Genomic DNA, 105,035 nt, shown 5'->3' with positions numbered 1-105,035 from the left:
TTCCAATCGTCAAGGGTTCGGCTCTTGCTGCTCTTGAAGATTCTGACAAGAAGATCGGCGAAGACGCCATCCGCGAGCTGATGGCTCAGGTTGACGCCTACATCCCGACGCCAGAGCGTCCGATCAACCTGCCGTTCCTGCTGCCGATCGAAGACGTGTTCTCGATCTCGGGCCGTGGTACGGTTGTGACGGGTCGCGTTGAGCGCGGTATCGTCAAGGTTGGTGAAGAAGTTGAAATCGTCGGCATTCGCGCCACGACCAAGACGACTGTTACCGGCGTTGAAATGTTCCGCAAGCTGCTCGATCAGGGCCAGGCTGGCGATAACGTTGGCGCGCTGATCCGTGGCGTGCAGCGCGATGGCGTTGAGCGTGGTCAGATCCTTTGCAAGCCAGGCTCTGTCAAGCCGCACAAGAAGTTCATAGCAGAAGCCTACATTCTGACGAAGGAAGAAGGCGGTCGTCATACGCCGTTCTTCACGAACTACCGTCCACAGTTCTACTTCCGTACGACTGACGTGACCGGTATCGTTTCGCTTCCAGAAGGCACGGAAATGGTTATGCCAGGCGACAACGTGACCGTTGAAGTCGAACTGATCGTTCCAATCGCGATGGAAGAAAAGCTGCGCTTCGCGATCCGCGAAGGCGGCCGTACCGTCGGCGCCGGCATCGTCGCTTCGATCGTCGAGTAATTTTATCCCGGAAGGGATATTCAGAAGCCCCGCTGGCAACAGCGGGGCTTTTTGTTTTTACGGAAAATAACCAGTTCTAGAGCGTGGCGATAAGCAAACTTGACGAATCCGTTCATAAAGTGGACTAATTCGCGCTACAATTATTCAACACTGTCCAAAATCGGTAAATTACTGGAGTAACCATGTCTGATACTGCTCGTATTTTTATAGGCTTCGATAGCAAGGAAGTTGTCGCCTACCACGTATTCTGCCAGAGCATTCAGGAGAAGAGTTCTATTCCGGTCGAGTTTACGCCCATTGCTCTCAATAATCTCGGCGGTCTCTTCACGCGCGAACGTAACCAGCTTCAGACGACGGAATTTTCATTTTCGCGTTTTCTCGTGCCTTATCTGAGCAACTACGAGGGATGGTCGATCTTCGCGGACTGCGACATGCTGATGCGCACGGATATCGCCAAGCTGTGGAGCCTGCGTGATGATCGATATGCGGCCATGTGCGTCAAGCATGACTACGTGCCGAAAGTGGAAACGAAGTTTCTCGGGCAGACTCAAACCAAATATGAAAAGAAGAACTGGTCGAGTTTCATTCTGTTCAATAACGCCAAGTGCAAGGCATTGACCAAGGACTATGTCAACACGGCAACCGGCCTTCAGCTCCACCAGTTCAAATGGCTCGAATCCGATGACCAGATTGGCGAAATACCAGCGACCTGGAACTGGCTCGTTAACGAATATGATCACAATCCCGATGCGGATAATGTCCACTTTACCGACGGTGGGCCGTATTTCGAGGAATACAAGAATGACGATTACGCCGAAGAGTGGTTCGCAGCCAGAGAGCGTATGCTGACGGTTGTCCAACGCGCGTAACAGGCACTCTCGACACGGTATTTTGGAATGCGCCTTCTGGCGCATTCTCTGTTTGGGTGGCTCACGCAGGCATCTTTGCGAGCCCCGTTCTCCGCTCCTCATGCAAGTCTGTGAAAATTAAAAAAAACACTTGCCAATAAAGATTCGTGGCCTTAAACGGGCGTCACGGACCATGGCGGACACAAGACGTTAGCCGGAATGTTCGTTGTAGGGGTATAGCTCAGTTGGTAGAGCGGCGGTCTCCAAAACCGCAGGTCGTAAGTTCGAGCCTTACTGCCCCTGCCATTTCCTCATCCGCAAGCGCGGTCTCGCTGCAAGGCAGGTGAGGTGCCGGTTTACCGGTGAAATTCGCCAAATGTCGATTTCCCCTTGTTAAAGAGGGAATCGATGTTTATGTAGGTCAAAATAGACACGCGGTGCGTGGGGTCGATTATTTCGACTTTACGTGCCGTAATTGCGTGGGCAGTCAATGGCATCCAAAACCAATCCGTTTACGTTTCTGCAGCAGGTTCGCGCCGAAGCGTCGAAGATCACTTGGCCGTCGCGCCGCGAGACAATGATTTCCACGGCCATGGTTTTGGTAATGGTGATCTTCGCGGCACTGTTCTTCTTTGCGGCTGACCAGCTCATCGGCTGGTTGCTCAGTCTCGTTCTGAGCGTTGGCCGGTAACGAATTGAGCGGAGAGTAAAGATGGCAGCGCGTTGGTACATTGTTCAGGCATATTCGAACTTCGAAAAGAAGGTCGCTGAGTCGATTGAAGAAAAGGTTCGTCAGAAGGGTCTTGATCATCTTTTTGAACGGATTCTGGTTCCGACCGAAAAGGTCGTTGAGGTGCGTCGCGGTCGCAAGGTCGATAGCGAGCGTAAGTTTTTCCCGGGTTACGTGCTTGTGCGCGCCAACCTGACGGACGAGGCTTATCACCTCATCAAGAATACCCCGAAGGTCACGGGTTTTCTGGGTTCCGATAACAAGCCTGTTCCGATCCCTGACGCTGAAGCAGACCGTATTCTCGGTCAGGTTCAAGAGGGTGTCGAGCGTCCGAAGTCTTCGGTGTCGTTCGAAATCGGCGAGCAGGTTCGCGTTTCCGATGGTCCGTTTGCATCGTTCAACGGTGTGGTGCAGGACGTCGATGAGGAGCGTTCGCGCTTGAAGGTCGAGGTTTCGATCTTCGGTCGTGCAACGCCTGTAGAACTAGAATACGCGCAGGTTGAAAAAGTCTGACGAGTTTCCGAAGGCGAACCGCCTTCGATTCAATACATCAGGATATGATCGCAAGTCATTGCTTTTATAACTGATGTGATGCGGCATAGCCGCAAAACGCGTGGAAGATACTCTGAACTCTTAAGCCGGGTCAGAGGTCGCACCACGCAACCGCAGCCGCCGGAATTTCCGGCAAGTGAGCCGGGAAACCGGTTCTATTCGAAAGGCAGAGAGATATGGCTAAGAAAGTTGCAGGCCAGCTCAAGCTTCAGGTCAAGGCAGGATCGGCAAACCCGTCCCCGCCAATCGGCCCGGCGCTTGGTCAGCGTGGCGTTAACATCATGGAATTCTGCAAGGCGTTCAATGCCGCCACGCAGGAAATGGAAAAGGGTATGCCGATTCCGGTCGTCATTACCTATTACCAGGACAAGTCCTTCACCTTCGTCATGAAGCAGCCGCCCATGACCTATTGGTTGAAGAAGGAAGCAAAAATCACTGCCGGTTCCAAGACACCTGGTAAGGGTGCCAAGGTCGGTTCCATCACCAAGGCTCAGGTCAAGACGATCGCTGAAGCCAAGATGAAGGATCTGAACGCCGCCAATATCGAAGGCGCAATGGCGATGGTTGAGGGCTCTGCCCGCGCCATGGGCCTGGAAGTGGTAGGTTGATCATGGCAAAGCTTGCAAAACGCGTAAAGAAGATCCGCGAAGGCGTTGATCCCAAGACCCTTTATGTCCTGACCGACGCCATTTCGATGGTCAAGGAACGGGCTATCGCCAAGTTCGACGAAACTGTTGAAGTCTCGATGAACCTCGGTGTCGATCCACGTCACGCAGACCAGATGGTTCGCGGCGTTGTTAACCTGCCAAACGGTACAGGCCGTGACGTTCGCGTTGCTGTTTTTGCTCGTGGTGCCAAGGCTGATGAAGCCAAGGCCGCAGGCGCAGACATCGTTGGTGCTGAAGACCTGCTCGAAATCGTTCAGGGCGGCAAGATCGATTTTGACCGCGTTATCGCGACACCTGACATGATGCCGCTCGTCGGTCGTCTCGGTAAGGTTCTCGGCCCACGCGGCATGATGCCTAACCCTAAGGTTGGTACGGTTACGATGGACGTCGCTGGAGCTGTTAAGGCTTCCAAGGGCGGCGCCGTTGAATTCCGCGTCGAAAAGGCCGGTATCGTTCACGCTGGTATTGGCAAGGCTTCCTTCGACGCCAAGGCGCTCGAAGAAAACATCAAGGCTTTCGCTGATGCCGTCATCAAGGCAAAGCCAGCTGGTGCCAAGGGCAACTACGTCAAGCGCGTAGCGATTTCCTCGACTATGGGTCCAGGCGTTCGCATCGAGCCTTCGTCGGTCACTGCATAATCATTCGCCGCGCTTCGCTAGAGGCGCGGCAACCTCAATTTCCGGCTCGCAAGGGTCGGGAATTTCCAGGGCAACCTGGAACTCCTGTCCGAGATTGTAGGTGGCTCATTTCCCTCGGGATTTTGGCCTTAATCATTCAGCCTACATGAGACGGGTAAGGCCCGGATTTTCGCATCCAAGGATGCTTAATAATCCGGTTCGAACCTGATGTGCCTGTGCCTGAAGCCGTTTGCGGCGACAGAGCGGGGGACAGGATCCTCAAGCGTCGCTTGAGATTTTGGTAACAAGATCTCTTGAGGCAAAGGCAAACCCGATGGGTTCACAGTTCAATGTGTTCTCATCTACTGGAGACAGACAGTGGAAAGAGCGGAAAAACGCGAATTCGTCACGGAGCTGAATGAAGTCTTCAAGGCTTCTGGTTCAGTTGTCGTGGCCCACTATGCTGGTGTCACAGTTGCGCAGATGAACGATTTTCGTTCGAAAATGCGCGCTGCTGGCGGCACCGTCAAGGTCGCGAAGAACCGCCTGGCCAAGATCGCTCTTCAGGGTACGGAGTCGGAAGGGATCATCGATCTCTTCAAGGGACAGACGCTGATTGCTTACAGCACTGACCCTATGATTGCTCCGAAAGTCGTCATGGATTTCGCAAAGACCAACGACAAGATCGTTGTTCTGGGCGGCGCCATGGGAACAACCACGCTCAACGCAGATGCAGTCAAGTCGCTTGCGACCCTGCCTTCGCTGGACGAGCTGCGTGGCAAGCTGCTGGGCCTCTTTGCGGCTCCTGCAACGCGCATCGCTACGGTTGTTGCAGCACCAGCAAGCCAGCTTGCTCGCGTGTTCTCGGCTTACTCAAAGAAGGACGAAGCCGCTTAAGGCGGTTTTTCGCTGTAAATATTCAAACCGGTTCGAACCGAATTAAAGGAACTATAACATGGCTGATCTCGCAAAGATCGTTGACGACCTCTCCGCTCTGACAGTTCTGGAAGCTGCTGAGCTTTCCAAGCTTCTCGAAGAAAAGTGGGGCGTTTCCGCTGCTGCTCCTGTAGCAGTTGCTGCTGCTGGCGGCGCTGCTGCAGCTCCTGCTGAAGAAGAAAAGACAGAATTCGACGTTATTCTCGTTGAAGCTGGCGCAAACAAGATCAACGTCATCAAGGAAGTCCGCGCAATCACAGGTCTCGGCCTGAAGGAAGCTAAGGACCTCGTTGAAGGCGCTCCTAAGGCTGTTAAGGAAGCTGTTTCCAAGGCTGAAGCTGCTGACCTTAAGAAGAAGCTTGAAGAAGCTGGCGCCAAGGTTGACGTCAAGTAATCTTGAAATGTTCGGGAGGCGGTGTCCGCACCGCCTCCTGCTCACATTTCTCCCGAACTTATTACCCAAAAGCCGCGTGAAAATGGCTTTTGGGTAATGGGTTCTTCAAGAGAATAGTTTCGAACCGCGCTGTAGAGGCAATCCGGCCTTGCACTTCGGGATGTGAAACGAGATTGAAGACACTCATTGGATTGACGGGATCGACTGGCCAGCGGTTCCCGTCCGTTGCAGGCCCGGATGCAATTTTAAAGGAGCGACGATGGCTCAGACCCTTTCGTTTAACGGTCGCAGGCGCGTACGCAAGTTTTTCGGCAAAATTCCAGAAGTAGCGGAAATGCCGAACCTCATCGAGGTTCAGAAGGCTTCGTATGACCAGTTTCTCATGGTCAAGGAGCCCGAAGGCGGGCGTCCTGACGAGGGATTGAACGCGGTATTCAGATCCGTGTTCCCTATCACCGACTTTTCGGGCGCTTCCATGCTCGAATTCGTGTCTTACGAATTCGAACCGCCGAAATTCGACACCGAAGAATGCCGTCAGCGCGATCTGACCTACGCAGCGCCGCTCAAGGTGACGCTGCGTCTTATCGTGTTCGATATTGACGAAGATACGGGTGCGAAGTCCATCAAGGACATCAAGGAACAGTCCGTCTACATGGGCGACATGCCTTTGATGACAGACAATGGCACGTTCATCGTCAACGGTACTGAGCGCGTTATCGTTTCGCAGATGCACCGTTCGCCAGGCGTTTTCTTCGACCACGACAAGGGCAAGAGCCACTCATCCGGCAAGCTTCTGTTTGCTGCCCGCGTCATTCCTTATCGTGGCTCGTGGCTCGATATCGAGTTCGATGCCAAGGATGTCGTCTACGCGCGTATCGACCGTCGTCGCAAGCTGCCTGCAACATCGTTGCTGATGGCTCTCGGCATGGACGGCGAAGAAATTCTGTCGACTTTCTACACCAAGGCAAGCTACGAGCGTGACGGCGAAGGCTGGCGTTACCCTTATCAGCCAGACGTGCTGAAGGGTGCCAAGGTCATCACCGAGTTGGTCGATGCCGACACGGGCGAAGTCGTTGTCGAAGCTGGCAAGAAGCTGACGCCTCGTTTGATCCGTCAGCTGTCCGACAAGGGCCTCAAGTTCCTCAAGGCGTCCGACGAAGAGCTTTACGGCAACTACCTCGCAGAAGACATCGTCAACTATGAGACAGGTGAAATCTATCTCGAAGCCGGTGACGAAATCGACGAGAAGACGCTGAAGCTCATTCTTGACTCTGGCTTCAACGAGATTCCTGTCCTCAACATCGACCACGTCAATGTTGGTGCCTACATCCGCAACACGCTGGCAGCGGACAAGAACCAGAACCGTCAGGAAGCTCTGTTCGACATCTACCGCGTCATGCGTCCGGGTGAACCACCGACCATGGATTCGGCCGAAGCCATGTTCAAGTCGCTGTTCTTCGACAGCGAGCGTTACGACCTGTCTGCCGTTGGCCGCGTGAAGATGAACATGCGTCTTGATCTCGATGCGGAAGATTCCGTGCGCACGCTGCGCAAGGAAGACATTCTGGCCGTCGTCAGGATGCTGGTCGAACTGCGTGACGGCAAGGGCGAGATCGACGATATCGACAACCTCGGTAACCGTCGCGTTCGCTCCGTCGGTGAGTTGATGGAGAACCAGTATCGTCTGGGTCTGCTGCGCATGGAACGTGCGATCAAGGAACGTATGTCCTCGATCGAAATCGACACCGTGATGCCGCAGGATCTGATCAACGCAAAGCCTGCTGCTGCTGCCGTTCGCGAATTCTTCGGCTCCTCGCAGCTGTCGCAGTTCATGGACCAGGTGAACCCGCTTTCGGAAATCACTCACAAGCGCCGTCTTTCGGCTCTTGGACCAGGTGGTCTGACACGCGAGCGCGCAGGCTTCGAAGTCCGCGACGTTCACCCAACGCACTATGGCCGTATTTGCCCGATCGAAACGCCGGAAGGCCCGAACATCGGTCTGATCAACTCTCTCGCGACCTTTGCCCGCGTCAACAAATACGGTTTCATCGAAAGCCCGTACCGCAAGATCATTGACGGCAAGGTCACGACCGAAGTGATCTACCTCTCCGCTATGGAAGAGGCCAAGTACTACGTTGCACAGGCCAATGCCGAGCTGGACGCTGAAGGCGCATTCACCGAAGAATTCGTTGTTTGCCGTCACTCCGGTGAAGTTATGCTGGCACCGCGTGACAACATCAACCTGATGGACGTTTCGCCAAAGCAGCTGGTTTCCGTTGCTGCGGCTCTCATCCCGTTCCTCGAAAACGATGACGCCAACCGCGCCCTTATGGGTTCGAACATGCAGCGTCAGGCCGTTCCACTGCTGCGTGCCGAGGCTCCGTTCGTCGGAACCGGCATGGAGCCGATCGTTGCGCGTGACTCCGGTGCTGCCATTGCGGCGCGTCGTGGTGGCGTGGTCGATCAGGTGGATGCGACCCGTATCGTTATCCGTGCGACGGAAGATCTTGATGCAGGCAAGTCCGGCGTCGATATCTATCGTCTGCAGAAGTTCCAGCGCTCCAACCAGAATACCTGCATCAACCAGCGTCCGCTGGTCTCTGTCGGTGACATTCTGAACAAGGGCGATATCATCGCTGACGGTCCTTCGACTGACCTCGGTGACTTGGCACTTGGCCGCAACGCGCTCGTCGCGTTCATGCCTTGGAACGGTTACAACTACGAAGACTCCATTCTGATGTCCGAACGCATCGTCTCCGACGACGTGTTTACGTCCATTCACATCGAAGAATTCGAAGTGATGGCACGCGACACCAAGCTTGGTCCTGAAGAAATCACGCGCGACATTCCGAACGTTTCGGAAGAAGCGCTGAAGAACCTCGACGAAGCTGGTATCGTCTACATCGGTGCGGAAGTTCAGCCTGGCGATATCCTCGTCGGCAAGATCACGCCGAAGGGTGAGAGCCCGATGACGCCGGAAGAAAAGCTTCTGCGCGCCATCTTCGGTGAGAAGGCTTCCGACGTTCGCGATACATCCATGCGCATGCCTCCGGGCACGTTTGGTACGGTCGTTGAAGTTCGCGTGTTCAACCGTCACGGCGTCGAAAAAGACGAACGTGCAATGGCGATCGAACGCGAAGAAATCGAACGTCTTGCCAAGGACCGCGACGACGAACAGGCCATTCTTGACCGTAACGTCTACGGCCGTCTGATCGAGATGCTGCGCGGACAGGTTTCCATCGCCGGTCCAAAGGGCTTCAAGAAGGGCGTCGAGCTTTCGAACACCGTCGTCTCCGAATATCCCCGCTCGCAGTGGTGGATGTTTGCCGTCGAAGACGAGAAGGCTCAGTCCGAGCTGGAAGCGCTTCGTGGTCAGTACGACGAATCCAAGTCGCGCCTTGAACAGCGCTTCATGGACAAGGTCGAGAAGGTTCAGCGCGGCGATGAAATGCCTCCTGGCGTCATGAAGATGGTCAAGGTTTTTGTTGCTGTGAAGCGCAAGATCCAGCCAGGTGACAAGATGGCTGGCCGTCACGGTAACAAGGGCGTTGTGTCACGTATCGTGCCGGTTGAAGACATGCCGTTCCTGGAAGACGGTACGCATGTTGACATCTGCTTGAACCCGCTGGGCGTGCCATCGCGCATGAACGTCGGTCAGATCCTCGAAACTCACCTTGCCTGGGCTTGCGCCGGCATGGGTAAGAAGATCGGCGATATGCTTGATGAATATCGCAAGACGATGGACATCACCGACCTGAAGAATGAGCTGACGGCAGTCTATGCCAGTGAGGCGAAAGACGAAGTTGCACACTTCGACGACGACTCGCTGATCAAGCTTGCTGAACAGTCCAGAAAGGGCGTTTCCATTGCGACGCCGGTCTTCGACGGTGCGCATGAGCCTGACGTTGCTGAAATGTTGACCAGAGCCGGTCTGCATGACTCGGGTCAGTCTGTTCTGTATGATGGCCGTACAGGCGAACAGTTCGACCGTAAGGTCACCGTCGGCTACATGTACATGATCAAACTGAACCACCTTGTCGACGACAAGATCCACGCTCGCTCGATCGGTCCGTACTCGCTTGTTACCCAGCAGCCGCTTGGTGGTAAGGCGCAGTTCGGCGGACAGCGTTTCGGGGAAATGGAAGTCTGGGCTCTGGAAGCTTACGGCGCTGCTTACACGCTGCAGGAAATGCTCACCGTCAAGTCTGACGACGTGGCGGGCCGCACCAAGGTTTATGAAGCGATCGTCCGTGGTGACGATACCTTCGAGGCCGGTATTCCTGAAAGCTTCAACGTTCTCGTCAAGGAAATGCGCTCGCTCGGTCTCAGCGTCGAACTCGAAAATTCGAAGCTCGATGAAGCCAACGCAGCGGCTCAACTGCCTGACGCGGCGGAATAAGAAACAGAAGGGCAGGCACCTCATAAAGTGCCTGCCTGTTTCGCCCTTCGGGTCAAACCCAAGGGTAGAAACTTCCGCCGCATTTTGCGGTTAATCATGTTTTAGGCATTGGCTGGTGATGCGGACTCACTGTGCCAGATGCAAGCAAGGGGCCAAACCCCTAAGGAGACAGGCATGAACCAAGAGGTCATGAACCTTTTCAACCCGTCGGTACCGGCGCAGCACTTCGATTCCATCCGGATTTCGATTGCCAGCCCGGAAAAGATTCTTTCGTGGTCGTACGGCGAGATCAAGAAGCCGGAAACCATCAACTATCGTACGTTCAAGCCTGAGCGCGATGGTCTGTTCTGCGCGCGCATTTTTGGACCGATCAAGGACTACGAATGCTTGTGCGGCAAGTACAAGCGTATGAAGTACAAGGGCATCATCTGCGAAAAGTGCGGCGTTGAAGTGACGTTGTCGCGCGTTCGCCGTGAGCGCATGGGCCATATCGAACTGGCAGCACCCGTTGCCCACATCTGGTTCCTGAAGTCGCTGCCTTCGCGTATCTCGACATTGCTCGACATGACGCTGAAAGATGTAGAGCGCGTTCTCTACTTCGAAAACTACATCGTGACCGAGCCTGGTCTGACTTCGATGAAGCAGAACCAGCTTCTGAACGAAGAAGAATACATGATCGCCGTCGATGAATTTGGTGAAGACCAGTTCACTGCGATGATCGGCGCTGAAGCCATCTACGAAATGCTGGCTTCGATGAACCTCGAAAAGATCGCTGGCGACCTGCGCACCGATCTTGCCGAGACCACATCGGATCTGAAGCAGAAGAAGTTCATGAAGCGTCTCAAGATCGTTGAGAACTTCATGGAATCTGGCAATCGTCCCGAGTGGATGATCATGAAGGTTGTTCCAGTCATTCCACCGGACCTGCGTCCGCTGGTTCCGCTGGATGGTGGCCGTTTCGCCACGTCCGACCTGAACGATCTCTATCGCCGCGTCATCAACCGTAACAACCGCTTGAAGCGCCTGATCGAGCTTCGTGCGCCTGGCATCATCATCCGCAACGAAAAGCGTATGTTGCAGGAATCCGTCGATGCGCTGTTCGATAACGGCCGTCGCGGTCGTGTCATCACGGGTGCCAACAAGCGTCCGCTGAAGTCGCTGTCCGACATGCTCAAGGGCAAGCAGGGCCGCTTCCGTCAGAACCTTCTCGGCAAGCGCGTCGACTATTCCGGTCGTTCGGTTATCGTGACCGGTCCTGAGCTGAAACTGCACCAGTGCGGCCTGCCGAAGAAGATGGCGCTCGAGCTGTTCAAGCCGTTCATCTATGCCCGCCTTGACGCAAAGGGTTACTCCTCCACCGTCAAGCAGGCCAAGAAGCTGGTTGAAAAGGAAAAGCCGGAAGTTTGGGATATCCTCGACGAGGTTATCCGCGAGCACCCGGTTCTCCTGAACCGCGCGCCGACACTTCACCGCTTGGGTATCCAGGCTTTCGAACCCATGCTGGTCGAAGGCAAGGCTATTCAGCTGCATCCGCTCGTCTGCACGGCCTTCAACGCCGACTTCGACGGCGACCAGATGGCCGTTCACGTTCCTCTGTCGCTTGAAGCGCAGCTGGAAGCACGCGTGCTGATGATGTCGACCAACAACATTCTCCACCCTGCAAACGGTCAGCCGATCATCGTTCCTTCGCAGGACATGGTTCTAGGCCTGTACTATCTGTCGATCATGAACGAGAACGAGCCAGGTCAAGGCATGGCATTCTCCGACATGGGCGAGTTGCACCATGCGCTGGAAAACAAGGTTGTGACGCTGCACGCGAAAATTCGCGGCCGTTTCAAGACCATGGATGCTGATGGTAAGCTGGTTTCCAAGATCTACGACACAACACCTGGCCGTATGATCATTGGCGAGCTTCTGCCGAAGAACGTCAACGTGCCTTTCGAAACTTGCAACCAGGAAATGACCAAGAAGAACATCTCCAAGATGATCGACACGGTCTACCGTCATTGCGGCCAGAAAGACACGGTCATCTTCTGCGACCGTATCATGCAGCTCGGCTTCACCCATGCTTGCCGCGCCGGCATCTCGTTCGGCAAGGACGACATGATCATTCCGGAAACCAAGGTAAAGATCGTTGGCGACACCGAAACTTTGGTCAAGGAATACGAACAGCAGTACAATGACGGCCTGATCACTCAGGGCGAAAAGTACAACAAGGTCGTAGACGCTTGGGGCAAGGCAACCGAAAAGGTCGCTGAAGACATGATGGCCCGCATTAAGGCCGTTGAGTTCGATCCAGAGACCGGTCGCCAGAAGCCGATGAACGCCATCTACATGATGAGCCACTCCGGTGCGCGTGGTTCTCCGAACCAGATGCGTCAGCTGGGTGGTATGCGCGGCCTCATGGCCAAGCCATCGGGTGAGATCATCGAAACGCCGATCATTTCCAACTTTAAGGAAGGTCTGACCGTTAACGAGTACTTCAACTCGACGCACGGTGCCCGTAAGGGTCTTGCAGACACGGCCTTGAAGACGGCGAACTCCGGTTACCTCACACGTCGTCTCGTTGACGTGGCGCAGGATTGCATCGTCAACTCTGTGGATTGCGGCACTGAAAAGGGCCTCACCATGACTGCCATCGTCGATGCCGGTCAGGTTGTGGCTTCGCTCGGCGCACGTATCCTTGGACGTACGGCTCTTGATGATATCGACAACCCGGTCACGGGCGAAAACATCGTCAAGGCTGGGACGTTGATGGACGAAGCAGATATTGCTGCGATCGAAAAGTCGGGCATCCAGTCCGTTCGCATTCGCTCTGCTCTGACCTGCGAAATCCAGGTTGGTGTTTGCGGCGTCTGCTACGGTCGTGACCTTGCACGCGGTACACCTGTCAACATGGGCGAAGCGGTTGGCGTTATTGCCGCTCAGTCCATCGGTGAACCGGGCACGCAGCTCACCATGCGTACGTTCCACCTTGGCGGAACGGCGAACGTGGTCGACCAATCGTTCCTGGAAGCGTCGTATGAAGGTACGATTCAGATCAAGAACCGCAACAGCCTGCGCAACTCTGAAAACATTCTCATCGCGATGGGCCGTAACATGTCCGTCACCATTCTCGATGAGCGTGGCGTAGAGCGTTCTTCGCAGCGCGTAGCCTATGGCTCCAAGCTGTTCGTTGATGATGGCGACAAGGTCAAGCGCGGCCAGCGTCTGGCAGAGTGGGACCCTTACACACGTCCAATGATGACGGAAGTGGAAGGTACTGTTCACTTCGAAGATCTGGTCGATGGTCTTTCCGTTCTGGAAGCGACCGACGAGTCCACCGGTATCACCAAGCGTCAGGTTATCGACTGGCGTTCGACACCACGTGGTTCGGACCTGAAGCCGACGATCATCATCAAGGATGCTTCCGGCACGGTGCTGAAGCTTGCTCGTGGCGGTGAAGCCCGCTTCCAGCTCTCGGTTGACGCTATTCTCTCGGTCGAGCCTGGTCAGAAGGTCTTCCAGGGTGACGTGCTTGCACGTTCACCATTGGAAAGCGCCAAGACCAAGGACATCACCGGTGGTCTGCCGCGTGTTGCCGAACTCTTCGAAGCGCGTCGTCCGAAGGATCACGCTATCATCGCCGAAATCGATGGTACGATCCGTCTGGGCCGCGACTACAAGAACAAGCGTCGCGTTCAGATCGAGCCTGCGGAGGATGGCGTCGAGCCCGTCGAATACCTGATCCCGAAGGGCAAGCCCTTCCACCTTCAGGAAGGCGACTACATCGAGAAGGGCGAATACATTCTCGATGGTAACCCGGCACCGCACGACATTCTGGCGATCAGGGGCGTAGAAGCTTTGGCTTCCTACCTCGTGAACGAAATCCAGGAAGTCTACCGCTTGCAGGGCGTTGTCATCAACGACAAGCACATCGAAGTCATCGTGCGTCAGATGCTGCAGAAGGTGGAAATCACCGATGCAGGTGACTCGCATTACATCGTTGGCGACAGCGTTGATCGCATTGAGATGGAAGACAACAACGATCGTCTGATCGACGAAGGCAAGAAGCCATCCTACGGCGACCCGGTTCTTCTGGGTATCACCAAGGCATCGCTGCAAACGCCTTCGTTCATCTCGGCTGCTTCGTTCCAGGAAACCACAAAGGTTCTCACGGAAGCTGCAATCGCCGGCAAGACCGACACGTTGCAGGGTCTGAAGGAAAACGTCATCGTCGGCCGCCTTATCCCGGCCGGTACCGGCGGAACCATGACCCAGATCCGCCGCATCGCGACAAACCGCGACGAGCTCATCATCGAAGAGCGCAAGAAGAGCACCGGCTCGTCTTCCGCAAACCACATGCTGCAAGACATGACAGACAAGGCTCCAGCTGCCGAATAACGGTGGTCAGGGCAGGGGCCTCGTAAGAGGTTCCGTCTGGTCTAAATGGAAACGCCCGGAGTGATCCGGGCGTTTTTTTGTTCAGGGTTAGTGTTGCTGATTGGTCAACAATGAAATGCTGATGAGCAGTCTGAGTGGTGCTCATCGCCAATGTGTCTGGGTGTGTGTTTATCGTTCAGGCCAGTCTGAGTGTGGCCATATCGCCGTTGCTAAGCGCTGTTAAGTTGGCTTCGATTTTATCTATGGGCCAGTCCCACCAGGCGATACAAAGAAGCTCGCTGACGACCTCAATGGAATAACGCATTCGGATAATAGATGCTGGATTTTCTCCAACAACTGCATAGGGCGGTACGTCACGGGTAACGACCGAGGCCGCCGCAATAATTGCGCCAGTGCCTATGTGGACTCCCGGCATAATTGCCGCGTTTTGGCCAATCCATACGTCGTGGTCGACAACCGTGTCCTTACGGGCAGGTCTTTATAGCCAAACGTCTCTGGTTTGAAGATTCGGAACGGGTACGTTGTAAAGCCGGTCATCGGATGATTAGCCGAGCTGGTTATAAAATAGCTACCTCTGGCAATCTGAACAAACTTGCCGATCACCAACCGCTCGCGAACACCATGACCAAGAAAGGGGGCCAGAATAGTTGCCGTTTCTTCTGGCGGTCCAGAATGCGTGTAATAGCTGAAATCGCCGATTTCCATGCGTGGGTGGGTTATCACGTTCTTCAGATACACGGTGTCCCGATACAAGCTACCATCGGGTAATGTAATGGGATTAACGGCATTCGCATCAAGAAGGGCCATGGAAAACTTTCAAATATACTGCCAGCGCATTGGTGAAAGCTTGCTGCTGACTTCGCTACGATCAGGTTATTGGCTCTTAGCAATGAAATCCATCATGTCCCTCGTATCGCTCCAATGAATAGTTTTGATAGGGAAGATTCTGCGTCAGATATCTACGCGGAGGGAGGACTGAAAAGCTTTACATAATGAAAGCACTCCTATATTGTTACATGTAACAAATATTGGATAGCGTTATGGCGACCTCAGTCAATCATAGAGTACAAAAGCGACGTGACGCCTTGCGTGCATCTGGTCTGCGCCCCGTGCAAATATGGGTTCCTGATACCCGGCGGGCTGGCTTTACTGAAGAATGCCGCCGTCAGTCAAAGGTGGTCTCGGCGTCAGAGGCGCTCGACACGGAGTTCGACGCATTCGCGGATGACGCATTGGCTGACATGGATGAAGAGGTTTCTAAGTGAGGCGAGGTGATCTTGTCACTGTTGCCGTATCGGGCGATTTCGGAAAGCCAAGGCCCGCTCTGATTATCCAGTCAGACTATTTCTCTGAAACAGCAACGGTTACAGTGTTGTTGCTTTCTGGAACACTTGTTGAAGCGCCGTTCATACGCCTTACAGTTCAGCCATCACCTCAAAATGGGTTGACCAAACCGTCTCAGGTGATGGTCGATAAGTCTATGACTGTGCTGCGACACAAGTTAGGGCCAGTATTCGGTCGCCTTGACGACGACATGATGCTTTCGATCACGAGATCATTAGCCATCTTTGTCGGTATTGCCTGAGCGCGCCAGCAGTAGCAGCGCGCTCATTCTCATTTCAAGCAAACTTGATAATCGCCACTTCACCCTCAAGTGCACCCTGATAGGCCGACGCATGCGGCTCCTCGTCGGGAACATCATTCAGCATGCCGATCTGGTCGAGGTCGGCTTCGAGGAAGCCTTCTTCGGAGAGAGCGTTAAGGGCTTCGCGAACGGCGGTGTCGTCGTCTGGCGCGCGTAGGATGATGTGGATGTCGATGCCTTCGTCGCCTTCACGTTCATAGGCTTTGCCGATGACGATGAAGACCATGGGATCGTCGCGTCCGTTGTCGTTGTCTGGTTCTGTGATCATGACGCGATTCCTTTTCTGGTTATTATTGTATGGCGGCGAGCAAACTCCCGCCTTTTGGGAATCAATAGACGGCTTTTATGAAAAGCCAAAGGCCCGATTGGTAAAAGCGTGCAAGGGGAGGGCCATTATGTTAAAACGCCCTGTAATTCATCGATGCCAAGGCGGCTGGAGGAGGCCGCGCGGGTACTAAATACTGAATCACCCTTGACGAAAGCGGGGTAAAACAGTAGTACGCCCGCCATCGGAACCAATGTGAGGTTTGGCTGTCTGGAACGACTCGTTCTGGAGATCGCCTCAAACAAGGGTCCAAAAACACGTACGAGACACGATTGTTGCATGCAAGACGTAGGATTTACGTCCTCTGCTCTTGGTGGTCCATCCGTGGAAACCGGATCGGGCCACGATTTATGCATGAAACCATGCGTGCGTCGTTGCCGGAAACGGTATAACCGCCATCCGTGAGGGTGGCTAAAGTAGTTTTTGCAAGGGATGGTTATATGCCTACCGTAAACCAGCTGATCCGTAAGCCACGCCAGGCGCAGGTAAAGCGAAATAAGGTTCCTGCTCTTCAGGAAAACCCACAGAAGCGCGGCGTTTGCACACGCGTTTACACAACGACCCCTAAGAAGCCTAACTCGGCTCTTCGTAAGGTTGCCAAGATTCGCCTGACCAACGGCTTTGAAGTCATCGGCTACATTCCTGGCGAAGGTCACAACCTTCAGGAACACTCCGTTGTCATGATCCGTGGCGGTCGCGTAAAGGACTTGCCGGGCGTTCGTTACCACGTCATCCGTGGTGTTCTCGATACCCAGGGCGTCAAGAACCGCAAGCAGCGCCGCTCCAAGTATGGCGCGAAGCGTCCGAAGTAATTCGGTCTAAACAAATTCAGGCGCTGCGCGAGGTTCTCCGCGTGGTAAAGCGTCCCTAACAATTGAGAGACAAATAGTATGTCCCGTCGCCATAGTGCAGAAAAGCGTGAGATCAATCCGGACCCGAAGTTCGGCGATCTGATCGTTACCAAGTTCATGAACGCCATCATGCTTCACGGCAAGAAGTCGGTCGCAGAAAGCATCGTATACGGCGCGTTCGACGTCGTTCAGGGTAAGGCAAAGGCAGAGCCACTCGGCATCTTCCATTCGGCCCTCGACAACGTTGCTCCGCACGTTGAAGTGCGTTCGCGCCGCGTTGGTGGTGCAACCTACCAGGTTCCGGTCGATGTTCGCCCAGAGCGCCGTCAGGCTCTCGCGATCCGCTGGCTGATCGCTGCTGCGCGCAAGCGCAACGAAACAACCATGGTCGATCGCCTTTCCGGCGAACTCATGGATGCAGCGAACAACCGTGGCTCCGCAGTCAAGAAGCGCGAAGACACGCACAAGATGGCCGACGCCAACCGCGCATTCTCGCATTACCGCTGGTAATCTAACCGATCCGAAAGGCAGTCCGTTATGGCTCGCGAATATAAAATCGAAGACTACCGCAATTTCGGTATCATGGCGCATATCGACGCCGGTAAGACGACAACAACCGAGCGTATTCTTTATTACACCGGCAAGTCGCACAAGATCGGTGAAGTTCACGATGGCGCAGCCACGATGGACTGGATGGAGCAGGAGCAGGAGCGTGGTATCACCATCACCTCCGCTGCTACGACGACCTTCTGGAAGGGTCGCGATGGCAAGATGCGTCGTTTCAACATCATCGACACCCCCGGCCACGTTGACTTCACGATTGAAGTAGAACGTTCGCTGCGCGTGCTCGACGGTGCGATCGCTCTTCTCGACGCCAACGCCGGTGTAGAGCCGCAGACGGAAACTGTCTGGCGTCAGGCTGAGAAGTACAATGTTCCACGCATGATCTTCTGCAACAAGATGGACAAGACCGGCGCGGACTTCTACCGCTCGGTAGAGATGATCAAGACCCGTCTCGGCGCCATCGCTGTTGTCATGCAGCTCCCGATCGGTGCGGAAACAGAATTCAAGGGCGTTATCGATCTGATCGAAATGAACGCTCTGATCTGGCGTGATGAATCTCTCGGCGCCCAGTGGGATGTCGTTGAAATTCCTGACGACATGAAGGAAAAGGCTGCTGAATATCGTGAAAAGATGATCGAACAGGTCGTCGATATCGATGAAGAAGCAATGGAAGCTTACCTGAACGGCGAAATGCCTGACAACGAGAAGATTCGTGAACTCGTTCGCCGCGGTACCATCGACGTGAAGTTCCACCCGATGTTCTGCGGTACTGCGTTCAAGAACAAGGGCGTTCAGCCACTTCTCGACGCCGTTTGCGATTACCTGCCTTCGCCGCTGGACATTCCTGCGATCAAGGGCATCGACTTCAAGACCGAAGCTGAAATCGAGCGTCACCCCGACGACAGCGAGCCGCTTTCCATGCTTGCGTTCAAGATCATGAACGACCCATTCGTTGGTTCGCTCACTTTCGCACGCATCTACTCCGGCAAGCTCGAAAAGGGCACATCGGTTCTGAACACGGTCAAGGACAAGCGCGAGCGCGTCGGTCGTATGCTTCAGATGCATTCCAACTCCCGCGAAGACATCGAAGAAGCCTTCTCCGGCGACATCGTTGCTCTGGCCGGCCTCAAGGAAACCACAACAGGTGATACGCTTTGCGATCCTCTGAAGCCGGTTATCCTCGAGCGCATGGAATTCCCTGAGCCTGTTATCCAGATCGCGATCGAACCGAAGACCAAGGGCGACCAGGAAAAGATGGGCCTCGCGCTCAACCGTCTGGCAGCTGAAGATCCCTCGTTCCGCGTCAAGACGGATGAAGAATCCGGTCAGACGATCATCGCTGGCATGGGCGAACTTCACCTCGACATTCTCGTTGACCGTATGCGTCGCGAGTTCAAGGTTGAAGCTACCGTCGGTGCTCCGCAGGTTGCCTACCGCGAAACGATCACACGTCAGCACGAAGAAGATTACACACACAAGAAGCAGTCCGGTGGTACCGGTCAGTTCGCTCGTGTCAAGATCGTCTTCGAACCGAACCCAGAAGGCGAAGACTTCAAGTTCGAATCCAAGATCGTCGGCGGTGCTGTTCCTAAGGAATACATCCCGGGCGTTCAGAAGGGTATCGAAAGCGTTCTGTCTTCCGGTCCTCTGGCCGGCTTCCCGATGCTCGGCGTCAAGGCAACCCTGATCGACGGCGCATATCACGACGTTGACTCCTCGGTTCTGGCGTTCGAAATTGCATCGCGTGCCTGCTTCCGCGAAGCAGCGAAGAAGGCTGGTGCACAGCTTCTCGAGCCGATGATGAAGGTTGAAGTTGTAACCCCTGAAGATTACGTCGGTGACGTGATCGGCGATCTGAACTCGCGTCGCGGTCAGATCCAGGGTCAGGAAAGCCGTGGTATTGCCGTTGTTATCAACGCGCACGTTCCGCTGGCCAACATGTTCAAGTACGTCGATAACCTGCGCTCCATGTCTCAGGGCCGCGCACAGTATTCGATGACCTTCGATCACTATTCGCCGGTTCCAAGCAACGTTGCTCAGGAAATCCAGGCAAAGTACTCCGGTCAGAAGTGATCGGGGTACGCCCCAAACGAAATTTAGAGTTTATTCCCTTTACGGGACAGGAATGGAGAGCCACGAATGGCAAAGAGCAAGTTTGAGCGCAACAAGCCGCACGTCAACATTGGCACGATCGGTCACGTTGACCACGGCAAGACGTCGTTGACTGCTGCGATCACGAAGTACTTCGGCGAGTTCAAGGCGTACGACCAGATCGACGCTGCACCGGAAGAAAAGGCACGCGGTATCACGATTTCGACGGCACACGTTGAATATGAGACGCCTGCTCGTCACTACGCGCACGTTGATTGCCCCGGCCACGCCGACTACGTGAAGAACATGATCACCGGTGCTGCCCAGATGGACGGCGCGATCCTGGTTTGCTCGGCCGCCGACGGCCCGATGCCACAGACCCGCGAGCACATCCTGCTGGCTCGTCAGGTTGGCGTTCCTGCGATCGTCGTGTTCCTCAACAAGGTTGACCAGGTTGACGACGAAGAGCTGCTGGAACTGGTAGAACTGGAAGTTCGCGAACTTCTGTCGTCCTACGACTTCCCGGGCGACGATATTCCAATCGTCAAGGGTTCGGCTCTTGCTGCTCTTGAAGATTCTGACAAGAAGATCGGCGAAGACGCCATCCGCGAGCTGATGGCTCAGGTTGACGCCTACATCCCGACGCCAGAGCGTCCGATCAACCTGCCGTTCCTGCTGCCGATCGAAGACGTGTTCTCGATCTCTGGTCGTGGTACGGTTGTGACGGGTCGCGTTGAGCGCGGTATCGTCAAGGTTGGTGAAGAAGTTGAAATCGTCGGCATCCGCGCCACGACCAAGACGACTGTTACCGGCGTTGAAATGTTCCGCAAGCTGCTCGATCAGGGCCAGGCTGGCGATAACGTTGGCGCGCTGATCCGTGGCGTGCAGCGCGATGGCGTTGAGCGTGGTCAGATCCTTTGCAAGCCGGGCTCTGTCAAGCCGCACAAGAAGTTCATCGCAGAAGCCTACATTCTGACGAAGGAAGAAGGCGGTCGTCATACGCCGTTCTTCACGAACTACCGTCCACAGTTCTACTTCCGTACGACTGACGTGACCGGTATCGTTTCGCTTCCAGAAGGCACGGAAATGGTTATGCCAGGCGACAACGTGACCGTTGAAGTCGAACTGATCGTTCCAATCGCGATGGAAGAAAAGCTGCGCTTCGCGATCCGCGAAGGCGGCCGTACCGTCGGTGCCGGCATCGTCGCTTCGATCGTAGAGTAATAGGGCAGGCGGTGCTGGTGGCATCGCGGCAATAGCGCCGGGCTTTGGTCCGGCGGTTGGATAGTGGACGATGGCGGTGTGAAAAGCACCGCCATCGGACGTTTTATAAAAAGCGTCATGGCGTTGCATTTTTAAGGCTTGAAAATTTCGGTGAAAGCGCGTAAACGCGCACTCACACTCACCAGTTGGATTCGCAATAAGTCGCGGAGCCCGGTGTTTTCGACATTACAGACTAACGAAATGATTGGAGTGCCCTTCGCGCTCCTCTTGATTTTTGAAAATCTGCGGCGCCACGATCAACAGGTTCATGTATTTCCGCGTGCGGAAATCCAAAGACAAAGAACAAGGACAAGACGAATGAACGGCCAGAATATCCGTATCCGCCTCAAGGCGTTTGATCACCGGATCCTCGATGCCTCTACCCGTGAAATCGTGTCGACCGCCAAGCGCACCGGCGCCAGCGTTCGCGGCCCGGTTCCATTGCCTACCCGCATCGAAAAGTTTACCGTTAACCGCTCTCCTCACGTTGACAAGAAGAGCCGTGAGCAGTTCGAAATGCGGACGCACAAGCGTCTTCTCGATATCGTTAACCCGACTCCGCAGACTGTCGATGCTTTGATGAAGCTCGACCTCGCTGCAGGCGTTGACGTGGAAATCAAGCTCTAAGACCTCGGCCTGACCTTGCGAAAGTAAGGGCCGATATAACAAGGAAGGTACGTGGAGCAATCCAACGTCTTCCAATCCGGAGACCGGAAACGTCGTGAGATGTCGAAGGGAACTCCTTAACAAAGGCCACAGAGGGTTTTCCCTTCAAGGCTCGCAAGAGGATTGAACCAATGCGTTCAGGTGTGATTGCACAGAAAGTGGGTATGACCCGGGTCTATAACGACGCCGGTGAGCATATCCCAGTAACGGTACTGCGTATGGACAACGTGCAAGTTGTTTCCCAGCGCACAGAAGACAAGAATGGCTACACCGCAGTTCAGCTCGGTGCAGGCCAGTCCAAGGTCAAGAATACGACAAAGGCACTCCGCGGTCACTTTGCCGCTGCCAGCGTCGAGCCGAAAGCAAAGCTCGTTGAGTTCCGGGTTTCTCCCGAGAACCTCATCGACGTCGGTGCAACACTGACCGCAGATCATTTCCAGACAGGCCAGCTGGTAGACGTTACCGGCACAACGATCGGTAAAGGTTTTGCCGGTTCGATGAAGCGCCACAACTTCGGTGGTGGCCGCGCATCGCACGGTAACTCCGTCTCGCACCGTGCCCATGGTTCGACTGGTTCGAACCAGGATCCGGGCAAGGTCTGGAAGGGCAAGCGCATGGCTGGTCACATGGGCCACACACGCGTCACCACCCAGAATCTGGAAGTGGTTCTGACCGATGAGGGTCGCGGTTTGATCCTCGTGAAGGGCGCCGTTCCCGGTTCCAAGGGTTCCTGGATCATCGTCCGCGACGCCGTTAAGTCGGCAGCGAAGTAAGGGAGCCTCATCATGGAATTGAACGTCAAAACCCTCGAGGGAAAAGACGCCGGCACGGTATCCCTGTCGGACGAAATTTTCGGCCTCGACCCACGCCAGGATATCCTGGCACGCATGGTTCGTTACCAGCTCGCCAAGAAGCAGCAGGGAACGCACAAATCCAAGAACCGTTCGGAAGTTTCCCGCACGGGTGCAAAGATGTACAAGCAGAAGGGTACGGGCCGCGCTCGTCACCACTCGGCTCGCGCACCGCAGTTCCGCGGCGGCGGCAAGGCCCACGGCCCAGTCGTTCGTAGCCACGCTCATGACCTTCCAAAGAAGGTTCGCGCGCTTGCTCTCCGTCACGCTTTGTCTGCCAAGATGAAGTCCGAAGAACTGATCATCGTCGATCAGCTCGTTGCGACCGATGCAAAGACAAAGGGACTGCTTGGCCACTTCGCAACGCTTGGCCTGACCAACGCTCTCGTTATCGGCGGCGCAGAACTTGATGGCAACTTCAAGCTCGCAGCTCAGAACATCCCTAACGTGGACGTTCTGCCGATCCAGGGCATCAATGTTTACGACATACTGCGTCGCGGCAAGCTCGTGCTTTCCAAGGCTGCGGTTGAAGCCCTCGAGGAGCGGTTCAAATGACGGATCTTCGCCACTACGATGTGATCGTATCTCCTTCGATCACGGAAAAGTCGACGCTGGTCTCTGAACAGAACCAGGTCGTATTCAACGTCGCCAAAGACGCTTCGAAGCCTGAAATCAAGGCTGCAGTCGAAGCACTCTTCGGCGTCAAGGTCACGGCAGTGAACACGCTTATCCGCAAGGGTAAGACTCGTCGTTTCCGTGGATTCGCTGGTAAGCGTAAGGATGTCAAAAAAGCCATCATCACGCTGGCCGAAGGTCAATCCATAGACGTGTCCACCGGACTCTAAAAGGTTAGGCCCAAGCGGGCAAAGACCCAAAAGGGAACAAATAAAATGGCATTGAAAAGTTTCAATCCGACCACGCCAAGCCAGCGTCAGCTGGTTATCGTGGACCGGTCTTCGCTCTACAAGGGCAAGCCGGTAAAGGCTCTTACAGAGGGCCTCAGCTCGAAGGGTGGCCGTAACAATCAGGGCCGGATCACCGTTCGTTTTCAGGGCGGCGGTCACAAGCGGACCTACCGTCTGGTAGACTTCAAGCGTCGTAAGTTCGACGTTGAAGGTACGGTCGAGCGTCTGGAATATGACCCTAACCGCACCGCATTCATCGCGCTCGTGACATACACGGACGGCCAACAGGCTTACATTCTCGCGCCACAGCGTCTCGCTGCCGGTGACAAGGTGATCGCCTCCGAAAAGCAGGTGGACGTGAAGCCAGGCAATACAATGCCTCTTCAGTACATCCCAGTCGGATCGATCATCCACAACGTCGAGATGAAGCCAGGCAAGGGCGGTCAAATCGCTCGCTCCGCCGGTACGTATGTTCAGCTCGTTGGTCGCGATGCAGGGATGGCGATCCTTCGCTTGAACTCCGGTGAGCAGCGTCTGGTGCATGGTTCTTGCCTTGCATCGATCGGTGCTGTCTCGAATGCCGATCATGGCAACATCAACGACGGCAAAGCCGGTCGTTCACGCTGGCGCGGCAAGAAGCCTCACGTTCGCGGTGTCGTGATGAACCCTGTCGATCACCCTCATGGTGGTGGTGAAGGTCGTACGTCTGGTGGTCGCCATCCGGTGACTCCGTGGGGTAAACCCACAAAGGGCAAGCGGACTCGCTCCAACAAGTCGACCGACAAGTTCATCATGCGTTCGCGCCATCAGCGCAAGAAGTAAGAGAGGAACTCTCAAATGGCTCGTTCAGTATGGAAAGGTCCGTTTGTTGACGGTTATCTTCTCACTAAGGCTGAGAAGGTACGCGAAGGCGGACGCAGTGAAGTGATCAAGATCTGGAGCCGTCGCTCCACGATCCTGCCTCAGTTCGTTGGTCTGACATTCGGCGTCTACAACGGCAGCAAGCATGTACCCGTCTCTGTCAACGAAGACATGGTCGGTCACAAGTTCGGTGAATTCTCTCCGACCCGGACCTATTACGGTCATGGTGCGGACAAGAAGGCAAAGAGGAAGTAATCATGGCGAAGGCTAAGACCGAACGCCGGCTGAAGGACAATGAGGCTCAGGCCATTGCCCGTACGCTTCGCGTCAGCCCCCAGAAACTTAACCTAGTTGCCGCTCTTATCCGTGGTAAAAAGGTCGATCGCGCTCTCGCCGAGCTCGAATTTTCCCGCAAGCGTATTGCTGCCACCGTCAAGAAGACGCTGGAATCGGCAATTGCAAACGCGGAAAACAACCATGATCTCGACGTCGACGCTCTCGTCGTCGCCGAGGCCTATGTTGGCAAGTCCATCACCATGAAGCGTTTCCACGCTCGTGGCCGTGGTCGTGCATCGCGCATCGAAAAGCCGTTCTCTCACCTCACGATCGTCGTTCGTGAAGTGGAAGAAAAAGGGGAGGCCGCATAATGGGTCAGAAAATCAATCCAATCGGCTTCCGCCTCGGTATCAACCGCACTTGGGATAGCCGCTGGTATGCAGACACTGCCGAATACGGCAAGCTTCTGCACGAAGACCTGAAAATCCGTGCTTACCTGATCAAGGAATTGAAGCAGGCTGGTATCGCCAAGGTTGTCATCGAACGTCCGCACAAGAAGTGCCGCGTGACCATCCACTCGGCTCGTCCGGGTCTGATCATCGGCAAAAAGGGTGCAGACATCGAAAAGCTTCGCAAGAAGATTTCCGAGATGACTGCTTCTGAAACGCACCTCAACATCGTTGAAGTGCGCAAGCCGGAAATCGACGCAACACTCGTTGCACAGTCGATTGCTCAGCAGCTCGAACGTCGTGTGGCTTTCCGCCGCGCCATGAAGCGCGCTGTTCAGTCCGCACTGCGTCTGGGTGCCGAAGGCATCAAGATCACTTGCGGTGGTCGTCTTGGCGGCGCTGAAATCGCTCGTACCGAATGGTACCGCGAAGGTCGCGTTCCTTTGCACACGCTGCGTGCAGACATCGACTACGGTGTAGCAGAAGCTACAACGGCGTTCGGTATTTGCGGCATCAAGGTCTGGATCTTCAAGGGCGAAATCCTTGAGCACGATCCGATGGCTTCTGAACGTCGTGGTCTAGAAGGCGATGCACAGGGCCCTGCAAGCCGTGAGCAGCGCGGTGATCGTGGCGACCGTCGCCGCGAAAACGCTTGATTGACGCTGGCGAAAGATAAGCTCGGAGAAGTTAGAAAATGTTGCAGCCAAAGCGTACTAAGTACCGTAAGCAGTTTAAGGGTCGCATCAAGGGTGTGGCCAAGGGCGGCTTTGACCTGGCATTCGGTGAATTCGGCTTGAAGTCGCAGGAACCGAACCGCGTTAACGCGCGCGAGATCGAGGCGGCCCGCCGCGCGATCACGCGTTACATGAAGCGCGCTGGTCGTGTGTGGATCCGCGTATTCCCAGACACTCCGGTTACGGCGAAGCCGACCGAAGTTCGTATGGGTAAGGGCAAGGGTTCTGTTGAATACTGGGCATGCAAGGTCAAGCCCGGTCGTATGATGTTCGAGATCGACGGTGTTTCCGAGGAGATCGCCCGCGAGGCGCTTCGTCTCGGCGCTGCCAAGCTCTCGGTTAAGACGCGCTTCGTTCAGCGCATCGCAGAGTAAGGAGCAGGCACCATGAAAGCCGAAGACGTTCGCGGCCTCAGCGCCGATCAGCTCAAGGACAAGCTTGCCGACCTGAAGAAGGAGCAGTTCAACCTGCGCTTTCAGAAGGCAACCGGCCAGCTGGAAAAGTCCTCGCGCATCGACGAAGTCCGCAAGGACATCGCCCGCGTGAAAACCATTGCCCGCCAGAAGGCGGCAGAAGCCAAGGCCTAAAGGAAGAATAATATGCCTAAACGCATTCTGCAGGGCGTCGTTGTGTCCGACAAGAACGAGAAGACTGTCGTAGTTCGTGTTGAGCGTCGATTCGCTCACCCGCTTCTTCAGAAGACCGTTCGTCGCTCGAAAAAATACAAGGCGCACGACGAAAACAATCAATACAAGATCGGCGATACCGTTTCCATCGAGGAATGCGCGCCTATCTCCAAGGACAAGCGCTGGACGGTTATCTCCGCCCAGGCTTAATTTCGACAGAAATTCGCGCGGCGCCTTGCTATATGCGCGAAAGTCTGTATGAAGCAGCGCAAGGACGCTCGTTCACGGGCGTTCTTTTGCTTTGATGCGCACGGAAGGTCCGTTAGGAAACCACCCTGTCACGTTTATTCCGCGCGAAAACAGAGACATTTCATAAGCTGGAACAGGGGGCCGTTTTTGCCCAACCGGTCCGGTAACAACAAGAAGGCGACCTGACATGATTCAGATGCAAACAAACCTCGACGTGGCGGATAATTCCGGCGCACGTCGTGTCATGTGCATCAAGGTGCTGGGCGGCTCGAAGCGTAAGTATGCTTCCGTTGGCGACATTATTGTCGTTTCGATCAAGGAAGCAATTCCGCGCGGCCGCGTTAAAAAGGGCGACGTGATGAAGGCGGTTGTTGTGCGTACCGCTAAGGACATCCGCCGCGCTGATGGCAGCGTCATCCGTTTCGATAACAACGCAGCTGTTCTTATCGATAACAAGAAAGAGCCGATCGGCACCCGTATCTTCGGACCGGTTCCGCGCGAACTTCGCGCCAAGAACCATATGAAGATCATCTCGCTGGCTCCAGAAGTACTGTAAGGAGCGATAGCGATGCAGAAAATTCGTAAAGGCGACAAGGTTGTCGTATTGACCGGTAAGGACAAGGGCCGTACCGGCGAAGTAACACAGGTCTTGCCGAAAGAAGACCGGGCTTTTGTGAGTGGCGTAAACATGGTGAAACGTCACCAGCGCCAGACCCAGGGCCAGGAAGCCGGCATCATCAACAAGGAAGCTTCCTTGCACATCTCCAACCTCGCTATCGCTGATAAAGATGGCAAGCCAACTCGCGTTGGTTTCCAGGTTGTAGACGGCAAGAAAGTCCGCGTTGCCAAGCGTTCGGGAGAAGTGATCGATGGCTGAGTCCAAGTACGAGCCGCGTCTCAAGGTTGAATACGTTTCCCGTATTCGCGGCGCAATGCAGGAGAAGTTCTCCTACTCAAACGTAATGATGATCCCCAAGCTGGATAAGATCGTCATCAACATGGGTGTTGGCGAAGCTACTGCCGATTCGAAGAAGCCAACAGTCGCCGCTGGCGATCTGGCTGCTATCGCCGGTCAGAAGCCAGTCATCACCAAGGCTCGCAATTCTATCGCGGGCTTCAAGGTTCGCGAACACATGCCAATCGGCGCGAAGGTTACTCTTCGTGGCGCACGCATGTACGAATTCCTTGACCGTCTGATCAACATCGCGCTTCCGCGCGTTCGCGACTTTCGCGGGTTGAACCCGAAGAGCTTTGACGGCCGTGGCAACTTCGCCATGGGCATCAAGGAACACATTGTGTTCCCAGAAATCAACTACGACAAGGTTGATCAGATGTGGGGCATGGACATCATCGTTTGCACGACGGCGACTTCGGACGACGAAGCTCGGGCTCTTTTGACAGAGTTCAACTTCCCGTTCCGTCAATAACCGTAACGACGAGCGTAGAAAAGGAACTACGATATGGCGAAAACAAGCGCAGTTGAAAAGAACAAGCGCCGCCGCAAGACGGTTGCCTCGCAGGCCGGCAAGCGTGCCGCCCTTAAGGCAGTCGTTATGAACCAGTCCCTTCCGATCGAAGAGCGGTTCCAGGCAACTCTGAAGCTCGCTTCGCTGCCGCGTGACGGCTCGAAGACGCGTGTCCGCAACCGCTGCGAAGTAACGGGCCGTCCGCGCGCGTTCTACCGCAAACTCGGAATGTCGCGTATTGCGCTTCGTGAGTTGGGCAATTCCGGCAAGGTGCCGGGTATTGTCAAGTCGAGCTGGTAAGGAGACGGGCACATGACAATGACTGATCCTTTGGGTGATATGCTCACCCGCATCCGCAATGGTGCAGCCCGTCGCAAGTCTTCGGTGAACACACCTGCTTCCAGCCTTCGTGCACGCGTTCTCGACGTGCTTCAGGCTGAAGGCTACATTCGCGGTTATTCCAAGGTTGATTTCGAGAACGGCAAGTCCGAACTCACGATCGAGCTGAAGTACTACGAAGGCGCGTCCGTGATCCGTGAAATCGGTCGCGTTTCCAAGCCGGGCCGCCGGGTTTATGTCTCGGTGAAGTCCATCCCGCAGGTTGCGAATGGTCTTGGCATCACAATCCTTTCGACTCCGAAGGGTGTGATGGCTGATCACCAGGCTCGTGAACAGAACGTTGGTGGCGAGGTTCTTTGCTCGGTCTTCTAAGACTGAGCAGGGATCTCCTTAACGGACAGACAGGATAGAAATATGTCTCGTATCGGTAAAAAGCCCGTTCAGGTTCCTGCAGGTGTGACGGCCAATGTCGACGGCCAGAAGATTACTGCCAAGGGTCCTAAGGGCGAACTGTTCTTCGTTGCAAACGACGAAATTCAGGTCAAGCTGGAAGATAACGCTGTTTCGGTACAGCCAGCCAACAACACCAAGGAAGCTCGTTCCAAGTGGGGCATGTCCCGCACGATGGTCGAGAACATCTTCAAGGGTGTCAAGGACGGCTACGAGCGCAAGCTCGAAATCAACGGCGTCGGTTATCGTGCGTCCTTGCAGGGCAAGAACCTGCAATTGGCTCTCGGTTTCTCTCACGATGTAGTTTACGAACCTCCGGTCGGCATCACTATCGCCGTTCCGAAGCCGACTGAAATCATCGTTTCCGGCATCAATAAGCAGCAGGTCGGTCAGGTTGCCGCGGAAATCCGCGAATACCGTGGTCCCGAGCCCTACAAGGGCAAAGGCGTCAAGTACGCTGAAGAACGGATCATCCGCAAAGAAGGCAAGAAGAAGTAAGGATCAAGCGAAATGGCTAGCAGGAAAGAAGCACTTGCACGTCGCGCCAACCGCGTGCGCCGCCAGATCAAGGCGGTTGCTAACGGTCGCCCGCGCCTGTCGGTTCATCGCTCGTCGAAGAACATCTACGTTCAGGTCATCGATGACGTGGCCGGCAAGACGCTTGCGTCTGCCTCCACACTCGATGCTGGTCTGCGTTCGTCGCTGAAGACGGGTGCGGACGTTGCAGCAGCTGCCGCTGTTGGCAAGCTCGTTGCAGAACGTGCCAGCAAGGCTGGTATCAAGGATGTCGTATTCGACCGCGGCGCCTTCATTTACCACGGCCGTATCAAGGCTGTGGCTGAAGCTGCCCGCGAAGGCGGTCTGAACTTTTAAGACTTTTCCGCCCGGGCAACGTTCCGGGCGGATTTCACCGGATCATCAGGACTTCAGCAATGAAGCCGGTGGTCCATTATTGTTTGCCGTTCCACCCGCAAAAGAAAAAGGAAAAGGACAATGGCACAGGAAAAAAGAGGTTCTCGCGACGACCGCCAGAACCGCGAAGAGCGCGATAGCGAATTCGTCGACAAGCTGGTTGCTATCAACCGCGTCGCCAAAGTTGTTAAGGGCGGCCGTCGTTTCGGTTTTGCTGCTCTCGTCGTCGTTGGTGACCAGAAGGGCCGCGTTGGCTTTGGTCACGGCAAGGCTCGTGAAGTTCCAGAAGCGATCCGCAAGGCTACCGAAAGCGCAAAGCGCGATCTGATCTTCGTGCCTCTGCGCGATGGTCGTACGCTGCATCATGATGTTAACGGTCGTCACGGCGCTGGTAGGGTTCTGCTACGTTCTGCAAAGGCTGGTACCGGTATCATCGCCGGCGGTCCAATGCGCGCTGTTTTCGAAACGCTCGGCGTTCATGACGTTGTCGCCAAGTCGACCGGTTCCTCGAACCCATACAACATGGTTCGTGCGACGTTCGACGCCTTGAAGCACCAGGTTCATCCTAAGGACGTTGCTGCACAGCGCGGTCTTAAGTATGCGACCCTTCAGTCCCGCCGCGCCGCTTCCGGCAACGCTGCTGAAGAATAAGGAGCAGTATCATGGCCAAGAAGACTACTGAAGCCAAGACGACTGTTACGGTCGAACAGATCGGCAGCCCAATTCGCCGCCCTGCAGTTCAGCGCCAGACGCTGATCGGCCTGGGTCTCAACAAGATGCACCGTCAGCGCACTCTGGAAGATACTCCAGCTGTTCGTGGCATGATCCGTGCTGTCCAGCATCTCGTTCGCGTCGTAGACGAGAAGTGAGACGGAGGAAGTCATCATGAAACTCAATGAAATTAAAGACAACGAAGGTTCCACCAAGGATCGCATCCGCGTAGGTCGCGGCATCGGTTCTGGCAAGGGCAAGACCGGTGGTCGCGGCGTCAAGGGTCAGAAGGCTCGTTCGGGCGTTGCAGTCAACGGTTTCGAAGGCGGCCAGATGCCAATCTACCGTCGTTTGCCTAAGCGTGGCTTCACCAACATTTTCGCTTCGGAATATGCTGAAGTGTCCGTTGGTCGCGTTCAGACTGCTATCGATGCAGGCAAGCTCGACGCCAACGCAACGATTGATGCTGCTGCTCTCAAGGCTGCTGGCGTTATTCGTCGCCTCAAGGACGGCGTTCGTATTCTTGCCGACGGCGAGCTGACGACGAAGGTTTCCTTCGAAGTTGCCGGCGCTTCCAAGTCTGCTGTTGAAAAGATCGAGAAGGCTGGTAGCTCTATCAAGCTTCTGGTTGTTGCAGCGGAAGCTGCAGAGTAATATAAGACTTCGAACGCCCGGGGTGCTTCATTCCGGGCGTTCGCACTCATAGTTGCGTAAGTCTTTGAATCTTAATCGATTAAAAGCTTATGCGGAAACTCTCAAGCGGCGCGAGAGCGAAGCGGGGAGAGCCTCACGGTTCTTAGGTGTTCGAATGAACGCTGACAGGACCAACGAAAACAAGGGTGAGGCATGATTTCGGCTTGATAGCTGGCATCCGTCCGAAGCCCGGTTTTTAAACCAGTATCTTTTAGACCTTTTCCGGAATTGCCGGTTTCCGTGCCGCTGGACAAGGGTCATGCGGAGAAATTTATGGCTTCAGCAGCGGAACAACTGGCCTCAAACCTGAATTTTTCGACCTTCGCTAAAGCCGAAGATCTGAAAAAGCGCCTCTGGTTTACCCTTGCCGCACTTCTCGTTTACCGTCTCGGTACGCATATTCCGCTTCCCGGTCTGAACCCGGAAGCCTATGCTCAGGCTTTCCAAGGCCAGGCCAACGGTATTCTCGGTCTCTTCAACATGTTTGCGGGCGGCGCTGTAGAGCGCATGGCGATTTTCGCGCTCGGCATCATGCCTTACATTTCCGCATCGATTATCGTGCAACTGATGACCTCGGTCGTACCTTCGCTCGAAGCCTTGAAAAAGGAAGGTGAGGCGGGCCGCAAGATCATCAATCAGTACACCCGCTACGGCACGGTGTTGCTCGGTACGCTTCAGGCCTATGGCATTGCCGTTGGTCTTGAAAGCGGTGCAGGGCTCGTCGTCGATCCTGGCTTGTTCTTCCGTATTTCCACAGTCATCACGCTGCTTGGCGGCACGATGTTCCTGATGTGGCTGGGTGAACAGATTACCTCGCGTGGTATCGGCAACGGTATTTCGCTGATCATTTTCGCTGGTATCGCAGCTGGGCTACCTAAGGCTCTGGCTGGAACATTGGAACTCGGTCGTACCGGCGCGTTGTCCACTGCTCTTATTCTGACCGTAGTCCTCGTCGCCATCGGTGTAATTGCACTGATCGTGTTCGTGGAGCGTGCGCAGCGTCGTCTGTTGATCCAGTATCCGAAGCGCCAGGTCGGCAACCGGATGTTCCAGGGGGATACGTCGCATCTTCCGCTGAAGCTGAACACGGCTGGCGTCATTCCTGCGATCTTCGCATCTTCGCTGCTGCTGCTGCCTGCGACTGCCGCTGGCTTTACCAACAGCACGAACCTGCCACCGTGGGCGACAGCTATCATCGCTTCGTTGCAGCACGGTCAGCCTCTCTTCATGTTGTTCTACGGCATGTTGATCGCTTTCTTTGCGTTCTTCTACACCGCGATTGTTTTCAATCCGAAGGACACGGCCGATAATCTGAAAAAGCATGGCGGGTTTATTCCCGGCATTCGTCCAGGCGAACGTACGGCTGAATATATCGATTATGTGTTGACCCGCATAACCGTGATCGGCGCGATCTATCTCGTGTTCGTCTGTATTCTTCCCGAAACGCTTATCGCTCGGACAGGTATCCCATTAGCCCTTGGTGGTACTTCGCTTTTGATCGTAGTCAGTGTAACCCTTGATACTGTGGCACAGATTCAGGGTCACCTGATCGCCCAGCAGTATGAGGGTCTGATCAAGAAATCGAAACTGCGTGGAGGAAAGAGGGGACGATGAGACTGATATTTTTGGGACCGCCAGGAGCAGGCAAGGGGACACAGGCCAAGCGCTTGACGGACAAGTATGGGATACCCCAGCTGTCCACTGGCGATATGCTTCGTGCGGCTGTCAATGACGGCTCTGAGATCGGCAAGCGCGCCAAGGAGGTAATGGACGCTGGTGGTCTCGTATCGGACGATATCGTCAACCAGATCGTATCTGAGCGTATTGAACAGCCAGACTGTGAGAAGGGGTTTATTCTTGATGGATACCCTCGCACGGTTCCGCAGGCTAAAGTGCTTGGCGAAAATCTGCGCGCGAAGAACCTCGTCCTGGATGCCGTTATCGAACTGAAGGTAGACGAAGAAGCGCTTGTGCGGCGAATCGAAAACCGCGTTGCCGAAACGGTTGCTGCCGGTGGAACGGTTCGCTCTGATGACAATCCCGAATCGTTTCGCAAGCGCCTTTCCGAATACCGCGAAAAGACGGCTCCTCTGTCTAAGCACTACGAGGAACAGGGCGAGTTGGTCGTGCTTGATGGCATGGCCCACGTCGATCAGGTGACCACGGCTATCGAAGCTGTGCTGGAAAAAGCACCCGGCGCTGAGGCATCTGTCGCACGCTAATAAAGAATCTTGACGGGGCAGGTTGCTTTTTTGAACCGATTCCGTTAAACCGCGCCAACTCGCGACATCCCAAGCGACTGGCGCGGATTTTCCTCAAGGGAAGGAAAGTCCGGGTTCAGTCGTTTTGACTTGTGACGAACACGAATTTTGAACTGGCGGCAGAAGAGTGCCGCTCAAATGAAAGCACCACTTGCCGGATGGCAACTGGAACGCAAGGAGAATAGACGTGGCACGTATCGCTGGCGTCAACATCCCGACGGCTAAGCGCGTTGTTATCGCCTTGACCTATATTCACGGGATTGGCACGAAATTCGCGCAAGAAATCGTAGCAAAGGTCGGTATTCCGGCTGAAAAGCGCGTTCATCAGCTGACGGATGCAGAAGTCCTTCAGATCCGCGAAGCAATCGACCGCGATTATCGCGTCGAGGGTGATCTTCGTCGTGAAACTTCGATGAACATCAAGCGTCTTATGGACCTCGGTTGCTACCGTGGTCTGCGTCACCGTCGCGGCTTGCCCGTACGCGGTCAGCGCACGCACACCAACGCTCGTACTCGCAAGGGTCCAGCGAAGGCGATCGCAGGTAAGAAGAAGTAATTTTCCGGTTCTCCGGAGAGGGGAGGCTGGTGCAAGCCGCACCAGCCTTTCTGAGTTTGGCGAGAGGCTTCGTGGAAGCCAATCGCCGGTGTAGCCGCTGGTGTTACGGCGGTGCAGAGATCAATGAAAGGTAGACCATGGCCAAGGAAGCCACTCGCGTTAAACGTCGCGAACGTAAGAACATCACGACGGGCGTTGCGCACGTTAACTCGACCTTCAACAACACGATGATCACCATCACCGACGCACAGGGCAATGCTATTGCCTGGTCGTCTGCTGGTGCCAAGGGCTTCAAGGGTTCGCGTAAGTCGACACCATTTGCTGCCCAGATCGCTGCTGAAGATGCCGCCAAGAAGGCTCAGGAACACGGCATGAAGACGTTGGAAGTTGAAGTTTGCGGTCCGGGTTCCGGTCGCGAATCTGCACTTCGCGCTCTCCAGGCTGCCGGTTTTATGATCACCTCGATCCGTGACGTTACGCCGATCCCACACAACGGTTGCCGTCCGCGCAAGAAGCGCCGCGTCTGACGCGACCGTATCTTGAGAATTCCGCCTTTCCCTCGGTCTGGCGGAATTTTCGCGTATGTGGCGTTTGGCCTGCCGGCGTAGCCGGTTTTCCTACGCTTAGAACCCTCCGATGAACCATTGGTTCCTCTCGGTGATGATGCTCGGTCCGCCACGATTGGATGGTGGCGGCGAACGGAAGGTTTAAAGATGATTCAAAAGAATTGGCAGGAACTGATCAAGCCGAACAAGGTTGAGTTCACGTCTTCCAGCCGCACCAAGGTGACGCTGGTTGCTGAACCGCTGGAGCGCGGCTTTGGTCTGACGCTCGGTAATGCGCTTCGTCGCGTTCTGATGTCTTCTCTGCGTGGCGCTGCTGTAACAGCAGTGCAAATTGATGGCGTTCTGCACGAGTTCTCGTCCATTCCCGGCGTTCGGGAAGACGTGACAGACATCGTTCTGAACATCAAGGAAATCGCCATCAAGATGGATGGTGACGATTCCAAGCGCATGGTCGTGCGCAAGCAGGGTCCAGGTTCCGTTACCGCTGGTGATATTCAGACGGTTGGCGACATCGAAATCCTCAACCCCGACCACGTTATCTGCACGCTGGACGAAGGCGCTGAAATCCGCATGGAATTCACCGTCAACAACGGCAAGGGCTATGTGCCTGCAGAGCGTAACCGCGCAGAAGATGCACCAATCGGCCTTATTCCGGTGGACAGCCTTTATTCGCCGGTCAAGAAAGTGTCCTACAAGGTGGAAAACACCCGTGAAGGCCAGGTTCTCGACTACGACAAGCTGATCATGACGATCGATACGAATGGTTCGGTCTCCGGCGAAGACGCCGTTGCCTTCGCCGCTCGTATTCTTCAGGACCAGCTTGGTGTGTTCGTCAATTTCGACGAGCCGCAGAAGGAAGCAGAAGAAGAGTCTGTGACCGAACTGGCATTCAACCCGGCGCTTCTCAAGAAGGTCGACGAGTTGGAACTGTCCGTTCGTTCGGCAAACTGCCTGAAGAACGACAACATCGTTTATATCGGCGACCTCATTCAGAAGACGGAAGCCGAAATGCTTCGTACTCCGAACTTTGGCCGCAAGTCGCTGAACGAAATCAAGGAAGTTCTCGCTTCCATGGGTCTGCACCTCGGCATGGAAGTGCCCGCATGGCCGCCAGAGAACATCGAAGATCTCGCAAAGCGTTACGAAGACCAGTACTAAGCCGCGTTGAGGAAAGTCGCGTCAGCGGTTTTCCTCTCACCGGCTGGATCAACAAGAACCCAGATAAGAAGGCAGACCCGTTACAGACTGCCTTTCCCCGTCAAACAGCAGGCCCCGTGAAAAAGATTGGGTCGCCTGCATGTGCCAGGAAACGGCAGGCCCGGATAGGGAACCTGCATTAAAGGAGAATAGCAATGCGCCACGGAAATTCAGGCCGCAAGCTCAATAGAACCGCCAGCCACCGCAAGGCAATGTTTGCCAACATGGCTGCTTCGCTCATCACCCATGAGCAGATCGTAACGACACTGCCGAAGGCGAAGGAAATTCGCCCGATCGTAGAAAAGCTCGTAACTCTCGGCAAGCGCGGCGACCTGCACGCTCGTCGTCAGGCCGTGTCCCAGATCAAGGATCAGGACGCAGTTCGCAAGCTGTTCGATGCCATCGCTGAACGTTACGCCACCCGTAACGGCGGCTACCTGCGTATCATGAAGGCTGGCTACCGTCAGGGCGACAACGCTGCTATGGCCGTCGTTGAGTTCGTAGAGCGCGACGTAGACGCCAAGGGCGCAGCCGACAAGGCTCGCGTTGCTGCAGAAAACGCTGCTGCTGAAGCTGCATAAGGTCTGGCGCTTCTCAGCGCCAAGTACGAAAAAGCCGGGTGAACGATCACCCGGCTTTTTTGTTTTCAGTTCAAATTCGGTATTCAAAAATGCTATGCGAACCCGCAGATCATTTCTCGATCTGCTTTTCTCTGTAAATTTCACCGCGCCTTGCTTCCCTTCGCCATTGACGAGCCTTCTTGAGTGGAATGTCAAAAACGGGGTCGTTTCGATCAAGAGTGGCAAATGCTAACTCATTTCTCCGCTCGGTGGCACAGTGTGAAACGATCTTACCGTCTGGACCGATAATACTGGCTGGTCCCTCGCCAGCTGTCTGTGCAGGCGTCGCGCCGCTAATCCAAAGGCAATTGAATCCTGCGTGGGCCCGAAGCGCGATCTGGAAAAAGCTTCTGATACCATATGATGAAAACAAGATCGCATCGACGTTGAGGCGTTCATATTCCATGAAAAGTTCAGGGAAATGAACCTCAATGCAAGTGAGGCAACCGAATTTATAACTATCGACCTCAAAGGTAAAAGGCTCTGATCCCGGTGTGAACCAGCCTGAAAGCTCCGAGTTCGAGAGATAGCGTTTGTCGTATCGTCCCAACAATTCGCCCGTGTCGCTTAAGACATGTTGGCTGTTGAAGGGCGGATGTGAGGCGCCGAGCGGATGCGCGGAGCCTATCGATGCGAAAATTTTATGTTTTTTGCAAGTTCCCGCGATTGATTCGAGTTCAGCCGTATGGAGGCGCCAGTCTACATTGAGCCAATCTTCCGGTGCAGCGATCTGCCCTTTGGAATAACCTGATAACGAGCCCTCACAGAAGTTGACGAGGCGTGCACCTTCGTTTGCGGCCTGCGCTATCAAATCTCTTATCGTGCGCCCGTTTTCGGCGATATCCTTGCTCACGACGCTCTGTGCGGCGGCGATTATCATTGGAGATGCCTCCGTCACTCCGGCACCGAAATCCGGCTTTTAATATGCTTCAGATGCGACACAATCGTAAACGTCATGATGACGAGGAGGGACCACGAACTCCATTTGCCGATGTGGACCACGGACCACGCGCCTAGCTGGTTTGGATATTTCCAAATGCCGAAGAAGGTGGAGATGTTTTCTGCCAGCCAGACGAAAAATCCGATGAGGATAAATGAGAGCAGTAGTGGCATTTTTCTGTGGCGATCATAGGGGCGATAGATGACGGTGGCGCGGGCGTAGAGGCCGACGGCGCAGGCGGCGATGTACCAACGGTAATCCCCGATATAGTGATGGGTGAAGAAGTTGAGGTAGATGGCAAGGCCAATCAACGTTGCCATCCAGTAACTGGGATGGTGTTTGATGCGCACATCCAGCAGGCGCCAGGCCTGGATGATGTAACTGCCGACAGCGGCATACATAAAGCCGGAAAACAGTGGCACGCCGAGGACTTTGGTGTAGGCAAAGTCGGGATAGGACCATGACTGGATGCTGCTTGATGTTTTGAACACCTCGAGCGCAAAGCCGACGATGTGAAAGAGAAGGATAGCCTTTGCTTCGTCAAGCGTCTCCAGCTTGCTCCAGATCATGAAGAACTGGATCGCGAGCGCGATGACAAGCAGCACATCGTAACGCGGTAGGCCAAAAAGGCCGACACGTGGAACCAGAAAGATGGATATGAAAAACAGGCCTGCAAACATGCACGCTCTTGCTTCCTTGATGCCGAAATAAAGAAACTCGACGATGAAACGCTTTGCGCCTTCCAACTCGCCCCATGGCTGTTTATCGCACAGAAGAGCATCGAGTGACGACAGGCGGCTGGCGGGGTAGGCGGTTTCGGTCGTCACAGCCATAAATCCTTTTTGCTCGGCAGGATTGCATGTCTACACAAGACTGGAAATAAAGCGACATGATGATCAAAACGTCGCAGCCATTTTATCTCAGGTCGGTTGGCCTTTTAACCGCCGCCTGTCTCGTGATCTTGGCAGGACTAGCGCTGCGCGGATATGGTTACGCAGTCGGGTTATCATTCACCGTCGTGAAATATGGTGGGTCGTTGCTGTGGGGATCAATGGTCTATCTGCTTGTGGCAGCCTTGATGCCGCGTCACAAAAGACATCTGGTCACTGCCACCGCGGCTGCGTTTTCGATCATCGTCGAGCTTATCAGGCTTGTTCATTTTCCGGCACTTGATGCATTCAGAGCGACGACGGCTGGAGCGTTACTGCTCGGTCGTGTCTTTTAGCCGTGGAATATTACCTGCTATCTCGTTGGCATAGGAGTGGCCGCGCTCATCGAGTGGCGTTTCTGGAAGACATAGTTGCCTTGCGGGCGCGCTTTCGCGCCATGATGACCGGCCGGATTGCACGATAGCCGAGCAGGATGAACATCACCGAAAGATAGAAAACAGGCTCCAGCGTCAGGGATTTTCGTGCCAGCACGAAGTGGAGGACACCGGCGATCAATATGAAGTAGGACAGTTTGTGCAACGTGTTCCAGCGCGAGCCGAGACGCCGGATCGACCAGCGGTTGGAGGTCAATGCGAGGGGTATGAGCATGACAAGAGCTGCCATGCCGAACATGATGTAGGGGCGCTTGAGAATGTCAGAGAGAATGGAACTGAAAACGAGGCCACGGTCCAGTATGATATAGACCGCGAAATGCGCCAGGACATAATAGAACGCGATCAAGCCAAGTGCGCGCCTGTAAGCGATGAGGTTGACGTTGAACAAATCACGTAACGGCGTGACGACAAGGCCGATGCACAGAAAACGTAGCGCCCAGGTGCCAAGTAGATGCTCGAATTCCTTGACGGGATTAAAGCCCAGCCCACCGGTGGCTGCGAGGTAGAAGTACCAGACGCCCGGCGAGAGGCCAATAACATACAGCGCCGAGATGGCCGCTGGTTGATACCGTTTCGGCAAGGAGGGAAGCGAAAACGCAAACGCCATGGTCAGTAATTCGCTTTCAGATCCATGCCTGTATAGAGGCTCGCCACCTCGTCATAGCCATTGTACATCAGCGTTGGCCGTCTCTGCGTGCTGAAGAAACCACCTTCACCAATGCGTTGTTCTGTCGCCTGGCTCCAGCGCGGATGGTCGACCTTCGGATTGACGTTTGAGTAGAAACCGTATTCGCGGGCGTTTGAGTTCTTCCACGTGGTTTCCGGCTGCTTCTCCACCAACGAAATACGGACGATGGATTTGATGCCTTTGAAGCCATATTTCCAAGGCACCACGAGGCGAATGGGTGCGCCGTTCTGGTTGGGTAAGGTTTCGCCATAAAGGCCGACGGCGAGAATGGTCAGCGGGTGCCGGGCTTCATCCAGACGCAGGCCTTCCACGTAAGGCCAGTCGAGTGCCTGAAACAGCCCGGTTTGTCCGGACATTTCTTCGGGGCGGACAACCGTTTCAAAGGATACGAATTTTGCGCTGCCCAGTGGCTCGACCTTATCCAGCAGTGCAGAAAGAGGGAAGCCGATCCAGGGAATGACCATGGACCAACCTTCGACGCAGCGCATGCGGTATGTGCGATCTTCCAGTGGATATTTCAGCAGGTCTTCAATGTTGAATTCCTGCGGCTTCCCGACGAGCCCATCCACTCTGATGGTCCATGGCGTAGGTTTGAATTTTCCAGCGTTTTCCTTGGGGTCTGACTTACCAGTGCCGAACTCGTAAAAATTATTATAGCTGGTCACGGCATCGAGCGGCGTCAACGGTTCATCCAGCTTGTAGGCGCCGGGCTTCGCAGTCAGAGGGGCTGCGAGCGCGCCGTGACCCGTGAGACCGACAGCCGCAAGACCAGCGGCAGTTCCAAGAAAGTTTCGTCTGGAAAGATAGACGCCGCGCGGGGTGATTTCAGATGATGGGATACGGGGCGGATGGTAAACGGGCATCAAAACCTCCTGCGGAGCTAAAGCGAACAAAAGCTATTCAATACCCATTACGTAGAACGCGTAAGAGAAGTTTCTCGTGACGAGTAAAAAATATTGAAAGCATGTCGCGCTCTGTGGGCGGCGGATTTGCGACGAAGATCGGCAATGCCTGAAATAATATGGAAGCTATCGGTAAACTCTGCGAGAGGGTGTGGCGCGCTTCACAAAGCGCGCCACAGATCGTTTTTATGTCAGAGAATCAGGCGGAACTTCGCAAAGCCCTCTGCGCCATCTCCAGCTTCCTCGATCTTCGCGCCCTTCACGTCCTTGGCGTACTGGCGTGCCTTCGGACCAGTTTCGAAGATTGCCGTTGTGTTGGCAACGGGCGCAAATGACCAATTGTCGTCGGCAGCTGGATTGATGGTACCCTGGCTGATGATGTAACGCACGATGACATCGCGGTTTGTATCCGGTGCGACGAAGATGATCTTGTCGGCCGCGATCCCTGGAAACTTGCCCCCGCCGCTGGCGCGGTAATTGTTCGTCGCCACCACGAATTTCTGTTCGGGGTCGATTGGCTTGCCTTCGAATTGCAGGCCGACGATGCGGTTGCTGTCAGGGTTGATCGACTTGCCGTCCTTGTCGAACTTCGGTGGCTTCGACACATCGATCTGATAGGTCACGCCGTCGATGACGTCGTAATTATAGGACGGGAAGTCATTGTTCAGCAACGGTGCGTCCTTCGCACCGGCTTCCACCATCTTGAACATGCCCGCCGACATCTCCAGCCAGTCTTTCACCTGCGCCCCCGTGATCAGCACGGCCTGAACGGTGTTGGGGTAAAGGTAGAGGTCGGCAACGTTCTTGATGGCAATGTCACCGGCGGGGACATCCGTGTAATAATCAGCCCCCCCACGTCCGCCAGACTTGAAAGGGGCAGCCGCTGAGAGCACAGGCAAGTCCTTATACTGGCCTTCCTTCAGCATGTCCTTGATGTACCAGGTCTGGGCGTTGGATACGATCTGTACGGATGGATCATCCGCGACCAGTGCAAAATAGGAGTAAAGCGGCGCGGATGTCTTGCCCACGGGGCGGCGGACATAGGCGAGGGTGGCTTCGTGATCCGTCTTGACGGCCGCGATGATCTCCGGCTTGTCCTTCACGTCGGCGACGATCTTGCGGTTATCGTCGCGGTGGTAGATCGGGCGCGCTTCGGTGGTGAAGTCCACGATCTTCCAGTTTTTGCCATCTTTTTCCAGCAGCAGGTCGATGAGGCCCATATGGGAGCCCCAGAAACCGGCCATCACAGCGGGCTTGCCCATCAACGTACCCTTGACCGGATCGGCACCTTCGATACCATCCCAGGTCTTGGGGCCTGGGAAGACGAGATGCTGGTGGCCGGTGAAGACGGCATCGATGTCTTTGACGCCGGCCAGATAGAGCGAGGCATTTTCCATACGGTCGCTCTGGCCCTTGCCTTCGATACCCGAATGCGACAGCGCGATGATGATATCGGCACCCTGTTCCTTCATAACCGGAACCCAGGCCTTGGCCGCATCGACGATATCGCGAGTCTGCGCCTTGCCTTCGAGATTCTTGGCATCCCACATCATGATCTGCGGTGGCACGAAGCCGATAATGCCGACCTTGACCGGGCTGGTGGCGCCAGAACCGTCCTTGATCTGCTTTTCGAGGATGACGTAGGGCTTGAAGAAAAGGTCATCCTTCTTAGGGTCGGAAGCGAGCTGGCCCTTTGTCAGGTTCGCGCAGACATAAGGGAAGCCGGCTCCGCCCAGCGAGTTGAACATGAAGTCGAGCCCGTAATTGAACTCGTGATTGCCAAGCGTTCCGCAATCGTAACCCAGCATGTTCATGGCATTGATGACGGGGTGCTTGTCGCCCGCCTTCATGCCGCGCTCGTAAGCAATGTAATCGCCCAGCGGGTTGCCCTGAAGGAAGTCGCCATTATCGACCAGCATGGAATTTCCGGCTTCTGCGCGGATGGAATCGATGATGGAGGCTGTGCGCGCCAGACCCAGCGTGTCGTTTGGCTTGTCGGCATAATAGTCATACGGGAAGACGTGGACGTGAATATCCGTTGTTTCCATGATGCGCAGATGGGCTTGATTGCCCTGCGCGCGAGCTGCAAAGGGGTGCAGCATGACGAATGCGGAGGAGGCGGCAATGCCCCCCAGCAGAGAACGGCGGGTAATGGGGTGGAGGCCGATAAGCGAAGACATGGAAACACCTCGAATGAATTCAGGCTGTGCGAAATGACCGCAGCCTAGAGCGAATTATTGAGGAGTCCATCATCAAAATAACAGGGTTATGACTTGTCCCTGAATTTTAAACCGTCCGGTAAAAAATAATTTCATCGTGCCAGTGTCGGCTTTACGTCTTCATGGAAAAAGCGGAAGTATGAGGAAAGCTGTGCCAATGTGTTTGTCGAAAGCTTCAATTGCAGGCCAAGGCGGTTCATGTGCTGCCATTGCACCGTACCTTCTATGAAACCGAGATCGTCGCTCTGGACCTTCACGCGGCTTCCTTTGGCCGCAGCAAAAGAGCCGTCGAGCTCCAGCGCCATGCCGGTGGCCGAAAGGTCGACCACGCGGCCCCTGACTGACTGATTGAAGTACTGGACTGTACCGTAAATGCGTGTCTGGCTGCGGCCTGCGCTTCGATTTTGCATGTTCAGATGACCGGTCATGTGGCGCTCCCCAATTGTCTCCCGTACCAGACTTGCACGGAAGATTTGAAACGCATTTATGATTTTCGGTAAAATTACGTGCAATTGCCGTTTCAGATACGGTCTATTCGGCACTGATAACAATTGTTGCGGGCTGAGCGGACATGCACATAAGCGATGTCTTCTCTGGCAAAAAGCTCTTGCGCATATCTGGATATCCCGTCGGTCGGCGTAACCGCACCCGTGCCGTAGACGATGCGGTCATTGAAACCGTAGCCGCGAACGATGTAGTCCAGGCTCTCGAGCATGGGTGGTAAAATTTCGCTTGCTTCATAACGGCTGCACGCCTCGGCATGAATAAAAATCGGTCCGGTTTCGGCAAATGGCTGCAGCTTCGGAAATGGGCGGTAGGCCAGGAGAAGCATGGCTTCGCCGTCCTCTATCTGACCAAGGCAAACACGGCAGGGGTAGGTTCCTGTCGCGATTGAGCGCTCCGGTTTCTGGCCGTTGGCATCCGGGTTTCCATTGCGAAAGGCTTCCGCATCTTTGGCAGTCATGGCGGTAAATACGATCTTGGTCATAGCGGCTCCCTTGCGTTGCTTGTTTGTCGCTATGCCTTTCAAACATTCGTGTATCCACCCGTTTCTTGCGTCAGCAGGCAACTACCCCATTGCTTGTGCCGTTCAGTTTAGCGATCAATCAAACGTCCTCATTTTGGAAAGTTGACGTAAATGCTGCGCAGGTTGATGACCGCTACCCTGGTCACCGTTTTTTCTTTCACGATACCTGCCGCCCACGCGCAAACAGCGCCTGCGCTTGATGATTTATCCGACGAACAATTGCAGCAGACGGTGAATTTCGTCATCGGAAACGCGATTTTCAGCCTCTACCACGAGGCCTCGCGGATGCTGATTTCAGATTTTTCCCTGCCCGAAACGGGAGCTGTAAAAGACACCGCCGATCAACTCTCGGCTACGATGATGCTGGAGGCGAATGAGGAGTGGCTTGATACGGCCATCGTCAATGCCACCGACAGCTGGTATCTCGCCCGCTCTGCGCAGGCTTTGCCGGAGCATAACACGCCAATTTATTCGGCCCTTGTTCCCGACAAGACGCGTGACAGCCAGATGGCCTGCCTGATGGTGGGCAAGGATGCCGGTGGTTACGGTGATCTGGCTGATATGATGGGACTGCCCAAAGCTGAATGGAAGGCGTGTGAAGCGGCCTATCCGCAAACAGTTGCCTACTGGAACGAAACGCTGAAGCCCCATGCCGCCAAAGCTGGGACCACGAAATTCGTCACCCGTTACGAGCCTGCCCGTGATCCGTTTTTGGATATTTACGCGACCATCGTTAAAGAATCGAAGGTACTGGATCTCATTGCCCGCAGCTTTAGCGCCTATGATCTCAAAGGCGAGGTCAAGCTGACGGCGCGCGCATGTGGAAGACCGGATGTCTACTGGTCAGCTGAAAAGCGCGAAATCACCTATTGCTATGAAATGGCCAAGTTCCACGGAGAGCTTATCGCCGCTCATCTCGCGGCTGGTGGTGCGGAGAAGGAAAGCGAGCCCGCCAAGGAAATTCCGACAGCAGTGAATATGGGGCAGGAATTGTAGGTTTTTGCTGAAGCATTATCCTCGGGACCAGCCCGAGGATAATGAAGTCAAGAGGTTAGCCCCGTCTTGAAATTTCCAGAAATTCGCTGTCCGTCAGCGGCTCGATCCATGTCTCGTAGGTGCTGACGGGCGAAAAACCCATCATTTGGTAAAGCTGAAGCGCGCGTGGGTGGTCGAGCGTGTTGGTGGAAACCGTGACCCGCTGCGGGTTGTCCTGCCATGCCTGATATAGAGCTTGCAGCAGGAACCATTTGCCCACGCCTGCACCGATGGCCTCTTCCATTAGGCCGAAATAGGAAAGATCCGTGACATCTTCGCTGGTTTTGAACAGTTCGAAGAAGCCAGCCGGGGCGCCGTTCATGTAGAGAACGGTCACACAGCTTCTGGGATCACGCAGAAGCGTTGTCAGTTCGGCATCGTTCATGCGCATGCGCGCCTGCCAGTGCCAGCGTTTTCCAACGCGCCAGTATAGATAGCGATAGAAATGCAGCGGTATATCAGTCGTGCGCATGATCGCGGTCTGGATGTTGACCGGCACAGCAAGGCTGACCTTGGGCGCGGACGTCATTTCCAGCTGGGTGACATTCGCCTTGATTGGCCCTTGCGGCGGCGTCGGCACGGGTTCGGCAGGGCCGGTGGCAATGGCAGTGTCAGGCTTCGATCCCCATTCTGCCCATGAGCCGTCATAGAGCGAATTATCGGTGTGACCGAGTGATTCCAGCGCAAGTGTGATGACTGCCGCCGTCACGCCCGAACCACAGCTGGTCACAACAGGCTGGGTCAGGTCGATGCCCGCATCTGATATCATCTTGCGGATTGTTGGCAGGTCTTTGAAGTGGCCGTTCTCGGAAAAGGCGGTGGCGGGCAGATTGCGTGCACCCGGCATATGGCCAGAGCGCATGCCAGCGCGTGGCTCTGCTTCCTCACCGGTGAAACGACCGGCGCCGCGTGCATCGGCAATCTGATCTTCGCCCCCGTCCACGAGGTACAGCATACGAGAAAACGAGGTGACGCGCTTGGCATCAAAATGGGGCTCGAAGCTAGCGGGCTCGATGCGCGGTGTACCTGCTTCCACCGGCTTGCCTGCAGCCTTCCAGCCATCGAGACCACCATCCAGCACATAGACCGTCTCAGCACCCATCACGCGCAGCATCCACCAAACGCGTGGCGCGGAAAAGAAGCCCGGGCCGTCATAGACGACGATCGTGTCACTCTCGCCAAGCCCAAGCTTCCCAACTTCATCCGCGAAAAATTGTGGTGAGGGCAGGGAGTGGGGCAGGCCGGTATTGTGGTCGGCAATTACGTCCTGATCGAAGAAGACCGCGCCGGGAATATGGCCCGCTTCGAATTCTTCTTTTCCGTTTCGCTTATGCGCAGGCAAATACCAGGAGGCATCGACCAATCGAAAATGTGGGGTGCCAAGCTGCTGCTCAACCCAGTCCGCCGAAACGACGAAACGGCTCTTATCCGTGCTCACGATAGTTCTCCCAGAAATCAGGCGGATGTTTCGGGTTTACCGAAACGAATTCGGAAACGGCGATTCTCCTTGCCCTTCTTTTCGATCTTGGCGATGTGGATTTCGCCCACTTCTTGCGTCTCGGCAACATGAGTCCCTCCGCAAGGCTGGCTGTCAACAGCGGAATTTTCGCCAATGCAGACGAGGCTGACACGCCCCAGACCAAGAGGCGGGCGGACGTTCTTAGATTTGACGATATCGGGATTGGCTGCGAGTTCTTCATCCGTGATCCATTTCAGGAAAACGGGGTGGTTTTCTTCGACCAGCGCCATCAGTTTGGCGGTAACCTCGTCCTTGTCGATGGTATCGGACATATCGAAATCGACGCGCGATTCCTCTTCGCCAACGGCTGCTCCAGTAATCGGCCACGGACAAACGACGGACAGCAGATGGCAGGCGGTATGCATGCGCATCAGCTTGTAGCGACGGGTCCAATCGACTTGCAGCGTCAACTTTTCCCCAATGTCAGGAGACGGCTGTCCCTCGGTGGGGACATGGATGATGATGCTTTTGTCTGCACCGTGCTTGGTGGCTCCAAGGAGGATACTAGAGCCGTCGGCTCTTTCGAGATAACCGGTGTCACCGGGTTGGCCGCCGGAGGTGGCATAAAAGCAGGTCTGATCCAGCTCTATGCCGCCGTCCTCATGGACCTTTGTCACCACCGCTTCGCATGTGGAAAGATAGAAATCGTCACGAAACAGGGCATTCACAGGCATATGGGCATCGACCTCAAACAGTTTCGTACGGGACCGAGACCTCTCGCTTTTCCAACAACCATGTCGGTAAGGGAAGTCCCTTGGACCGCAGGAAATCAGGGTTGAAAAGCTTCGACTGATAGCGGTTGCCGTAATCGCAAAGTATGGTCACGATTGTATGCCCCGGACCGAGGTCGCGGGCAAGCCGAATTGCACCGGCAACATTGATTCCGCTGGAACCGCCCAAGCAAAGACCTTCCGTCGTGACCAGATCATAAACAACCGGAAGAGCTTCGGCATCCGGGATTCGATAAGAAAAATCCGGTTCGAACCCTTCAAGATTGGCGGTAATACGACCCTGGCCGATGCCTTCGGTGATGGAGGAGCCTTCGGATTTCAGCGCGCCGTTCTTGTAGAATTCGAACAGTGCGGCACCCTCGGGGTCGGCGAGTCCAATCTTGATGTCGGGGTTGAAGTCTCGAAGACCATCAGCCACGCCAGCCAACGTACCACCAGACCCGACAGCGCAGATGAAGCCATCGACTTTACCGTCCGTCTGGTCCCATATTTCCGGTGCCGTCGTTTCAATGTGAGCCTGCCGGTTGGCAATATTGTCGAACTGGTTTGCCCATACCGCACCGTTAGGATCGGTAGCCGCCAGTTGCTTTGCCAAGCGGCCGGAAAGCTTCACATAGTTATTGGGGTTGGAATAGGGGGCAGCCGGAACCTCGATCAGCTGCGCGCCCAACAACTTGAGCGCGTCCTTCTTTTCCTGGCTTTGCGTTTCAGGAATGACGATGACCGTCTTATAGCCCAACGCATTGGCAACCAAAGAAAGGCCAATGCCGGTATTGCCTGCCGTGCCTTCAACAATGGTGCCACCGGGGCGCAATTGTCCACGACGCTCCGCATCGCGAATGATGTAGAGTGCCGCTCGATCCTTAACGGACTGGCCGGGGTTCATGAATTCGGCCTTGCCGAGAATTTCGCAACCCGTCGCCTCTGATGCCGCGTTAAGGCGGATGAGCGGAGTATTTCCGATTGCGGTAAGCACAGAGGTATGAATGGTCATGATTGGCCTTCTCGTTCAGTCCGCGAATAGATGCCGTTATCTCCTCGCCTCTGCCCGTTGTGACAAGAAATTTTCTTCCAGTGAACGGGGGCGACACGCAAAATTTTACTGATACCCCGTTTTACCCACTTTTCTTGATCGTCGAGTAGGCCGCAAGAGCCCGTTGTCGGGACTGGTTGTGATCGACAATCGGTTTCGGGTAATCCTTGCCTAGCCCGACGCCTGCCTTTCGTAAGGCTTCCCCCGGCGCATCGAACGGCTTGTGAATGAACTTCCTGTCGAGTTTGGATAGCTCTGGTACGAAGGTTTTTACATATTCGCCGTACGGATCAAACTTTTCTCCCTGAAGGATAGGGTTGAAAATGCGAAAGAACGGCGACGCGTCCGCACCGGAGCCAGCGACCCATTGCCAATTGGCCGCGTTAGATGCTGGATCTGCGTCCACCAGCGTATCGCGAAACCATGTCTCTCCCTCACGCCAGTCGATCAGGAGGTGCTTGATGAGGAAAGACGCCGTGATCATGCGTACACGATTGTGCATGATACCGTGCCTCCAGAGCTGGCGCATGCCGGCATCCACGACAGGATAGCCTGTCATGCCTGTCTTCCACGCGTCGAATTTTGCCGTATCGGTTTTCCATTCGAAAGCATCGAAGCTGTCATTCCAGTTCTTTGTACCCAGTTTGGGGAAGTGGAAAAGAAGATGGTAACAGAATTCGCGCCAGACGATTTCCTTGCGAAAACGGCTTAGATCGTGGGACGGAATGTTGTGCGGGAGCCCGCGCGTTGCATGCCAGACTTGAGCAGGTGATATTTCGCCCATTGCAAGGTGCGGGGACAACATCGACGTCGCGGGCTTGGCGGGAAAGTCACGGCCTTCCTCATATCCTTTCAGGGAGGTGTCGATAAAAGTTTCGAGTTTTTCCGCAGCACTTGCTTCTCCCGGCGCCCATACGTCAGAGAACTCCTTTGCCCAATCCGGCTTCGTCGGCAACAGCTTCCAGTCTTTGAGCTCTTCTGATTTCGGCCATCTGGAGGGGGATGCCAGTTTGGACGGCGCGGACAGCGGCTCGTCAGGTTCGTCACCTGCTTCGATCGCCCGCCAGAACGGCGTGTAGACGCGGTATGGACCACCCGTTTTTGTCTTCAGTCTGGATGGTTCATGGATGAGATGCCCTGCAAAGCTTTCGACTTCCAGTCCCTCATCGCGAAAGTTCTTTTTGATGTTGCTATCGATCTCTATCCCTTGCGGATCATAACGACGGTTCCAGAAAACGCTGGTAGCTCCGGTGTCGGATACAAGTTTTTTCAGGACTTTTTCCGCATCGCCACTGAGCAGGATCAGCTTGCTGCCAGCCTTTTCCAGTGCTGCGGACAATGCTTCCAGAGAGTGGTGCAGCCACCACGCTTGAGCCCCTCCAAGTGCACCGGTTGAACCGTTATTCTCATCTCGGATATAGACTGGAATAACGGCCCCGCCATGGTCGACCGCAGCTGAAAGCGCATGGTTGTCTGCAAGACGTAAGTCCTTGCGAAACCAAAGAATAACGGGATTTTTATTGTCAGCCATATGTGCACCGGGTTCACTTCAGGTTGAATGATTGTTGAAGAGCTTTGTTCCCGCAACGTGGTTATAATAAGCCAATGAAATAGAACCGGATTCGGGAGAAGAGTAATTGTATCTTGAAACCAAAACAGGCGGAACCATATGCCGGGTTCAACGTTAGTGGCGGGTTAATTGAGTATGGAAGTCCAATCAATGATGCTGAACGACGTCAAATGGGAAACTCCAGTGGTTATCTCTCTGGAAAACGGTGCCCCCAGAACTTTCAGTGGCGCTTACGAAGCCTTCGATTTTTTGCAACACGAATGGCCCAGCCGTCAGGGTAAGGTCTACGAGCAGGCGTTGAGATTATGCCGGGCGTCGTTGATGGGTAGCGTCGGTGGCGAGATAGCTCGCACCGCATTCGTCGAGGCGAGCCGCGACGCACATTGCCTCGTTGAGACACACAAACTCGCATCCTGATCGCTCCGCCCATATTGCCAAAGCCACCCGCTTCACCACGGGTGGCTTTCGTGTTTTCAGATATTGATTTTCCACTAAAAATGCCCAAAACCAATGTTTCGTAGAAAAATTTTGTAAGGTTTTGGTAACTTTTGTTCTAATTTTTGCCTATATCTCGTCAAATTGTCGCTGAATTAGGCGATTAGATCAAAACTCGGCAGCGACGGGTAGCCAAGGTTACCGTCTTCCACTGTTACACTTTGAATATGCACATCTGGACTTCTGACGGGGCAGAGGCGAAGTCCGTGTGCTTCTAAAGGGCGAGAATTTGAAAGTAACTGCGTACGTTCTGGCCGCTGCTCTTTGCGCGGCTTTCACTGCACCTGCATCTGCATCGGCTGGCATGCTCAATCAAGCGGAACGATATTCCGGACTTCACGAAGGAAAAAACAACAAAACGCTGAAAGCGATTCTCGGGGTCAATCCTCGCAAAACACCTTGGTGCGGACATTTTCTCAGTGTTGTGGCAACAAAGTCTGGAAGAGAGCCACCAAAGTCCTCGGCAATCGCAAAGTCCTGGACATCCTTTGGTTACGCCGTTCCAACTGCGGCCGCGAAACCCGGAGATGTCGTTGTTGTCAGAACCGGCAAGCGCTACCATGCCGGTATCTTGAAAAGCATGGGCAAGGGGACTGCCCAGATTTTGGGTGGAAACCAGTCGGGGCGCGTTCAAGTGTCAAATTTCAGCCGCAAATCGATCGTTTCGGTTCGCCGCTAAGCTCCAGTTCCAAACTTAAGGCTGCTCGCGTGTTCCGGGAGCAGCATCGCGCTGGTCGTCATCTTCCAGATCAGTTGCGACGATGAAGGCATCCTCATGCTGACGTGCCGCCTGACGGCGCGCCCGCAGATTTATCGCCTCGTCTGGATCGATCTCTTCGGGATCGCCCTTCAATTCACGTTCAGTGTGAAAATCTGCGACATCCTTGTCATCGATATCGAGCGGTTTTGTATGTTTATCGTCCATGTCAGAACTCCTTAGTTATCTTTAGATAACGAGGACGTGCACCGCGAAGTTCCGTGCAGGATTGTTGTATCCGGCAGGAACAAAATATTGCGTCTGATGGTTTCTTTCCCAACCAACCTGATGGGAGAAGCAATATGTCATCTGACCGCGAATCTGAAATCCGCAAAAAAGCTTATGAAAAATGGGAAAGTGAAGGTCGTCATGAAGGCAATCACGATCGCCACTGGGCGGAAGCCGAACATGAGTTGAACACCGACTTAGAGGATGGTTCCCAGCCTAATGATGGCAGGGAATCTCCTGCAGCTGAGTCCCTTAACAACGAGCGAGCCACCACGCACGATGCAGACGCCGATGCTGATCTGGAAGAGGGCTTGGAAGATAGCTTCCCTGCGAGCGATCCAGTGTCCGCCACCTCCACGACGGTATCCGGCGGGGCAGGCAAGAATAGGAATTCCGCTAAATCGCGTTAAAGAAAGTGGCGTCTTGCTTCAACAAGACGCCATTAATTTTTTCTGATCCACCATAGCAGCAGAGCGACACAAAGCAGCGCCGCTGGCCAAAAATCGGTTGCTTGATCCCAGGACCAGTTCCAGAAATAATACCCTTCCAGATGAGGCGGTTGCATATGCACCGACACCTCGTAGTCACGCTTCTCACGTCCATGAAAGTGACCAGCGGCGAAGGCCAAACCAACGATAACCGCATCGCGCCATTTAACGAAGCTGCGCGCTAGCAGCGATACTATCGCAGCCATGATGATGGCTTCGAGCATATGACCGGCCCAATCCCAATCACGCTGTATCAGCGCCCAATCAATATGCATGACACAATCCTGTTGTGACGAAGGTGCTATGGATATCTGTAGATGCCATGAGATTTTGCAGCGATGACGTTGCATGTCTTCGTGCAACATAACCATTCCAACTCTTTAGAAGAAATGGCTCCCCGGGCCGGATTCGAACCGGCGACCTGTCGATTAACAGTCGAATGCTCTACCGCTGAGCTACCAGGGAACGTGCGCTGCTTGGCGCGGTGTGAGCGGGGTAATACAAATGCTTTTACGATTTGCCAAGCGGTTTTTTCAAAAAAAATGAATTCCTCTTGTTTTATCCACTGAAGTCCCCATTTTCCGGGCATGTTGATCTCAAAAATAATTGGCACAGCAGTTCCGGCGAGGGGCATATTGAAATGACTTTTGGTCTTCACCCCCAAACAGGTCGTCTTCATCTTGGCAAATGGAGCATGCCGATGCCGCGGTCGCGAGTCGGGCGCATTGTCATCGGTGTTTTGCTGATCATCGGTGGGCTGCTCGGGTTCTTACCCATTCTCGGTTTCTGGATGGTGCCGTTGGGGCTTTTGGTCCTTTCGCAGGATTTGCCCTATGTGCGGCGCCAGCGCAGACGCTTGGCGGTTTGGTGGGCAAGGAAGCGGCGCGCCAGGGAAGCGCGCCGTGGAGGCATTACGCGCTCGTGAGAGAGTTGCTGAGCCCCTGTCCGGCCCAGAACGCTCCATAGCCCAACGCTGCGAAGTAAATCATAGTCAGAATCAGGAAGAGATAGCCGCCCAGGACGGTCGCTCCGTCGCGCTGAATCATGCCGGCAGAGAACAGCAGGATTGCCACGCCAGGCAGCGTATTGGAAAACGGCACAAAACCGAGCGGCATCATCAGCAGAATGCCTGCAACCATGATGGCGATGCCATTGACCCGCGCCACGATGGTTCCTGTGGTAAAAGCCGGCAGACGAGGGCGCATGTAACGGTCCAGCTTCGAAACGATGCTCACGCCCTTCTGTAAAGCAGGAACAAGCCGCGCGGTTTCCATCTGCTTATCCAGAATGCGTTTGGGCAGCCAAGGTAACCTGTTCAGCGTGATTGCCAGGCTGATCATGACGATTGCCGCGCCAAACACCGTGCTGACGCCGGGAATTGACACCGGAATAAGAAAGGGCAAACAGGCTATGGCGCACATCAACAACAGCCCTTGCTCGCCAATTGCTTCCATCAATTCACGCAAGGTAATCGTTTTTCCGCTCAAATTGCCAATAAGCCGTTGCAAAACAGCGCTGAGGCTTTCGGTCGTATCCGTGAAGGTAAAATTCTGCGACATGCTTTATCCCGAAGCTATTTCAATTCGGGATAGATAACATTCAAGAAATGTCACGCCTATGGCAAACGCAACCGCTTGCGGCAATTGCGTTCACGCCGTGATAGTCTGAAGCGTTGGCATCACAATTCCTCAGTGCGAAACCCAGGAGCTGTATGCCCCCGCCAGAAGCACCAGGAAAAGAAGTCCGATGATGAATGGGTTTAGCGAAGTAACGAAGCCGACATAGTCCATAACTATTTCCTCCTCCATGTATCCCGCTTGCATTCTACATCCGATGCACGATCTTTACTAGTATAAGTTGATTTTATGCTGCGTTGCACCACTGGCAAGCTAGGCATGCTGAAAACTGCCGCGACAGCTGATGTTGCGTTGCGGTCGTTGTTTTGTCGGCATGCCTCAATATCGCCCCGCAACATTTGCCATAGCCGATAGGTGAGGTTAAATCCGATCGGCGAAGGGGTGCGAAATGCTCAAAGGATTATACGCTTGGACGATGGCGCTTGCGGCGAAAAAAACGGCCGTCTGGTGGCTGGCCATCGTCGCGTTTGTCGAAAGTTCTGTTTTCGTCGTTCCCGCAGATGTGCTTTTCATACCCATGGTTCTGGCGAGGCCGAAGCGTGCCATGTTTTATGCGTTGGTGGCGACTGTTGCATCCGTTCTGGGGGGTATAGCAGGTTGGTACCTCGGTCATTATGCGTTTGAGAGCATCGCGCGGCCCATTCTGGAGTTTTATGGCAAGCTCGACAGCTTCGAACACCTCAAGGCCTCCGTGGATTATGAAACGATCCTGCTGCTGCTGGTAACGTCAGGGATCGCCCACCTGCCACCGATCAAGGTGGTGACTATACTATCGGGCGCGGCCAACATCAGCCTCGGTCTTTTCATCCTGTCAGCGGTTGTCACACGCGCTGCCCGCTTTTTCATTCTCGCCGGGCTGCTTCAGCGTTATGGTGAACCGATCAGGCATTTCATTGAAAAGCGCCTCGGCATGATCGCCGCTTTTGTCGCAGCGGCGTTGATCGCCGTTTACGCCACTTATGTCTTCGTCCGGTGACAGTGAAGCCTCACATCTGACCGTTCGGCAACCGGGCCAGAGCATCATTCAGCGTAGTGTCAGCATTCACCTTCATTTTCCTGTCAGACGAACAGGAAAATATGATGATACGCAATATTTTGTTTCGCGGTGTTTTGTGGCTTGTTGCTGCTCCATTGGCCTTTGGTGTCTATTTCGGCGTTCTGCAAATGTCGGGAAATTTCCATGAGGTCATCGCAGGGCAACTGTACCGCTCCAGCCAACTGACAGAAAAACAACTATCCGATTACGTCACGGCAAACGGCATCAAGACCATCATCAACCTGCGCGGTGAAAATGGACAGTCCGCATGGTATCGAAACGAAACTGCGACAGCTGAGAAGCTCGGAGTTCAACACGTCGATTTTGGAATGTCGGCTTACAAGCAACTCGGACCGGAGCGCGTGGCGAAACTCATCCAGATCATGCGGGATGCGCCAAAGCCCATCCTTCTCCACTGCAAGTCCGGTGCCGACCGCACAGGCCTTGCCGCTGCCATCTACGTCAACCGCGTAGCAGGGATGAACGAAGACACCGCCGAACAACAGCTTTCCATCTGGTTTGGCCATGTCGGCATCCCGTATCTGTCATCTGCCTATGCGATGGACAGAACATGGGAAGACATCGAAGGCACTGCCAGCGTTCCGGCCCAGATCGTTTTATGAGGCTAGATCGGCAAGCAACAGCAAACGGCACAAGCCAGTTTCATTCGTTTTCATATTTTCGGGAGATCGAGATATGGGGGATATCTCGGGAAAAAATGGTCGGAGCGGCGGGATTCGAACCCACGACCCCTTGACCCCCAGTCAAGTGCGCTACCGGGCTGCGCTACGCTCCGACACAGGAAATGCGTTTATATAGATGGCTCTTCATGCGCAAGCGGAAAGTTGCAGCGTGGAGAAAAACGCCGGTAGAACAGATTTACGAGGCCGATAAAGATCGCAATGCTCTCATAAATGCTCGCTGAGGCTGTTTTTGAAGCAAAGTGAACAAATTTTACTCAAAATGAGTGCCATGATCTTGCCGTATTTTCGATAGCGTGTTTCTATGCGAATGCCCTGACTGGAGGGGTAAAAGGTTGAGACCCGCCAACTGCTGGTGGGACAGCGGCGGGTCTCCCATTTTCTTCGACGTTATGTCTCGATGTCTATTCTCGGCCATGTGAAGTAATGGAACTTGCTTCCGACTGCGCCGAAGAAGGCACTCTCGCCAGTCATTGCATCCAAGTAGCTTCCATCCGGATCCTTGGCATAGGAAAAGCCGTCCGCGCGCTTGACACGTTGCTTCAGGAACTCACTCCAGCCGATAGCATCTATTCTTTCGCTCTGGTTTTGTCGTGGCCGGATGGCGGCGACGTCCCAAGCCGGGATAACAACTCCATCGATCGGATCGAAAACCTTAAGAACGCCAGAGGTCAGTGCCTGTGACATGGCTTTTCCCTGAAGGGCGCTTGCCGGGTCAACCGCCAATTCGGCAAGCCAAGCCTTGAGAGTTTCCATAAAGGTGACGACCGCACTGTCGGCCTCGGCTTCGCAATTGCCAACTTGCGGAACAAGCGACAGAGTTCCCCTTGTTTCAGGCAGAGCAGGGGCGTCCGTGGTGGTCACAGGGAGCGAAACATGCGGGTCTTGCGAGGTGATGAGTGCAGCGGGCTCTGGATACTCCTGCGCCACCTGCTGCTGCTTCTCAATCGCTTTTAGCGCGAGTTCTGTAGAAATAAGCTGTACGTGAGAAACGAGTCTCGAGACCATCGCCAACGATTTCCTGATCTACGCATGTCGCATCTCATCTGCGCCACCGCTTTCGCTTCCTTGAAGCGAGCATTCTTGTTGGCCTTCTCTCATGAAAAGACCGGTTTCTGTCATGTAAAAAAACTGACACAAACCGGTCTAAATTTCTCAACCTGCGCGAAGCTTGAGACGATCAATTCTCCTGTACGGAAACTCCGTTGGGTCCGATGTTCATTTCGATACCCGTAGGCTTGCTTTCCTCGTGCCACACATAGGCACCAACGCCCACGAGGGCGACGATGAGCGCACCGATAATGAGGTAGAGGTTGTTTGTCTGAGTCATGGAGTTCCCCTGTGTAAAAATCTGCATCAACCAAACGCATGAAATCGCAAGAGGTTCCGCGACGTTTAGTAGGCGTTTTCGGATTTGAGCAGGCGGATTGGTGTCAGAACCAAGATTTTCAAATCAAGCCAGAGAGACCAGTTCTCAATGTAATAAAGATCATGCGCCGTGCGGTTTTTGATCTTGTCCCCATGGTCGATCTCGCCACGCCATCCATTGATTTGCGCCCATCCGGTAACGCCGGGTTTAACCTTGTGACGTGCAAAATAATGCTCGACGACCTCAGTGTATTTCAGATCCCCTGTTTGCGCATGGACAGCGTGGGGGCGTGGGCCGACAAGCGAAAGGTCGCCTGCAAGAACATTGAACAGCTGTGGAAGTTCATCGATAGAAGATTTGCGAAGGAACCGGCCAACCGGCGTGACACGTGGATCGTTTTTGGTCACGGCGTTCTTGGCCGTAGGATCGCTCATATCGGTGTACATGGAACGAAACTTCCAGACGTTGATGGTTTCGTTATTAAAGCCATGCCTTTTCTGCTTGAACAGAATCGGACCTTTGGACGTACTTTTCACAGCAATCGCCGCGCCCATCATAATCGGCCAGAGCAAGGCAATGCAAAGCACGCTGAATACGACGTCAAAGGCGCGCTTGGCCACCGAGTCCCAGTCACGCAGTGGTTTGTCCATCACATCAAGCATCGGCAAGCTGCCGATGTGGGAATAGGAGCGTGGACGAAAACGCAGCTTGTTGGCGTGTGCGGCAATCCGGATATCGACCGGAAGCACCCATAGCTGTCGAATAAGCTCCAATATGCGCGCCTCGGCGCTCATCGGGATAGAGATAATCAACATGTCGAGCTTGGTCAGGCGAGCGAATTCGACCAGTTCTGCGAATGTGCCAAGTTTGGGATAGCCGGCAACCACTTCGGGAGAGCGTGCGCTTTTCCTGTCGTCGAAAATGCCGCAGATGCGGATGTCGTTGTCATCATGTTCCAGCGAACGAATGAGATCCTTGGCCGCCTGACCACCGCCGACAATGACCGCGCGCCGTTCCATAACGCCGTTACGGCCCCAATGCCGCATAACAAGCTCCACAATGACCCGCTCGATCAGGATGAAGCCGGCGCTTGCTCCGTACCATCTCCCCCAAGTTTGCCATGAGTAGCTATCCCCTGGCAAAAGAGCTGCGGTCAGGAAGACGGTGAGAGCAAACGACGCCAAAATCGACGCCTGAATTCGTGGCATCGATTCCATCGAGCGGCGAAGGGCAGGAAGCTGGTAGGAATCTGCGATTTGCAACGCAATGGAGCAAAGGGCACCGTTCCAGAAGCAGATCGCGATCAGTGCCACCCGCGAGCCAAATGCATCCGGGGCTTCAAACGCGTTGATGAGTATCCCGAGAAGCGTCAGAATCACGAAATCAAAAAGTCGCAACTGGCCGATGACAATGTTAGGCGAATGACTTGTTGCGCGGAGTTGATTCGCGACTTGCAGCGCCAGAGGGTTGAGCTTGACAGCTTCACGCTTTTTTTCGCCGCTATTCCCAAAATTGCGGGAAAGCTTCTTGCGTAAAGCGTCCAGATCGATCGGGTCGTTTTCGCCGCCGGTCTTGCTCATCGTGTCTTTCCGCAGTCTTCAATGCTGGTGATCTTACAAAGAACTTACTAAGAAACGCTTAGGCTAAAGCGCCTGAAAGCATCTCTTTCCACCAGCATGCAGTGTATATATGCCTTTTCTAAAACTCACAATGGCGTTTTCATAGGGCAACTGCTTCTCGGCGTGGATTCGTGAAAAAAAGGGGGGCGGGATACGCAATACTTGTTTACCCGCAGCTGTGAGCCGTTAGGCTGCGGCGTCATTGATGCCGCGCTTTCAGGCTGTAAACCTAATAGAAAATCGTTGTGGGTGAGTTGCTGTGTCAGAGTAGGTTGCGGTTTAGAAGAAGCGTTCACGGACATAGATCGTATCGCCGGCGATAACCGGAGCCGATATGATGATTCTGCCGGTCAGTACATTGGCGTTGATCTTGCGAGTGACATCTACGTCGCGCTGATTGGCACGAGATGTGAAGCCGCCAGCTATGGCAATGGCGTTTTGCGCGGTCATGCCGGGTACGTATGAATATTGGCCCGGTCTGCCGACCTCACCCATGACGAACACAGGACGGTAACGATCGATTTCAATCGTCACGTCTGGATTTTTGAGGAAACCCTGTCTCAGCTTTTGCGCGATGCCCGACTCAAGCTGAGCGACAGTTTTGCCGCGTGCAGCAACTTGTCCCACCAACGGGAAAGCGACATAGCCAGCCTGATCGATCGTATAGGTGTTTGTCAGGCCCGTCTGATCGAAAACGTTGACGCGCAGACGGTCTCCGCTATCGAGCCTATAGGGTTGAAGCGCTGCCTCGTTGAAGGCGCGGGGTGCTGGCTTGTAAGCCGAGCAACCGGTCAGCATCGCTGCAAGAACGATGATCATGGCGGTTATTAAACGTTGGGCAGCGAACGTCATCCGCAATCATGCTCCAAAGACATTTCTTCATTCGCTTATCAGGCCTTCATGGTTAATAGCCGGTAAACAAATGAATTTTCGATGTTGCTTTGATATGTTTTCGTTCGCGCGTGGGCCGAGTTTAACGCTTGCGTTACCGAAGGATAGTACAGTCTCCGTCGACATTGACCTTGTTATTTCCAAACGAAACAGAGAAATTCCGTGACCGAAAATGCTCCTCATGAAGATGATTTCGATGACGTAGCAGAAGATCGCTTCAGCCTTTCTGTGAATGGCGTTGCGGATTTTCTCTCAATGCGCGGTGCAAAGCCGACCGTTTCGCTACTTTCACCCAGTGGCGATGATGGATCAACAGCCAGCGTCATGCTGGCCAGATCCATTGCAGAGCTCGGTCGGTCTGTTGTGTTGGTGGACATGACCGTTTCCGGGTGCCCGACGCAGTTGATGGCGCAGGAATCCGAGCTTGCTGGCGTTTCCGATCTCTTGTTTGGCGACACGCCTTTCGGTGAAACCATCCATCATGACCGTCTTTCGAACGCTCATCTGGTGCCGCAGGGCAACGCACCTCCAATTCACACGGCGGGTATTCTGGAGCGGCTGACAATGGTCCTGAACGCACTTGCAGATACCTACGATACCGTTCTTCTGGAGTTCGGTGCCGCAGACATGGAGGGCGTCACGAGGTTGTTGAAATATATTGACGCAGAGATCGTCGTGTCTTTGCCAGATGGAGACGGCCAACTGGCAAGTGAAACGCTTCTGGAGTTACGGACACTCGGATATTCCAATGTCGTCATAATGAGCGGCTCGCATGTGGCTGATCGAACTGCGGCCTGATCACTATTTTTGCTGCTTGTGGCCCGCCATCCACTTGATGACGAGCATTGCCGGCAGTATCCAAAGCAACCCGGAACCCACGAAATATGCGAGATGCACCCACCATGGTTGCGTAGCCAGTGCCGCCGAAGCAAAACTGGTGGCCACCACCGCATAAACCACCACCAAACAGATGATGACGATGGTGCCGATGAATGATTTGAGGCGCGTGGGCATGCCATATTCCATTTTCTGAATCTTCGGTTCACTTATACAGCCGCGACCCAATGCCGCAAAGCTTTATGCCGAAGGGTAGGGCCGTGAGGGCTTGTTTTGCACGGTCTGTTGTTGCAAACCAAGGCAATGACTGGTGGAGTGTCAAGAATGCAGGCGAATACGATGGCTACGGCTGAAACTTCTGTCGAACAGCGCCGTGCGGCGTTGGATAAACAGGAAAACAACCGTCGCCTTCTGCGCATCTGGCTACGTGTGGTGCTGTTTACGCTTTTCTGTCTGGTGCTGGTTGGGGGCGCAACGCGCCTGACCGAATCGGGCCTTTCCATCACGGAATGGAAACCGATCCATGGTGCGATTCCCCCCCTTTCCGTGGCAGAGTGGGAAGAGGAGTTCCAGCTTTACCAACGCATTCCGCAATATCAGGAAATCAACAAAGGTATGTCGCTAGGGGAGTTCAAGACCATCTTCTGGTGGGAGTGGGCGCACCGGCTTCTGGCACGTGCGATAGGCCTGATCTTCGCGCTGCCGCTGGCCTATTTCTGGTTTACGGGGCGCGTCGAAAAACGATTGAAGCTGCCTTTGGTGGGCCTGTTGGCGCTGGGTGGCTTTCAGGGTTTCGTCGGTTGGTGGATGGTGTCTTCCGGCCTCGTCAACCGCACGGATGTCTCGCAGTATCGCCTCGCTACGCATTTGACCATTGCTTGCCTGATTTTTGCGGGGTGCATGTGGATTTTACGTGGTCTTTCCCTGCATTCGACAGAAGCTGCAAATGAAAAAAAGGGCAGGGGCTTTGCTGCCTTGCTCGCGTGTCTCTGTCTGTTCCAGATCTATCTTGGCGCGCTTGTTGCGGGTCTCAATGCGGGGCTTTCTTATAACACATGGCCGTTGATGGATGGCTCGCTGATTCCGGGCGATTTGTTTATTCAGCAACCCTGGTGGATCAACCTGTTTGAAAACCCGAAGACTGTGCAATTCGTGCATCGTCTCGGTGCCTACGTGCTTTTCGCAATAACGCTCTGGCATATGGTCAGCATGGCGCGTTTGCTTCCCAAAACGCCGCATGCGCGCCGATCCGTCTTGTTCTTCGTCATGGTCTGCATACAGGCGGCACTTGGAATAACGACGCTGCTCATGCACGTGGACATCCACGTCGCCCTGGCACATCAGGGCATGGCACTTCTGGTGCTGGCCTTTGCGATTGCGCATTGGCGCGGTTTTATCGGTGAGTATCCGCTCACCGTACAGGCTGAGCTCAGGGGCTGATCTTATTGAAGGACGCCGTCTACAGAAGGCTGGCTGCGACATTGACAAAACGACGCGTTCCAAGGCGTTCTGTTTGTTGGATACTGAATCGTCCGATTCCAAAGACCAGCAGATAGACACTCCGGCATGTGCCAGCGCGTAACGCAGTATTTTCTCTTCACTGCAGCCGAGAGAGGTTGAAAACAGCGTCATCAGATTTGAAATCCGCGCCACATCGATGATGTCGTCAAAAGCCCCTAGCGGATTTCCGAACACGTTCGCGACATCATAAGCTGGATCGCCCAACAGTCCTTGCGGGTCTATGGCCAACCAACCGCGATCAGTGCTGTGAATGATATTGTCGTGGTGCAGATCACCGTGCAACGGACGGATATTCGTCTGGTGCGAAAGCAGATCATCCGCGATACTGGCGGCATGACGTAATATTGGCGATAACTCAGCGTCCGTTTCATGCTGAGCCCGCTTGAACAGGGCCGCGAAGTGTTGCCGTAGGGGCATCAATTCGGGCGACGCGCTGCCACTGCCTGAGTGGAGTTTGGCAAGGACGTCTATGATAACGGCATTGCTGGACGTTTCACCATGCAGCAGCCGATATGTACGCAGGTTCAAATCACCAGCGTCTTCCAGAAGACAAATATGGTCCGCGCGATCGATCAATCGAACCGCTCCCAGACCATCCCGCCGTTCCAGAAACGCCATGCCCGGCAATTCGCCCATACCGTTCGGCTTCAAGATTTTGACGATGGCGCTGGACGCATCAGCGAGGGTAACGCGGTAGACAAGACTTGATGGTGTGTCGGCAATAAGAAAGGCGGAGGAAATGCTCCACCGCCCTACAAGTTCATCCGGAATGCAGATTGAGGCTTGGTTCCCGGTCATGCCGAAAGCATGAGTTCCATGTTCTGCACAGCAGCACCGGAGGCGCCTTTGCCGAGATTATCCAGAACGGCGACGAGGTTAATATGCTCGTCGTTCCCGAAGACGAAAAGCTTCATCGTATCCTGATTGACAAGTTCTTCCGCATCGATACGGCCAAGCGATTTGCTGTCTTCCAGCGCAACGACCTGAACGATGTTCTGTCCTGCGTAATGCGCTGCAAGCGCGGCGTGGACAGTCTCGACGCTTGTGCCTTCATTCAGGTCGGCCAGGAACAATGGCACCTGCACGATCATGCCCTGTGCGAAACGACCGACGGATGGCGAAAACAGCGGCGAGCGATCAAGCTGACCGTGGATTTTCATTTCCGGCACATGTTTGTGCTTGAGCGTCAGACCATAAAGGAAATTGTTGGCCTTTATCGAGTCATCACGGCTCTGGTCTTCCATCTGCGCGATCATCTGCTTGCCGCCGCCGGTGTAGCCAGATACGGCGTTGACGCTGACAGGGTAGCCATCAGGCAAGATGCCAGCAGCGCGTAGCGGACGAATAAGCCCGATTGCACCCGTGGGATAGCAGCCCGGATTCGTAACAAAACGCGCGGAGCGCACCTTCTCGGCTTGCGACTTCTCCATTTCGGCAAAGCCATAGGCCCAGCTCGGGTCGACGCGGTAAGCCGTCGAGGTGTCGATAATACGGACCTTGTTGTTTCCAGATACCATCGAGACCGCTTCCTTGGAGGCGTCGTCTGGCAGGCATAGAATCGAGATGTCGGCGTTGTTGAGCATGTCCTCACGCATCGCGGCATTACGCCGTTCCGCTTCGGGAATGGACAGCAGTTCGATATCGCGGCGGTCGGCGAGGCGGGTGCGAATTTGCAAGCCTGTGGTGCCGTGTTCGCCATCGATGAAGATTTTCGCTGTCATGTCCTTGTCCTGAACTTTCAATAGGTTACGGGTGTAGGCGGAATCATTTTGCCATGCACTTGAATCAATCTGTCAGCTTGTTTTCGCAAGCCGCTCAGCACGCAGGCCTAGCATATACATTGCTACAGTTGCTCCCGCAATGGCGGTGATATCCGCATGATCGTAAGCCGGGGCGACCTCAACCACGTCGGAGCCGCGGATATCCAGTTGACCAAGCCCGCGAAGAATTGCCAGCACTTTCGCACTCGATGGCCCGCCTGCGACGGGTGTGCCGGTGCCGGGGGCGAAGGCGGGATCAAGGCAATCTATATCGAATGTCAGATAGGCCGGAAGCCCGCCGGTGTGTTCGACGATTAAAGATGAAATATCGTTTGCCCGCATGTCCTCCACTTCGTGGCCGTAGATGAGCCTGATGCCGCAATCTTCCGGCGCGTGTGTGCGAATACCGATCTGGATCGACCTGTCGGGGTCTATCAACCCGTCGCGCACCGCCCGTGCCACGAAGGAACCGTGATCGATCCGCTTGCCGTCATCGAACCATGTGTCCTGATGGGCGTCGAACTGCACCAGCGCGAGCGGTCCATGTTTTGCGACATGCGCTTTCAGGAGCGGCCATGTGATGAAATGATCCCCGCCCAGTGTCAGAAGATAATCCACCTTGGAGAGAATTTCACTCGCCTCGTCTTCGATCGTTTGCGGGGTTAGCCAATGATTGCCGTAATCCAGCAGGCAATCGCCATAGTCAATCGTCGGCATCGTCTCGAACAGATCACGTCCGAATGGATATTGCGGGTCATTGTCGAAAATAGCCGAAGCGCGTCGGATGGCCTGTGGGCCGAATCGCGCTCCGGGACGGTTGGAGGTTGCGGCGTCAAAAGGAATGCCCCAGATCGCCGTCGATACGCCTTCCAGGTGCTTCGTAAATCTGCGGCGCATGAAAGACAGGACACCGGCATGGGTAGGGTCGGTTGATGCAGACGTCAAAGATGAGGCAGTAAACGCGTGATCGATCGATTTTGATGGCATGGAGCACCCCTGTACGAACGGCTTTAGCCGTCTTCAATAACGCATTAAGCTGTTCGGGATAAGCTGCTTATCTGTTATTCACGCCATGGAACGTTCTCATTCGGCGTTGCTTAGAACGCGTGCACTACCCGTGGATTTTCATGAAGTATAGAGCCGAAATAGATGGCCTGCGCGCCATCGCCGTTCTGAGCGTCGTGTTGGCGCACGCGAACTTTTCCGTTTTTGGCGGCGGATTTCTCGGCGTTGATGTCTTTTTCGCCATTAGCGGATATCTGATAACGACTGTCATTCTTGACGAATATGCCAAAGGCACGTTCTCGCTTCTTGGCTTCTATGAGCGCCGGGCGAGACGAATTTTGCCGGCGCTTTTCTTCGTCTTGCTTTGCACAGTGCCGGCCGCCTGGGTTTGGCTGCTACCGGATGCCTATGAGGATTTTTCCAAAAGTCTGATGATGGCCACGCTCTCCCTTTCCAACATCTACTTTTTGAAAAAGACCGACTACTTCGCGCCCGATTCCGCTGAAGTTCCCTTGCTCCATACCTGGAGCCTGGGCGTCGAAGAGCAGTTTTATATACTCTTTCCTCTGCTCTTTCTGTTCAGGCTAAAAATCAGGACGATTTTCAGAATCCTTCTTGCCGCTGCAATCGCAAGCCTTGTCGTGAGCGAATTCGGCGCAAGACATTTTCCATCCGCAAATCATTACCTTCTGCCCACTCGAGTATGGGAAATCCTGGCAGGCTCGCTGTGTGCCTTTTACGTATTCGGCAGGCCAAGACGGTTGAACGGCCCGCTGGCCCTTGCCGGGTTTGTCATGGTGCTGGTTGCAGTGTTCCTGTTCGATCCCACGACGCGCGTTCCCTCGTTTGCCGCATTGTTGCCTATTGGGGGAACATGCGCATTTTTTCTGTTTGCTTCCAGTGAGACATGGCCAGGTCGCTTGCTGTCCTTTTCGCCGCTTGTGTGGATCGGCCGCATCAGTTTCAGCATCTACCTATGGCATCAGCCCGTATTTGCTTTTTGGCGAATCAGGAGTTCGGAACCGCCATCGCAATCAGCCATGTGTGTTCTGATTCTCGTGGTTCTTGCCCTTGCAGCTTTCAGCTGGTGGTTTATCGAGCAGCCTTTCAGATACAAAAAAATCGGCACCCGCAAAGTCGCAGCCGTCGGTGCTGTATGCGCTTTCATACTCGTCGGTTTTGGAACCTGGGGTGACCTGAAGGATGGGCTGCCATTCCGACTGGCGCCTGACGTGCGAAACTTCATCAAGGAAACGACATGGAGCGAAAAGTGCCTGTTTCAGGTCAAGGATGGTATTCCAGCTGTTCCCAATGAGGAATGTATGTTCGATGCCAAAGCGGGCAAGACATATGCTGTGTGGGGTGACTCCATCGGTGCATCCATCTCACCAGCTCTGTTGGAAGCATTGAAGCTGCGCCATATGGGCATGATCCAGCTTACCCACGGTTTCTGTGCCCCCATTATCGGTGTTTCGACGGCAAGGGATGAAGGAGCGGCAAATTGCGATACGTTCAATCAACGCGCATTGGCCTATTTGACGCAGAGCAATATCGATACCGTCGTTCTAACAGCCTCCTGGGTCAATTTCTTCAACTCTCCCTATTTGCAGATAGGCGATATCGAATACTCTTTTACCGATACTCCCGTTTCAGCCGTCGCTAAGAGCCTGCGGGACACGGTCCTGGCGCTGGAGGCGAGTGGCAAGAGGGTCGTTATCGTTTACCCCAGCCCGCTCTTCAACAAACCGGTGGGGGAGGTCATGGCGGGACGTATCGTAAAAGGGGACAAGACCCCGGATTTCGGATACTCCACAGCCGATTTCAAAACCAACACCGCGCGCGCCTATTCAGTGCTGGATGCCGCAGTCCCAGACAATGTAAAAAAGGTTTTCCCGGAGCAGATATTCTGCAATCGGTCGCAAGAGGAGATGTGCTTCTTTGGGCGGGATGGCGTGGCCTATATTGCCGACCGGGGCCACTACACGAAGGCGGGCGCAGCGATGATTGTCGATCAGCTGATGAATGAGATGCAAAACCCGAAGACACAATCTCCCGCAGGCGTTGAGATCAACTGATATCCCGAAACGGAATCAGTACATTTTGTCGTTCGCCAGAGCCAACAAAAAAGGCGGAGCCAAAGCCCCGCCTTTTCGGTTTTGTAGTCCGTAGGCGATTAACGCTTGGAGAACTGGAACGAACGGCGAGCCTTGGCCTTGCCGTACTTCTTACGTTCAACAACACGGCTGTCGCGGGTCAGGAAGCCACCCTTCTTCAGAACGCCGCGAAGGGCTGGTTCGAAGTAGGTGAGAGCCTTGGAAACGCCGTGACGAACTGCACCGGCCTGACCGGAAAGACCACCACCAGCAACAGTTGCGATGATGTCGAACTGGCCAGAGCGAGCCGCAGCGATCAAAGGCTGCTGCAGGATCATCTGCAAAACAGGGCGTGCGAAGTAAGCGGAAAAGTCACGACCGTTGATGATGATCTTGCCGGAGCCGGCCTTGATCCATACGCGTGCAACGGCGTTCTTGCGCTTGCCGGTCGCGTAGGAGCGGCCGAGTGTGTCAACCTTGCGGACGTGCACGGGAGCCGAAGCTTCCGATGCCGGGGCGAGGTCTTTCAGGGAGGAAAGATCGGCCATTATCAGGCGCTCCTTACGTTCTTGCTGTTCAGCGTTGCCACTTCAAGAACGGCAGGCTGCTGTGCTTCATGCGGGTGGTTCGAACCGGCGTAAACGCGGAGGTTCTTCATCTGGCGACGGCCGAGAGGACCACGGGGAATCATACGCTCGATTGCCTTTTCGAGAACGCGCTCCGGGAAGCGGCCTTCGATGATCTGGCGAACGGTACGTTCCTTGATGCCACCTGGGTAACCAGTGTGCCAGTAGTACTTCTTGTCGGAATATTTCTTGCCGGTGAAGACAACCTTTTCCGCGTTGATGATAATGACGTTGTCGCCATCATCTACGTGAGGAGTGTAGGTTGCCTTGTGCTTGCCGCGCAGGCGAGTTGCAACAACGGTGGCGAGGCGACCAACAACGAGGCCTTCGGCGTCGATGATGATCCACTTCTTCTCCACCTCGGCGGGCTTCTGAACGAAAGTAGACATTCTTTTAACTTTCTCTAGGACCCGTCACGCTCAACAGGAGCATGCAGGCGTTTTTTGTTGCTTAAGGCTGATCGCATGCGCGCAGCCGGAACGACCGTATTTCCTGGGAAATTCTGTCTGGCGCGCTTATAGGCGGTAGATGAAACCGCGTCAACGGCGGGGAAACAGCTCACCTTAAAAATTGTCGTTAAAAAACAATGATTTGCGTATGTGGTTTTATAATACCACAAGAAAGTACGGTCGAAATCAGCCAAGACGCATGATCAGGACGCCCAAAGCGATGGTTGCACCGGCAATATAGCGCCACACACTCGCCTTTTCCTTGAGGATCAGAACCGAGATGGCGATCGCAAAAAGGATGGATGTTTCGCGCAGAGCCGCGACGACGGCGACTGGGGCTTTCGTCATGGCCCAAAGTGCCAGACCATAGGACAGGATAGATCCCGCGCCGCCCGCAAGCCCACGCCACCAGTGGTGACGGACATGCGCTGAAACAGGTGCCCAGCCCCTTTGATAAAGCGCCCAGGAAAACAGGAGGACAGGCGGCAGCAACGACATCCAAAGCGTATAGGAAATCGGGCTTGTCGAAAGCCGTGCGCCAACACCATCGACAAACGTGTACCCAGCAATGACCACCGCATTGGCCAGCGCCAGCAAGATCGCGTGCCTACCGCCATGCCTTGCCTCGAAAGCAAGGGTCAGAATGCCAGCGGAAATCACCGCTATGCCGCCGATGGCAGCAGGGCTGAGAGTCTCACCTAAAAACAGGTTGCTGCTGGCCGCGACGATGAGAGGCGCAACCCCACGCATGATGGGATAAACGAGCCCGATATCACCGACGGTGTAGGCTGCAGCGACAAGCCGAAAATAAGCGAATTGCAAGACGGCTGAAACGATGAGGAAGGGCAGGGCGACTGCACCTGGTAGCGACAGGAATGGCAGAAACGGAATGGAACAGGCGGCTGCACCCGCCGCGACCAACGTTGCGTCCAGCGCCTTATCCGTGCCGGATTTGACGAGCGCATTCCAGCTGGCGTGGAAGACGGCACCCAGCAAGACCAGCAGCAGAACATCAATCGGCACGGGCGACTCGCAATTTGTTTCGTTTGATTAGTGCTTATGCCTTTTGGTAGCCGGTTGCACTGGAAAGCGTTCGGACACGCGGAGAAAATAAACCGATTGGAATTCTGCTGACCGGGATGAATTTGGTCGTTTTATTATGAAGGAGGAGCAATTTTCTCGAGTTCCCTCGGTGATGATCGCAGAGTAAATAGTTTCAAAGTGAAACAGATTTCTCTAATGTAACTATGAGTAGTTTCTAAAATGCTGATGAACAGACACGGTACAAAGAAAGTACGATTAGGGATTGTCTAAGAGGTTAGCGCAAACATTATGGTTGTGCTGATTTTCGTGAAGTTTGAAGTTTGTAGCAAGGGTTTCCAATCCCTACATTGCTCGAAAGAGCATCTTAAAGTGAATGATTTTTGGAAGGTTGACCATGAACCACGACGCATATGACGACGACTATATTCGCCGCGTTCTGACAGACGTGAAGACGATTGCTGTTTTGGGTGCATCTCCCAACGCTGCCAGACCCAGCCATGGCGTCATGAAGTTTCTGCTTTCCAAAGGATATTCAGTTTTCCCCGTCAATCCAGGGCAAGAGGGCAAGCAAATTCTGGGGCAACCGGTTTACGCCAAACTCGCGGATATTCCTGAGACGATCGACATGGTCGATGTGTTCCGGGCGCCGGAGAATTTGCCCGCTGTCGTGGATGAGGTCATTCTTATGTCGCCACGGCCCAAGGTCATCTGGGGTCAACTGTCGGTCCGTCATGATGATGCCGCCGCCAAGGCTGAGGCCTATGGAATAGAAATGGTTATGGACCGATGCCCGGCAATTGAGTATCCGCGTCTCAATATCGCATCATAGTTGGCATAAGTTGCACTTACCTTTCGCCCTGGGGACGCTATCATCCCTCTGATCCAAGGGCAGGTAAGATTATAGTGGAGGGACATATGTCAGAGAATAATCCGGGTTTTTCGACGCTGGCAATTCATGCCGGTGCCGAGCCAGACCCTACGACCGGTGCGCGGGCAACCCCAATCTATCAAACGACCGCCTATGAGTTTCGCGATTCGGATCATGCAGCAGCGCTGTTTGCTCTGAAGGAATTCGGCAATATTTATACGCGGATCATGAACCCCACCCAGGCTGTTCTAGAGGAACGCGTCGCTGCCCTTGAGGGTGGAACGGCGGCACTTGCCGTGGCTTCCGGACATGCGGCACAATTTCTTGTCTTTCACACGCTCTTGCAGTCGGGTGACAACTTCGTTGCTGCCCGCCAGCTTTATGGCGGTTCGATCAATCAGTTTGGACATTCGTTTCAGAACTTCGATTGGCAGGTACGATGGGCGGACGCCACAGATCCCGCCAGTTTCGAAAGTCAGATCGATGACCGCACGAAGGCCATCTTCATTGAAAGCCTTGCCAATCCCGGCGGCACCTTCGTGGATATTGCCGCTATTGCCGAAATCGCCCACAGCCACGGCCTTCCGTTGATCGTCGATAATACGATGGCGAGCCCATATCTGTTGCGCCCCATCGAACATGGTGCGGATATCGTCGTGCATTCCTTGACGAAATTCCTTGGTGGCCACGGCAATTCCATGGGCGGCATCATCGTTGATGGCGGCACTTTCGATTGGTCGGCGAGCGATAAATATCCTGCCTTGTCGAAACCACGCCCCGAATATTCCGGCGTGGTCCTGCACCAGACATTCGGCAATTTCGCCTTCGCCATCGCGGCTCGGGTGCTTGGGCTGCGTGACCTCGGGCCGTCCATCGCCCCCTTCAACGCATTTCTCATCCTGACGGGCATTGAAACGCTGCCGCTACGCGTTCAGCGCCATTCCGACAACGCGCTCGCCGTCGCCAAATGGTTGAAGGCCCATCCGAAAGTCAGCTGGGTCAATTATGCCGGTCTGGAGGATAGCGAAAATCATGCGCTACAACAGCGCTATTCCCCCAAGGGAGCAGGCTCCGTCTTCACCTTCGGCGTCAAGGGTGGATACGAAGTCGGCAAGGCCTTGGTTGAAGGCCTGCAACTGTTTTCGCATCTCGCCAATATCGGCGACACCCGCTCCCTCGTCATCCACCCGGCATCCACGACGCATGCGCAACTAACGCCGGAACAGCAGGCCGCCGCCGGTGCTGGCCCGGACGTTGTGCGCCTGTCCATTGGTATCGAGGATGTGAAGGATATTATTGCGGATCTGGAACAGGCGCTGGGTTGAGGGTGATTAGGGCAGATGCTTGTTGAATCTAGCCTGTTGCAGGCTTTTTCTCGCTTTGGAGAAGGAAGAAATCATGATTTTAGCCTTGCTAAGGCATAGATTGGTCAGGTGAGGGGGGGGGCGTTTGGTGACCAAGGGCCACAATGTCTTACAGGACTGTAGACATGCTGTTCTACGCTTACGTACAGGGTAAATGTCGTATCTAGTTGGCTTAAGTGGCTTAACCAAAATACCTCAGGCCATACTTCTTGCTGTCTTTCCGAACGGTTTCAATATCCACGACTTCAGTGAAGTGCGACACTTTGTCGAACTTCCACTCGCGGCAAAGCATGATCCGTTCGTATGGTTGGTTCCGGGCTTGGTCAAAATGGCAGACAACGTGCGGGTAGTCATAGTATTTGTCGCCCTCCCAGTCCACATCCACGATGCCTTCGTAAGGGACGAAGCCGACACACCAGAATTTCTCGCCGTCCTCACCTTTCAGCCAGTCCCGATACCGCCACTTATCCTCACTGATTGATACTAGTTCCCCAATGCTTAGACAGACCATAAAACCACGCTCGTATGTCTGTACCACAGGAACTTTGAACCATGGGCTGATGCCGTTTTTCTGTTTCAGCTTGACGTTATTCGGGTATTCGTCCAGACGGTTGATGTTCCGGATGATAACTTCGGTGCTGAGTTCTTTGTAGGTGTTGACCCGGAGGAAGTCGTCGAACTTGGGTTTCCATTTTTGCCTCAACTCAAGCCGTTTCGTTGGTGTAAGGTTACGTCTGTTGCGGCGCGAGAACCGCCATAGCCCGCGCAGTGTGTCCCATCCGAGCTTAATGCCGCTTACGGAAAAGTATTCAAGCATGTTTGAATCCTATTCGAAGAGCGCAAAGCAGTCCTAATGCGACCCGAAGTATCACTTTTTCGTTCCGCAATTGACCTCAGACGTGGACCCTGTTGGCATGTATTGAAGCCGATAGTGCCATCGGGTCACTGGAGTGTTAAACTCGAATATCCGCCCCCGATTTTTTGCATTTAGACCAACTCGTGACAACATTTTCTTGCTCGCGATGCGGCAAATTTGAACATTAAATGATTATTGATAGTGTCGAAATGTAAGTGCTACTGAGAGGTGTTTCTTGTTTTGTTCCCTTTAATATTTCTCAGGCAACTATTCGCCTGAGAAATTTGGATTTTGACTAGGCCTAAGATTTTCTTGCAGTTTTTCTTCTGTCTGTGACTTATTACCCCCACTTAGTGATTTTTAGTGGGGGCCATCCAGCGATTATTTCTAACTCTTACGAGCAACCGCTCGTCGCGCCACAAGTATCGCATTTCTCGCAAGTACCATTCCGTACCATCGTGAAGTTCTGGCACTCGCCGCACATGTTGCCCGTGTAGCCTTGAGCAATCGAGCGAATGCGGCGTTCAGCTTCTTTCTTCTTGGCTTCGGTTTTGGCTGAAGCCGCGTCGGCGGCTGCCTTGTCGGAGAAGAGGGCGGTGGCGGCCTGTTCGGATTCGGTGGCCAGGCCTTCTTCAACGATTTCTACTGCTTCCTTGGCGCGTTCTTCATACTCGCGTTTGAAGGCGACAACTTCCGAAGTGGAGATCGCAACGGTTGGTTCGAGCTTGCGCACCGTGTTGCCGGAGATCTGCGTGACCGTTCCAGATGCACGGGCAGGGGCTGCCGTGGCCGACCCCTTGGGCTCGGACGAGGCGCGATCACTGGTGTTGGAGACCAGAGTTGGCTTGTAACCACGTGTCCAGCCGGTGGAAACGAGGTTGGTCTTGCCTTCTTCGATGCCTTTGCCGAGTGCGGTCTGCGAGAAGTCCGACGTATCCACATGGGCCAGATCATGACGGCCAAGGTAGGAAACGGCGAGTTCGCGGAAGACGTAGTCGAGGATCGAGGTCGCGTTCTTGATGGCATCGTTGCCGATGACCATGCCGGCTGGTTCGAACTTGGTGAAGGTGAAGGCCTCCACATATTCTTCCAGTGGCACGCCATATTGCAGGCCAAGCGAAATGGCGATGGCGAAGTTGTTCATCATCGCACGGAAAGCAGCGCCTTCCTTGTGCATATCAATGAAGATTTCACCGATGCGACCATCACCGAATTCGCCGGTGCGCAGATAGACCTTGTGTCCGCCGACGGCTGCCTTCTGGGTGTAACCCTGACGACGGTTCGGCAGCTTTTCACGCTCGCGGCTGACACGTTCGACAACACGCTCGATGATCTTTTCGGTGATGGTGACAGCCTGGGCTGCCTGTGGCTGGGCGATCAGATCCTCCAGCGCATCCTCGTCATTGTCGTCTTCGACAAGTGAAGCGTTGAGAGGCTGGGACAGCTTGGAGCCATCGCGGTAGAGAGCGTTGGCCTTCAACGCCAGCTTCCAGGACAGCATGTAGGCTGCGCCGCAATCTTCAACCGTCGCATCGTTTGGCATGTTGATGGTCTTGGAAATCGCGCCCGAGATGAAGGGCTGCGCTGCCGCCATCATGCGAATGTGGCTTTCAACCGAGAGGTAACGCTTGCCGATCTTGCCGCATGGGTTGGCGCAATCGAACACAGGCAGATGCTCGTCTTTGAGGAACGGTGCGCCTTCCAGCGTCATCGCGCCGCAAACATGCACGTTGGCCGCTTCGATATCCTTCTTGGCAAAGCCGAGATGTTCGAGCAGGTTGAAGCTCATGTCGGAAAGCTGCTCGTCGGAAACCTTCAGGGTTTCCTTGAGGAAGTCAGCGCCGAGTGTCCACTGGTTGAAGACGAACTTGATGTCGAAGGCGGATTTCAGCGCGGCGTTGACCGTTTCGATCTTCTCATCGGTGAAGCCCTTGGCCTTCAATGTGGATGGGTTGACCGCCGGTGCCTGGTTGAGATTGCTGTGGCCGATAGCGTAAGCTTCGATTTCGGCAATCTGGCTTTCCGAATAGCCGAGCGAACGCAGCGATTCAGGAACGGCGCGGTTGATGATCTTGAAGTAGCCGCCACCGGCCAGCTTCTTGAACTTCACCAGTGCGAAGTCTGGCTCGATACCGGTCGTATCGCAATCCATGACGAGGCCGATTGTGCCTGTTGGCGCGATAACGGTGGTCTGGGCGTTGCGGTAGCCGTTCTTTTCGCCAAGTTCCAGAGCCTTTTCCCATGCGGCAACCGCGTGGGTGATGAGGTCCTGATCCGTGCAATCTGCATGGATGAGCGGAACAGGGTTTACCGACAGGCCTTCATAACCATAGGCCAGACCCTGGGCTGCGCGCTGATGGTTGCGCATGACGCGCAGCATGTTGTCACGGTTGGGTGCAAAGCCGGGGAAGGGGCCAAGCTCGCCAGCCATTTCGGCGGATGTTGCGTAAGAAACGCCTGTCATGATGGCGGTGAGCGCACCGGCAATCGCACGGCCTTCATCGCTATCGTAAGGAATGCCCGAGGACATCAGCAGGCCGCCGATGTTGGCATAGCCGAGGCCGAGCGTGCGGTATTCGTAAGAGCGTTCAGCAATTTCCTTGGATGGGAACTGCGCCATCATGACCGAGACTTCGAGAACGACAGTCCACAGGCGAACGGCGTGTTCGTAATCGGCAATATCGATGTTCTTGGTCTTGGCGTCCTTGAACTGAAGCAGGTTCAGCGAGGCAAGGTTGCAGGCCGTGTCATCCAGGAACATGTATTCCGAGCAAGGGTTGGATGCGCGGATGGGACCTGCGGCTGGCGATGTGTGCCAGTCGTTCATGGTGGTGTTGAAGTGCAGGCCTGGATCAGCCGATGCCCATGCGGCGTGGGAAATCTTTTCCCAGAGATCGCGGGCCTTCAGCGTTTTCATGACCTTGCCGTCCTTGCGGGCGGTGAGGTTCCAGTCGCCATTGTCTTCCACAGCGCGCAGGAAGTCATCCTTCAGTGACACGGAGTTGTTGGAGTTCTGGCCCGAAACCGTGAGGTAGGCTTCCGAATCCCAATCGGTGTCGTAGGTCTTGAATTCAATTTCCTTGTAGCCCTGCTGGGCGAACTGGATGACGCGCTTGACGTAGTTCTCAGGAACCATGTCCTTCTTGGCAGCGCGGATTTCGCGCTTCAAGGCAGGGTTCTTGGCAGGGTCGAAGCAATCGCCCCGCGTGGCTTCAGAGCCAGCTTCGCAATTGACGCAGGCCTTCATGATGGCCTTCAAGTGCTTGGCGACGATCTTGGAGCCGGTCACGAGGGCCGCAACCTTCTGCTCTTCGTTCACCTTCCAGTCGATGTAGGCTTCAATATCGGGGTGATCGGCATCGACGACGACCATCTTGGCCGCACGACGGGTGGTGCCGCCGGACTTGATGGCGCCAGCTGCGCGATCACCGATCTTGAGGAAGCTCATGAGGCCGCTTGAGCGTCCGCCGCCCGACAGCTTTTCGCCTTCGCCGCGCAGGTAGGAGAAATTGGAGCCGGTGCCGGAGCCGTATTTGAACAGGCGTGCTTCGCGTACCCACAGGTCCATGATGCCGCCTTCATTGACCAGATCGTCGGCTACGGACTGGATGAAGCAGGCATGTGGCTGCGGATGTTCGTAGGACGACTTGGACTTGGTCAGCTTGCCCGTGAAGGGATCGACATAGAAGTGGCCCTGGCCGGGGCCATCAATGCCATAGGCCCAGTGCAGGCCGGTGTTGAACCACTGTGGAGAGTTTGGCGCGACGCGCTGCGTCGCCAGCATATAGGCAAGCTCATCCTTGAAGGCGGACGCATCTTCTTCGGTCGAGAAATATTTGCCCTTCCAGCCCCAGTAAGCCCATGTACCGGCCAGACGGTCGAAAACCTGACGCGCATCGATTTCAGAACCGTAACGCTCGTCTTCCGGAATGTCCTTCATCGCCTTTTCATCGGCAACCGACCGCCACAGGAAGGAAGGAACGTCGTTTTCCTCAACCTTCTTCAGGCGCGCAGGCACACCGGCCTTGCGGAAATATTTCTGCGCCAGCACGTCTGTCGCAACCTGGGAGAACTGTGCGGGAACGTCGATATCCGCCAGACGGAAAACGATGGAGCCATCCGGGTTCTTGATCTCGCTGATACCTTTGCGGAATTCGATCTCCGCATAAGGAGACTGGCCGGGCTTGGTAAAGCGACGTTCAATGCGCATTGTTTTAGTCCTCGTTTTGTGGCGCCTGTGAGCAGGGCGCAAAAATTCTCTCCTGCGTCGCGCCTCGTACGCGCCGCTGGTTTTCGCCGATCTAGATGGGATGGTCATCCGCAGACGCGATCCCTGTATCTCGTGGTGATTTCGGCTCTAATGATACCAATCAATACTATATATAGTATTAACGGCTTCTTTTTGCCATATCCCGCATCATGTTTTTGGCAGAAATTCAGCTCACAAACAGGCATCTACGCTCCATCCCTTCATGGTTGAAACGCAGGCAACGCGTGAACTGGAACTGAAAAGAACCGAAGGTGAGACACCTGATTCTGTTGCCGCCGCAACATGAATGCACCTTGGGAAAATGTGGTGATTCCGTCAAGGCCTAGTTTGAAAGGGTTTATTAACTACCAGATATTGTGTGCGGTGGCTGTGGAAAACGGGGAAAGAAAAACCCGCTATAAATATCAGGCACTTGGGCAAGGGTAATTCGTCGGCTTACGCTTTGTCTTCCGTAACGTAAGGCCGGTTTTCCGGGCTTTTGCGAGGTGCGGCAAAAAGGCTACACTTTGTGTTTTACACATTCTCACTACGAGAACTGGGGATAACTCGTAGGAGACGGCTCCCATTTCGGCCATTCACGTCGCCGATGATTTGCGTTCAGGAAGCGTCATCGCAAAGACGCCACCAACGACCAGCACGAGGCCGATCCACGCCGTAGATGACAGGCTCTCACCGAGAAATGCCACGCCGATGCCAACGCCGATAGGCACGCGCAGATAGGCCTGCGCAGTCGTTCCAACGGAACCGAGCGTGTGAATGAGTCGAAAATAGATGACGAAGGCCAAGGCTGTGGAAAACACCGAAAGCGCCAGGAGGGCGAAGAGCGAAGAGATCGACGGCGACAGGGTCCATGGCTGGTCGATGACAAGGCTGAGTGGCGCTAGCATGATTGCGCCGCACAACAGCGAACCCGCTGCCGGAATCATCGGGTCAAGCCCTTTGAAGTTTTTACCGAATATCACTGCACCAGCGTAACACACGCTTGCGGCAACCACAGCAAATTGTGCCAGCAACTCCTTGCCGACACCATTGAAGGCCTGAACGCCGACGATGAGGACGATGCCGCTGAACCCGGCGGCGATGCCTGCAATCTTGCGCCCGCTGATGGCCTCGTGGCGAATGAGAAGTGCTGTCAGCAGAAAAGCAAAAACCGGCGTGGTGGAATTCAGGATAACGGCAAGTCCGGCGTCTGTTGTGGTTTCTGCCCACGCAATCAGCGTGAATGGAACCGCCGTGTTAAGCGTGGCCTGAATGAAAAATCGACGCCATATTATTGGATCGCTCGGCAAGCGCAGCCCGCGAAGACGCAGGATGATGAGAAGCACGCTCGCAGCAATCAGAGTTCGCGCCGCGATCAGCGTGATCGGCGGTATCGTGGCTACGCCCAGCTTGATGAAGGTGTAGGCCGCACCCCATAATGTGGCGAGTGTGAGAAGAAGCGCGAATTCTGTTGTCATGTTTTTTTCGGCTGGCATGCTTTTGTCCTTGGCTTGCAGGTATCTGCTGCCGGTGGTAGCCGCAAAAGCGGCACAGATGCTTCGGCCGTGCCCGAACTGTGCGTGGCTGACAAGGGGAAACCGCTTTGTTATGCTCGCTCCATGACAAATTTTGCTTCTGGTAATGCCATAGCAGAGGTCGCGAGCCTTCTTGGTGATGCAGCCCGCGCCAATATGTTAGCCGCGCTCATGGGCGGGCAAGCCCTGACGGCGGGCGAACTGGCGCGCCATGCGGGGGTGACGGCGCAGACGACAAGCGGCCATCTATCGCGACTGGCAGATGCCCAACTGGTGACGCTGGAGAAGCAGGGCCGACATCGTTATTACCGGTTGGCCTCGCAAGAGGTGGCGCAGGCCATCGATGCGCTGATGGCTGTCGCATCTGCTGGCCCCAAACGTTACCGCCCGGTTGGTCCCAAAGATGAATCCATGCGATTGGCCCGAACCTGTTACGACCATATGGCGGGCAAGCTGGCGGTGAACGTCGCGGACGTCTTGTGCGATAAAGCCTATGTGATGCTATCGGAAGGTGCTGCTCTGGTGACAGAGGAAGGGCAGCGGTTCTTCTGTGACTTCGGCGTCGATCTGAAAATCGACAGCTCTTCGAAGCGGCCACTTTGCCGGACCTGTCTGGACTGGAGCGAACGCCGCATGCATCTGGCAGGAAAACTGGGCGCGGGTTTATTAGACCGGTTCACCGCGCTGGGGTGGGTTGCCCGTATGCCTGACACGCGAGCTTTGCGCGTTACGCCTACGGGAGAGGTGGGCTTCCGCACCGCTTTCGGATTGCCGGTTGACTGGCGATTGTCTTTGCCCGCCGAAACAAAAAATGACGGCTGCGAGAGCCGTCATTTGTAAAATCAGCCGCGCGAGCCTTTTGCGATCGGCTCCTGATAGGTGAAGCCCAGATCCCATGGGAAGTAGATCCACGTATCTTGGCTGACTTCTGTAATGAACGTATCGACTGTCGGGACACCTTTAGGCTTGGCGTAAACACAGGCGAAATGCGCCTTGGGCAGCATCTCGCGCACTTCAATGGCGGTTTTGCCAGTGTCGGTAAGGTCATCGATAACAAGAATGCCTTCGCCGCCTTTTTCCAGCAGTTCGGGTGAAATGCCCTTGAGAAGCATCGTATCGCCCTGGTTGACGTAATCATGGCGGGTGGCGATGCAGACGGTATCGATCAGGCGAATGTTCAACTCGCGGGAAATGATGGCAGCAGGAACAAGGCCGCCGCGCGTGATACAGACGATGGCGCTGAACTCCTGGTTCAGACCCGCCAGACGCCATGCTAGGGCGCGTGCATCACGGTGAAATTGATCCCATGAGACGGGGAAAGCTTTATCGGGAAGGGACATGAGGTGTCTGCCATATGGTCAAATTGTCGATGGCTTTGGCTAATAGCGGCAAGATTGCGTGAAAAGCAAGCGGATCACGCAGTTTCCCGGATGGTTTCTAGACCTGCGACCCCAGAGGGCGGCGGCGCATCTTAGATGTTTTTATCCGCAAATACGCCGATCACCGTGTTGCGTCCTGCAGCCTTGGCTTTGTAAAGCGCAGTATCGGCTCGTCGAAGCAATTGTTGTAATCGCTCGTCCGGACCAGCCTGCACAACGCCGAAGCTGCAGGTTACCCGACCAATTGGGAGAGGGTCGAGGTAGCTCGCTTCGAAAGCGGCACGCAAACGTTCAGCGATACTGAGCGCAGCCTCTCCGGATGTACGCGGCAATATGATGCAGAATTCCTCTCCGCCGATCCGCGCCGCCAGATCGTAAGGCCTGAGTGAATCCTTTACGATTTCTCCTACGATCATCAACACGTTGTCGCCGACCTCGTGCCCGTGTTCATCATTGATGTGCTTGAATTTATCGAGATCGAACAGAATGACGGACAGAGGCTCGTTGGAGCGCTCTGCTTGAGACTGGGCAGCTGGCAATTGTTCCGTCAGCCAGCGACGGTTTCCGAGACCGGTCAGAAAATCCGTCGTAGCCTGATGCTTGAGCTTCTTGGTGAGTTCTTCCACCTGCCACAGCATGGATTTCGTCACGTCGGTCACAATGGCGATTTCGTCGGCACCTTCGGACTGAAGCTTCAAAACGCTTTTATCCTGCGGATATTTCATCAATGCCTCTGCCAGATGGTGTAGTGGGCGGATGAAGCGCCAGATGGCAAATAGGCATATAGCAGTGCCAACAAGCGTCGCGACCAGTATCAAGGTGAACACCGGTACAGGCCCCGTGTCGAAACCACTCAGCAGGTGAATGATCAATGCGATAAGCGGAACGTGCACACTTAAAAATGAAACCAGAAAAATTTTCGCGATCAAAGACCGTCCGAGCGTCGGCATTATTCGTGATTTTTCTGACCGCATGTTCAACCTTTTATAGTCTCGATAATTCTTAATTAGAAATCTGCGTCGAAAGAAAGCAATTCAATGGCGATAGAGGAATGTCCATCACCTTTTGGAGATGGAAATTCAATCCAGGATATTGAATGAAGCAATTCATGCTTATTTTCATCCACCCACACCACCTTAAGTAGGGTCTCCTGCATCATAGAGCAATGTTCCAAACATCGATGGCTTGCAGGTACCTGGACAAGCGGGCTTCTTGTCATCAAACACCGTTACCCATACATATTTTCCGCTAGACCAACCGCTGAATAATCCATTCCGCCCGTACAAAACGGTTTCGTTGGAAAAAGTAAGTCTCTGTTTTGAATGGATAATCCTTGATTTCCAAGGGCTTTAAGACTGTGCGTCATTTTTTTGTCAAAAGGCGCATTTTCCGGCTTGCGGTATCGAAAACCTCTGACTATAAGAGCGCCACACGACAAGTGTACGCGCCCTTCGTCTATCGGTTAGGACGTCAGATTTTCATTCTGAAAAGAGGGGTTCGACTCCCCTAGGGCGTACCATTTTCTCCCCTCAGAAATATCCAATGTCGTATCAGGCGTCCGTTTTGTGATGTCATGCGGCTGAGATATAACCTGTTCATTCCGGGTTGCTTGTTCCGCAATTAAGCTGAAGCTTAACGGTGGAGATTCGGGAGGGGACTTCATTGACATCAAGCATACCATTTTCCCTTGTTGGGATAGATCATGTCGTTCTGTTGGTGGACGATATGGATAAGGCTCTTGGTTTTTATCACGAGGTGATGGGCTGCCGTCCTGGATATAGCTATCCGGCGCTCGGCATGGAGCAGGTGTGGTGCGGGGCTTCGCTGATTGTCTTGTGGGACGTAACGCATCACGGTGGGCAGAAGGCGCGCCCGCCTGTCGCAGGCGGGCGAAATGTCGACCATATCTGCATTGCGACGGGGCCATTCGAACATGAGGCGTTGCGAGCGCATCTGGAAAGCCATGGCGTTGCCATTCATCGTGAGGCGATGCACGGCGGTGCACGAGGAATGGGACACTCTTTCTATATATACGATCCTTTCGGCAACATGCTGGAGATCAAGGGGCCCGCTGAATATCCAGATGGGCGAGCGTGAGCCGACAGGTCACGGTGGATTGATAAGGCTTGGTGCAACTGCCGTCCGCGTATGGCGTTGTGTCCGAACCCTGACCCCGTTGGAGCTTGCCATGAACCGTCTCATTCAATCGCTCACCGCTGCCGCAGCATTATCTTGCCTTGGTATGTTTTCCGTTGGCCAAGCCAAGGCAGAGCCAGCCGTGGCTCAAACCGACCGCTCCCATTATCAAGGCAAATGGCTCGAAATCGGCAGAACACCCATGTGGCTGACAGATGGTTGTGTGGCAGGTTTTACGGTCTACACGCCTGGCAATGCCCCTAATCAGGTTATGGTGCAGGACGGGTGTCGCGAGGGCACTCCGCAAGGAAAGCTAAAGACCATCGAAGGTATCGGCACGTTGACCGATTCGAAAACAACAAAGGCCAAGCTGAGGGTGCGTTATCCGCTGCTGATCACCTTCAATTACTGGGTGCTTTACAATTCGCCAGACAGAAGCTGGTTCATCAGCTCAGATCCCGATATGAAAAACCTCTGGATCTACGCTCGCAACGTTCCTTCCAAAAACCAGCTGGCGCGGATGGTAAGCAAAGCGAAGGAACTCGGTTATGACACAAGCAAACTTGAGTTTCCGAAATTCTGATCTCTAGCATTATCCAAATACAAAAATGCCCGCGTCATACGCGGGCATTTTCTTTGGGCTAACGGCTGATGGCGTTATTCGATAACCGTATCACGACGTCTCTGCGCATGGGCAGCACCGATATTGCCACCAAAGAGAGCAGCAACCGCGCCGATCAGCAGGGCACCAAAGGCGACGTAAGAGCCAGCGGATACAGCCGTTGCTGTTGCCTGAGCAGCCTCAGTTGCGCGGACCTTGGCCTGCTCGACGGCCTGCTTGTACTGGTTTTCATAGTCGGTCACCTGTTGGCGAGCCTGATCGACAGGAATGCCCTGAGCGCGGGCAAGAGCATCGGCAGCACGGTTGCGTGCATCCTCAGCCTGAGCCTGATCGCCTGTCAGGGCAGCGCGAACGGCGCTGACGGCTGCATCACGCAGAGCCTGCGGATCATTGCCGCCGCTTGCTTGGCGAATGCTTTGTTCAATAGAGGAAACAGGATCGGAAGCAGTTGCGAGCGATGGTGCAGCGGTGGTCGCGGCAGTTGCGATAGTGGAGCCAGCGCCGGAGAACACACTCGTTACGCCAGAGAACGCGCCGCCAACCAGAGCGCCGATCGATGTTGTCAGAAGGTAGAACACGACGAGCGTCGTTACTGCCCAAGACGTCAAGCCATGCAGAGCGCCGGTGGTGCGAGCAACGCGGCCGGACAGACGGCTTGCGACATAGCCGCCGAAGAATGCAGCGATGATGCCGCTGACGATCATCCAGATGATGGAGCCGATGGAAAGCGAAGCTGCAGTTGGTGTATCGCTCTGCGCGGGGTCGATGACGCCAGCGCCGATTGCAAGACCTAGAAGATTGAGGATGAGGTGCAAGGCAAGTGCGATTGCGACACCGGAAAATATGCTGCCCCAAGAAATATTCGTAGTGGATTCCCTTAAGACAGGAGCACGAATGCCTGTTTGGGATGTTGTATACACGGTCTGATCAGTCATTTCGCTCTCCTGTTACACAACGCTATTGGCGTATGCGGCTGAAACGAGCGGATAATCGGTTTGTTCCGCGCCGAAACAGGAAATCCCAATTGTTTTTTACAAAATAAGTTCGTCGTTATATTTTAATATTTTCAACCATTTGGGGTTTTTTCTTCGTTGTTGAAAGACAGACACCCGCTGATAATGTCAGCGGTTGATTTGTTTACGCATTTTACCAGCGATATCCTGAATATATTGCCATGCAACACGACCAGACCGGCCACCACGGGTTGTAGCCCATGCTAAAGCCTCGTGATGAAGTTTTTCACGCGGCAGGCCCAAGTCGAAATATTCGGCATAACTGTCGATCATCGTCAGATAGTCTTCCTGGCTGCATTTGTGAAAACCGAGCCACAGCCCGAAGCGATCCGAGAGCGAGACTTTTTCCTCGACAGCTTCTGACGGGTTGATGGCGGTAGACTGCTCGTTCTCCATCATGTGTCGTGGTAGCAGATGACGGCGGTTGGATGTGGCATAGAAAAGAACATTGTCGGGGCGTCCCTCGATGCCGCCATCCAGTGCTGCCTTGAGTGATTTGTAGGCGGTATCATCGTGGTCGAATGAAAGGTCATCGCAAAAGACGATGATGCGATGATCCGAAGACTTCATAATATCCATGAGAGCTGGAAGCGTATGAATATCTTCACGGTGGACCTCCACGAGCTTCAATGAAACGCCCCTCGAGGCTCGCACGTCTTCGTGAACGGCTTTGACCAGCGATGACTTGCCCATGCCGCGCGCACCCCACAACAGCACGTTATTAGCCGCAAAGCCTTCCGCAAAACGTGCCGTGTTTTCATGCAAAATGTCTCGGACGTGATCGACACCGCGAATGAGCTGCAATGCAATGCGGTTGGGGCGAGCAACCGGCTGAAGCCAGGCACTAGCAGGTACCCAGACGAAACAATCCGCGCTATTCCAGTCATTTATCGCAGGTGCGGGACCAGCCAGTCTTTCCAGAGCATCGGCCAAACGTCGTACTTCTGCGAGCAGAAGTGTATTGGTTTCTTCCGATGACATCATAAAGTCTCCTGCAAACAATCGGTGGCGAGCGTCGTCCCGCATAAAAGTAGAATTTCTGCGGGTTAGCATGGTGTTTGTTGCCTTGAAAGGTTATGAGGCGTGGAAACGGTACGGCGCACGGCGTCTGTCTGTTGCATTCTAAGGAAGCGCAACTATATTCCGGCGGCTTGAAAGCCGGCCAGTGGCTAAGACTGCGCCCGAAATCTGAGGAGTTTTTTATGTTTATCAGCCAAGCTTTTGCCCAGGACGCGACGGGCACACCGTCTGCATTCGGGTCCGGCCTCGAGATGCTTTTCCTGTTCGCCCCGTTGATGGTGGTCTGGTACTTCTTCCTGATCCGTCCGCAGCGTGCGCAGTTGAAGAAGCGTCAGGAAACACTGACGGCCATTCGCCGTGGAGATCAGGTCGTTCTTGGTGGCGGCATCGTCGGCAAAGTGACGAAGGTCATCGACGACAATGAGCTGGAAGTTGAAATCGCCGATGGCGTCAAGGTTCGTGCATCGCGCACCTATATCGCAGAAGTGCGCGTCAAGGGTGAGCCGGTGAAGACCGAAGCCCCGGCAGCCGCGAAGTAATCAGCGCGTCCCACATAAAGCAGGTTGCGGCAAACGCAGCCTGGGTTCTGACACCCAACCTTGACCGAGACCTAAATGCTTCATTTTTCCCGCTGGAAAACAGCCTTTATCTGGCTTGCCGTGCTGATAAGCGTCGTTATCGCTTCCCCAAACCTGTTTACCGACAAACAGTTGGAAGGCATGCCGAATTGGTACAAGGATAATAAGGTAACACTCGGTCTCGACCTTCAGGGCGGTTCCCACATCATGCTCAAGATCGAGCGTTCCGACATCGTGAAGGAACGTCTCGAAACGATCGTGGGCGATGTGCGTACCCAGCTGCGCGACGCCAACATCAAATATTCGGGCCTTGCAGGCAACGGCCAGCAGGTTCAGGTCCGCATTACCGACCCTGCACAATACGAAGCTGCAAAAACCGCACTTCGCGATCTGACGTTGCCGGTTTCTTCCGGTACACTGGTTGGCACGTCCATTACGGAAGTGACCATGACCGATGCTGGCGACAGCCTGCTTCGCCTCAACCTGACCGATGACGGTATCAATTACCGCCTGTCTTCCGCTGTCTCGCAGTCCATCGAAGTCGTTCGTCGCCGCGTCGATGAAGTTGGCACGACCGAGCCTTTGATCCAGCGTCAGGGTTCGGACCGTATCATCGTGCAGGTTCCTGGCTTGCAGGACCCGCAGCGTCTGAAGTCGTTGTTGAACCAGACCGCTAAACTGTCCTTCCGCATGGTCGATACCTCCATGCCGGTGCAGGAAGCGTTGAACGGCCGCCCACCCGCGACGTCCGAAATATTGTATTCGCAGGACGATCCACCGGTTCCTTATCTTGTGGAACGCCGTGCACTCGTTTCTGGTGACAATCTCGTCGATTCGCAGGCAAGCTTTAACCAGCAGAACAACGAACCCGTCGTCACCTTCCGTTTCGATAGCCGTGGCGCACAGCGTTTTGCTCAGGCAACGCAGCAGAATGTCGGCAAGCCATTCGCCATCATTCTCGACAATCAGGTTATTTCCGCGCCGGTTATTCGCGAGCCGATCATCGGTGGTTCCGGCCAGATTTCCGGTAATTTCTCCGTTCAGGGCGCAAACGACCTTGCCGTGCTGCTGCGTGCCGGTGCGCTGCCCGCAACCTTGACCGTCGTCGAAGAGCGTACAGTCGGCCCAAGCCTTGGTAGCGATTCGATCAATGCCGGTCTTGTGGCCAGCGCCATTGGTGCCGCTGGCGTTGTGATCTTCATGTTCATCTTCTACGGCTTCTTCGGCCTGCTTGCGAACATCGCGCTGATCGTCAATATCGTCATGCTGTTGGCGGTCCTCAGTATTATCGGCTCGACGCTGACCTTGCCGGGTATTGCCGGTATTGTCCTCACCATCGGTATGGCGGTCGACTCCAACGTTCTGATCTATGAGCGTATCCGTGAAGAGGTAAGAAGCGGAAAACCGCTGATTTCATCGCTGGAGAACGGGTTCACCCGCGCCTTCGCCACCATCATGGACGCGAATATAACGACGCTGATTGTTGCCAGCGTTCTGTTCTACATGGGAACCGGTCCGGTCAAGGGCTTTGCCGTGACGCTCGCCGTCGGTATCATCACCACCGTCTTTACGGCGTATACGCTGACGGCGTGGATGTTTGGCGTCTGGGTTCGCCGCAGCCGCCCGAAGACTCTGCCAAAGGGAATTCGCACGGCGTTGTTTGACGGGAAAGACATTCCCTTCATGCGCTACCGTCGCTACGTCTTCATCCTCAGTGGTGTCGTCATGCTGATTTGCGTTGGCGGCTTTGTCACCAAGGGCCTCAATCTGGGTATCGACTTCCAGGGTGGTTCGGTCATCGAAGTCAAGGCCAAGCAGGGCGATGCCGACATCGCGGATATCCGTGATCGTTTGAGCCAGCTCAACCTCGGTGAAATCCAGGCGCAGGGCTTCGGTACGCCGCAGGATGTGCTGATCCGCATTCAGGCGCAGGACGGCGGCGAGAATGCCGAACAGTCCGCAATCACGCTGGTGCGTGGAGAGCTTGAGGAAAAGTACGAGTTCCGTCGCGTGGAAGTGGTCGGCCCCGCCGTTTCGGGCGACCTAACGGTCAGTTCCACGATCGGTATCGGTCTCGCGATGATCTGCATCATGGCCTATATCTGGCTGCGCTTCGAATGGCAGTTCGCGCTCGGTGCCATCATCTCGATGGTCCATGACGTGGTCTTCACCATCGGTCTGTTCGTGTTCCTCGGCATCGAGTTCAACCTCACCAGCATCGCGGCGATCCTGACCATTATCGGCTACTCGCTGAACGATACGGTCGTCATCTATGACCGTATTCGTGAAAACCTGCGGCGGTACAAGAAGATGCCGCTGTCCATGATCATCGACCTGTCGCTAAACCAGACACTATCGCGCACGATTCTCACGGGTCTGACGGTTATGCTGGCGCTGCTGTCGCTCTACCTGTTTGGCGGCGAAGTCATTCGTTCCTTCACCTTCGCCATGCTGTTCGGTGTCGGTATCGGCGTCTTCTCGTCGGTCTACATCGCGGCACCGGTGCTTATCGCGTTCAAGCTGCGTCCAGGCGGCAATGACACCGAAGATGAAAAGGCCGACGCTAAGCGTGACGCTATCGGCGGCAAGCCAGCCATCTGATGGCAAGCGGTATCGAAATACGCCCGGCCCATTTTCCCGGCCGGGCGCCCATTGATGCTTACGGCAATGGCGGTTTCCGCTTTGCCGACATGTCGCATCGCGGATCTATCCTGTGCTTGCCCTCCGGCATTCACGACTGGACCGCCGTAGACGCGAAGACGCTGACAGTCGATGACTTTTCCCGAATTATCGCGCAGGCAGGAGAGATAGAATTTCTGCTGGTCGGCACAGGTGACACGATGCGGGTTTTGTCCAAGGAGTTGAAGTTGGCTTTGAAGGAAGCTGGCATCTCGGTCGATCCTATGAGTACAGGTGCCGCAGTTCGAACCTACAACATCATGCTTTCGGAATCGCGTGCCGTTGCGGCAGCCCTGATTGCAGTGGAAGGCTGAAAGAGCGGAGACTGATGGCGGAGCAGGTGGGAGACAAGGACACGTGCCTGACCATGTTGCGTGACATGGATCGTGATCGCTATCTGGCATGCCTTCTGTCGCCTGAAGACAAGCGCGCCGCTCTGTCCGCGCTCTACGCTTTCAACGCGGAAATCGCCCGCATTCGTGACCTTGTCCGCGAGCCGCTGCCCGGTGAGGTGCGCATGCAATGGTGGCGGGACCTTCTGGAAGGCACGCCACACGGCGAAAGCCTTGCAAACCCGATTGCCGCTGCTCTTCTTGACGCTATCGGCACGCACAATCTGCCGCGCAAGACCTTGCTCGATATGATCGAGGCCAGAATTTTTGATCTTTACGACGACGTTTTTGACGATCGAAATGCGCTGGAAGGCTATGCTGGAGAAACGGCATCAGCGTTGATCCAGCTTTCCAGCATCGTCCTTTCCCCTTCCGACGCAGCTATCAATGCCGAAGCCGCCGGCCATGCGGGCGTGGCCCAGGCGATGGCGGGTATGTTGCTGCTGATGCCGCTACACCGACGCCGAGGGCAGGTTTACGTTCCGCTGGATATGCTGTCCGCAGTTGGTTTGGATCGTGAGGCTTTTCTGGAAGGCAAGGATGCCGCAAGGATTGCTGCTGCCATCGAAATATTCTGCGTACACGCACTCGATCACCTGGAGAAAGCACGCATGGCGGTGGTACCCAAATCCGTGTTTCCAGCCTTCATTCCTGTTTCACTGACGGGACCGGTCATTGCAAACGCCAGACGGGCAGGGGCACGGCTTTTTGAGCAGGATATACAGCCCTCGCAGCTTCGCCGCCAATGGCAGCTTGCCAAGGCATCGTTCCTGCGACGGTTTTGACCCGCTCAATATTCGCGCAAGGCTTGCTGGTTAAGACTCGGCACTCATGAGAATGTTATCACCATCGAGAGCAGCCGCACGGAGCGACGTCTATGAACCCCGCAATCTGGATCGTCATCCTCTTTCCTGTCGGCATGCTCGGCTACTATCTGTTGCGCTTGCGACGTAACACGGACGACGACGACCGCGCTGATACCGGTCAGGCGATCATCGATTTTTCGCGTGCGTTCCCGACAGAAGCCATCCGCAGTCTGCATATGACATCCGACGGCATGACCGTGTTCGTGCGCCTTCATGACAACAAGGCCGGCTTCATGCGCAATATGGGCAGGCATCACGCCTGCATGATGCTTGATCCAGAGCGTATTCAGGTCGAGCCCCTGGAAAGCGGTGACGGATTTGTCGTCACCTTTATAGATTCACCGAAATACAGCGGCGCGTACCGTTTCAATACGGTCGGGGAAGCCGCGGAGGTTTCGCTGTGGCTGCTTGGGAGCTATCTTGAGGCCGCAGAGGTGAAACCCGGTGCGCCGATCGATCACGCCGCTGACGAGGCTGCTTCACCGCCATCGCCATCAGCCTCGACCTGAGCGAAAACCGGCGCCGGAACACCGAGCCACGCCGCACAATCGGTTAATGCCCGCTGGGCCATCAGTTGCCTCTTCATGATGGTCTTGTCCTTGCCCCGGAAGCGCTTGAGGCCTTCAGGCCGGACGATGGAGCCGGGTGCCAGTTCAGGGAACAATCCGAAATTGATGTTCATTGGCTGGAAGGAGCGTTTGCCAGGTTCTTCGTCCGTAGACAGGTGACCACCGGTGATGTGGCTGAGCAGCGAGCCTAGCGCTGTCGTGGCAGGAGGCAGGCTGACTGGCTCTCCTTTGCGCTCGGCACTGGCAAACCGTCCGGTCAGCAGGCCGATGGATGCACTTTCCACATAGCCTTCGCAGCCGGTGATCTGACCGGCGAACCGTACCGACGGGCGTGATTTCAGTCTCAAAGACGGATCGAGCAGGCGCGGAGAATCAATATAGGTATTGCGGTGCAAGCCGCCCAGACGCGCAAACTCTGCATTTTCGAGACCGGGAATCATGCGGAAAATGTCGGCCTGCGTGCCGTATTTCAGCTTGGTCTGGAAACCGACCATATTGTAGAGCGTACCCAGCGCATTGTCCTGGCGAAGCTGAACGACGGCATAGGCCTTGACGGTGGGGTTATGGGCGTTGGTGAGGCCCATGGGCTTCATCGGGCCGTGGCGCAACGTTTCACGACCACGTTCCGCCATGATTTCGATCGGCAGGCAACCGTCGAAATAGGGCGTGCCCTCCCATTCCTTGAAGCCGACCGTATCGCCAGCGATGAGAGCATCGATGAAGGCATGATACTGCGCTTCATCCATCGGGCAATTGATATAGTCCTTGCCATTGCCTCCGGGACCGACCTTGTCGTAGCGCGACTGGTACCAGCAGATATCCATATTGATGCTGTCACGGTGCAGAATCGGCGCGATGGCATCGAAGAAAGCCAGCGCGTCTTCCCCCGTCTCGGCCTGAATGGACGCGGCAAGAGCAGGGGATGTCAGCGGGCCGGTGGCGATGATGGTGTTGTCCCAGTCCTGCGGAGGCAGGCCGGAAATTTCCTCGCGAACAATTGTCACCAGCGGATGCGCCTCGAGTTCGGCCGTCACCGCTTCTGCAAAGCCATCGCGGTCCACGGCAAGCGCGCTACCGGCTGGCACCTTGTGTCTGTCAGCGCATGCCATGATCAGCGACCCGGCAAGCCGCATTTCCGCATGAATGACGCCAACTGCATTGGCGGTCGCATCGTCCGAGCGGAAAGAGTTGGAGCAGACGAGCTCGGCGAGGGATTCACCCTGATGCGCATCCGTGCCACGCACACCGCGCATCTCGTGCAGGATCACGGGAATACCGGCCTGAGCGATCTGCCATGCGGCTTCAGAGCCGGCAAGGCCACCGCCAATGACGTGGATAGGAGAATAAGTCTTGTCTTGCATCACGCACCCGCACCGCCCCACAGCACTGAAGTGCATTCGGGCGGACATGTTTGTCTGATTTGAGAGCCTGCCATTTTCAGGAGGCGATTTTGCGGATGAAGTACCACGGGACAGACCGGAGGCCAAACTTTTTCGGTGGTCGCGTTAGATATCCGAGGTCATCTTCGGGCAATGTCCGAGGATAGAGTGGACGAGGCGGCGTCAGAGTTTTGACGCCGCCAGTGAGATGAGAAGAGCGAAATTTAAGCCCTTAGCACCGCATTATCCGGGTCGAACGGGCTTTCGACGACGACTTCGGCATCGTAGAGATCGCCGAGGATTTTGATCTTGAGCTTTGTGCCAACCGCCGAATGATCCGGTGAGAGCATGGCAAGCGCCAGCGACTTGCCTATGCGCCATCCGAAGCCGCCAGATGTGGCACGGCCGACGACCTCGCCTGTGGCATCATAGATGGCTTCCGAGCCACGCGCGTCCACCGTGGTATTTCCCGTCACCACAAGCGTCGAGAAAATCCACTTAAGACCATTTTCCTTGCCAGCGACCACCGCGTCACGACCGATGAACTGCTTTTCCGGCTTGATAAAGCGGTCGAGGCCGGAGGTGTAGGCGTTATATTCCACCGACAGTTCGCGGCCCATGTTGCGGTAGGATTTTTCCAGCGACATGGAGACCATGGCGCGGATACCGAAAGGTTTGATGCCGAATTCTGCCCCTGCTTCCATCAGGCGGTCGAAGATATAGGTCTGCATTTCGATAGGGTGATGCAGTTCCCAGCCAAGTTCACCAACGAAGTTGACGCGCAACGCGTGGGCCGTTGCCACGCCGACCGAGATCTCCTTGGCGGTCAGCCACGGGAAATCCTTGTTGTCGAGGCTCGTGCGGGTGAGCTTTTTCAAAACCTCGCGCGACTTCGGACCGGCCAGCGCCAGAACGCCGTATTTCTGGGTGATCGGCTGCAAGACAACCGAGCCATCAGTTGGTGTCAAGCGGCGCAGGACGTCCTGGTCATGCGTTTCAAGACCACCGGCCGACACGAGACAGAAGCGGCCCGGTGCCCACTCATAGACCGTGAATTCAGCCTTCACGCCACCATCCTTGGTCAGGAGGTGGGTGAGGGCAATGCGCCCACGCTTCTTGGGAATGGCATTTGCCAAAATGCTGTCGAGCCATGCGCGTGCGCCGGGGCCGGAAACTTCCGTTTTTGCGAAGGCGGACATATCCAGTAAGCCGACACTTTCGTGGACGTGTTTCACCTCATTGCCGACGTGCTCGAAATAGTTCGAACGGCGGAATGACCATTTTTCAACGATGCGGCCATCATCCAACGCGGGCGCGTGGTTGTGGTTGGTGAGAACGTCGGCACCAACGCCAAGCTCCTCCGGCTTCAGAGCGTAACCATCCGGCACGAACCAGTTGGCGCGCTCCCAACCATAGACGCTGCCGAACACACCGCCGAGTTTTTTCAGTCGGTCATAGATTGGGGTCGTCTTCAAGGGGCGGGCTGCGGAGCGCTCTTCATCCGGATAGTGCATGGTGAAGACGTTGGCGTAGGCCTCTTCGTTTTTGGCGATGAGGTAGCCTTCGGTCGCATAAGGGCCAAAGCGGCGGGGATCGACGCCCATGAGGTCGAGCGTCGGTTCGCCATCGACGATCCATTCCGCAAGTTGCCAGCCTGCGCCGCCAGCAGCGGTAATGCCAAAGGAGTGACCTTCATTCAGCCAAAAATTCTTCAGACCCGGGGCAGGGCCGACAATAGGGTTGCCGTCAGGCGTGTAAGCAATGGCGCCGTTATAGACTTTCTTGATCCCAACTTCGCCGAAGGCCGGAACGCGGGCAATGGCCGCTTCGATATGCGGCATGAGACGGTCGAGTTCTTCCTGGAATAGCTCGTATTCGCTCTGGTCCGAGGGACCATCGACATAACAGACGGGAGCGCCGACTTCGTAGGGGCCCAGAATGAGGCCGCCTGCCTCTTCGCGCATGTACCATGCGCTATCGGATTCACGCAGGACACCCATTTCCGGCAGGCCTTGTTTGCGACGTTCCAGAATGGCTGGATGTGGTTCGGTGACGATGTACTGATGCTCGACCGGAATGACGGGAATGTTGATGCCCACCATTTCGCCGGTTTTGCGGGCGAAGTTGCCGGTACAGGAAATGACGTGCTCTGCAATGATCTCACCCTTATCCGTCGTCACCTTCCAGTGACCGTCCTCAAGCTGCTCCAGCGCGGTGACTGAGGTGTTGCGGTAAATGGTGGCCCCACGGTCGCGCGCGCCCTTGGCAAGCGCCTGAGTGAGATCTGCGGGTTGGATATAGCCGTCGTCAGGATGCTGGATTGCGCCGAGCAAGCCATCGGTCTCGCATAGCGGCCAGATTTCTTTGACCTCTTCCGGTGTCAAGAGCTTGTAATTGACGCCGATAGTTTCGGCAATACCGGCGTAATACATATACTCGTCCCAGCGGTCTTTGGTGCGGGCGAGACGAATGTTGGAGACTTTGGAGAAGCCGACATTCATGCCGGTTTCTTCTTGAAGTTCCTCATAGAATTTCACCGAGTATTTGTGGATCTGACCCACCGAATAGCTCATGTTGAACAGCGGCAGCAGGCCCGCGGCGTGCCAGGTGGAGCCTGATGTAAGTTCCTTACGCTCAATCAGAACGGCATCGCTCCAGCCTTTTCTGGCCAGATGATAGAGCGTCGAAACACCGACGACGCCGCCACCGATCACCACCGCCCGCGCATGTGTCTTCATGATGCAAGTTCCCCTTGAGGCATATTTGCCCGCATTTGTGCAGACTTTTTCCAACCAATATGGCGCAGACTATGCAATGTCGCACCGTCGCCCAAACGCCTGATTACGACACGCAAAAGGCTCGCCGCGACGGCGAGCCTTTTGACGATTTTCAAGTGTTGTGAGCGTCAGGCTTTACGGTTGCGCACGGAGGCTCTTGCTGTCTCGACTTCAGCATCCTTGGCGGGTTTATCCACATCATCTGGCTTGGGCATATCCGGCTTCGGCGTGGCGGCGGTGGCGGTTTGGGACACGAGGTTCTTGTCGCCTTCGTCAGCCATGAGAGCTGCCAGCGCCTGAGGATTACTGTCACCATCGACATGAATGTTCAGATTGCGCTGTTTCATGGGAATGCTGATTCCCTCTTGGTGGAATCGCTTCAATATTTCCATGCGCAGATTGTTCTTGACGGTGAGGCCATGACTCAGATCGGCCAGATGGAATCGCAGTTCGAAGTCCAGTGCAAATTCTCCGAAGCGCAGGAACTCTACATGGGGCTCCGGGTTGCGAAGAACCGGAGTCTGCTTCTTCACCAGTTCCAGCAGAATATCCATAACCCTCTGCGGATCCGTGTCATAGGAAACGGAAACGGGAATTTCCGCCCGCTGGATGCGATTTCGATGTGTCCAGTTGCCGACGGAGGAGTTGATGAATTCCGAGTTCGGCACGATGATCGATTGGCCGCGGAATGTCTCGATTTCGGTTGCGCGTACTGAAAGGCGCTTGACGGTGCCTTCGACCGTACCCGTCACCACCCAGTCGCCTACCTTGAACGGACGCTCTACCAGAAGGATGAGGCCAGAGACGAAGTTCGATACGATATTCTGCAAACCGAAACCGATACCGACGGACAAGGCGGAAGCAACGAGTGCTAGGCTTGAGAGATCGAGACCCGCCGACGAAATACCAAATATGGCGGCAACCACGACGCCGAGATAACCGATACCGGTACCAACGGAGTTACGTACCCCCGCATCCACCTGGCCCCGTGCCATAACGTTTCTGTCCAGCCATTTCTGGAACCAGCGCGTCACCGCATAGCCGACCACGAAAACGAGAATACCCGTGATGATGCTGATCAGCGAGATGGACGTCTTGCCGATGGAGAAACCCGTCAGTAGGCGGTAGGCCCAGCTTTCGATGTCACCCGGCTGAAAGCCCCAGGAAAAGAGAACCAGCGGCACGCCGAACGCAAGGGCTGCGCAGTAAATGCCAAGCCCCGCGGCAAGACCGGCTTGATCGAGCGGCACAGGCCCGAGCCCGAATCGTCTGCCAAGGTAACGTCCGACGAGCGTCTCTGCAAAGATGCCCTGCTTGGAGATGGCACGGCCAGAGAGGATGCCGATATAGACGGTCGCCAGGACGGCGCCTGTCGAAACGATCTGCGTTGCCAGAAAACGCGCCAGACCCACATAGCCGGTCAAACAAGCACCAATCAGCAGCAAGCCGCCGAAACGCAGAAGCGCAGAAAGCCAGCGCGGCATGCGTTGGTCACGACCATCTCCGTCGATATCCGTGCTGGCCAGCGGCTTGAGGAAAGACAGGGCAAACAGAATAATGCCGATGATGATGGAGGCGACGAAGCTTTTGGCGACGGTGAGGATAAGCGGGGAATTCAGCGTTTCACTGATGGTGCTGAACAGGTAGTCGAGGCCGTTGACCAGCGCCATCACGAGCATCGCGGACGAGATGATATGCGCACCGCGCGTCGAAACCTTGAGCAGGCGCCATTCAGACTGTGTCGGCGAAAAGATCGCATAAGTCAGGCGCGACACGAAGTAGATGAAAGCGATGACAGACATCGCCACGAAAACGATCGGCGCGATATCCGGTCGCAAAACCCCGAAATTATCGAGAAGAAATGCAGATGCGGACATGAACAGGAAGACGGACATCGATTGCACGGTGGTCGACCAGAATGCTACCGACAAGCGCCGCAGATAGGACGGCTCGCCCGAAAACGCCCGCCGCTCCATTCGATGTCCCAAAAAGCGGTAACCACCCACCATGAACAGGAGTGCCGCCACGATGGATAGTGTCACAGCCCCGAACATCGATAGGCGTTTGTAATTCCACACGAAGATTGCCCAGCCTGTCAGGGAATTGCTGAGCGACGAAATCTCGCCGACAAATTCTGTTCCCGCTTCCGCCAGAACCGGCAGCGAGATTTCCGTGCGCTTGAACAGGGTGGCGGCAAAAAGACTGCGACGAAGATTGGTGATGGTGTTGGAAAGACGAGATGCGCTTGCCGAAACGTTCTCGGCGTCACCAAGGACGGCGTTAATCTGCGCTTTTTCCGCATTCAGCTTGTTGCGTTCGTCAGTGACGACGCTGGCCTCGGGAGGGGCGCCATCCTTGGGGGGCTCTCCAAGCGACGTGACCCGTGTGCTGATTTCATCCAGTCGTGTTCGAAGGTGGGCAACGGTGGCGGCAGCGTTGCCCGCGAGATCATCGGCTTTGCCTTTGAGATCGACAAGCTTGGCGTCGTCATTGCCCTTGTTGTCGATCTGCTGGGTGATATCGGCGAGAGTCGCCTTGTCTTTGACAAGTCGGGCTTCTGCCTTCTGCGCGACCGGCAAAACCGAATCCTCGCTGACCGCATCTGGCGTTTGCGCCAAAACCGTTTGCGCGGGAATGATCCACAAAGCCATGAAAGCGAACAGGACAGGCAGCAGCCATCCCTGCCGTTTGGAGAATGTCATCGTGAACGCCCTTCTACTCTTTCCGAATCACTGCGCCAAAGTAGTTGGCGACCAAAAGGTTTCAAGCGTTTCGCCCCGGAAAATGGCATCAGCAGGACACCTTGAAGAAACTATCAGAATCGCCAAGTATGATGATGCAGTAACCGAGGAGGAAATTATGGAATCTGCTGGTATTGGCTGGATAGCCGCAATCATCATCGGTGGCATCGCCGGTTGGCTCGCTGAACAGTTCATGAAGAGCAATATGGGTGTTTTCATGAACATCATTCTGGGGATCGTGGGCGCCATTGTCGCCAACGCAATCCTCGCGGTATTCGGCGTGGTCCTGACGGGCTGGATCGGATATCTCATTGCAGGCTTCGTCGGTGCTTGCATTCTCATCGCCATCGCAAGAGCGTTCCGGCGCTGAGGACAAAAAAGACAATCTGATTGAAAAGGCTGCGTTTCCAGTCTCTTCCAGCGCGGATTTGATTTTTCGAACATGAAAATTGAAGAAATTTCATTTCCACGCTGGACAATCAGAATGATCCTCTTTATACGGCCAATCACACCGTCAGACACGGCGGCGGCGGGTGATTAGCTCAGTTGGTAGAGCAGCTGACTCTTAATCAGCGGGTCGTAGGTTCGAGCCCTACATCACCCACCAAATCTTCTTTCAAGAGATTGACATTGTTGAATTTTACCGCTTTTTGCGGTTGCGCCTTCTCCCCAAATATCTTCTTATAGTCGAAAATTTCGTTGGATTCCGCAAAGCGGTCTTATTCTCCTGCTTAGTGCGTGACATGAGAGCTGTCACCAACATATTGATCCTGGTCGCGGGAGTTGCAGTCAGTGGTCTTGTCGCCGCTTTTACCGTCACTGTCGTTGCGGAAGCCAGTCAGTCGCGTTCATGTCTTGAGGAGGCTTGCGGGTACGCAGCTGTTTTCATGGCGTTCCCGCTGGCCTGGTTCATCCTGTTTTCGCTCTTCGTCATGGCAATGCTGATCTGGCGACGGAAACCGCGACAGGACTGCTGGAAGTAGTGCTCCCTCCGTTGTTTCCCGGCCAGGTTTTGGATTTTGATGAGATTCATGCTCATACAAGGCTTTTCCACGGTTTCATCGCGCCTCTTGAACTTGACACTAGCATTCATATAGCCGACTTTGCAGCCGCTGGGGGATTCGATCCAACGCCTGTCGCTTTATCGCGGCTGGCTTTTCGAATGTGTAAATGTACGCATGTTTTGCCGTTGGAAGCGGGACAATGCGAAAGAATGGAGTGCTTTAATGCGCGCTTTGATCAATTCCCCGTCGCTTTCGGTCGACACCATGGATTATCAGGCTGAATGCCAATTCGCCTTGGAGCCATCGATTCATGGTCTTCTGGAGAAAGCCGAAGGTGCAGGTTGGGACCGAAAACATGCTGTTCTGGCCATTGTCGCGCTTGTCAGCGGTCAGGTATCTGAAAACGACTTCACGGAAGACCGTCTGCTGTCCTGAGGGCAAACCGCACCTGGAACCTGATTGCTTCATCAGAAGCGCCCAGTCGATCCAAACGTGTGTGAAACACGCAGTAAACACAAAACCCGCCGATCGCTCGGCGGGTTTGTTTTATTCGGGGTAGCTCAATTCGTTCACGCCGCCTGTTTGGGCAGGCTGTTCATATCGATGACGAAACGGTAGCGGACGTCGCTCTTGATCATGCGCTCATAGGCTTCGTTGATCTGGTCGATGTTGATCATCTCGATATCGGCAGTGATTCCATTTTCAGCACAGAAATCCAGCATCTCCTGCGTCTCGGCAATGCCGCCGATCATGGAACCTGCAAAAGTCTTGCGGCCCGGGATGAGGCTGAAGGCGTGGACGGAGAGCGGCTTTTCAGGCGCCCCGACCTGCACCAGCGCACCATCGCGCTTCAACAGTGCCAGATAGGAGTCGATGTTATGGTCTGCTGCTACGGCGTCGATGATGAGATCGAGGCTGGAGGCAGCCTTCTTCATCTGCTCGGCGTCTTTCGAAACGATGACTTCATGCGCGCCAAGGCGCTTAGCGTCATCTGCTTTGCCGGGGGAGGTGGTGATCATGACAACGGTCGCACCCATGGCGCTGGCGATCTTGACAGCCATATGGCCGAGACCACCGAGGCCGACCACGCCTACACGGGTGCCAGGACCAGCATTCCAATGGCGCAGTGGCGAATAGGTGGTAATGCCTGCGCACAGCAGTGGCGCTGCTGCAGCAGCGTCCAGGCCTTCGGGGATGTTCAGCACATAGCGGTCGTCTACGACCACATGCGATGAATAACCGCCGAGCGTATGGGCATCGCCGCCCATGGCCTTATCCGGTGAGTTGTAAGTGCCGGTCATGCCGTTTTCGCAATATTGCTCGAGGCCTTCTGCGCAGCTGTCACAGCCGCGGCAGCTATCCACAATGCAGCCCACGCCGACGCGGTCGCCTGTTTTGAACTTGGTGACTTCGGCACCGACACGGCCAACACGGCCGACGATTTCGTGGCCGGGAACGCACGGGAAAAGCGAGCCTGCCCATTCTGCGCGGGCGGTGTGGATATCCGAATGGCAAACGCCGCAGAATTCAATCTCGATCTCGACGTCGCGCGGGCCGGGATCACGGCGCTTTATCGTGGAAAGTTTCAGCGGGGAGGAGCCATCATCGCAGGCATAGGCTGATGTCGTGAACATGAAATGTCACCTGTCTTAGGTTTATCGGATGGGGGCAGACAGCTAGATGGATATCCAGGTCTGCGTGTTGGAAACGTCGGTCGATACAGAAGGTTGCGGCCGGGCATCAGCCCATGTGTCGAACCGCTTCATTTTCCGTCGCGCCAAATACCTCTTCGAAGGCCTGGCGCAAGAAAATATCGACGTCTTCAATCATAACCGGCAATCCCAGATCGACAAGACTGGTCACGCCATATTTCGTGATGCCGCAGGGAACGATGCCGGTGAAATGCGAGAGATCAGGATCGACATTGATCGACAGACCATGAAAACTTACCCATTTGCGCAGACGGATGCCGAGCGCCGCAATCTTGTCTTCGCTGACGGCGCCATCCGGCAATAAAGGTTTTTCAGGACGACGTACCCACACACCAACACGGTCTTCACGCCGCTCTCCGCGTACATTCATCTTGTCGAGTGTGCGGATGATGACGTCTTCCAGGGCGGCCACATAGGCGCGCACATCCTGTTTGCGGCGCTTGAGATCCAGCATGACGTAGACGACGCGTTGGCCGGGGCCGTGGTAAGTATACTCACCGCCGCGCCCGGTGGCGTATACTGGAAAGCGGTCTGGCTGTATCAGGTCCGCGGAATTGGCGCTGGTGCCCGCAGTGTAAAGGGGAGGGTGTTCCAGCAGCCAGACCAGTTCGTTGGCTTTGCCATCTGCAATCGCCGCGACTTCGCGTTCCATCTCCTGGCTTGCCTGTTCGTAAGGCACAGGCGCATCGGAGATTCGCCAGCGAACGGGCGGTGAGCCGGGAATTGCCAGCATTTCTGTCTGGATATCGGTGCGTGTTAGCATGAAAAGTCCTTTCCACAGCCTTCTCGCAGAATGATTTCCAGGCTGCAAGCCCGGCATTTGCGGGCTTCTTTCATATAGGAACGACGCGCCAGATTTTTAATTTCAAAAATCTGTCATGACGCTCTTGTGCACCCAAAGTGCTTTTGGTACATGCACCTTCGTCGGCGCAAGTCGGCTCTACCACGATGCGGTCGTGGCGGAATTGGTAGACGCGCAGCGTTGAGGTCGCTGTGGGGCAACCCGTGGAAGTTCGAGTCTTCTCGACCGCACCAAAGAAACCCGCTTCGGCGGGTTTTTTCTTTTTAAACAGTATGTTCCATGCGTTTGTTGATGTGAATTCTCCGGCGTCGGCAACCTGTTAACGCTGGCGGCTTCGAGCTGCTGCGGTGCGGCGTTTGCTAACCTGTTTCTTCGCAACACGTGTTCTGGGCTTCCGCGTAGTCGTCGCCTTATCGCCTAGGGCGGCTTTGATGATGCTGCCTAAGATGCCGCCTGAAACTGACGTGGAGGCTTTCGCACGACGTTTGGTTCGCCGTGTTTGTCGCACACCTGTTTTCTTGAGGATTTCTGACATTGCGCCTTTCACGACGCCACTGATCAACTGGTCAACGATTTTCGACAACTGTGCCTCACATGCCTATAAAATGTCATCATTTATAATATAGGTGCGGCACCCAACATCAAGCGATCTTTCGGGGTTGCCCGCTCTAGGATTGCTTCTCATGACGAAAGTTTCGTCGCGACTCGTCTTTTATTTCCCCGGTTTCGATCCGCTCGATGCGGCAGCGCACCAGCGTCGCTATGAGCGCAGTGCTACGCAATCGGGCAAGACATTTGGTATCGCTTACACGGTGGGCGGTGTCACTCAAACGGCAGCGGGTAGCCGTATGGAGGTGGAGGCCCTACACGATGGCCATACAAATCAGTCCACTATCTTCATCCATGATCATAATGCGCTTATTTCACAGCTACGCGCGGCTTCCCTCTGGAAACAGATCGCGCTCGGTTTCAAGGCTGGTGCAGGCATCATCCGAGAGGGCGGAGCCTTCGCCTATTTCCGCCATGCCTGGCGATTCGGGCTGTTTTTTCTATTCCCGTTTCTATTCATCTCACTGGGGATCGCTGCCGCTCTATTGATTGCGGCGCTGCCGCTGCTGATCGGTGTTTCCACGCTTTTCTGTCTTCTCACCATTCCGCTTGGCTACCTCTTCTTCGCAAAAGGCGTGATGCCGTTTTCGGAGCGGTTTCACACCCTGCACCTATTTGCGGACTGGCGTTTTGCGCTCGCGGTAGGGCGTGACGAACCGTTGGCGAGGGATTGGATCGAGGACAAGGCGCATCGCGTACTGACGGCGCTGGAGCAGAGGTCAGACGAGGTTCTGTTCGTATCCCACAGCATGGGCGCAAGTCTGGCGCTTGCCGTTGCTGGCCGGGTGCTGGAGTTGAAGGCGGATGCCTTCGATAGTCGAAAGGTCTCGTTCGTCACGCTGGGGGGCGCTGCCCTTCAATGTGCGCTGCTATCCAGCGCGTCGCGGCTGCGCCAGAGCATTGGTGTCATGGCGCGTCATGGCGATCTGAATTGGTTCGATATCCAGTGCCTGACCGACCCCATCCATCTCTACAAGTGTCATACGGCGAAGCTTTCAGGGCACGGTGATGCCGGACAGCCGAAGATCGTGCCGATCCGTTTTAAGCATTCGCTATCGGATGAGCGCTACCGGAAAAACAAGAGCAATTTTTTGCGCATGCACCGTCAATATGTGTTGGGTTCTGACCGCAAATCGGGCTTCGATTTCACGTTGCTGACAGCAGGGCCGTTGCCCGTCGCCTCCTTCGCGGACTTGCGCTCCGACAAGCCGCCACAAATGTAAAAAGGCCCGCGCGAGGTTTCGCGCAGGCCTTTGATCTTGAGGACGTTTGGTTATTCCGGCGCGGACGTCTGCAAGGCGAGGGCATGCAGAACGCCGCCCATATTGCCCTTTAGTGCGTCATAGACCATCTGGTGCTGCTGCACGCGGCTTTTGCCCTTGAAGGCTTCTGCCACGACTTCTGCCGCGTAGTGATCGCCGTCACCGGCGAGATCACGAATGGTTACTTTTGCTCCGGGAATTCCGGCCTTAATCATGTCCTCAATGTCGCCGGGCTTCATTGGCATGGTATGTCTCCTCGATTATTCTGCAGCGGCGAGAAACTCGCCATCCATGAACTGAGGGAACCACGATTCATGGGCCGAGCGCAATTCATTAATCTCGACGGCGCGAGCCGTACCCAGCTTTACGGAGGAGCCGCCGGTCCTGCCGATAGCAACGAGCGAAACGCCTTCTGCTGCCGCCTGCGCGGTGACGGTTTCAAGGTTCTCCTGGCTGACCGTCAACACATAACGGGCCTGATCTTCGCCATAGAATGTCAGGACAGGATTGTGTCCTTCGACGGCATCCACGGTGGCACCGATATCGGACGCCATCGCCATTTCGGCAACAGCAAGTGCCAGGCCACCGGACGAGCAATCGTGGACTGCGCTGGTCAGGCCACCGGTGATGATGGCGCGGACGAAATCGCCGGTCTTCTTTTCGTGGGCCAGATCCACATGCGGCGCAGGGCCATCGGTGCGGCCATGGACATCGCGCATATAGACAGACTGCGCGATGTGTGAGCCCAGCCCCTCCGGAGCGCCCGCGAGAAGAATGACCTCATCGCTGGCTGCGAAGCGAATGCGGGCCATCTTGCCCCAATCGGCCATCAGGCCGACGCCACCAATGGTTGGCGTGGGCAGGATCGCCTGACCGTTGGTTTCGTTGTAAAGCGAGACGTTGCCGGAGACGATCGGGAATTCCAGAGCGAGGCAGGCTTCGCCAATGCCCTTGATGGCATGGACGAGCTGGCTCATGATTTCAGGCTTTTCCGGATTGCCGAAGTTCAGGTTATCGGTGGCGGCCAGCGGCAGCGCGCCAGTTGCGGTGATGTTGCGCCAGCATTCGGCAACGGCCTGTTTGCCGCCTTCGAAGGCGTCTGCCTCAACATAGCGCGGGGTAACGTCAGAGGAGAAAGCCAGCGCCTTCTTGTCATGCCCCTCGACGCGGACAACACCGGCGTCACCGCCCGGTAGTTGCAAGGAATTTCCCTGGATTAGCGTATCATACTGCTCATAAACCCAGCGACGCGACGAGTTGTTGGCAGAACCGACGAGCTTCAGAAGCGCGTCGGCGATATCGGCTTCCGGCACATCATCTTTCGCCAAAGGTGCTGGCACCTTGGCAGACGTCCATGGGCGGTCATATTCGGGGGCTTCGTCGCCCAGTTCCTTGATCGGCAGGTTGGCGACTTCTTCGCCATTGTGCAGAACGCGGAAGCGCAGGTCGTCGGTCGTCTTGCCGACGATGGCGAAGTCCAGACCCCATTTGACGAAGATCGCCTTGGCGACCTCTTCCTTGGAAGGCTCGAGAACCATGAGCATACGCTCCTGGCTTTCCGACAGCATCATTTCGTATGCGGTCATGCGTTCTTCGCGAACCGGAACCTGATCAAGGTTGAGTTCGATGCCGAGGTCGCCCTTGGCACCCATTTCGACGGCAGAGCAGGTAAGGCCAGCGGCGCCCATGTCCTGAATGGCGATGACGGCGCCCGTCTTCATCAGTTCAAGGCAGGCTTCCAGCAGGCACTTTTCGGTGAAGGGGTCGCCGACCTGAACGGTAGGACGCTTTTCTTCGATGGATTCGTCGAACTCGGCCGACGCCATGGTCGCACCGCCGACGCCGTCACGGCCTGTCTTTGCGCCGAGATAAACGACCGGCAGGCCAACGCCTTTGGCTTCCGACAAGAAAATCGCGTCTGACTTAGCGAGACCCGCTGCAAAAGCGTTGACGAGAATGTTGCCGTTGTAGCGCGCGTCAAACTCGACTTCGCCACCGACTGTCGGAACGCCGAAGGAATTACCGTAGCCACCGACGCCGGCAACGACGCCAGCTACGAGGTGGCGGGTTTTCGGATGATCCGGCGAGCCGAAGCGCAGCGCGTTCATGGCGGCGATTGGGCGCGCACCCATGGTGAAGACATCGCGCAGGATGCCGCCGACGCCGGTTGCTGCGCCCTGGTACGGCTCGATGTAGGATGGGTGGTTGTGGCTTTCCATTTTGAAGACGACGACGTCGCCGTCATCGATATCCACAACGCCTGCGTTTTCGCCAGGGCCCTGAATGACGCGCGGACCCGTCGTCGGCAGGGTCTTCAGCCACTTCTTGGACGATTTGTAGGAGCAGTGCTCGTTCCACATCGCGGAGAAAATGCCAAGCTCGGTAAAGCTCGGCTCGCGTCCGATGAGGTCGAGGATACGCTGGTATTCATCGGGCTTCAGCCCATGGGATGCAATGAGTTCCGGGGTGATCTGGATATGATTTGGAAGTGTCATAGGTCTCACGGGGTTCGAGCCGGTACGGGAGTTTCCGGTTCTTTATCGCAAGAGACGGCATCGTGCGACAGGAAAATGTCCTGAGTACCCCGCAAAATCGGCCTTTAACCCAATTTTCATAGCTTGTCTCGCGTGTCAGGCTACGCCTTCATAGCCGGCAGAGCCATTGTCCAGCAGTTGTCGTAGTATGCCGAAGGCTTCGGTAAGCTCGTCGCGGGTTTTGGGGGCGGAAAAACTGATGCGTACCCGGTGATAGATTTTTTCCGATCGCCCGGCTTTGAACTCATCCTCGTCATCTATGAGGATGCCTTCCTTCATGGCCGCACTGCGGAACGTACCTGATAGCCAAGGTTCCGGTAATTTGAGCCACAGGAAAGGAATATCAGGCATCGAATTGAATTCGAAATCCGCAAAGGCGCTGCGGGCAATCTGCTCACGCGCATTGATCTCTTCGGTGACGTTGCTGCGTATGTCATGCGCATCGCCGCTATTGACCATACGGGCGCAGAGTTCAGCCAGCAGGAATGGCAGGCCGCCGGTCATCATGGCGTGGGAAATGCGGATGCGCGAGGCGAAGTTCGATGGGCAGGCCACCCAGCCGCCACGCACGCCAGCCGAAACGGATTTCGACAAGCCGCCGACGACAAAAGTGAGGTCAGGCGCGAATTCAGCGATCATCGGCGGCTGGTCGATGACCATCGCGCCGTAGAGGTTATCTTCTATGATCCAGACATTGTACCGGCGGGCGATATCGGCAATGGTACGGCGGCGATCTTCGGGAAGCGTCGCGCAGGTGGGGTTTTGACCCGTCGGCATGAGGAAAATCATCTTCGGATGCTGCTGCGCGCAGACCCGCTCGAAGTCTTCAGGGATGATACCCTGCTCATCGCTTTCCACCAAAGACGCGCGGCGTCCGGCCAAAATCGCGGCTCTAGCAATCTGAGAATAGGTGACGGGCTCAAAAACGATCCGATCGCCTGGCGATGTCATGGCCGTAATGACACCCATGATGGCCGCATGAGCGCCGAGGGTAGGGACAATGCTGTCCCCCGTGGGCGACCAGCCGCCCTGGCTCAGCCAGCGTACACCGGCCTGCGCCCATTCCTGCGGAAATGCCCGCGCATAGTCGGTGATCTGCAGCGAGCATTCCTTGACGATCTCGGAGATATGCCGGTCGATCAATAGGTTTTGACCGATATCAGGCGCAGCCGTCGTGTTTAGGCGAAACTTGTTTGGTGTATCGGAAGTAGGCCGCGTGCCGCCGAAGGATGCGGCTGCTCGTTCTGGCTTGGCGGCCGGGCTGGGTGTCTGGCTGGCATTCACATAGGTTCCGCGTCCAACTTCACCGCTAACCAAACCACGCTCGTGAATGAGCGAATAAGCGCGGCTGATTGTACCGATTGTCACCCCTAGATCGAAAGCGAGATTTCGCTGAGGCGGTAGTTTTGCGCCAGCGGCAAGGACGCCGTCCGAAATCGCAGCTTCGATCTGGTCAGCGAGCCGGATGTAAAGCGGGCTTGTACCATCGGCGAGGTTTGGTATCCAATTTGTCATGGTGACAATTTCTACATTGTATTCATTGTCACGTCAATTGTATCTATAAACACGAGTTCAATGAGGGACGCTTTGCGGTGATAGGTGCAATATGCTTAAGATGGATCAATATATCAGTACAATAGAAACAATGTATCCCGACGGATATCAGCGCGAGCGGGTTTTTCGGGATAGCGGCGACATGGTTGCACCTCAGTCACTGAAGGTAGCGCGCGGTTTCATTGGACGATTGATCGAGGCAATTGCGCTTTGGAAGAGCAAACGTGCTGGCAGGCTTGCGCTTCGCGAGCTGACCGATGAACAATTATGTGACATCGGCATCAGCAGACAACAGGCTCGGGATGAGGCGCAAAAGGCGTCATTCCCATCCTGGCCGACGCGGCCGCTTTGATATCTTTTGATATCTAACGCGAAACGTAATTTTCCGCCGCAATGTGACGCTGTGTTCCCAAGGTGTCACACCGTTGTCGGTAGACCCGCCATGCGCCAGTCCCAACCGGTGCTGGCGGGGTTTTGTCTTTACGAGCAGCCCTTGCCGCCATTTACCCAACGCTTCACGTCTGTAGTGATACGGGCCGCATGCGGTTCATTCATGGCAGGTCCGAAGGCGTCAACCTTGGCCGGGTTGCCTTCCGCCTGAACCACCAACATTGGGCGCGATTCAGGGCTGTTGCGCGGCACCAGCAA

110 protein-coding genes, 6 tRNA genes and 2 pseudogenes (1 of these 118 running past the window's edge) are annotated in these 105,035 nt (G+C 55.1%); 72 read left to right on the top strand and 46 right to left on the bottom strand.

The features are described 5' to 3' along the window. The 11 genes from ATO67_RS02480 to rpoC all read left to right on the top strand — a co-directional run. A partial coding sequence (locus tag ATO67_RS02480; protein ID WP_245303748.1) for an EF-Tu C-terminal domain-related protein occupies window positions 1-689 on the top strand: 689 nt, incomplete at its 5' end. Between the two features lie 182 nt (window positions 690-871). Further along, complete coding sequence (locus ATO67_RS02475; RefSeq protein ID WP_067643760.1) at window positions 872-1,558, top strand: glycosyltransferase family protein; 687 nt, start codon at window positions 872-874, stop codon at window positions 1,556-1,558. 209 nt (window positions 1,559-1,767) lie between these two features. After that, window positions 1,768-1,843: transfer RNA gene (locus ATO67_RS02470), tRNA-Trp, on the top strand. A 184-nt stretch (window positions 1,844-2,027) separates the two neighbouring features. Next, a complete protein-coding gene (gene secE / locus ATO67_RS02465; RefSeq protein WP_042618546.1) occupies window positions 2,028-2,228 on the top strand; it encodes a preprotein translocase subunit SecE in 201 nt (66 codons plus the stop codon). Window positions 2,229-2,249: 21 nt separating this feature from the next. Next, window positions 2,250-2,780 (top strand): transcription termination/antitermination protein NusG, encoded by a 531-nt coding sequence (gene nusG, locus ATO67_RS02460; protein WP_067643758.1) that lies wholly within the window; start codon window positions 2,250-2,252, stop codon window positions 2,778-2,780. A 215-nt stretch (window positions 2,781-2,995) separates the two neighbouring features. Beyond that, window positions 2,996-3,427, top strand: a complete 432-nt coding sequence (gene rplK, locus ATO67_RS02455; RefSeq protein WP_067643756.1) for a 50S ribosomal protein L11 — start codon at window positions 2,996-2,998, stop codon at window positions 3,425-3,427. Window positions 3,428-3,429: 2 nt separating this feature from the next. Continuing rightward, window positions 3,430-4,125 (top strand): 50S ribosomal protein L1, encoded by a 696-nt coding sequence (gene rplA / locus ATO67_RS02450; RefSeq protein ID WP_067643755.1) that lies wholly within the window; start codon window positions 3,430-3,432, stop codon window positions 4,123-4,125. A gap of 357 nt (window positions 4,126-4,482) precedes the next feature. Beyond that, the gene (gene rplJ / locus ATO67_RS02445) at window positions 4,483-5,001 is read left to right on the top strand and encodes a 50S ribosomal protein L10 (protein WP_067643748.1); all 519 of its coding nucleotides are present in this window, start codon (window positions 4,483-4,485) and stop codon (window positions 4,999-5,001) included. A 58-nt stretch (window positions 5,002-5,059) separates the two neighbouring features. Then, window positions 5,060-5,434, top strand: coding sequence for a 50S ribosomal protein L7/L12 (gene rplL / locus ATO67_RS02440; RefSeq protein WP_067643745.1), 375 nt, complete (start codon window positions 5,060-5,062; stop codon window positions 5,432-5,434). 259 nt (window positions 5,435-5,693) lie between these two features. Beyond that, a complete protein-coding gene (rpoB, locus tag ATO67_RS02435) occupies window positions 5,694-9,833 on the top strand; it encodes a DNA-directed RNA polymerase subunit beta (protein ID WP_067643742.1) in 4,140 nt (1,379 codons plus the stop codon). Window positions 9,834-10,007: 174 nt separating this feature from the next. After that, on the top strand, window positions 10,008-14,216 hold the full coding sequence (gene rpoC, locus ATO67_RS02430; protein ID WP_067643739.1) for a DNA-directed RNA polymerase subunit beta': 4,209 nt from the start codon (window positions 10,008-10,010) through the stop codon (window positions 14,214-14,216). 175 nt (window positions 14,217-14,391) lie between these two features. Here rpoC and ATO67_RS02425 read toward each other — a convergent pair. Beyond that, window positions 14,392-15,023, bottom strand: a pseudogene (locus ATO67_RS02425) (CatB-related O-acetyltransferase). A gap of 233 nt (window positions 15,024-15,256) precedes the next feature. On the opposite strand from ATO67_RS02425, the gene ATO67_RS02420 reads away from it, so the two are divergent. Together ATO67_RS02420 and ATO67_RS02415 are read left to right on the top strand one after the other, a co-directional pair. Continuing rightward, on the top strand, window positions 15,257-15,481 hold the full coding sequence (locus tag ATO67_RS02420) for an antitoxin MazE family protein (RefSeq protein ID WP_067643736.1): 225 nt from the start codon (window positions 15,257-15,259) through the stop codon (window positions 15,479-15,481). Then, window positions 15,478-15,801 (top strand): type II toxin-antitoxin system PemK/MazF family toxin, encoded by a 324-nt coding sequence (locus ATO67_RS02415; RefSeq protein WP_067643733.1) that lies wholly within the window; start codon window positions 15,478-15,480, stop codon window positions 15,799-15,801. The genes ATO67_RS02420 and ATO67_RS02415 overlap by 4 nt, the downstream gene beginning before the upstream one ends. A gap of 34 nt (window positions 15,802-15,835) precedes the next feature. Here the strand turns inward: ATO67_RS02415 and ATO67_RS02410 are convergent, their stop codons facing one another. Beyond that, the gene (locus ATO67_RS02410; RefSeq protein ID WP_067643729.1) at window positions 15,836-16,129 is read right to left on the bottom strand and encodes a transcriptional regulator; all 294 of its coding nucleotides are present in this window, start codon (window positions 16,127-16,129) and stop codon (window positions 15,836-15,838) included. Between the two features lie 497 nt (window positions 16,130-16,626). Between ATO67_RS02410 and rpsL the strand changes: the two genes are divergently transcribed. The 31 genes from rpsL (at window position 16,627) to rplQ (ending at window position 36,304) form a co-directional block, all read left to right on the top strand. Next, window positions 16,627-16,998, top strand: coding sequence for a 30S ribosomal protein S12 (gene rpsL / locus ATO67_RS02405; protein ID WP_042618537.1), 372 nt, complete (start codon window positions 16,627-16,629; stop codon window positions 16,996-16,998). Window positions 16,999-17,076: 78 nt separating this feature from the next. Further along, entirely contained in the window at window positions 17,077-17,547 is a 471-nt protein-coding gene (rpsG, locus tag ATO67_RS02400; RefSeq protein ID WP_067643726.1) for a 30S ribosomal protein S7, read from the top strand. A 27-nt stretch (window positions 17,548-17,574) separates the two neighbouring features. Continuing rightward, a complete protein-coding gene (fusA, locus tag ATO67_RS02395; RefSeq protein ID WP_067643723.1) occupies window positions 17,575-19,674 on the top strand; it encodes an elongation factor G in 2,100 nt (699 codons plus the stop codon). A 66-nt stretch (window positions 19,675-19,740) separates the two neighbouring features. Continuing rightward, entirely contained in the window at window positions 19,741-20,916 is a 1,176-nt protein-coding gene (gene tuf / locus ATO67_RS02390; protein ID WP_067643720.1) for an elongation factor Tu, read from the top strand. Between the two features lie 357 nt (window positions 20,917-21,273). Beyond that, complete coding sequence (gene rpsJ, locus ATO67_RS02385; protein WP_045024701.1) at window positions 21,274-21,582, top strand: 30S ribosomal protein S10; 309 nt, start codon at window positions 21,274-21,276, stop codon at window positions 21,580-21,582. 170 nt (window positions 21,583-21,752) lie between these two features. Next, entirely contained in the window at window positions 21,753-22,394 is a 642-nt protein-coding gene (rplC, locus tag ATO67_RS02380) for a 50S ribosomal protein L3 (RefSeq protein WP_067643717.1), read from the top strand. A 12-nt stretch (window positions 22,395-22,406) separates the two neighbouring features. Continuing rightward, window positions 22,407-23,027: a 50S ribosomal protein L4 gene (gene rplD / locus ATO67_RS02375; RefSeq protein ID WP_067643714.1), complete on the top strand. Its 621-nt coding sequence runs from the start codon at window positions 22,407-22,409 to the stop codon at window positions 23,025-23,027. Further along, on the top strand, window positions 23,024-23,317 hold the full coding sequence (locus ATO67_RS02370; protein ID WP_042618531.1) for a 50S ribosomal protein L23: 294 nt from the start codon (window positions 23,024-23,026) through the stop codon (window positions 23,315-23,317). Before rplD ends, ATO67_RS02370 begins: the two co-directional genes overlap by 4 nt. Window positions 23,318-23,362: 45 nt before the next feature. Beyond that, entirely contained in the window at window positions 23,363-24,199 is an 837-nt protein-coding gene (rplB, locus tag ATO67_RS02365) for a 50S ribosomal protein L2 (protein ID WP_067643712.1), read from the top strand. Window positions 24,200-24,214: 15 nt separating this feature from the next. Next, entirely contained in the window at window positions 24,215-24,493 is a 279-nt protein-coding gene (rpsS, locus tag ATO67_RS02360) for a 30S ribosomal protein S19 (RefSeq protein ID WP_067643709.1), read from the top strand. 2 nt (window positions 24,494-24,495) lie between these two features. Beyond that, window positions 24,496-24,885 (top strand): 50S ribosomal protein L22, encoded by a 390-nt coding sequence (gene rplV, locus ATO67_RS02355; RefSeq protein WP_067643706.1) that lies wholly within the window; start codon window positions 24,496-24,498, stop codon window positions 24,883-24,885. Beyond that, complete coding sequence (gene rpsC / locus ATO67_RS02350) at window positions 24,885-25,619, top strand: 30S ribosomal protein S3 (protein ID WP_067643703.1); 735 nt, start codon at window positions 24,885-24,887, stop codon at window positions 25,617-25,619. Before rplV ends, rpsC begins: the two co-directional genes overlap by 1 nt. A gap of 38 nt (window positions 25,620-25,657) precedes the next feature. Beyond that, window positions 25,658-26,071 (top strand): 50S ribosomal protein L16, encoded by a 414-nt coding sequence (gene rplP / locus ATO67_RS02345; protein WP_042618528.1) that lies wholly within the window; start codon window positions 25,658-25,660, stop codon window positions 26,069-26,071. 12 nt (window positions 26,072-26,083) lie between these two features. After that, the gene (rpmC, locus tag ATO67_RS02340; RefSeq protein ID WP_042618527.1) at window positions 26,084-26,284 is read left to right on the top strand and encodes a 50S ribosomal protein L29; all 201 of its coding nucleotides are present in this window, start codon (window positions 26,084-26,086) and stop codon (window positions 26,282-26,284) included. Between the two features lie 12 nt (window positions 26,285-26,296). Continuing rightward, window positions 26,297-26,533 (top strand): 30S ribosomal protein S17, encoded by a 237-nt coding sequence (gene rpsQ / locus ATO67_RS02335; protein WP_067643699.1) that lies wholly within the window; start codon window positions 26,297-26,299, stop codon window positions 26,531-26,533. Window positions 26,534-26,759: 226 nt separating this feature from the next. Then, a complete protein-coding gene (rplN, locus tag ATO67_RS02330) occupies window positions 26,760-27,128 on the top strand; it encodes a 50S ribosomal protein L14 (protein WP_003495199.1) in 369 nt (122 codons plus the stop codon). A gap of 12 nt (window positions 27,129-27,140) precedes the next feature. Then, entirely contained in the window at window positions 27,141-27,449 is a 309-nt protein-coding gene (rplX, locus tag ATO67_RS02325) for a 50S ribosomal protein L24 (protein WP_045230770.1), read from the top strand. Beyond that, window positions 27,442-27,999 carry a 50S ribosomal protein L5 gene (rplE, locus tag ATO67_RS02320; protein ID WP_067643696.1) on the top strand — a complete coding sequence of 186 codons (558 nt, stop codon included), beginning with the start codon at window positions 27,442-27,444 and terminating at the stop codon, window positions 27,997-27,999. The genes rplX and rplE overlap by 8 nt, the downstream gene beginning before the upstream one ends. 33 nt (window positions 28,000-28,032) lie before the next feature. Next, window positions 28,033-28,338 carry a 30S ribosomal protein S14 gene (rpsN, locus tag ATO67_RS02315; RefSeq protein WP_067643693.1) on the top strand — a complete coding sequence of 102 codons (306 nt, stop codon included), beginning with the start codon at window positions 28,033-28,035 and terminating at the stop codon, window positions 28,336-28,338. Window positions 28,339-28,350: 12 nt separating this feature from the next. Further along, window positions 28,351-28,749, top strand: a complete 399-nt coding sequence (rpsH, locus tag ATO67_RS02310) for a 30S ribosomal protein S8 (RefSeq protein ID WP_042618522.1) — start codon at window positions 28,351-28,353, stop codon at window positions 28,747-28,749. Between the two features lie 42 nt (window positions 28,750-28,791). After that, entirely contained in the window at window positions 28,792-29,325 is a 534-nt protein-coding gene (gene rplF / locus ATO67_RS02305) for a 50S ribosomal protein L6 (RefSeq protein ID WP_067643690.1), read from the top strand. 12 nt (window positions 29,326-29,337) lie between these two features. Then, on the top strand, window positions 29,338-29,700 hold the full coding sequence (gene rplR / locus ATO67_RS02300) for a 50S ribosomal protein L18 (RefSeq protein ID WP_067643688.1): 363 nt from the start codon (window positions 29,338-29,340) through the stop codon (window positions 29,698-29,700). A 120-nt stretch (window positions 29,701-29,820) separates the two neighbouring features. Beyond that, a complete protein-coding gene (rpsE, locus tag ATO67_RS02295; RefSeq protein WP_067643685.1) occupies window positions 29,821-30,390 on the top strand; it encodes a 30S ribosomal protein S5 in 570 nt (189 codons plus the stop codon). Window positions 30,391-30,401: 11 nt separating this feature from the next. Further along, window positions 30,402-30,608 (top strand): 50S ribosomal protein L30, encoded by a 207-nt coding sequence (gene rpmD, locus ATO67_RS02290; protein ID WP_045230765.1) that lies wholly within the window; start codon window positions 30,402-30,404, stop codon window positions 30,606-30,608. Between the two features lie 16 nt (window positions 30,609-30,624). Beyond that, the gene (rplO, locus tag ATO67_RS02285) at window positions 30,625-31,104 is read left to right on the top strand and encodes a 50S ribosomal protein L15 (protein WP_067643681.1); all 480 of its coding nucleotides are present in this window, start codon (window positions 30,625-30,627) and stop codon (window positions 31,102-31,104) included. A 312-nt stretch (window positions 31,105-31,416) separates the two neighbouring features. Beyond that, window positions 31,417-32,757: a preprotein translocase subunit SecY gene (secY, locus tag ATO67_RS02280; protein WP_067643679.1), complete on the top strand. Its 1,341-nt coding sequence runs from the start codon at window positions 31,417-31,419 to the stop codon at window positions 32,755-32,757. Then, the gene (locus ATO67_RS02275; RefSeq protein WP_067643677.1) at window positions 32,754-33,365 is read left to right on the top strand and encodes an adenylate kinase; all 612 of its coding nucleotides are present in this window, start codon (window positions 32,754-32,756) and stop codon (window positions 33,363-33,365) included. The genes secY and ATO67_RS02275 overlap by 4 nt, the downstream gene beginning before the upstream one ends. Before the next feature lie 226 nt (window positions 33,366-33,591). Next, window positions 33,592-33,960, top strand: coding sequence for a 30S ribosomal protein S13 (gene rpsM / locus ATO67_RS02270; protein ID WP_067643674.1), 369 nt, complete (start codon window positions 33,592-33,594; stop codon window positions 33,958-33,960). Between the two features lie 137 nt (window positions 33,961-34,097). Next, window positions 34,098-34,487 (top strand): 30S ribosomal protein S11, encoded by a 390-nt coding sequence (gene rpsK / locus ATO67_RS02265; RefSeq protein ID WP_042618513.1) that lies wholly within the window; start codon window positions 34,098-34,100, stop codon window positions 34,485-34,487. Window positions 34,488-34,673: 186 nt separating this feature from the next. Then, entirely contained in the window at window positions 34,674-35,684 is a 1,011-nt protein-coding gene (locus ATO67_RS02260) for a DNA-directed RNA polymerase subunit alpha (RefSeq protein WP_067643671.1), read from the top strand. Window positions 35,685-35,878: 194 nt separating this feature from the next. After that, window positions 35,879-36,304, top strand: coding sequence for a 50S ribosomal protein L17 (rplQ, locus tag ATO67_RS02255; RefSeq protein ID WP_042618511.1), 426 nt, complete (start codon window positions 35,879-35,881; stop codon window positions 36,302-36,304). A 109-nt stretch (window positions 36,305-36,413) separates the two neighbouring features. Here the strand turns inward: rplQ and ATO67_RS02250 are convergent, their stop codons facing one another. Both ATO67_RS02250 and ATO67_RS02245 read right to left on the bottom strand, forming a co-directional pair. Continuing rightward, complete coding sequence (locus ATO67_RS02250; protein WP_067643668.1) at window positions 36,414-37,223, bottom strand: carbon-nitrogen hydrolase family protein; 810 nt, start codon at window positions 37,221-37,223, stop codon at window positions 36,414-36,416. A gap of 14 nt (window positions 37,224-37,237) precedes the next feature. Beyond that, window positions 37,238-38,116 carry a DUF817 domain-containing protein gene (locus ATO67_RS02245; protein WP_425352172.1) on the bottom strand — a complete coding sequence of 293 codons (879 nt, stop codon included), beginning with the start codon at window positions 38,114-38,116 and terminating at the stop codon, window positions 37,238-37,240. A gap of 56 nt (window positions 38,117-38,172) precedes the next feature. Here ATO67_RS02245 and ATO67_RS02240 point away from each other — a divergent pair, with 56 nt between their 5' ends. Beyond that, a complete protein-coding gene (locus ATO67_RS02240; RefSeq protein ID WP_082760117.1) occupies window positions 38,173-38,508 on the top strand; it encodes a ribosomal maturation YjgA family protein in 336 nt (111 codons plus the stop codon). Between the two features lie 46 nt (window positions 38,509-38,554). Here ATO67_RS02240 and msrQ read toward each other — a convergent pair whose 3' ends face one another. The 5 genes from msrQ to ATO67_RS02215 form a co-directional block, all read right to left on the bottom strand. After that, window positions 38,555-39,214, bottom strand: a complete 660-nt coding sequence (msrQ, locus tag ATO67_RS02235) for a protein-methionine-sulfoxide reductase heme-binding subunit MsrQ (RefSeq protein ID WP_067643665.1) — start codon at window positions 39,212-39,214, stop codon at window positions 38,555-38,557. A gap of 2 nt (window positions 39,215-39,216) precedes the next feature. After that, window positions 39,217-40,158 (bottom strand): protein-methionine-sulfoxide reductase catalytic subunit MsrP, encoded by a 942-nt coding sequence (gene msrP, locus ATO67_RS02230; RefSeq protein ID WP_067643661.1) that lies wholly within the window; start codon window positions 40,156-40,158, stop codon window positions 39,217-39,219. Window positions 40,159-40,388: 230 nt separating this feature from the next. Continuing rightward, complete coding sequence (locus ATO67_RS02225) at window positions 40,389-42,377, bottom strand: bifunctional 2',3'-cyclic-nucleotide 2'-phosphodiesterase/3'-nucleotidase (RefSeq protein WP_067643659.1); 1,989 nt, start codon at window positions 42,375-42,377, stop codon at window positions 40,389-40,391. A 131-nt stretch (window positions 42,378-42,508) separates the two neighbouring features. Next, the gene (locus tag ATO67_RS02220) at window positions 42,509-42,844 is read right to left on the bottom strand and encodes a PilZ domain-containing protein (protein WP_067643655.1); all 336 of its coding nucleotides are present in this window, start codon (window positions 42,842-42,844) and stop codon (window positions 42,509-42,511) included. 92 nt (window positions 42,845-42,936) lie between these two features. Further along, window positions 42,937-43,404: a DUF1203 domain-containing protein gene (locus ATO67_RS02215; RefSeq protein WP_067643651.1), complete on the bottom strand. Its 468-nt coding sequence runs from the start codon at window positions 43,402-43,404 to the stop codon at window positions 42,937-42,939. A gap of 150 nt (window positions 43,405-43,554) precedes the next feature. On the opposite strand from ATO67_RS02215, the gene ATO67_RS02210 reads away from it, so the two are divergent. Continuing rightward, on the top strand, window positions 43,555-44,439 hold the full coding sequence (locus tag ATO67_RS02210; RefSeq protein ID WP_067643648.1) for a DUF4344 domain-containing metallopeptidase: 885 nt from the start codon (window positions 43,555-43,557) through the stop codon (window positions 44,437-44,439). Window positions 44,440-44,494: 55 nt separating this feature from the next. Here ATO67_RS02210 and sseA read toward each other — a convergent pair whose 3' ends face one another. The 4 genes from sseA to ATO67_RS02190 form a co-directional block, all read right to left on the bottom strand. Then, complete coding sequence (gene sseA / locus ATO67_RS02205; RefSeq protein WP_067643645.1) at window positions 44,495-45,916, bottom strand: 3-mercaptopyruvate sulfurtransferase; 1,422 nt, start codon at window positions 45,914-45,916, stop codon at window positions 44,495-44,497. Window positions 45,917-45,933: 17 nt separating this feature from the next. After that, entirely contained in the window at window positions 45,934-46,671 is a 738-nt protein-coding gene (locus ATO67_RS02200; protein WP_067643642.1) for an alanyl-tRNA editing protein, read from the bottom strand. Between the two features lie 13 nt (window positions 46,672-46,684). Then, the gene (locus ATO67_RS02195; RefSeq protein ID WP_067643639.1) at window positions 46,685-47,722 is read right to left on the bottom strand and encodes a cysteine synthase A; all 1,038 of its coding nucleotides are present in this window, start codon (window positions 47,720-47,722) and stop codon (window positions 46,685-46,687) included. A 121-nt stretch (window positions 47,723-47,843) separates the two neighbouring features. After that, window positions 47,844-49,292: a cryptochrome/photolyase family protein gene (locus tag ATO67_RS02190; RefSeq protein WP_067643636.1), complete on the bottom strand. Its 1,449-nt coding sequence runs from the start codon at window positions 49,290-49,292 to the stop codon at window positions 47,844-47,846. Between the two features lie 189 nt (window positions 49,293-49,481). Between ATO67_RS02190 and ATO67_RS02185 the strand changes: the two genes are divergently transcribed. Then, the gene (locus tag ATO67_RS02185) at window positions 49,482-49,748 is read left to right on the top strand and encodes a DUF982 domain-containing protein (RefSeq protein WP_067643634.1); all 267 of its coding nucleotides are present in this window, start codon (window positions 49,482-49,484) and stop codon (window positions 49,746-49,748) included. A gap of 382 nt (window positions 49,749-50,130) precedes the next feature. After that, entirely contained in the window at window positions 50,131-50,505 is a 375-nt protein-coding gene (locus ATO67_RS02180) for a TIGR02594 family protein (protein ID WP_082760136.1), read from the top strand. 15 nt (window positions 50,506-50,520) lie between these two features. Here ATO67_RS02180 and ATO67_RS02175 read toward each other — a convergent pair whose 3' ends face one another. Then, complete coding sequence (locus ATO67_RS02175; protein WP_067643631.1) at window positions 50,521-50,751, bottom strand: hypothetical protein; 231 nt, start codon at window positions 50,749-50,751, stop codon at window positions 50,521-50,523. Between the two features lie 134 nt (window positions 50,752-50,885). On the opposite strand from ATO67_RS02175, the gene ATO67_RS02170 reads away from it, so the two are divergent. Next, window positions 50,886-51,221 carry a DUF2934 domain-containing protein gene (locus ATO67_RS02170; RefSeq protein ID WP_067643629.1) on the top strand — a complete coding sequence of 112 codons (336 nt, stop codon included), beginning with the start codon at window positions 50,886-50,888 and terminating at the stop codon, window positions 51,219-51,221. Between the two features lie 32 nt (window positions 51,222-51,253). On the opposite strand, the gene ATO67_RS02165 is transcribed toward ATO67_RS02170, so the two are convergent. Both ATO67_RS02165 and ATO67_RS02160 read right to left on the bottom strand, forming a co-directional pair. Then, window positions 51,254-51,574, bottom strand: a complete 321-nt coding sequence (locus ATO67_RS02165; RefSeq protein WP_067643626.1) for a hypothetical protein — start codon at window positions 51,572-51,574, stop codon at window positions 51,254-51,256. A gap of 115 nt (window positions 51,575-51,689) precedes the next feature. Continuing rightward, window positions 51,690-51,764 (bottom strand) — tRNA-Asn (locus tag ATO67_RS02160). 175 nt (window positions 51,765-51,939) lie between these two features. Here ATO67_RS02160 and ATO67_RS02155 point away from each other — a divergent pair. Then, window positions 51,940-52,224, top strand: a complete 285-nt coding sequence (locus ATO67_RS02155; RefSeq protein ID WP_067644240.1) for a hypothetical protein — start codon at window positions 51,940-51,942, stop codon at window positions 52,222-52,224. Here ATO67_RS02155 and ATO67_RS02150 read toward each other — a convergent pair. Beyond that, window positions 52,211-52,858 (bottom strand): exopolysaccharide biosynthesis protein, encoded by a 648-nt coding sequence (locus tag ATO67_RS02150; protein WP_067643623.1) that lies wholly within the window; start codon window positions 52,856-52,858, stop codon window positions 52,211-52,213. The two genes, ATO67_RS02155 and ATO67_RS02150, sit on opposite strands and share 14 nt — an antisense overlap. A 466-nt stretch (window positions 52,859-53,324) precedes the next feature. Here ATO67_RS02150 and ATO67_RS02145 point away from each other — a divergent pair, with 466 nt between their 5' ends. Together ATO67_RS02145 and ATO67_RS02140 are read left to right on the top strand one after the other, a co-directional pair. Further along, entirely contained in the window at window positions 53,325-53,912 is a 588-nt protein-coding gene (locus ATO67_RS02145; RefSeq protein ID WP_067643621.1) for a YqaA family protein, read from the top strand. Between the two features lie 104 nt (window positions 53,913-54,016). Further along, a complete protein-coding gene (locus ATO67_RS02140; RefSeq protein WP_067643617.1) occupies window positions 54,017-54,595 on the top strand; it encodes a fused DSP-PTPase phosphatase/NAD kinase-like protein in 579 nt (192 codons plus the stop codon). A 96-nt stretch (window positions 54,596-54,691) separates the two neighbouring features. Here the strand turns inward: ATO67_RS02140 and ATO67_RS02135 are convergent. The 5 genes from ATO67_RS02135 to ATO67_RS02120 all read right to left on the bottom strand — a co-directional run bounded on the left by ATO67_RS02135 (window position 54,692) and on the right by ATO67_RS02120 (window position 58,513). Beyond that, window positions 54,692-54,768, bottom strand: a tRNA-Pro gene (locus ATO67_RS02135). 295 nt (window positions 54,769-55,063) lie between these two features. Then, window positions 55,064-55,681, bottom strand: coding sequence for a hypothetical protein (locus ATO67_RS02130; protein ID WP_067643614.1), 618 nt, complete (start codon window positions 55,679-55,681; stop codon window positions 55,064-55,066). A 172-nt stretch (window positions 55,682-55,853) separates the two neighbouring features. Continuing rightward, the gene (locus ATO67_RS22770; protein WP_103088786.1) at window positions 55,854-56,003 is read right to left on the bottom strand and encodes a hypothetical protein; all 150 of its coding nucleotides are present in this window, start codon (window positions 56,001-56,003) and stop codon (window positions 55,854-55,856) included. A 65-nt stretch (window positions 56,004-56,068) separates the two neighbouring features. Further along, the gene (locus ATO67_RS02125) at window positions 56,069-57,622 is read right to left on the bottom strand and encodes an undecaprenyl-phosphate glucose phosphotransferase (RefSeq protein ID WP_067643611.1); all 1,554 of its coding nucleotides are present in this window, start codon (window positions 57,620-57,622) and stop codon (window positions 56,069-56,071) included. Between the two features lie 318 nt (window positions 57,623-57,940). Beyond that, the gene (locus ATO67_RS02120) at window positions 57,941-58,513 is read right to left on the bottom strand and encodes a polysaccharide biosynthesis/export family protein (protein WP_067643608.1); all 573 of its coding nucleotides are present in this window, start codon (window positions 58,511-58,513) and stop codon (window positions 57,941-57,943) included. Window positions 58,514-58,714: 201 nt separating this feature from the next. On the opposite strand from ATO67_RS02120, the gene ATO67_RS02115 reads away from it, so the two are divergent. Then, on the top strand, window positions 58,715-59,350 hold the full coding sequence (locus ATO67_RS02115) for a tyrosine-protein kinase family protein (RefSeq protein WP_067643606.1): 636 nt from the start codon (window positions 58,715-58,717) through the stop codon (window positions 59,348-59,350). Window positions 59,351-59,353: 3 nt separating this feature from the next. Here the strand turns inward: ATO67_RS02115 and ATO67_RS02110 are convergent, their stop codons facing one another. Further along, window positions 59,354-59,566, bottom strand: a complete 213-nt coding sequence (locus ATO67_RS02110) for a DUF2842 domain-containing protein (RefSeq protein WP_067644237.1) — start codon at window positions 59,564-59,566, stop codon at window positions 59,354-59,356. A 162-nt stretch (window positions 59,567-59,728) separates the two neighbouring features. On the opposite strand from ATO67_RS02110, the gene ATO67_RS02105 reads away from it, so the two are divergent. Then, complete coding sequence (locus tag ATO67_RS02105) at window positions 59,729-60,829, top strand: COX15/CtaA family protein (protein ID WP_173645915.1); 1,101 nt, start codon at window positions 59,729-59,731, stop codon at window positions 60,827-60,829. Window positions 60,830-60,985: 156 nt separating this feature from the next. Here ATO67_RS02105 and ATO67_RS23830 read toward each other — a convergent pair. From ATO67_RS23830 to speB, 3 genes and pseudogenes are all read right to left on the bottom strand, one after another. Continuing rightward, window positions 60,986-61,708: pseudogene (locus tag ATO67_RS23830) on the bottom strand (aminoglycoside phosphotransferase family protein); the annotation flags it as partial. After that, complete coding sequence (gene argC / locus ATO67_RS02095) at window positions 61,705-62,631, bottom strand: N-acetyl-gamma-glutamyl-phosphate reductase (RefSeq protein WP_067644233.1); 927 nt, start codon at window positions 62,629-62,631, stop codon at window positions 61,705-61,707. The pseudogene ATO67_RS23830 and the gene argC, both read right to left, overlap by 4 nt. A 72-nt stretch (window positions 62,632-62,703) precedes the next feature. Beyond that, window positions 62,704-63,657, bottom strand: a complete 954-nt coding sequence (gene speB, locus ATO67_RS02090; protein ID WP_067643597.1) for an agmatinase — start codon at window positions 63,655-63,657, stop codon at window positions 62,704-62,706. 140 nt (window positions 63,658-63,797) lie between these two features. On the opposite strand from speB, the gene ATO67_RS02085 reads away from it, so the two are divergent. Beyond that, entirely contained in the window at window positions 63,798-65,750 is a 1,953-nt protein-coding gene (locus tag ATO67_RS02085; protein WP_158667336.1) for an acyltransferase family protein, read from the top strand. Window positions 65,751-65,848: 98 nt separating this feature from the next. Here the strand turns inward: ATO67_RS02085 and rpsI are convergent, their stop codons facing one another. From rpsI to ATO67_RS02070, 3 genes are all read right to left on the bottom strand, one after another. Continuing rightward, on the bottom strand, window positions 65,849-66,316 hold the full coding sequence (gene rpsI / locus ATO67_RS02080; protein ID WP_067643591.1) for a 30S ribosomal protein S9: 468 nt from the start codon (window positions 66,314-66,316) through the stop codon (window positions 65,849-65,851). A gap of 2 nt (window positions 66,317-66,318) precedes the next feature. Beyond that, window positions 66,319-66,783, bottom strand: coding sequence for a 50S ribosomal protein L13 (rplM, locus tag ATO67_RS02075; protein ID WP_067643588.1), 465 nt, complete (start codon window positions 66,781-66,783; stop codon window positions 66,319-66,321). Window positions 66,784-67,029: 246 nt separating this feature from the next. After that, complete coding sequence (locus tag ATO67_RS02070) at window positions 67,030-67,866, bottom strand: DMT family transporter (protein WP_067643585.1); 837 nt, start codon at window positions 67,864-67,866, stop codon at window positions 67,030-67,032. Between the two features lie 415 nt (window positions 67,867-68,281). Between ATO67_RS02070 and ATO67_RS02065 the strand changes: the two genes are divergently transcribed. Then, window positions 68,282-68,716, top strand: a complete 435-nt coding sequence (locus ATO67_RS02065) for a CoA-binding protein (RefSeq protein ID WP_067643582.1) — start codon at window positions 68,282-68,284, stop codon at window positions 68,714-68,716. 86 nt (window positions 68,717-68,802) lie between these two features. After that, window positions 68,803-70,080, top strand: a complete 1,278-nt coding sequence (locus ATO67_RS02060) for an O-acetylhomoserine aminocarboxypropyltransferase (RefSeq protein WP_067643579.1) — start codon at window positions 68,803-68,805, stop codon at window positions 70,078-70,080. 220 nt (window positions 70,081-70,300) lie between these two features. On the opposite strand, the gene ATO67_RS02055 is transcribed toward ATO67_RS02060, so the two are convergent. The 3 genes from ATO67_RS02055 to ATO67_RS02045 form a co-directional block, all read right to left on the bottom strand. Continuing rightward, a complete protein-coding gene (locus ATO67_RS02055) occupies window positions 70,301-70,936 on the bottom strand; it encodes a hypothetical protein (protein WP_067643576.1) in 636 nt (211 codons plus the stop codon). A gap of 433 nt (window positions 70,937-71,369) precedes the next feature. Then, the gene (locus tag ATO67_RS02050; protein WP_067643572.1) at window positions 71,370-75,185 is read right to left on the bottom strand and encodes a vitamin B12-dependent ribonucleotide reductase; all 3,816 of its coding nucleotides are present in this window, start codon (window positions 75,183-75,185) and stop codon (window positions 71,370-71,372) included. A gap of 635 nt (window positions 75,186-75,820) precedes the next feature. After that, window positions 75,821-76,720 carry a DMT family transporter gene (locus tag ATO67_RS02045; protein ID WP_067643570.1) on the bottom strand — a complete coding sequence of 300 codons (900 nt, stop codon included), beginning with the start codon at window positions 76,718-76,720 and terminating at the stop codon, window positions 75,821-75,823. Between the two features lie 123 nt (window positions 76,721-76,843). On the opposite strand from ATO67_RS02045, the gene ATO67_RS02040 reads away from it, so the two are divergent. Further along, entirely contained in the window at window positions 76,844-77,599 is a 756-nt protein-coding gene (locus ATO67_RS02040) for an ArsR/SmtB family transcription factor (protein WP_067643565.1), read from the top strand. A 2-nt stretch (window positions 77,600-77,601) separates the two neighbouring features. On the opposite strand, the gene gpt is transcribed toward ATO67_RS02040, so the two are convergent. Together gpt and ATO67_RS02030 are read right to left on the bottom strand one after the other, a co-directional pair. Further along, complete coding sequence (gene gpt, locus ATO67_RS02035; protein ID WP_067643562.1) at window positions 77,602-78,099, bottom strand: xanthine phosphoribosyltransferase; 498 nt, start codon at window positions 78,097-78,099, stop codon at window positions 77,602-77,604. Between the two features lie 131 nt (window positions 78,100-78,230). Further along, on the bottom strand, window positions 78,231-79,067 hold the full coding sequence (locus tag ATO67_RS02030; protein ID WP_157940973.1) for a GGDEF domain-containing protein: 837 nt from the start codon (window positions 79,065-79,067) through the stop codon (window positions 78,231-78,233). Window positions 79,068-79,582: 515 nt separating this feature from the next. Between ATO67_RS02030 and ATO67_RS02025 the strand changes: the two genes are divergently transcribed. From ATO67_RS02025 to ATO67_RS02015, 3 genes are all read left to right on the top strand, one after another. After that, window positions 79,583-79,657 (top strand) — tRNA-Glu (locus ATO67_RS02025). Between the two features lie 143 nt (window positions 79,658-79,800). Continuing rightward, on the top strand, window positions 79,801-80,235 hold the full coding sequence (locus ATO67_RS02020) for a VOC family protein (protein ID WP_245303742.1): 435 nt from the start codon (window positions 79,801-79,803) through the stop codon (window positions 80,233-80,235). Between the two features lie 91 nt (window positions 80,236-80,326). Further along, window positions 80,327-80,857, top strand: coding sequence for a lipocalin family protein (locus tag ATO67_RS02015; protein WP_067643557.1), 531 nt, complete (start codon window positions 80,327-80,329; stop codon window positions 80,855-80,857). A 74-nt stretch (window positions 80,858-80,931) separates the two neighbouring features. Here the strand turns inward: ATO67_RS02015 and ATO67_RS02010 are convergent, their stop codons facing one another. Further along, on the bottom strand, window positions 80,932-81,831 hold the full coding sequence (locus ATO67_RS02010; RefSeq protein WP_067643554.1) for a PhnA-like protein: 900 nt from the start codon (window positions 81,829-81,831) through the stop codon (window positions 80,932-80,934). A gap of 186 nt (window positions 81,832-82,017) precedes the next feature. Further along, the gene (locus ATO67_RS02005) at window positions 82,018-82,890 is read right to left on the bottom strand and encodes an ATP-binding protein (protein ID WP_067644228.1); all 873 of its coding nucleotides are present in this window, start codon (window positions 82,888-82,890) and stop codon (window positions 82,018-82,020) included. A gap of 221 nt (window positions 82,891-83,111) precedes the next feature. Here ATO67_RS02005 and yajC point away from each other — a divergent pair, with 221 nt between their 5' ends. From yajC to ATO67_RS01980, 5 genes are all read left to right on the top strand, one after another. Beyond that, complete coding sequence (yajC, locus tag ATO67_RS02000; RefSeq protein ID WP_067644225.1) at window positions 83,112-83,468, top strand: preprotein translocase subunit YajC; 357 nt, start codon at window positions 83,112-83,114, stop codon at window positions 83,466-83,468. Window positions 83,469-83,543: 75 nt separating this feature from the next. Further along, a complete protein-coding gene (gene secDF, locus ATO67_RS01995; RefSeq protein WP_067643547.1) occupies window positions 83,544-86,108 on the top strand; it encodes a protein translocase subunit SecDF in 2,565 nt (854 codons plus the stop codon). Then, on the top strand, window positions 86,108-86,500 hold the full coding sequence (locus tag ATO67_RS01990; protein ID WP_067643544.1) for an Mth938-like domain-containing protein: 393 nt from the start codon (window positions 86,108-86,110) through the stop codon (window positions 86,498-86,500). The genes secDF and ATO67_RS01990 overlap by 1 nt, the downstream gene beginning before the upstream one ends. A gap of 14 nt (window positions 86,501-86,514) precedes the next feature. Then, complete coding sequence (locus ATO67_RS01985) at window positions 86,515-87,363, top strand: phytoene/squalene synthase family protein (protein WP_067643541.1); 849 nt, start codon at window positions 86,515-86,517, stop codon at window positions 87,361-87,363. A 92-nt stretch (window positions 87,364-87,455) separates the two neighbouring features. Next, complete coding sequence (locus ATO67_RS01980; RefSeq protein ID WP_245303734.1) at window positions 87,456-87,953, top strand: FHA domain-containing protein; 498 nt, start codon at window positions 87,456-87,458, stop codon at window positions 87,951-87,953. Here ATO67_RS01980 and trmFO read toward each other — a convergent pair. From trmFO to ATO67_RS01965, 3 genes are all read right to left on the bottom strand, one after another. Further along, window positions 87,902-89,374 (bottom strand): methylenetetrahydrofolate--tRNA-(uracil(54)-C(5))-methyltransferase (FADH(2)-oxidizing) TrmFO, encoded by a 1,473-nt coding sequence (gene trmFO / locus ATO67_RS01975; RefSeq protein WP_103088647.1) that lies wholly within the window; start codon window positions 89,372-89,374, stop codon window positions 87,902-87,904. The genes ATO67_RS01980 and trmFO overlap by 52 nt on opposite strands. 242 nt (window positions 89,375-89,616) lie before the next feature. After that, window positions 89,617-92,130 (bottom strand): GcvT family protein, encoded by a 2,514-nt coding sequence (locus ATO67_RS01970; RefSeq protein ID WP_067643535.1) that lies wholly within the window; start codon window positions 92,128-92,130, stop codon window positions 89,617-89,619. Window positions 92,131-92,297: 167 nt separating this feature from the next. After that, window positions 92,298-94,871, bottom strand: a complete 2,574-nt coding sequence (locus ATO67_RS01965) for a mechanosensitive ion channel family protein (protein ID WP_082760115.1) — start codon at window positions 94,869-94,871, stop codon at window positions 92,298-92,300. 157 nt (window positions 94,872-95,028) lie between these two features. On the opposite strand from ATO67_RS01965, the gene ATO67_RS01960 reads away from it, so the two are divergent. After that, window positions 95,029-95,280 (top strand): GlsB/YeaQ/YmgE family stress response membrane protein, encoded by a 252-nt coding sequence (locus ATO67_RS01960; protein ID WP_045230352.1) that lies wholly within the window; start codon window positions 95,029-95,031, stop codon window positions 95,278-95,280. Window positions 95,281-95,441: 161 nt separating this feature from the next. Next, window positions 95,442-95,517, top strand: a tRNA-Lys gene (locus tag ATO67_RS01955). A 231-nt stretch (window positions 95,518-95,748) separates the two neighbouring features. Here the strand turns inward: ATO67_RS01955 and ATO67_RS22765 are convergent. Further along, window positions 95,749-95,949 (bottom strand): hypothetical protein, encoded by a 201-nt coding sequence (locus tag ATO67_RS22765; RefSeq protein WP_158667335.1) that lies wholly within the window; start codon window positions 95,947-95,949, stop codon window positions 95,749-95,751. 187 nt (window positions 95,950-96,136) lie between these two features. Here ATO67_RS22765 and ATO67_RS01945 point away from each other — a divergent pair, with 187 nt between their 5' ends. Continuing rightward, window positions 96,137-96,349 (top strand): hypothetical protein, encoded by a 213-nt coding sequence (locus ATO67_RS01945; RefSeq protein WP_067643531.1) that lies wholly within the window; start codon window positions 96,137-96,139, stop codon window positions 96,347-96,349. Window positions 96,350-96,483: 134 nt separating this feature from the next. Here ATO67_RS01945 and ATO67_RS01940 read toward each other — a convergent pair whose 3' ends face one another. Both ATO67_RS01940 and lipB read right to left on the bottom strand, forming a co-directional pair. Beyond that, window positions 96,484-97,548: an NAD(P)-dependent alcohol dehydrogenase gene (locus ATO67_RS01940; RefSeq protein ID WP_067643530.1), complete on the bottom strand. Its 1,065-nt coding sequence runs from the start codon at window positions 97,546-97,548 to the stop codon at window positions 96,484-96,486. A 106-nt stretch (window positions 97,549-97,654) separates the two neighbouring features. Then, window positions 97,655-98,389, bottom strand: coding sequence for a lipoyl(octanoyl) transferase LipB (gene lipB, locus ATO67_RS01935; protein ID WP_067643528.1), 735 nt, complete (start codon window positions 98,387-98,389; stop codon window positions 97,655-97,657). A gap of 187 nt (window positions 98,390-98,576) precedes the next feature. Between lipB and ATO67_RS01930 the strand changes: the two genes are divergently transcribed. Both ATO67_RS01930 and ATO67_RS01920 read left to right on the top strand, forming a co-directional pair. Further along, window positions 98,577-98,661: transfer RNA gene (locus tag ATO67_RS01930), tRNA-Leu, on the top strand. A gap of 450 nt (window positions 98,662-99,111) precedes the next feature. Next, complete coding sequence (locus ATO67_RS01920) at window positions 99,112-100,260, top strand: hypothetical protein (protein ID WP_067643523.1); 1,149 nt, start codon at window positions 99,112-99,114, stop codon at window positions 100,258-100,260. A gap of 50 nt (window positions 100,261-100,310) precedes the next feature. Here the strand turns inward: ATO67_RS01920 and ATO67_RS01915 are convergent, their stop codons facing one another. The 3 genes from ATO67_RS01915 to ATO67_RS01905 form a co-directional block, all read right to left on the bottom strand. After that, window positions 100,311-100,544, bottom strand: a complete 234-nt coding sequence (locus tag ATO67_RS01915; RefSeq protein ID WP_062449602.1) for a BolA family protein — start codon at window positions 100,542-100,544, stop codon at window positions 100,311-100,313. A gap of 15 nt (window positions 100,545-100,559) precedes the next feature. Further along, window positions 100,560-102,794, bottom strand: coding sequence for a phosphoribosylformylglycinamidine synthase subunit PurL (purL, locus tag ATO67_RS01910; RefSeq protein ID WP_067643521.1), 2,235 nt, complete (start codon window positions 102,792-102,794; stop codon window positions 100,560-100,562). A 135-nt stretch (window positions 102,795-102,929) separates the two neighbouring features. Next, window positions 102,930-104,348, bottom strand: coding sequence for an aminotransferase-like domain-containing protein (locus ATO67_RS01905; protein ID WP_067643519.1), 1,419 nt, complete (start codon window positions 104,346-104,348; stop codon window positions 102,930-102,932). Between the two features lie 181 nt (window positions 104,349-104,529). On the opposite strand from ATO67_RS01905, the gene ATO67_RS01900 reads away from it, so the two are divergent. Beyond that, window positions 104,530-104,739 (top strand): DUF1127 domain-containing protein, encoded by a 210-nt coding sequence (locus ATO67_RS01900; protein ID WP_245303729.1) that lies wholly within the window; start codon window positions 104,530-104,532, stop codon window positions 104,737-104,739. Window positions 104,740-104,867: 128 nt separating this feature from the next. Here the strand turns inward: ATO67_RS01900 and ATO67_RS01895 are convergent, their stop codons facing one another. Then, window positions 104,868-105,035, bottom strand: the end of a protein-coding gene (locus ATO67_RS01895; protein WP_067643513.1) for a hypothetical protein. It continues 246 nt past the right edge of the window; 168 of the gene's 414 nt are visible here — the last part of the coding sequence; the start codon falls outside the window, past its right edge — the gene reads right to left on this strand; its stop codon occupies window positions 104,868-104,870.

This window comes from Agrobacterium bohemicum, assembly GCF_001562555.1.
Classification (GTDB): domain Bacteria; phylum Pseudomonadota; class Alphaproteobacteria; order Rhizobiales; family Rhizobiaceae; genus Agrobacterium; species Agrobacterium bohemicum.
Note: the sequence above shows the minus strand (reverse complement) of the source record. Positions and strands in the feature narration are given on the sequence as shown.

Bases quoted from the DNA above. Each gene is read 5' to 3' on its own strand.
- ATO67_RS02065 (WP_067643582.1), top strand. From the start codon at position 68,282: ATGAACCACGACGCATATGACGACGACTATATTCGCCGCGTTCTGACA.
- ATO67_RS01905 (WP_067643519.1), bottom strand. From the start codon at position 104,348: ATGACAAATTGGATACCAAACCTCGCCGATGGTACAAGCCCGCTTTAC.
- ATO67_RS01915 (WP_062449602.1), bottom strand. From the start codon at position 100,544: ATGCCAATGAAGCCCGGCGACATTGAGGACATGATTAAGGCCGGAATT.
- ATO67_RS01920 (WP_067643523.1), top strand. From the start codon at position 99,112: ATGACGAAAGTTTCGTCGCGACTCGTCTTTTATTTCCCCGGTTTCGAT.
- rplA (WP_067643755.1), top strand. From the start codon at position 3,430: ATGGCAAAGCTTGCAAAACGCGTAAAGAAGATCCGCGAAGGCGTTGAT.
- ATO67_RS02260 (WP_067643671.1), top strand. From the start codon at position 34,674: ATGATTCAAAAGAATTGGCAGGAACTGATCAAGCCGAACAAGGTTGAG.
- ATO67_RS02170 (WP_067643629.1), top strand. From the start codon at position 50,886: ATGTCATCTGACCGCGAATCTGAAATCCGCAAAAAAGCTTATGAAAAA.
- rpsL (WP_042618537.1), top strand. From the start codon at position 16,627: ATGCCTACCGTAAACCAGCTGATCCGTAAGCCACGCCAGGCGCAGGTA.
- rpsH (WP_042618522.1), top strand. From the start codon at position 28,351: ATGACAATGACTGATCCTTTGGGTGATATGCTCACCCGCATCCGCAAT.
- rpsS (WP_067643709.1), top strand. From the start codon at position 24,215: ATGGCTCGTTCAGTATGGAAAGGTCCGTTTGTTGACGGTTATCTTCTC.
- ATO67_RS01940 (WP_067643530.1), bottom strand. From the start codon at position 97,548: ATGTTCACGACATCAGCCTATGCCTGCGATGATGGCTCCTCCCCGCTG.
- rplM (WP_067643588.1), bottom strand. From the start codon at position 66,783: ATGTCTACTTTCGTTCAGAAGCCCGCCGAGGTGGAGAAGAAGTGGATC.
- ATO67_RS02185 (WP_067643634.1), top strand. From the start codon at position 49,482: ATGATGCTGAACGACGTCAAATGGGAAACTCCAGTGGTTATCTCTCTG.
- ATO67_RS02085 (WP_158667336.1), top strand. From the start codon at position 63,798: ATGAAGTATAGAGCCGAAATAGATGGCCTGCGCGCCATCGCCGTTCTG.
- rplV (WP_067643706.1), top strand. From the start codon at position 24,496: ATGGCGAAGGCTAAGACCGAACGCCGGCTGAAGGACAATGAGGCTCAG.
- rplL (WP_067643745.1), top strand. From the start codon at position 5,060: ATGGCTGATCTCGCAAAGATCGTTGACGACCTCTCCGCTCTGACAGTT.
- ATO67_RS01945 (WP_067643531.1), top strand. From the start codon at position 96,137: ATGCGCGCTTTGATCAATTCCCCGTCGCTTTCGGTCGACACCATGGAT.
- ATO67_RS01965 (WP_082760115.1), bottom strand. From the start codon at position 94,871: ATGACATTCTCCAAACGGCAGGGATGGCTGCTGCCTGTCCTGTTCGCT.
- ATO67_RS02050 (WP_067643572.1), bottom strand. From the start codon at position 75,185: ATGCGCATTGAACGTCGCTTTACCAAGCCCGGCCAGTCTCCTTATGCG.
- ATO67_RS02110 (WP_067644237.1), bottom strand. From the start codon at position 59,566: ATGCCCACGCGCCTCAAATCATTCATCGGCACCATCGTCATCATCTGT.
- ATO67_RS02195 (WP_067643639.1), bottom strand. From the start codon at position 47,722: ATGACCATTCATACCTCTGTGCTTACCGCAATCGGAAATACTCCGCTC.
- fusA (WP_067643723.1), top strand. From the start codon at position 17,575: ATGGCTCGCGAATATAAAATCGAAGACTACCGCAATTTCGGTATCATG.
- ATO67_RS02190 (WP_067643636.1), bottom strand. From the start codon at position 49,292: ATGGCTGACAATAAAAATCCCGTTATTCTTTGGTTTCGCAAGGACTTA.
- trmFO (WP_103088647.1), bottom strand. From the start codon at position 89,374: ATGCAAGACAAGACTTATTCTCCTATCCACGTCATTGGCGGTGGCCTT.
- ATO67_RS02275 (WP_067643677.1), top strand. From the start codon at position 32,754: ATGAGACTGATATTTTTGGGACCGCCAGGAGCAGGCAAGGGGACACAG.
- ATO67_RS02045 (WP_067643570.1), bottom strand. From the start codon at position 76,720: ATGCCAGCCGAAAAAAACATGACAACAGAATTCGCGCTTCTTCTCACA.
- secDF (WP_067643547.1), top strand. From the start codon at position 83,544: ATGCTTCATTTTTCCCGCTGGAAAACAGCCTTTATCTGGCTTGCCGTG.
- rpsQ (WP_067643699.1), top strand. From the start codon at position 26,297: ATGCCTAAACGCATTCTGCAGGGCGTCGTTGTGTCCGACAAGAACGAG.
- gpt (WP_067643562.1), bottom strand. From the start codon at position 78,099: ATGTCCCTTCCCGATAAAGCTTTCCCCGTCTCATGGGATCAATTTCAC.
- ATO67_RS02040 (WP_067643565.1), top strand. From the start codon at position 76,844: ATGACAAATTTTGCTTCTGGTAATGCCATAGCAGAGGTCGCGAGCCTT.
- ATO67_RS02240 (WP_082760117.1), top strand. From the start codon at position 38,173: ATGATGATCAAAACGTCGCAGCCATTTTATCTCAGGTCGGTTGGCCTT.
- ATO67_RS02420 (WP_067643736.1), top strand. From the start codon at position 15,257: ATGGCGACCTCAGTCAATCATAGAGTACAAAAGCGACGTGACGCCTTG.
- speB (WP_067643597.1), bottom strand. From the start codon at position 63,657: ATGCCATCAAAATCGATCGATCACGCGTTTACTGCCTCATCTTTGACG.
- secE (WP_042618546.1), top strand. From the start codon at position 2,028: ATGGCATCCAAAACCAATCCGTTTACGTTTCTGCAGCAGGTTCGCGCC.
- nusG (WP_067643758.1), top strand. From the start codon at position 2,250: ATGGCAGCGCGTTGGTACATTGTTCAGGCATATTCGAACTTCGAAAAG.
- lipB (WP_067643528.1), bottom strand. From the start codon at position 98,389: ATGCTAACACGCACCGATATCCAGACAGAAATGCTGGCAATTCCCGGC.
- rplD (WP_067643714.1), top strand. From the start codon at position 22,407: ATGGAATTGAACGTCAAAACCCTCGAGGGAAAAGACGCCGGCACGGTA.
- rpsG (WP_067643726.1), top strand. From the start codon at position 17,077: ATGTCCCGTCGCCATAGTGCAGAAAAGCGTGAGATCAATCCGGACCCG.
- rplF (WP_067643690.1), top strand. From the start codon at position 28,792: ATGTCTCGTATCGGTAAAAAGCCCGTTCAGGTTCCTGCAGGTGTGACG.
- rpoC (WP_067643739.1), top strand. From the start codon at position 10,008: ATGAACCAAGAGGTCATGAACCTTTTCAACCCGTCGGTACCGGCGCAG.
- rplC (WP_067643717.1), top strand. From the start codon at position 21,753: ATGCGTTCAGGTGTGATTGCACAGAAAGTGGGTATGACCCGGGTCTAT.
- rplN (WP_003495199.1), top strand. From the start codon at position 26,760: ATGATTCAGATGCAAACAAACCTCGACGTGGCGGATAATTCCGGCGCA.
- ATO67_RS02125 (WP_067643611.1), bottom strand. From the start codon at position 57,622: ATGAGCAAGACCGGCGGCGAAAACGACCCGATCGATCTGGACGCTTTA.
- ATO67_RS02120 (WP_067643608.1), bottom strand. From the start codon at position 58,513: ATGACGTTCGCTGCCCAACGTTTAATAACCGCCATGATCATCGTTCTT.
- ATO67_RS02220 (WP_067643655.1), bottom strand. From the start codon at position 42,844: ATGACCGGTCATCTGAACATGCAAAATCGAAGCGCAGGCCGCAGCCAG.
- ATO67_RS02410 (WP_067643729.1), bottom strand. From the start codon at position 16,129: ATGATCACAGAACCAGACAACGACAACGGACGCGACGATCCCATGGTC.
- ATO67_RS02175 (WP_067643631.1), bottom strand. From the start codon at position 50,751: ATGGACGATAAACATACAAAACCGCTCGATATCGATGACAAGGATGTC.
- ATO67_RS22765 (WP_158667335.1), bottom strand. From the start codon at position 95,949: ATGAGCATGAATCTCATCAAAATCCAAAACCTGGCCGGGAAACAACGG.
- rpoB (WP_067643742.1), top strand. From the start codon at position 5,694: ATGGCTCAGACCCTTTCGTTTAACGGTCGCAGGCGCGTACGCAAGTTT.
- ATO67_RS01990 (WP_067643544.1), top strand. From the start codon at position 86,108: ATGGCAAGCGGTATCGAAATACGCCCGGCCCATTTTCCCGGCCGGGCG.
- ATO67_RS02105 (WP_173645915.1), top strand. From the start codon at position 59,729: ATGGCTACGGCTGAAACTTCTGTCGAACAGCGCCGTGCGGCGTTGGAT.
- ATO67_RS02245 (WP_425352172.1), bottom strand. From the start codon at position 38,116: ATGGCTGTGACGACCGAAACCGCCTACCCCGCCAGCCGCCTGTCGTCA.
- rplR (WP_067643688.1), top strand. From the start codon at position 29,338: ATGGCTAGCAGGAAAGAAGCACTTGCACGTCGCGCCAACCGCGTGCGC.
- ATO67_RS02225 (WP_067643659.1), bottom strand. From the start codon at position 42,377: ATGTCTTCGCTTATCGGCCTCCACCCCATTACCCGCCGTTCTCTGCTG.
- ATO67_RS22770 (WP_103088786.1), bottom strand. From the start codon at position 56,003: ATGACTCAGACAAACAACCTCTACCTCATTATCGGTGCGCTCATCGTC.
- ATO67_RS02370 (WP_042618531.1), top strand. From the start codon at position 23,024: ATGACGGATCTTCGCCACTACGATGTGATCGTATCTCCTTCGATCACG.
- ATO67_RS01960 (WP_045230352.1), top strand. From the start codon at position 95,029: ATGGAATCTGCTGGTATTGGCTGGATAGCCGCAATCATCATCGGTGGC.
- rpsN (WP_067643693.1), top strand. From the start codon at position 28,033: ATGGCGAAAACAAGCGCAGTTGAAAAGAACAAGCGCCGCCGCAAGACG.
- ATO67_RS02005 (WP_067644228.1), bottom strand. From the start codon at position 82,890: ATGTCATCGGAAGAAACCAATACACTTCTGCTCGCAGAAGTACGACGT.
- ATO67_RS02215 (WP_067643651.1), bottom strand. From the start codon at position 43,404: ATGACCAAGATCGTATTTACCGCCATGACTGCCAAAGATGCGGAAGCC.
- ATO67_RS02200 (WP_067643642.1), bottom strand. From the start codon at position 46,671: ATGCCTGTGAATGCCCTGTTTCGTGACGATTTCTATCTTTCCACATGC.
- msrP (WP_067643661.1), bottom strand. From the start codon at position 40,158: ATGCCCGTTTACCATCCGCCCCGTATCCCATCATCTGAAATCACCCCG.
- tuf (WP_067643720.1), top strand. From the start codon at position 19,741: ATGGCAAAGAGCAAGTTTGAGCGCAACAAGCCGCACGTCAACATTGGC.
- ATO67_RS02015 (WP_067643557.1), top strand. From the start codon at position 80,327: ATGAACCGTCTCATTCAATCGCTCACCGCTGCCGCAGCATTATCTTGC.
- rpmD (WP_045230765.1), top strand. From the start codon at position 30,402: ATGGCCAAGAAGACTACTGAAGCCAAGACGACTGTTACGGTCGAACAG.
- rpsE (WP_067643685.1), top strand. From the start codon at position 29,821: ATGGCACAGGAAAAAAGAGGTTCTCGCGACGACCGCCAGAACCGCGAA.
- ATO67_RS01980 (WP_245303734.1), top strand. From the start codon at position 87,456: ATGAACCCCGCAATCTGGATCGTCATCCTCTTTCCTGTCGGCATGCTC.
- rplB (WP_067643712.1), top strand. From the start codon at position 23,363: ATGGCATTGAAAAGTTTCAATCCGACCACGCCAAGCCAGCGTCAGCTG.
- msrQ (WP_067643665.1), bottom strand. From the start codon at position 39,214: ATGGCGTTTGCGTTTTCGCTTCCCTCCTTGCCGAAACGGTATCAACCA.
- secY (WP_067643679.1), top strand. From the start codon at position 31,417: ATGGCTTCAGCAGCGGAACAACTGGCCTCAAACCTGAATTTTTCGACC.
- rpsC (WP_067643703.1), top strand. From the start codon at position 24,885: ATGGGTCAGAAAATCAATCCAATCGGCTTCCGCCTCGGTATCAACCGC.
- ATO67_RS02210 (WP_067643648.1), top strand. From the start codon at position 43,555: ATGCTGCGCAGGTTGATGACCGCTACCCTGGTCACCGTTTTTTCTTTC.
- purL (WP_067643521.1), bottom strand. From the start codon at position 102,794: ATGACACTTCCAAATCATATCCAGATCACCCCGGAACTCATTGCATCC.
- rpsK (WP_042618513.1), top strand. From the start codon at position 34,098: ATGGCCAAGGAAGCCACTCGCGTTAAACGTCGCGAACGTAAGAACATC.
- rpmC (WP_042618527.1), top strand. From the start codon at position 26,084: ATGAAAGCCGAAGACGTTCGCGGCCTCAGCGCCGATCAGCTCAAGGAC.
- ATO67_RS02180 (WP_082760136.1), top strand. From the start codon at position 50,131: ATGCTCAATCAAGCGGAACGATATTCCGGACTTCACGAAGGAAAAAAC.
- ATO67_RS01900 (WP_245303729.1), top strand. From the start codon at position 104,530: ATGGTTGCACCTCAGTCACTGAAGGTAGCGCGCGGTTTCATTGGACGA.
- ATO67_RS02010 (WP_067643554.1), bottom strand. From the start codon at position 81,831: ATGACTGATCAGACCGTGTATACAACATCCCAAACAGGCATTCGTGCT.
- rpsJ (WP_045024701.1), top strand. From the start codon at position 21,274: ATGAACGGCCAGAATATCCGTATCCGCCTCAAGGCGTTTGATCACCGG.
- ATO67_RS02475 (WP_067643760.1), top strand. From the start codon at position 872: ATGTCTGATACTGCTCGTATTTTTATAGGCTTCGATAGCAAGGAAGTT.
- ATO67_RS02155 (WP_067644240.1), top strand. From the start codon at position 51,940: ATGACTTTTGGTCTTCACCCCCAAACAGGTCGTCTTCATCTTGGCAAA.
- rplQ (WP_042618511.1), top strand. From the start codon at position 35,879: ATGCGCCACGGAAATTCAGGCCGCAAGCTCAATAGAACCGCCAGCCAC.
- argC (WP_067644233.1), bottom strand. From the start codon at position 62,631: ATGACAGCGAAAATCTTCATCGATGGCGAACACGGCACCACAGGCTTG.
- ATO67_RS02055 (WP_067643576.1), bottom strand. From the start codon at position 70,936: ATGCTTGAATACTTTTCCGTAAGCGGCATTAAGCTCGGATGGGACACA.
- ATO67_RS02130 (WP_067643614.1), bottom strand. From the start codon at position 55,681: ATGGTCTCGAGACTCGTTTCTCACGTACAGCTTATTTCTACAGAACTC.
- ATO67_RS02250 (WP_067643668.1), bottom strand. From the start codon at position 37,223: ATGATAATCGCCGCCGCACAGAGCGTCGTGAGCAAGGATATCGCCGAA.
- rplK (WP_067643756.1), top strand. From the start codon at position 2,996: ATGGCTAAGAAAGTTGCAGGCCAGCTCAAGCTTCAGGTCAAGGCAGGA.
- rplP (WP_042618528.1), top strand. From the start codon at position 25,658: ATGTTGCAGCCAAAGCGTACTAAGTACCGTAAGCAGTTTAAGGGTCGC.
- ATO67_RS02140 (WP_067643617.1), top strand. From the start codon at position 54,017: ATGATACGCAATATTTTGTTTCGCGGTGTTTTGTGGCTTGTTGCTGCT.
- ATO67_RS01985 (WP_067643541.1), top strand. From the start codon at position 86,515: ATGGCGGAGCAGGTGGGAGACAAGGACACGTGCCTGACCATGTTGCGT.
- ATO67_RS02150 (WP_067643623.1), bottom strand. From the start codon at position 52,858: ATGTCGCAGAATTTTACCTTCACGGATACGACCGAAAGCCTCAGCGCT.
- rplX (WP_045230770.1), top strand. From the start codon at position 27,141: ATGCAGAAAATTCGTAAAGGCGACAAGGTTGTCGTATTGACCGGTAAG.
- rplO (WP_067643681.1), top strand. From the start codon at position 30,625: ATGAAACTCAATGAAATTAAAGACAACGAAGGTTCCACCAAGGATCGC.
- ATO67_RS02060 (WP_067643579.1), top strand. From the start codon at position 68,803: ATGTCAGAGAATAATCCGGGTTTTTCGACGCTGGCAATTCATGCCGGT.
- ATO67_RS02165 (WP_067643626.1), bottom strand. From the start codon at position 51,574: ATGCATATTGATTGGGCGCTGATACAGCGTGATTGGGATTGGGCCGGT.
- rplE (WP_067643696.1), top strand. From the start codon at position 27,442: ATGGCTGAGTCCAAGTACGAGCCGCGTCTCAAGGTTGAATACGTTTCC.
- ATO67_RS02145 (WP_067643621.1), top strand. From the start codon at position 53,325: ATGCTCAAAGGATTATACGCTTGGACGATGGCGCTTGCGGCGAAAAAA.
- ATO67_RS01970 (WP_067643535.1), bottom strand. From the start codon at position 92,130: ATGAAGACACATGCGCGGGCGGTGGTGATCGGTGGCGGCGTCGTCGGT.
- yajC (WP_067644225.1), top strand. From the start codon at position 83,112: ATGTTTATCAGCCAAGCTTTTGCCCAGGACGCGACGGGCACACCGTCT.
- rpsI (WP_067643591.1), bottom strand. From the start codon at position 66,316: ATGGCCGATCTTTCCTCCCTGAAAGACCTCGCCCCGGCATCGGAAGCT.